At 44.5% G+C, this 115,343-nt stretch carries 101 protein-coding genes and 1 other annotated feature (1 of these 102 running past the window's edge); of the genes, 58 read left to right on the top strand and 43 right to left on the bottom strand.

Annotation, left to right across the window (positions count from 1 at the left end; all coding sequences use genetic code 11):
* The 5 genes from ABUE20_RS14330 to ABUE20_RS14310 form a co-directional block, all read left to right on the top strand.
* On the top strand, positions 1-541 hold the 3' portion of the coding sequence (locus tag ABUE20_RS14330) for an NADPH-dependent F420 reductase (protein ID WP_408620625.1). Its footprint begins 194 nt before the window's first position; the window shows 541 of its 735 coding nt (coding positions 195-735); its start codon lies off the left edge, out of view; the stop codon is at positions 539-541.
* Between the two features lie 293 nt (positions 542-834).
* On the top strand, positions 835-2,022 hold the full coding sequence (locus tag ABUE20_RS14325) for an NAD(P)-dependent alcohol dehydrogenase (RefSeq protein WP_408620624.1): 1,188 nt from the start codon (positions 835-837) through the stop codon (positions 2,020-2,022).
* Between the two features lie 540 nt (positions 2,023-2,562).
* Positions 2,563-2,910, top strand: a complete 348-nt coding sequence (locus ABUE20_RS14320; protein WP_408620623.1) for a cyclophilin-like fold protein — start codon at positions 2,563-2,565, stop codon at positions 2,908-2,910.
* A 662-nt stretch (positions 2,911-3,572) separates the two neighbouring features.
* On the top strand, positions 3,573-5,420 hold the full coding sequence (locus tag ABUE20_RS14315) for a M3 family metallopeptidase (RefSeq protein WP_408620622.1): 1,848 nt from the start codon (positions 3,573-3,575) through the stop codon (positions 5,418-5,420).
* Between the two features lie 171 nt (positions 5,421-5,591).
* Complete coding sequence (locus ABUE20_RS14310; protein ID WP_408620621.1) at positions 5,592-5,990, top strand: phosphate-starvation-inducible protein PsiE; 399 nt, start codon at positions 5,592-5,594, stop codon at positions 5,988-5,990.
* 57 nt (positions 5,991-6,047) lie between these two features.
* Here the strand turns inward: ABUE20_RS14310 and ABUE20_RS14305 are convergent, their stop codons facing one another.
* The 6 genes from ABUE20_RS14305 to ABUE20_RS14280 all read right to left on the bottom strand — a co-directional run bounded on the left by ABUE20_RS14305 (position 6,048) and on the right by ABUE20_RS14280 (position 17,446).
* Positions 6,048-9,137 (bottom strand): DUF748 domain-containing protein, encoded by a 3,090-nt coding sequence (locus ABUE20_RS14305; protein WP_408620620.1) that lies wholly within the window; start codon positions 9,135-9,137, stop codon positions 6,048-6,050.
* 238 nt (positions 9,138-9,375) lie between these two features.
* Positions 9,376-11,070: a rhamnogalacturonan lyase B N-terminal domain-containing protein gene (locus ABUE20_RS14300; RefSeq protein ID WP_408620619.1), complete on the bottom strand. Its 1,695-nt coding sequence runs from the start codon at positions 11,068-11,070 to the stop codon at positions 9,376-9,378.
* Between the two features lie 217 nt (positions 11,071-11,287).
* On the bottom strand, positions 11,288-12,778 hold the full coding sequence (locus ABUE20_RS14295) for a UxaA family hydrolase (protein WP_408620618.1): 1,491 nt from the start codon (positions 12,776-12,778) through the stop codon (positions 11,288-11,290).
* A 6-nt stretch (positions 12,779-12,784) separates the two neighbouring features.
* Positions 12,785-14,254 carry a tagaturonate reductase gene (locus tag ABUE20_RS14290; RefSeq protein ID WP_408620617.1) on the bottom strand — a complete coding sequence of 490 codons (1,470 nt, stop codon included), beginning with the start codon at positions 14,252-14,254 and terminating at the stop codon, positions 12,785-12,787.
* Positions 14,255-14,310: 56 nt separating this feature from the next.
* On the bottom strand, positions 14,311-15,720 hold the full coding sequence (uxaC, locus tag ABUE20_RS14285; RefSeq protein WP_408620616.1) for a glucuronate isomerase: 1,410 nt from the start codon (positions 15,718-15,720) through the stop codon (positions 14,311-14,313).
* Positions 15,721-16,144: 424 nt separating this feature from the next.
* Positions 16,145-17,446 carry an MFS transporter gene (locus tag ABUE20_RS14280; protein WP_408620615.1) on the bottom strand — a complete coding sequence of 434 codons (1,302 nt, stop codon included), beginning with the start codon at positions 17,444-17,446 and terminating at the stop codon, positions 16,145-16,147.
* Between the two features lie 1,074 nt (positions 17,447-18,520).
* Between ABUE20_RS14280 and ABUE20_RS14275 the strand changes: the two genes are divergently transcribed.
* The 4 genes from ABUE20_RS14275 to exuR all read left to right on the top strand — a co-directional run bounded on the left by ABUE20_RS14275 (position 18,521) and on the right by exuR (position 22,251).
* Positions 18,521-19,489: a TRAP transporter substrate-binding protein gene (locus tag ABUE20_RS14275; protein WP_408620614.1), complete on the top strand. Its 969-nt coding sequence runs from the start codon at positions 18,521-18,523 to the stop codon at positions 19,487-19,489.
* Positions 19,490-19,536: 47 nt separating this feature from the next.
* Entirely contained in the window at positions 19,537-20,055 is a 519-nt protein-coding gene (locus tag ABUE20_RS14270; RefSeq protein WP_408620613.1) for a TRAP transporter small permease, read from the top strand.
* 5 nt (positions 20,056-20,060) lie between these two features.
* Complete coding sequence (locus ABUE20_RS14265) at positions 20,061-21,362, top strand: TRAP transporter large permease (protein WP_408620650.1); 1,302 nt, start codon at positions 20,061-20,063, stop codon at positions 21,360-21,362.
* 106 nt (positions 21,363-21,468) lie between these two features.
* Complete coding sequence (gene exuR / locus ABUE20_RS14260; RefSeq protein WP_408620649.1) at positions 21,469-22,251, top strand: transcriptional regulator ExuR; 783 nt, start codon at positions 21,469-21,471, stop codon at positions 22,249-22,251.
* 159 nt (positions 22,252-22,410) lie between these two features.
* Here exuR and ABUE20_RS14255 read toward each other — a convergent pair whose 3' ends face one another.
* Positions 22,411-22,914 (bottom strand): phenolic acid decarboxylase, encoded by a 504-nt coding sequence (locus ABUE20_RS14255; RefSeq protein WP_408620612.1) that lies wholly within the window; start codon positions 22,912-22,914, stop codon positions 22,411-22,413.
* 97 nt (positions 22,915-23,011) lie between these two features.
* Between ABUE20_RS14255 and ABUE20_RS14250 the strand changes: the two genes are divergently transcribed.
* The 11 genes from ABUE20_RS14250 (at position 23,012) to ABUE20_RS14200 (ending at position 33,964) form a co-directional block, all read left to right on the top strand.
* Complete coding sequence (locus tag ABUE20_RS14250) at positions 23,012-23,896, top strand: LysR family transcriptional regulator (protein WP_408620611.1); 885 nt, start codon at positions 23,012-23,014, stop codon at positions 23,894-23,896.
* A 102-nt stretch (positions 23,897-23,998) separates the two neighbouring features.
* Positions 23,999-24,454: an acyl-CoA thioesterase gene (locus tag ABUE20_RS14245; protein ID WP_408620610.1), complete on the top strand. Its 456-nt coding sequence runs from the start codon at positions 23,999-24,001 to the stop codon at positions 24,452-24,454.
* Positions 24,455-24,923: 469 nt separating this feature from the next.
* Positions 24,924-26,105, top strand: coding sequence for a methyl-accepting chemotaxis protein (locus ABUE20_RS14240; protein WP_408620648.1), 1,182 nt, complete (start codon positions 24,924-24,926; stop codon positions 26,103-26,105).
* Between the two features lie 12 nt (positions 26,106-26,117).
* On the top strand, positions 26,118-26,480 hold the full coding sequence (locus ABUE20_RS14235) for a response regulator (RefSeq protein WP_408620609.1): 363 nt from the start codon (positions 26,118-26,120) through the stop codon (positions 26,478-26,480).
* Between the two features lie 13 nt (positions 26,481-26,493).
* A complete protein-coding gene (locus tag ABUE20_RS14230) occupies positions 26,494-26,796 on the top strand; it encodes an STAS domain-containing protein (RefSeq protein WP_408620608.1) in 303 nt (100 codons plus the stop codon).
* Positions 26,789-28,864 (top strand): chemotaxis protein CheA, encoded by a 2,076-nt coding sequence (locus ABUE20_RS14225; RefSeq protein WP_408620607.1) that lies wholly within the window; start codon positions 26,789-26,791, stop codon positions 28,862-28,864. The genes ABUE20_RS14230 and ABUE20_RS14225 overlap by 8 nt, the downstream gene beginning before the upstream one ends.
* A 7-nt stretch (positions 28,865-28,871) precedes the next feature.
* Positions 28,872-30,932: a HAMP domain-containing methyl-accepting chemotaxis protein gene (locus ABUE20_RS14220; protein ID WP_408620606.1), complete on the top strand. Its 2,061-nt coding sequence runs from the start codon at positions 28,872-28,874 to the stop codon at positions 30,930-30,932.
* A 9-nt stretch (positions 30,933-30,941) separates the two neighbouring features.
* On the top strand, positions 30,942-31,484 hold the full coding sequence (locus ABUE20_RS14215) for a chemotaxis protein CheW (RefSeq protein ID WP_408620605.1): 543 nt from the start codon (positions 30,942-30,944) through the stop codon (positions 31,482-31,484).
* Positions 31,485-31,493: 9 nt separating this feature from the next.
* A complete protein-coding gene (locus tag ABUE20_RS14210; protein ID WP_408620604.1) occupies positions 31,494-32,342 on the top strand; it encodes a CheR family methyltransferase in 849 nt (282 codons plus the stop codon).
* A gap of 12 nt (positions 32,343-32,354) precedes the next feature.
* A complete protein-coding gene (locus ABUE20_RS14205) occupies positions 32,355-33,410 on the top strand; it encodes a protein-glutamate methylesterase/protein-glutamine glutaminase (RefSeq protein ID WP_408620603.1) in 1,056 nt (351 codons plus the stop codon).
* A gap of 8 nt (positions 33,411-33,418) precedes the next feature.
* Complete coding sequence (locus ABUE20_RS14200) at positions 33,419-33,964, top strand: chemotaxis protein CheD (RefSeq protein ID WP_408620602.1); 546 nt, start codon at positions 33,419-33,421, stop codon at positions 33,962-33,964.
* 185 nt (positions 33,965-34,149) lie between these two features.
* Here the strand turns inward: ABUE20_RS14200 and ABUE20_RS14195 are convergent, their stop codons facing one another.
* The 5 genes from ABUE20_RS14195 to hpf form a co-directional block, all read right to left on the bottom strand.
* Positions 34,150-35,829 (bottom strand): alpha-keto acid decarboxylase family protein, encoded by a 1,680-nt coding sequence (locus ABUE20_RS14195; RefSeq protein WP_408620601.1) that lies wholly within the window; start codon positions 35,827-35,829, stop codon positions 34,150-34,152.
* Positions 35,830-35,907: 78 nt separating this feature from the next.
* Positions 35,908-37,095, bottom strand: a complete 1,188-nt coding sequence (locus tag ABUE20_RS14190) for an amino acid aminotransferase (RefSeq protein WP_408620600.1) — start codon at positions 37,093-37,095, stop codon at positions 35,908-35,910.
* Between the two features lie 457 nt (positions 37,096-37,552).
* A complete protein-coding gene (locus ABUE20_RS14185; RefSeq protein WP_408620599.1) occupies positions 37,553-38,035 on the bottom strand; it encodes an Lrp/AsnC family transcriptional regulator in 483 nt (160 codons plus the stop codon).
* A 10-nt stretch (positions 38,036-38,045) separates the two neighbouring features.
* Positions 38,046-40,064, bottom strand: a complete 2,019-nt coding sequence (pheA, locus tag ABUE20_RS14180) for a prephenate dehydratase (RefSeq protein WP_408620598.1) — start codon at positions 40,062-40,064, stop codon at positions 38,046-38,048.
* A 29-nt stretch (positions 40,065-40,093) separates the two neighbouring features.
* Positions 40,094-40,214, bottom strand: a sequence feature (Phe leader region).
* An 83-nt stretch (positions 40,215-40,297) separates the two neighbouring features.
* Complete coding sequence (gene hpf / locus ABUE20_RS14175; RefSeq protein WP_408620597.1) at positions 40,298-40,633, bottom strand: ribosome hibernation-promoting factor, HPF/YfiA family; 336 nt, start codon at positions 40,631-40,633, stop codon at positions 40,298-40,300.
* Positions 40,634-40,900: 267 nt separating this feature from the next.
* Here hpf and ABUE20_RS14170 point away from each other — a divergent pair, with 267 nt between their 5' ends.
* Positions 40,901-43,108, top strand: coding sequence for an EAL domain-containing protein (locus ABUE20_RS14170; RefSeq protein WP_408620596.1), 2,208 nt, complete (start codon positions 40,901-40,903; stop codon positions 43,106-43,108).
* A gap of 82 nt (positions 43,109-43,190) precedes the next feature.
* Positions 43,191-45,128, top strand: coding sequence for a transglycosylase SLT domain-containing protein (locus ABUE20_RS14165; protein WP_408620595.1), 1,938 nt, complete (start codon positions 43,191-43,193; stop codon positions 45,126-45,128).
* Here ABUE20_RS14165 and pdxH read toward each other — a convergent pair.
* Positions 45,118-45,777, bottom strand: a complete 660-nt coding sequence (pdxH, locus tag ABUE20_RS14160) for a pyridoxamine 5'-phosphate oxidase (RefSeq protein ID WP_408620594.1) — start codon at positions 45,775-45,777, stop codon at positions 45,118-45,120. The genes ABUE20_RS14165 and pdxH overlap by 11 nt on opposite strands.
* A gap of 220 nt (positions 45,778-45,997) precedes the next feature.
* Here pdxH and ABUE20_RS14155 point away from each other — a divergent pair, with 220 nt between their 5' ends.
* From ABUE20_RS14155 to ABUE20_RS14140, 4 genes are all read left to right on the top strand, one after another.
* A complete protein-coding gene (locus ABUE20_RS14155; protein ID WP_408620593.1) occupies positions 45,998-46,822 on the top strand; it encodes an SDR family oxidoreductase in 825 nt (274 codons plus the stop codon).
* Between the two features lie 148 nt (positions 46,823-46,970).
* Positions 46,971-47,396, top strand: a complete 426-nt coding sequence (gene yciA / locus ABUE20_RS14150) for an acyl-CoA thioester hydrolase YciA (RefSeq protein WP_408620592.1) — start codon at positions 46,971-46,973, stop codon at positions 47,394-47,396.
* Positions 47,397-47,420: 24 nt separating this feature from the next.
* Complete coding sequence (locus tag ABUE20_RS14145; RefSeq protein ID WP_408620591.1) at positions 47,421-48,689, top strand: CinA family nicotinamide mononucleotide deamidase-related protein; 1,269 nt, start codon at positions 47,421-47,423, stop codon at positions 48,687-48,689.
* Positions 48,686-48,886 (top strand): hypothetical protein, encoded by a 201-nt coding sequence (locus tag ABUE20_RS14140; RefSeq protein ID WP_408620590.1) that lies wholly within the window; start codon positions 48,686-48,688, stop codon positions 48,884-48,886. Before ABUE20_RS14145 ends, ABUE20_RS14140 begins: the two co-directional genes overlap by 4 nt.
* A 108-nt stretch (positions 48,887-48,994) precedes the next feature.
* Here ABUE20_RS14140 and mltC read toward each other — a convergent pair whose 3' ends face one another.
* The 4 genes from mltC to ABUE20_RS14120 are packed head-to-tail and all read right to left on the bottom strand — an operon-like array spanning position 48,995 to position 52,069.
* Complete coding sequence (gene mltC / locus ABUE20_RS14135) at positions 48,995-50,170, bottom strand: membrane-bound lytic murein transglycosylase MltC (protein ID WP_408620589.1); 1,176 nt, start codon at positions 50,168-50,170, stop codon at positions 48,995-48,997.
* Between the two features lie 27 nt (positions 50,171-50,197).
* Complete coding sequence (locus ABUE20_RS14130) at positions 50,198-50,470, bottom strand: oxidative damage protection protein (protein WP_408620588.1); 273 nt, start codon at positions 50,468-50,470, stop codon at positions 50,198-50,200.
* A gap of 39 nt (positions 50,471-50,509) precedes the next feature.
* Positions 50,510-51,538 (bottom strand): A/G-specific adenine glycosylase, encoded by a 1,029-nt coding sequence (gene mutY, locus ABUE20_RS14125; protein ID WP_408620587.1) that lies wholly within the window; start codon positions 51,536-51,538, stop codon positions 50,510-50,512.
* A 60-nt stretch (positions 51,539-51,598) separates the two neighbouring features.
* Positions 51,599-52,069 (bottom strand): Lrp/AsnC family transcriptional regulator, encoded by a 471-nt coding sequence (locus ABUE20_RS14120; protein WP_408620586.1) that lies wholly within the window; start codon positions 52,067-52,069, stop codon positions 51,599-51,601.
* 147 nt (positions 52,070-52,216) lie between these two features.
* Here ABUE20_RS14120 and ABUE20_RS14115 point away from each other — a divergent pair, with 147 nt between their 5' ends.
* Positions 52,217-53,530, top strand: a complete 1,314-nt coding sequence (locus tag ABUE20_RS14115) for an L-cysteine desulfidase family protein (RefSeq protein WP_408620585.1) — start codon at positions 52,217-52,219, stop codon at positions 53,528-53,530.
* A gap of 76 nt (positions 53,531-53,606) precedes the next feature.
* Positions 53,607-54,323, top strand: coding sequence for a tRNA (guanosine(46)-N7)-methyltransferase TrmB (trmB, locus tag ABUE20_RS14110; protein ID WP_408620584.1), 717 nt, complete (start codon positions 53,607-53,609; stop codon positions 54,321-54,323).
* Here trmB and hemW read toward each other — a convergent pair.
* The 6 genes from hemW to ABUE20_RS14080 form a co-directional block, all read right to left on the bottom strand.
* Entirely contained in the window at positions 54,320-55,468 is a 1,149-nt protein-coding gene (hemW, locus tag ABUE20_RS14105) for a radical SAM family heme chaperone HemW (protein WP_408620583.1), read from the bottom strand. The genes trmB and hemW overlap by 4 nt on opposite strands.
* Positions 55,468-56,064, bottom strand: coding sequence for an RdgB/HAM1 family non-canonical purine NTP pyrophosphatase (gene rdgB, locus ABUE20_RS14100; RefSeq protein WP_408620582.1), 597 nt, complete (start codon positions 56,062-56,064; stop codon positions 55,468-55,470). Before rdgB ends, hemW begins: the two co-directional genes overlap by 1 nt.
* Before the next feature lie 123 nt (positions 56,065-56,187).
* A complete protein-coding gene (locus ABUE20_RS14095; RefSeq protein ID WP_408620581.1) occupies positions 56,188-57,879 on the bottom strand; it encodes an NAD-dependent malic enzyme in 1,692 nt (563 codons plus the stop codon).
* A gap of 222 nt (positions 57,880-58,101) precedes the next feature.
* Positions 58,102-58,650, bottom strand: coding sequence for a YggT family protein (locus tag ABUE20_RS14090; protein ID WP_408620580.1), 549 nt, complete (start codon positions 58,648-58,650; stop codon positions 58,102-58,104).
* A gap of 15 nt (positions 58,651-58,665) precedes the next feature.
* Positions 58,666-59,484: a pyrroline-5-carboxylate reductase gene (gene proC / locus ABUE20_RS14085; RefSeq protein ID WP_408620579.1), complete on the bottom strand. Its 819-nt coding sequence runs from the start codon at positions 59,482-59,484 to the stop codon at positions 58,666-58,668.
* Positions 59,485-59,502: 18 nt separating this feature from the next.
* Positions 59,503-60,204 (bottom strand): YggS family pyridoxal phosphate-dependent enzyme, encoded by a 702-nt coding sequence (locus ABUE20_RS14080; protein ID WP_408620578.1) that lies wholly within the window; start codon positions 60,202-60,204, stop codon positions 59,503-59,505.
* A 378-nt stretch (positions 60,205-60,582) separates the two neighbouring features.
* On the opposite strand from ABUE20_RS14080, the gene yaaA reads away from it, so the two are divergent.
* Positions 60,583-61,359 carry a peroxide stress protein YaaA gene (gene yaaA, locus ABUE20_RS14075; RefSeq protein ID WP_408620577.1) on the top strand — a complete coding sequence of 259 codons (777 nt, stop codon included), beginning with the start codon at positions 60,583-60,585 and terminating at the stop codon, positions 61,357-61,359.
* Between the two features lie 152 nt (positions 61,360-61,511).
* On the opposite strand, the gene ABUE20_RS14070 is transcribed toward yaaA, so the two are convergent.
* Positions 61,512-62,711 (bottom strand): class I SAM-dependent methyltransferase, encoded by a 1,200-nt coding sequence (locus ABUE20_RS14070; RefSeq protein ID WP_408620576.1) that lies wholly within the window; start codon positions 62,709-62,711, stop codon positions 61,512-61,514.
* 983 nt (positions 62,712-63,694) lie between these two features.
* On the opposite strand from ABUE20_RS14070, the gene ABUE20_RS14065 reads away from it, so the two are divergent.
* From ABUE20_RS14065 to rlmM, 6 genes are all read left to right on the top strand, one after another.
* On the top strand, positions 63,695-64,948 hold the full coding sequence (locus ABUE20_RS14065) for an O-antigen ligase family protein (RefSeq protein ID WP_408620575.1): 1,254 nt from the start codon (positions 63,695-63,697) through the stop codon (positions 64,946-64,948).
* 14 nt (positions 64,949-64,962) lie between these two features.
* Entirely contained in the window at positions 64,963-65,442 is a 480-nt protein-coding gene (locus tag ABUE20_RS14060) for a NanQ anomerase/TabA/YiaL family protein (protein WP_408620574.1), read from the top strand.
* A 675-nt stretch (positions 65,443-66,117) separates the two neighbouring features.
* The gene (locus ABUE20_RS14055; RefSeq protein WP_408620573.1) at positions 66,118-67,035 is read left to right on the top strand and encodes a transcriptional regulator GcvA; all 918 of its coding nucleotides are present in this window, start codon (positions 66,118-66,120) and stop codon (positions 67,033-67,035) included.
* The gene (locus ABUE20_RS14050; protein ID WP_408620572.1) at positions 67,019-67,660 is read left to right on the top strand and encodes an alpha/beta family hydrolase; all 642 of its coding nucleotides are present in this window, start codon (positions 67,019-67,021) and stop codon (positions 67,658-67,660) included. The genes ABUE20_RS14055 and ABUE20_RS14050 overlap by 17 nt, the downstream gene beginning before the upstream one ends.
* Positions 67,630-68,010 carry a DUF423 domain-containing protein gene (locus tag ABUE20_RS14045; RefSeq protein WP_408620571.1) on the top strand — a complete coding sequence of 127 codons (381 nt, stop codon included), beginning with the start codon at positions 67,630-67,632 and terminating at the stop codon, positions 68,008-68,010. Before ABUE20_RS14050 ends, ABUE20_RS14045 begins: the two co-directional genes overlap by 31 nt.
* Positions 68,003-69,058, top strand: a complete 1,056-nt coding sequence (rlmM, locus tag ABUE20_RS14040) for a 23S rRNA (cytidine(2498)-2'-O)-methyltransferase RlmM (protein WP_408620570.1) — start codon at positions 68,003-68,005, stop codon at positions 69,056-69,058. The genes ABUE20_RS14045 and rlmM overlap by 8 nt, the downstream gene beginning before the upstream one ends.
* Before the next feature lie 69 nt (positions 69,059-69,127).
* On the opposite strand, the gene ABUE20_RS14035 is transcribed toward rlmM, so the two are convergent.
* The 6 genes from ABUE20_RS14035 to queF form a co-directional block, all read right to left on the bottom strand.
* The gene (locus tag ABUE20_RS14035) at positions 69,128-70,135 is read right to left on the bottom strand and encodes an isocitrate dehydrogenase (RefSeq protein WP_408620569.1); all 1,008 of its coding nucleotides are present in this window, start codon (positions 70,133-70,135) and stop codon (positions 69,128-69,130) included.
* A 519-nt stretch (positions 70,136-70,654) separates the two neighbouring features.
* On the bottom strand, positions 70,655-71,443 hold the full coding sequence (gene xni, locus ABUE20_RS14030; protein ID WP_408620568.1) for a flap endonuclease Xni: 789 nt from the start codon (positions 71,441-71,443) through the stop codon (positions 70,655-70,657).
* Positions 71,440-72,804, bottom strand: a complete 1,365-nt coding sequence (gene ppnN / locus ABUE20_RS14025; protein ID WP_408620567.1) for a nucleotide 5'-monophosphate nucleosidase PpnN — start codon at positions 72,802-72,804, stop codon at positions 71,440-71,442. The genes xni and ppnN overlap by 4 nt, the downstream gene beginning before the upstream one ends.
* Before the next feature lie 64 nt (positions 72,805-72,868).
* The gene (locus ABUE20_RS14020; RefSeq protein WP_408620566.1) at positions 72,869-74,440 is read right to left on the bottom strand and encodes a diguanylate cyclase; all 1,572 of its coding nucleotides are present in this window, start codon (positions 74,438-74,440) and stop codon (positions 72,869-72,871) included.
* Positions 74,441-74,554: 114 nt separating this feature from the next.
* Positions 74,555-76,783 (bottom strand): tetratricopeptide repeat protein, encoded by a 2,229-nt coding sequence (locus ABUE20_RS14015; RefSeq protein ID WP_408620565.1) that lies wholly within the window; start codon positions 76,781-76,783, stop codon positions 74,555-74,557.
* A gap of 2 nt (positions 76,784-76,785) precedes the next feature.
* Positions 76,786-77,640 carry an NADPH-dependent 7-cyano-7-deazaguanine reductase QueF gene (gene queF, locus ABUE20_RS14010; RefSeq protein ID WP_408620564.1) on the bottom strand — a complete coding sequence of 285 codons (855 nt, stop codon included), beginning with the start codon at positions 77,638-77,640 and terminating at the stop codon, positions 76,786-76,788.
* 76 nt (positions 77,641-77,716) lie between these two features.
* Between queF and syd the strand changes: the two genes are divergently transcribed.
* Positions 77,717-78,262, top strand: a complete 546-nt coding sequence (gene syd, locus ABUE20_RS14005; protein ID WP_408620563.1) for a SecY-interacting protein — start codon at positions 77,717-77,719, stop codon at positions 78,260-78,262.
* Here syd and ABUE20_RS14000 read toward each other — a convergent pair.
* From ABUE20_RS14000 to ABUE20_RS13985, 4 genes are all read right to left on the bottom strand, one after another.
* A complete protein-coding gene (locus ABUE20_RS14000) occupies positions 78,259-79,035 on the bottom strand; it encodes a Zn-ribbon-containing protein (protein ID WP_408620562.1) in 777 nt (258 codons plus the stop codon). The genes syd and ABUE20_RS14000 overlap by 4 nt on opposite strands.
* Positions 79,036-79,131: 96 nt before the next feature.
* A complete protein-coding gene (locus ABUE20_RS13995) occupies positions 79,132-79,452 on the bottom strand; it encodes a hypothetical protein (RefSeq protein ID WP_408620561.1) in 321 nt (106 codons plus the stop codon).
* A gap of 2 nt (positions 79,453-79,454) precedes the next feature.
* The gene (locus tag ABUE20_RS13990; RefSeq protein ID WP_408620560.1) at positions 79,455-79,808 is read right to left on the bottom strand and encodes a DUF3301 domain-containing protein; all 354 of its coding nucleotides are present in this window, start codon (positions 79,806-79,808) and stop codon (positions 79,455-79,457) included.
* Positions 79,801-80,835, bottom strand: coding sequence for a DUF3549 family protein (locus ABUE20_RS13985; RefSeq protein WP_408620559.1), 1,035 nt, complete (start codon positions 80,833-80,835; stop codon positions 79,801-79,803). The genes ABUE20_RS13990 and ABUE20_RS13985 overlap by 8 nt, the downstream gene beginning before the upstream one ends.
* A 119-nt stretch (positions 80,836-80,954) precedes the next feature.
* On the opposite strand from ABUE20_RS13985, the gene ABUE20_RS13980 reads away from it, so the two are divergent.
* From ABUE20_RS13980 to ptsG, 3 genes are all read left to right on the top strand, one after another.
* On the top strand, positions 80,955-81,281 hold the full coding sequence (locus ABUE20_RS13980) for a YqcC family protein (protein WP_408620558.1): 327 nt from the start codon (positions 80,955-80,957) through the stop codon (positions 81,279-81,281).
* Positions 81,256-82,047 carry a pseudouridine synthase gene (locus ABUE20_RS13975; RefSeq protein ID WP_408620557.1) on the top strand — a complete coding sequence of 264 codons (792 nt, stop codon included), beginning with the start codon at positions 81,256-81,258 and terminating at the stop codon, positions 82,045-82,047. Before ABUE20_RS13980 ends, ABUE20_RS13975 begins: the two co-directional genes overlap by 26 nt.
* A 301-nt stretch (positions 82,048-82,348) precedes the next feature.
* Positions 82,349-83,788 (top strand): PTS glucose transporter subunit IIBC, encoded by a 1,440-nt coding sequence (ptsG, locus tag ABUE20_RS13970; protein ID WP_408620556.1) that lies wholly within the window; start codon positions 82,349-82,351, stop codon positions 83,786-83,788.
* Between the two features lie 113 nt (positions 83,789-83,901).
* Here ptsG and ABUE20_RS13965 read toward each other — a convergent pair whose 3' ends face one another.
* The 4 genes from ABUE20_RS13965 to map all read right to left on the bottom strand — a co-directional run bounded on the left by ABUE20_RS13965 (position 83,902) and on the right by map (position 88,969).
* On the bottom strand, positions 83,902-84,279 hold the full coding sequence (locus ABUE20_RS13965) for a DUF3461 family protein (RefSeq protein WP_408620555.1): 378 nt from the start codon (positions 84,277-84,279) through the stop codon (positions 83,902-83,904).
* Between the two features lie 178 nt (positions 84,280-84,457).
* Positions 84,458-85,495, bottom strand: coding sequence for a 2,3,4,5-tetrahydropyridine-2,6-dicarboxylate N-succinyltransferase (dapD, locus tag ABUE20_RS13960; protein WP_408620554.1), 1,038 nt, complete (start codon positions 85,493-85,495; stop codon positions 84,458-84,460).
* 21 nt (positions 85,496-85,516) lie between these two features.
* Positions 85,517-88,150: a [protein-PII] uridylyltransferase gene (gene glnD, locus ABUE20_RS13955; RefSeq protein WP_408620553.1), complete on the bottom strand. Its 2,634-nt coding sequence runs from the start codon at positions 88,148-88,150 to the stop codon at positions 85,517-85,519.
* 27 nt (positions 88,151-88,177) lie between these two features.
* The gene (map, locus tag ABUE20_RS13950) at positions 88,178-88,969 is read right to left on the bottom strand and encodes a type I methionyl aminopeptidase (RefSeq protein WP_408620552.1); all 792 of its coding nucleotides are present in this window, start codon (positions 88,967-88,969) and stop codon (positions 88,178-88,180) included.
* A 348-nt stretch (positions 88,970-89,317) separates the two neighbouring features.
* On the opposite strand from map, the gene rpsB reads away from it, so the two are divergent.
* The 18 genes from rpsB to tilS all read left to right on the top strand — a co-directional run bounded on the left by rpsB (position 89,318) and on the right by tilS (position 109,761).
* Complete coding sequence (rpsB, locus tag ABUE20_RS13945) at positions 89,318-90,052, top strand: 30S ribosomal protein S2 (protein WP_408620551.1); 735 nt, start codon at positions 89,318-89,320, stop codon at positions 90,050-90,052.
* Positions 90,053-90,152: 100 nt separating this feature from the next.
* Positions 90,153-91,028: a translation elongation factor Ts gene (gene tsf / locus ABUE20_RS13940; RefSeq protein ID WP_408620550.1), complete on the top strand. Its 876-nt coding sequence runs from the start codon at positions 90,153-90,155 to the stop codon at positions 91,026-91,028.
* Positions 91,029-91,103: 75 nt separating this feature from the next.
* The gene (gene pyrH, locus ABUE20_RS13935; RefSeq protein WP_408620549.1) at positions 91,104-91,856 is read left to right on the top strand and encodes a UMP kinase; all 753 of its coding nucleotides are present in this window, start codon (positions 91,104-91,106) and stop codon (positions 91,854-91,856) included.
* Positions 91,857-91,893: 37 nt separating this feature from the next.
* On the top strand, positions 91,894-92,415 hold the full coding sequence (gene frr, locus ABUE20_RS13930; RefSeq protein WP_408620647.1) for a ribosome recycling factor: 522 nt from the start codon (positions 91,894-91,896) through the stop codon (positions 92,413-92,415).
* 61 nt (positions 92,416-92,476) lie between these two features.
* Positions 92,477-93,241, top strand: coding sequence for a polyprenyl diphosphate synthase (gene uppS / locus ABUE20_RS13925; protein WP_408620548.1), 765 nt, complete (start codon positions 92,477-92,479; stop codon positions 93,239-93,241).
* Positions 93,242-93,269: 28 nt separating this feature from the next.
* Complete coding sequence (locus ABUE20_RS13920) at positions 93,270-94,118, top strand: phosphatidate cytidylyltransferase (RefSeq protein ID WP_408620547.1); 849 nt, start codon at positions 93,270-93,272, stop codon at positions 94,116-94,118.
* Positions 94,115-95,308 (top strand): 1-deoxy-D-xylulose-5-phosphate reductoisomerase, encoded by a 1,194-nt coding sequence (gene ispC, locus ABUE20_RS13915; protein ID WP_408620546.1) that lies wholly within the window; start codon positions 94,115-94,117, stop codon positions 95,306-95,308. Before ABUE20_RS13920 ends, ispC begins: the two co-directional genes overlap by 4 nt.
* Positions 95,308-96,663 (top strand): sigma E protease regulator RseP, encoded by a 1,356-nt coding sequence (gene rseP, locus ABUE20_RS13910; RefSeq protein WP_408620545.1) that lies wholly within the window; start codon positions 95,308-95,310, stop codon positions 96,661-96,663. Before ispC ends, rseP begins: the two co-directional genes overlap by 1 nt.
* A gap of 23 nt (positions 96,664-96,686) precedes the next feature.
* Positions 96,687-99,113, top strand: coding sequence for an outer membrane protein assembly factor BamA (gene bamA / locus ABUE20_RS13905; protein ID WP_408620544.1), 2,427 nt, complete (start codon positions 96,687-96,689; stop codon positions 99,111-99,113).
* A 20-nt stretch (positions 99,114-99,133) separates the two neighbouring features.
* On the top strand, positions 99,134-99,643 hold the full coding sequence (locus ABUE20_RS13900; protein ID WP_408620543.1) for an OmpH/Skp family outer membrane protein: 510 nt from the start codon (positions 99,134-99,136) through the stop codon (positions 99,641-99,643).
* Positions 99,644-99,653: 10 nt separating this feature from the next.
* Positions 99,654-100,694, top strand: a complete 1,041-nt coding sequence (lpxD, locus tag ABUE20_RS13895; RefSeq protein WP_408620646.1) for a UDP-3-O-(3-hydroxymyristoyl)glucosamine N-acyltransferase — start codon at positions 99,654-99,656, stop codon at positions 100,692-100,694.
* A 19-nt stretch (positions 100,695-100,713) separates the two neighbouring features.
* A complete protein-coding gene (fabZ, locus tag ABUE20_RS13890; protein WP_408620542.1) occupies positions 100,714-101,169 on the top strand; it encodes a 3-hydroxyacyl-ACP dehydratase FabZ in 456 nt (151 codons plus the stop codon).
* Entirely contained in the window at positions 101,166-101,954 is a 789-nt protein-coding gene (lpxA, locus tag ABUE20_RS13885; RefSeq protein ID WP_408620541.1) for an acyl-ACP--UDP-N-acetylglucosamine O-acyltransferase, read from the top strand. The genes fabZ and lpxA overlap by 4 nt, the downstream gene beginning before the upstream one ends.
* Entirely contained in the window at positions 101,951-103,105 is a 1,155-nt protein-coding gene (gene lpxB, locus ABUE20_RS13880) for a lipid-A-disaccharide synthase (protein WP_408620540.1), read from the top strand. Before lpxA ends, lpxB begins: the two co-directional genes overlap by 4 nt.
* Positions 103,102-103,713 carry a ribonuclease HII gene (rnhB, locus tag ABUE20_RS13875; protein ID WP_408620539.1) on the top strand — a complete coding sequence of 204 codons (612 nt, stop codon included), beginning with the start codon at positions 103,102-103,104 and terminating at the stop codon, positions 103,711-103,713. Before lpxB ends, rnhB begins: the two co-directional genes overlap by 4 nt.
* The gene (dnaE, locus tag ABUE20_RS13870) at positions 103,703-107,185 is read left to right on the top strand and encodes a DNA polymerase III subunit alpha (protein WP_408620538.1); all 3,483 of its coding nucleotides are present in this window, start codon (positions 103,703-103,705) and stop codon (positions 107,183-107,185) included. The genes rnhB and dnaE overlap by 11 nt, the downstream gene beginning before the upstream one ends.
* Positions 107,186-107,197: 12 nt before the next feature.
* The gene (accA, locus tag ABUE20_RS13865; protein WP_408620537.1) at positions 107,198-108,154 is read left to right on the top strand and encodes an acetyl-CoA carboxylase carboxyl transferase subunit alpha; all 957 of its coding nucleotides are present in this window, start codon (positions 107,198-107,200) and stop codon (positions 108,152-108,154) included.
* A gap of 296 nt (positions 108,155-108,450) precedes the next feature.
* The gene (tilS, locus tag ABUE20_RS13860) at positions 108,451-109,761 is read left to right on the top strand and encodes a tRNA lysidine(34) synthetase TilS (RefSeq protein ID WP_408620536.1); all 1,311 of its coding nucleotides are present in this window, start codon (positions 108,451-108,453) and stop codon (positions 109,759-109,761) included.
* A gap of 68 nt (positions 109,762-109,829) precedes the next feature.
* Here tilS and ABUE20_RS13855 read toward each other — a convergent pair whose 3' ends face one another.
* The 5 genes from ABUE20_RS13855 to ABUE20_RS13835 form a co-directional block, all read right to left on the bottom strand.
* Positions 109,830-111,539, bottom strand: coding sequence for a proline--tRNA ligase (locus tag ABUE20_RS13855; protein WP_408620535.1), 1,710 nt, complete (start codon positions 111,537-111,539; stop codon positions 109,830-109,832).
* 67 nt (positions 111,540-111,606) lie between these two features.
* On the bottom strand, positions 111,607-112,242 hold the full coding sequence (locus tag ABUE20_RS13850; RefSeq protein WP_408620534.1) for an acyltransferase: 636 nt from the start codon (positions 112,240-112,242) through the stop codon (positions 111,607-111,609).
* Positions 112,212-112,916 (bottom strand): tRNA (N6-threonylcarbamoyladenosine(37)-N6)-methyltransferase TrmO, encoded by a 705-nt coding sequence (gene tsaA, locus ABUE20_RS13845; RefSeq protein WP_408620533.1) that lies wholly within the window; start codon positions 112,914-112,916, stop codon positions 112,212-112,214. Before tsaA ends, ABUE20_RS13850 begins: the two co-directional genes overlap by 31 nt.
* Positions 112,917-112,922: 6 nt before the next feature.
* Entirely contained in the window at positions 112,923-113,318 is a 396-nt protein-coding gene (gene rcsF / locus ABUE20_RS13840) for an Rcs stress response system protein RcsF (protein WP_408620532.1), read from the bottom strand.
* Between the two features lie 59 nt (positions 113,319-113,377).
* The gene (locus ABUE20_RS13835; protein WP_408620531.1) at positions 113,378-114,412 is read right to left on the bottom strand and encodes an NADP(H)-dependent aldo-keto reductase; all 1,035 of its coding nucleotides are present in this window, start codon (positions 114,410-114,412) and stop codon (positions 113,378-113,380) included.
* 184 nt (positions 114,413-114,596) lie between these two features.
* On the opposite strand from ABUE20_RS13835, the gene gmhB reads away from it, so the two are divergent.
* Entirely contained in the window at positions 114,597-115,157 is a 561-nt protein-coding gene (gene gmhB / locus ABUE20_RS13830) for a D-glycero-beta-D-manno-heptose 1,7-bisphosphate 7-phosphatase (RefSeq protein ID WP_408620530.1), read from the top strand.
* Positions 115,158-115,343 lie beyond the last annotated feature (186 nt).

Raw genomic sequence — 115,343 nt, 5'->3', positions numbered from 1 at the left:
CACGCGTCATCCTCAGGAACTGGAGTCGATGGTGAAACCATTAGGCAAGTTAGCCAGTATCGGAACCCCCCGAGAAGCAGCTGCCTATGGGGATGTGATTTTTCTGGCGACACCTTATGGGGCTATTCCTCAAATCAGCCATGACTATGCAAAAGAGTTAAGCGGTAAGGTGATTCTGGATGCGACCAATGCATCAGGAGGCCACGGGTCGATATTTGATGAAGCCGAGAAAGATGGTGATGCGGTCACCAATGCCCGCTATTTCCATTATGCTAAATTAGTCAGAGCTTTTAGTTCGGTTTGGGCGAATGCTATCGAAGCATCATCGGTGAGAGCGAATGATAAATTGGCTGTTCCTATAGCCAGCAATGATCCTGCGGCATTGCCAGTTGCAGAAACACTGGTGAAAGCGGCGGGTTGTGTTCCTGTCTCTATTGGTGATCTATCCAAGGCATATTTATTTGAATTAGGTGGACCAGCCGTAAGTATCAATACAACCGAAGCTCATATGCGAACTTTGCTGGGGTTAGCGCCTCAGTAGTCTCATAACATAGATGGTCGTTTGATCAAGCCTGCACGTTTTTGTGTGGGCTTTTTTCTATGTCTCTTTTAGCTTTTTTAGTTTGAGGTTGAGGTCGAGGCGAGTTGTATGAGTGATTATTATTAATGAATGTATCCAGCATACATGATCCCATTATTTTAATAATAGGATACATAATTGCACGAATGTGCAAAAAACAGACAGAAATAGGCAGTTGGATTAGAGCATGCTCCGAATAAGATAGTAATGATTGACTGTGTTAAGTCTTTGGAACGAGTTTGAGGAGTTTGCTAATGAGTGATAATGATTCGTTGAATGATCGTCGTGATTTTCTCAAAAAGGCCGCTTATGCAACGGCTGGTGTTGCCACCTTGCCCGGTCAGTTTACGCTGCTTGCGAAAAGTGCGAATGCGGGAGAGTTGGCGCCAACGATTAAAAGTCGGGGATTAGCCGCATTTGATACCTCCGGGGATCTTCAAAAATGGGAATTTGAACGACGCCCTATTGGTGATAATGATATTCTGATTGATATCAAATTTAGTGGGATTTGCCACTCAGATATCCATCAGGAATTAGGCCACTGGAGAAAACAACAATACCCTCAAGTGCCAGGCCATGAAATTGCCGGGATTGTGGCGGCTGTAGGTAAAAATGTCACTAAATTCAAAGTCGGTGATAAAGCGGGCGTAGGGTGCATGGTCGATAGTTGTATGGAATGCCACAACTGTACCCATGATGAAGAACATCTTTGTGAGCGTAACCAGACCGTATGGACTTATGGTAATCCTGATAGCACCTCGCCTTCGGGGATCACTCAGGGAGGATATAGCAATAATTTGGTTGTTCGTGATCATTTCGCAATTAAAATTCCAGAGAGTATTGACTTGCAGCATGCAGCCCCCCTCTTGTGTGCTGGTATTACCACCTATTCCCCTTTAATGCGTGCCAATTTCAAACCCGGAGATAAAGTCGCAGTTGCCGGAATCGGAGGGCTTGGACATTTAGCGGTTAAATTAGCTGTCTCCAAAGGTGCTGAAGTTTATGCCTTTACTACGACAGCAGATAAGATAAAGGACATTCAGTCATTTGGTGCCAAAGAAGTGGTTGTCGTTAATAGTCTTGATAATCTTGCGCCATATGCAGGGATGATGGATTATGTTATCAGCACTATCCCATATGATTTTAATATTGCCGCTTATGCCAGTTTGGCGAAACCCTATCATTCTCTTACGCAAGTGGGAATGCCGGTTCACGGCCAGCTCTCTGTGAATAACTTTATGATGATCCGGAATCGGGTCAATCTAAATGGATCCTTAATTGGCGGAATTGCTGAAACGCAGGAAGTGATGGATTATTGTGCACAACATCATATCTATCCACAGATTCAGGTGATTCATGCCTCTCAAGTGAGTCATGCATGGACGCAAGTTGTCAATAAAGAAGCGCGTTATCGTTATGTTATTGATTCATCAACCATTTAATGAATATTTTGTATTTCCGACTTCTCTGTTATTTTTGAAGAATTAGGCAATATTTGCATAGATATGGGCTAACGATTTGGCGAGTGATCAATTATGATTTAGCGAGTAAAAATAAGAAATAGTACAAATAAAGATATAACAAGCAATCCTCCAGAGTGGGGGATGAGTGTTGATTGAATAAGCAGAATGTTAAGTCCGACGCATGGTGTTCTAAATCCAATTTACGTTGGTGAATCGGGATTCAGATGTAAGTTAAGTTGTCGGTTATGCTTGTTTAAAAATACTCTGGCACCCACTCTGGTTATTCTCTGATAAAATATGTCCACGTAGCTGGTGGAATGTTGAAAAATTTCACAAAAAATCATGAAAGCATTAACTATGCAAAGGATATCATTAATTTATTTCAGGGAGATAAATTTGTCGTTTAAAAGGTTTGTTTCTTATATAAAGTTGCTTCATCTCCCTATACTTTTTTTTCTCTATATTTCTAATAGTGGATATGCAGCGACCAATTCTCAAGATGCAGAAAAGGTGAATTTAATGAAAATACGAATAACGGCTGGATCAACTGTACTAACTGCAACGATGAATGATAGTGCCACTAGCCGGGATTTTATATCGTTATTACCCCAGACACTAAAAATTACGGATTACTCATCCACTGAAAAAATTAGTGATTTACCGAAAAAATTATCAACACAAGGAGCCCCAGGCGGATGTAAAGCTGCCAAAGGAGATATTACGCTATATGCTCCGTGGGGAAATTTAGCGATTTTTTATCGAGATTTTGGTTATGCCAGTGGCTTGGTTTGTATGGGCAAGGTCGATGGTCAGCTGGATGATATTAAAAAACTTTCCGGCAATGTTTTGTTTGAACGAATTGATTAATATCAAATAATGTTCTTGGCCTCATTTTATCCATGATTAATTTATAGTATTCGCAGACTGCTAAGTTAAGTGATAAAGAGTTTCTCTGAAATTGTTTATTCAGTGGATAAAATAGGGCCTAAACGCATCTTGAATATCGTGACCTTGTGATGCCGTCTGTGGTTCTTATAAGGCGTATGGATTGAAGATGCGTGAATTAAGTCTAGGTAAGTACTTCTTGCTGTTCTGTTATTTGTAAAATCCACCATCATCGATCCCGATGAAAATCTATTGTCATTTTGTCCACTTCCCCTAAATTGATACAAATTTAAATTTAAGAGTTAACTCGTTTTCTATCAATAAAATATACCTCCAAACCGGTCAATTGATACAAAATACAATGGGGAGCAATCACGTTCCCTAATTGTATTTGTAAAATTGTTGCCAGCGGCTTATCGAAAACAATTGGAAAACGCTATCGTAGAACAGTCTTATTAATGGGAAAGTAGGCCGTTTCTAGAAAGCTCTGACGCTGTGTTCCTGCGGGCGGTGCTCATCGATAGAAGAGGGCATTTTTTTAGAATGAATGCCTCGGGTGCAAATTATAGCGGTGAACATCCTCGGTTGAATAATGGCTGTGGTATGCTGTCTGTTATTAAATTAATCAATGATGAAGGATACTCATGAGTGCAACAGATTTTCTGAATGACTTAAATCATCAATATCTTGCGATTCATCGGCGTAAAGAAGATTTATTCTGGGAAACTTATATGGGAACCAGTGATGACCATGAAGGTTCCGCCGCAGCCCAGACCCAGTGGACTCATTTTTTGAGTGATGCATCGCATATCGCTGAGGTAAAAGCTCAGATTGAAATGGCGCAGCATATTGCGGATCAAAAAGAGCAACAGGCCACTGTTCAGGGGTTGCAAGGTTGGTTGGCTATGTTTCAGGCCCATGCCATTGAGTCTCCTGAGGCCAAAGCGTTAAAAAACGATTTAATTCAGTTTGAAGCTGATTTTTTTGAAAGAAAACAGCATTTAGCGATGTATTACACTGATGAGCAAGGCCAGCGTCAGGAGGCTTCGTTACCTTCATTACGCGCGGCTATCCATACTAATAATCATGAGTCAGTTCGACGTAGTGCCCATCAGGCCCTCCTTGATGTTGAACAGTGGTTGTTGGGAAATGGATTTTTAGAGCTGGTGAAATTGCGCAATCGCTTTGCACGTTCATTAGGATATGCCAACTTTTTTGATTACTCCGTTGAGAAAACTGAGCATATGACTTGTGAACAATTGTTTGCGATTTTGGATGATTTTGAGCAGCGTACTCGAGAACATCATTTGCATAGTCTGGCGGTATTAAAAGAACAAAAAGGTGATCAGGCTTTGAGCGGGCATAATCTGGTGTATTCTTTTTCCGGAGATGTGATGCGAGAACTGGATCCTTATGTTCCTTTTTCGCAGTCTTTGCGACGCTGGGTCGAATCATTTAGTCGGTTAGGAATCGATTATTCCGGTGCTGAATTGACGCTCGATCTATTGGATCGCAAAGGTAAATATCAAAATGGATTTTGTCATGGACCCATTCCATCATTTTATGATGGAGGGAAATGGGTTGCCGCTAAAGTTAATTTCACCTCCAATGCGAAACCCGATCAAGTGGGCAGTGGCTATTCCGGGATCAATACGTTGTTTCATGAAGGCGGACATGCCGCTCACTTTGCGAATGTCAAAATGAATGCTCCTTGTTTTGCCCAAGAGTTTGCCCCAACGTCAATGGCTTATGCTGAAACTCAGTCCATGTTCTGTGATAGCTTGCTTGGGGATGCGGATTGGCTTAAACAGTATGCAAAAGATAGTCACGGTCATGTGGTTCCGGATCGCGTGATTCAAGCCATGATCCAATCTCGGCAACCGTTTAAGGCCTATGAAGAACGGAGCATTTTGTTGGTTCCCTATTTTGAACGGGCTTTGTATCAATTAAGCGATGATCAACTGAGTGCCGAACGGGTGTTGCAACTTGCTCGTGATACCGAACGCTCAATTTTGGGGATCGCGTGTAGTCCTCGGCCTTTATTGGCGATTCCGCATTTACTGTCGGATGAATCGGCGTGTTCGTATCAAGGTTATTTGTTAGCGCATATGGCGGTCTATCAGACCCGTGCTTATTTTACTGAACAATTTGGTTATTTGACGAATAATCCTCATATCGGCCCCATGCTGGCTGCGTCATACTGGAATGCTGGCAATAGCGTCTCGCTGAATGAATGTCTGAAAAAACTGACGGGTCAGCCCTTTAGTGCTAAATATTTAGCCGATGAATGTAATCTATCGATTGATCAGGCTTGGCAGGCTGAGCAGCAGAAAATGCAGGCCTTACAATCTAGAAAACTGATGCCGGTACAGTCTTTGAACGCCTCTATCCGAGTCGTGGATGGTAAGCAGGTGTTGGCCTCGAATCAGCAATCGGATGAACAGTTGTGCGAACAGTTTGAAGCCTATATTACAAGGAATTACGGGCGTTGAGGTGCGATTGTGAAGAATGAGGGTGTGTCACATGACTTGAATGGATCTTTGGATGAGCTCATTTCTCTTTCTTTGTAGTTGATAAAGTAGTTGGTGAAATGGTGGGTATCGAGTAGCCTTTACTCTTTAATTACAATGCTAACAAATATTTAATATTGAGGTTGTTTGAGCATGGAAAGGCTAAAAAAGGTTTGGCTACCGGTTTTAACGCTGGTTGAGGATATTGGGTTACTGCTCATTGCACTGATGGCTATCGTTGCGATGGGGCAGGAAGTCTGGTCAATCATGTTAAATCACCAGGTAACGCTGGCTGATCTATTGTTACTTTTCATTTATTTAGAAGTACTGGCCATGGTGGGGCTCTATTTACGTTCTGGGCGGTTACCGGTACGAATGCCTTTATATATTGTGATTGTTGCTCTGGCTCGTTACATGGCATTAGATATGAAAAATCTGGATACCTGGCGAATGTTGGGGTTGGCGGGAGCTATTTTAGTCATCGCCATTGCGATTTTGGTGATTCGTTTTGGCCATAAAAAATATCCTTATGGAGATACCGATCACCTGTAATTATGCGATTTAGGCCACTGTAATGACAGTGGCCTGTTTTATATGAGCCACCTTCCCTTAGTTAGCACTGAGCGTCATCTGTACTTCACTATTTTGGGTTAGCATTTGATTTCGGCTGTTTAGCAAAAAGACTCGTTCCGGAGTGATTTTCGCCTGATTCACCAGATAATTTTTCACCATTTTTGCTCGATCCTGAGCTAATTGGAGAAGTTGTATTGGTTTAACAGATTGTGCATTAAGTAAGCGATTATACATGGCGATGTGCAGTCGTGTGATTAACTGATCATCAGGCAGGGCTTTATTCGGATTCTGTGTATTCCATTGGGTTTGGATCTGTTTTTTCTCCGCACTGATATCGCCCTCAATCTGAGTTATAAACAAGTGTTGCAAGGCATCTGCTAATGGGCCGGATGCAGGGAAACGACTAGCAGATAGATCCACTGGTAACTGTTTTAGACCACTTTGTTGGAGCAACAGTTGATGCAATTGTTGTTCTTTGAGTGCAATTCGATCTGAAACCTGATTAATTCCACCTTTGAGAGATAATTTTAACTGAGGACGGTCGTCTAGAGCCTGTGCTAATTTATCCAGCCGCTGTTGCTGATCCCGTTCAATGACCAGACTGCCCGCCGGGAAACTGACCTGATTTAATTGATCATCACTGCCGACCAGTTTTGCGAGTAGTGAAAATGGTGACATGACCGCTTTCGTCAGAATGTTTTTGAGAGCACCCCAGACGATACTGGCATAACTGAAATCAGGATTATTCAGATCTCCCGAAACTTGCAGTCCTAAATCAATCACGCCATGACGATCCTGCAACAAAGCGATGGCTAGTTTTAGTGGCAGGTTAAGCGCTTCTTTTGAGTCGCTGGCTTTCCCCAGTTGCAGCTGGTTGATCACAATATGATTTTTCCCCATCAATTGATTGTGATCTAATTGATAATTCAGCGCTAATGAGAGTTGACCTTTATCGATGAAATAACCCGCATAGGTACCTGAGTAAGGATTTACGGAAACTAGTTCGACATTTTTAAAGTTTAAATCCAAATCCAGATAAGGGGGATCCAGCAATGGATTGATCTTCCCTTTGAGGGTGACCGGCGCATATTGATCAATAGAACCTTTCAGATCAACTTTCGCGGTACTGCCCGGTTGCGAAGATAATCTGCTAATTTGCCCGTTAAGAGACTCGATACCGGAGGCAAAATTAGGGGTAATCGATTGATCGGCAAAATAGGCAGAACCATCATGAATACGGATCTGTTTGATATTCACCTTCAAGGCTGTCGCGCTAGAGGCTGGTTGAGCCTTAGCGTGAGAAGCCGTTGTAGTTGGATGCGATAGAGTCTTGTCATTCGATGCAGGTTTGGACGGCGGAGTGGCCGCTGTTTTGACGAGATCACTGATATTACTGCTGCGGTCCGCATGGATGGTTACTTTGGCATAGGGTTTTTTCAAATCAATGTCGTTAATCTGCAACAGTTGTTTTTTCTGATCATAGGCAAGATCGTGGATCTGCATTTGCTGCCATCGCAGCAGCGGTTGTTTCTGATGATCACCAATTAACAGATCCGCCAGTGTTGCATCACCGTGAAAACGGACCTCCCCGTAACTATCCGCATCGAGTTGACCTTGACCTGAGAGCTGCCCCTGAGTGAGGTATAAATTTAAGTAAGGAGCTAAATAAGGTTGAAATTGTGCAAGTTGTAATTGATCCAACTGGAGCTTCCCACTGAGCCGTTGCTGATTGACGTCAATTTGTCCCTGACTGCTAAAACTTCCCGCAGAATTTTTGGCAAATTGGCCCGTCTGGGCCGCCATTGAAAGGGCTAATTGATAGTCGATAGGGGCAGTAAAGTGGGTATCGATAGGCCCCGTTGAGAGTGATACAGGTGTGATGTTCCAGTACACCTGATGCCCTATCTGATCATCAATGACGTTGGCCTCGGCCTGAGTCAACGAAAATTTTCCGAGAGCAACATGCCATTGTGGGGATGGTTTTGTGGCTGATGATGACTCCGATGCTGTTTGTGATGAGGATGCTGCCGGTATGTTGGGCGTAAAAAGTTGTACCAGATCGACACCTTGTTGATCCAGATGTGCATTAGCCCAGAGATGCTTAAGATACATATGATCGATAGTGACTTGTGAGATAGCTGAATCGACCGCAATATCGGCTATTTGCAGCTGATCAAGCCCAGCCTTAGGCTGTTGATCTGATGCAAATTGGAGTTGGCTGAGCGAAAACTGTCCCTGTCGGGTTTTGAATTGGAAATGTTGATTGGCATTTTCAAGTTGAAAGTGGCTGCTTAAATTGACTATCCCCTGAGTTAATTGAATGGCAAATTTGTCGGCAATTAGTGGCCAGAATGGGGCAAGTTGCAATTGAGCCAGTTGAATATCCCCCTGGACTTGTAGAGGGGCTAGTTGAAATTGTCCAGCTAATTTGAATGCACCCAGATTAGAGCCATTAAAGGTCAGTTGATAATGGTTGGTTTGTGCGATTTTTTGAGGTTGCTGGGGCGTTAAGCTGAGTGCCTGAGTATTGAATTGACTGACACCTAAATGAATCGTCTGGTAGCTGACATGAGCACCTGTGACTTGATCGGCGAGTTGAAGATGCCCGTTTTGAATCGTAATTTGGTTAATTTGTAGTGCTGGAATAGGGGCATCAGTGGCCGGGGTTGATGATGAAGGCGCAGGTGTTACCGCATTAATTCTTTCAATAATATCCGAGAAGTTAAAGGTTTGTGGACTGGTTCGCGCGATTTGGATTTTAGGATCGATAAGCGTGATGTGATCCAGATAAGGAGTCCAGGTGAACAAGCTGTGCCAGAAATTAAACTCCAGTTCGAGCTGTTTAAAGGCAATGAAATTTGCATTTTGTTGTGGATTTTCAAGTGCTGCTGCATTGATACGGACACGGAGTAAAAAAGGATTGATCCGAATATGATCTATTTTGAGATGTCGGCCCGTATATTGTAATACCCGGGATGGTGCCATTGACTCGGCAATAACCGGCACTAAACCACCTAATATAAGCGCATAGACGCCATAGGCAATAATTAGATAACTAAGCCAGCGCTGGTAACGAGGGCATTGTTTGAACCGGTGAAATGCTTTAGCAAATGTTGCACGAATCATTGAGATAATTCCCCGTGAATGATGAAGGGCTGTGATCATAAGATATAATAATAGCGTAGGCCTTTAGGAGCTATGTATCTTTTATGATTAGACGTGGTTTTCATTTATTTAAGCGTTATAGACAAAGCGCTTGAATGATATTGCAACTTTGGTTTATCACTCTCGTCTTCGGGGCGAGTACTATCGGCATGAATGAAACGCGTGTTATGCGCGTTTCATTTGAGCGACTGGCGATGATTTAATTGAGCAAATCGATACAATCAACGCTGATTCCGGGGGAAAGGTAGCCATTGCCCCCACTACCGCTGGCGATATTGATCGTGAGCGTATTCCAGCTGGAATTGCTATTCCAGGCACTGGCGGGAATTTCATAAATAAAAGTATGATTGTTGCCGCGATAGGTCCCGACTGTCAGCGTCCGGGTCGAAGGTTGTGTCGAGCTTGCCGGTACTGCTGAGCTCCATTGATTCACTTGGATTTGAGGTCTTGCGTTGGCATAAGCATCGGTAATTCCTATCCGCAATGTGTGCGCTTTTTGGCGCTGAGCGTTACTGAGTTGAAACTGGATCTGTTGGCCGTTATTTACATCTTTCCAGATATAGGCTGGAAAATCTCGGGATTGATTCGACCCAACCTGAAAGATTGGGGTTTGCCAGTTTGCCATTCGCACATCTGAAGGATGCATGGTGGTGACTTTATCCCCATTGAGAAATTCCTGCGGTGTCCCATCCCAATGACCAATGCGCCAGATAATACTCGCATTGTGGGGATCATCGCTAATGGTAAGAGTATGCAGCTGAGTAATCGCTGAAGCTGTGATGGAAACAGACTGCTGATACACAGCGAGCTCATTTTTATAAATCGTCAGAGTATAAGTTCCGGGCCGTATATCAGAGATGGAAAAAGAGCCATTGCTATCATCGGCATAGGTCCAATATTGTGTCTGCTCATTGGCTAAACCGACGACATAATGATAATCACTGACACGTCCCTCTATCCCAACTCCGGTGAGGCGTCCTCGCTGAGATGAAGATTGATAGCCCCGTAGTGACATGGAGGCAAACCAGCTGGTATCAATATCAGTCGATGGGGTATTGCCATCGGTGACGACTAACGTGTAGTGATTGAGAACTCCGGTCCGAAAAGCTTCGGTTTGGGCTTCGTTGTAATTCATCATGTAGGTGATTTCATTCACGTCATTGGTATTTTTGTTCAGCAGACTCCGGTAAAACGGGCCATTACTACCGCCTTCGAAATTGTCCCGAACGATCCAAATCCCAACATCTTGACTATATCCACCAATGTAATGCCAGTCGATAGCTCGGTGGTTGGAATAGTGTTTGGAACGGGTTTGACCGTTACTTAGAGAATAAATATCCGCGGATTCTATTGTGCCAGTTGTCTGGGTCAGGTCGGATTCCGTAGGGCCCAAAGGCAGGCGATTGTGACGCATTCGCAAGATGTAGCGAACATAAGGCGCGACGGTTGGTTCCTGACTAAAGTAAGTCGCCATATAAATGCGAGGTTCACCCCGACGGGCCATATAGTAGTGGGTCAGATTTCCGGCGGTAACTGTAATTTTTATGGTTTGCTCATTCACTTGTTGGGCCGTGACGGATGCGGTCGTGACATTAGTATATAGCCAGTCGAATCCGGAATTAATCTGAGAACCTTTATCGGCATACTGATATTCGACCCCATCGATCTTGAGCGATTCGATATCACCGGGGGAGTGGCGACTGGTTCCTGTGCTGACCCTGCGGACGGAAAATACTAATCCGGCATCGGTATCGACGGTATAGAAATCATGACTACTGGTTAAACTGAAGGCGGCCCAGCTGATATTGCTCCATAAAAGATAGAAGAGTCCGAGGCTCCACCATCCTAAGATACGGTACAACCGTTGGATATGAATATGAGTTAATGGCTCCATTTTAGTCTCTCTTTGTGATTCTGCCTGGCATCATGCCGACAGGTAAGATCATCTATCATGGAGCAATTAAAGAGATTAAAAATTAATCAAGTTCAAATAATATGTTTTTTATCAATAATGATGTGAGATGCTCAAATGGATGGACAATGGTGAGAATAGGGCTAACGGCCCTGCAGCCGTTAGCCCTGCGTGCGAGAAGGGCTATTGATCACTCATGCTATAGCGTGACGCCACTTTTGAAGATGGCAAGTTCTCGGAAATCATTGCGTTCGTTGCAGGCAAGCTCATCACCGTTGGCAATTTTAACCACTTTATCGATGAACTGTTCCAACAACTGTTCCATGCTGACGCCTTCCAGCAGTGCTCCGGCATTAAAATCAATCCAATGTGGTTTGTTTTTAGCTAATTCACTATTGGTTGCGATCTTCATGGTTGGAACCGGGCCGCCATAAGGTGTCCCACGGCCGGTACTAAACAGCACCATGTGACAACCGGCTCCGGCCAGCGCACTGGTTGCAACCGCATCGTTACCGGGAGCGCTTAGCAAGTTAAAGCCTGGGGTTTTCAGCCGTCCACCGTAAGGCAGAACATCGGAAACCACACTCTGGCCTGCTTTTTGAGTACAACCTAAAGATTTTTCTTCCAATGTTGAGATCCCACCGGCTTTATTCCCCGGAGATGGATTCTCATAGATAGGCTGATTATGGTCGATAAAGTATTGTTTGAAGTTATTGACCATATCCACGGTTTTGTCGAAAGTGGTTTCATCTTTACAACGACTCATGAGGATCTGTTCGGCACCGAACATTTCAGGAACTTCGGTGAGTACACTGGTTCCGCCGTTTTCGATGACGTAATCTGAGAAACAGCCCAACATTGGATTAGCGGTGATCCCGGAGAATCCATCGCTCCCCCCACATTCAAGACCAAATTTCAGTTCACTGAGTTTGCCAGGAACGCGTTGATCTTGTTTCATGACGTCTAATAATTCTTTGAGCTGTTGAACCCCATAAGTGACTTCATCCTGCTGTTTCTGGCAAGTCATGAAGTGTACACGGGTCGGATCGACCGCACCAAGAGTGTCTTCAAATGGACCAATTTGGTTGTTTTCACAACCAAGGCCAACTACCAAAACCGCTCCGGCATTAGGGTGATGAACCATGTTTTGCAGTACGGTACGTGTCGTGAGATGATCATCACCTAACTGTGAACAGCCGTATTGGTGACTGAACAGATGAACCCCATCGATCCCCGATAGATCCGCTTCTTTTTCTAAGCGAGCGATCATCTGTTTCGCGATGGCATTGACACACCCTACGGTTGGTATCACCCACAACTCGTTACGAATCGCTACATCGCCATTTTTACGCCGATATAATTTGATATCTCGATCAGCAGGTTGTTGCGGCAGTTTCACAAAATCAGGACGATACTGATATTCGTTCAGATCGCTTAAGTTGGTTTTGATGTTATGCGCATGAATATGCTGACCGACTTTCACCGGTGATTTGGTATGGCCAATCGGTAGGCCATATTTGATCACTTGAGCTGATTCTGGCAGATCAACAAGCGCAATTTTGTGACCACGGGGAATATCCCCGTGAACCGTAATCTTTTGCTGTTCAACCTTGATAATTTCACCGTCCGCGATCTCCCGCAGTGCGACCACTACGTTGTCGGTTGGGTGAATTTTGATAACATCTTGCATAGTCATCTATCCCTGTACGCTATTTTTTAAAGCGTCACGCATACCTTGTTGTAAGATTTGGCTTAAGTTTTGGCTGACTTGCTGAGCAAGTCCATCCACTTGAGTCAGGTCCTGTTCCCAATGCGCGTCGTTACTTAAAACTTTATGGACTAAATCCGCAACAGTAATTTGTTCATGCTCCAGCTGTTGCCAGAGTTGTTTGTAGGTTTCCAGCCACTCGGGTTCATCCTGCAGAGGATAACTTTCACCGGCGCGTTCGCCTTTATAAAAAGCGATCAAGGCCGCTAGAGCGAAGGTTAATCGAGCCGGAAGTTTGCCGGTCTGTTTCTGGTAGTTTAATAGTTGCGGCAGAATTCGAGTCCGGAATTTGGTCATACCATTGAGAGCAATCGATAGTAACTGATGTTTAATGAACGGGTTTTTAAAACGTTTCAAAACATCATGCGCAAATGATTCGAGCTCATCTTTGGGAAGATCCAAGGTCGGAACGATTTCAGTAAAGATGGTTTTTTCTACAAATTCCAGAATTTGCGCATCGTTCATGGCTTCGCCAACGGTGTTTAGGCCAGACAGGAATGCGACTGGAACCAGTGATGTATGAGCACCGTTTAAGATCGCTACTTTGCGTTCTTTATAAGGTTTGATGTCATCCACAATGCGGATGTTCATCTGCTGATCGCTTGGCAGCTGGTCAAGACAAAGTTCTTTTGCCAGAGACTGAGGCCCTTGGATTACAAATAGATAGAAGTATTCGGCGGTATCAACGAACTGGTCGTGATAACCAAATTCTGTTTCAAGCGCTGCGTGTTCATCGCGAGGGAAACCCGTTACGATCCGGTCAACCAATGTTGAACAGAAGGTGTTAGCGGTTTCGATCCACTGGATGAAGCTATCACTTAACTGCCATTCTTTGGCATAACGCAGAACCAGAGCTTTCAGAGCGTCGCCGTTGTAGTCGATCAATTCGCAAGGAATGAGGATCAGACCTTTATCGGCTGCGCCATTAAAGTGATCAAACCGTTCGAACAAGAAGCGAGTGACTTTAGCAGGATAGCTTACAGCTGGAGTATCGGTAAATTTATCGCCTTCATGATAAGCGATCCCTGCTTCGGTGGTGTTCGAGAATAAAAATTTAAGTTCAGGATTACGAGCAACCGCTAAAACATCGTCAAATTGCTGATAACAATTAAGTTCGCGATTCACTGAACGGATTAAACGAGGCTGGCGAACGGCTTCACCTTGTTCATTTAGTCCTCGGATCAATGTAGTGTAAAGACCATCCTGAGTCGACAGACTCGGTGGAAAATCAGTATCTAGGGGGCGAACAATGACGACCCCGGCATTGAGCGAAGTAAGCTCGTTCAGTTTATCTAATTGCCAATCAACGAAGGCCCGCAAAAAATTTCCTTCACCGAACTGAATGACTTTGTCAGGATATTGAGGCCCTTTAAAGTCTTGACGATTTAACTGTTTCATAGATGCTCCATGAGAGCGGCCAGGGGCTGCTGGCCGCAGATAAAATGCTGATTGAATTAAGCTAATTCAATTCCAAAGTAGTTTTTCGCGTTGTTAAAGCAGATATCTGAAACCATTGAGCCTAGCAGCTTGATATCCGCAGGGGCTTCACCATCTCTGACCCAATGACCGATCATCTGGCAGAGGATCCGGCGGAAGTATTCGTGACGAGTGTAGGACAGGAAGCTACGGCTATCCGTCAACATACCCACAAAGCGGCTGAGCAGACCCAGCTGAGCCAACTGAGTCATCTGGCGTTGCATCCCATCTTTTTGGTCATTGAACCACCAGCCAGAACCGAACTGCATTTTCCCAGGGATACCACTGCCTTGGAAGTTACCAATCATAGTGCCCAGAACTTCGTTATCACGAGGGTTTAAGCAGTACAGGATCGTTTTAGGTAGTTCATCAGTAGTTGCCTGAGCATCCAGAAGACGAGACAGGTTGGCCGCGATTGGTTCATCGTGAATAGAGTCAAAACCAGTATCTGGACCTAATTGCTGCAGACGCAGGGTATTGTTGTTACGCAGTGCGCCAATATGATACTGCTGTACCCAGCCACGACGATTGTATTCACGGCCTAGGAACAATAGAACTTCAGTCTGGAAAGCCTGGCTCTGAGCGTGGGTCAGTGTTTTACCTTGACGACGAGCAACGATCATCTGATCCAGTTCTGCTTCGCTAGCGCGACCGAATGGGACAGTGTCCAGCGCGTGGTCAGAAACTTTACAACCGTGAGCATCGAAGTGGTCCAGACGTTTGTTCAGTGCGTCCAACAGGCTTGCAAAACTAGTGATTTCAACATCAGCTGCTACCGCCAGTTTATCTAAGTATTCAACAAAGATGTCCGCATCAATTTTGAATGCTTTATCAGGACGCCAACTTGGCAGTACTTTGACAGGGAAACCATCTTTAGCGATTGCAGCATGATTTTCCAAAGAGTCGATGGGATCATCCGTTGTCCCGACCATTTTAACGTTCATTTGCTGCATAATGCCGCGAGCACTGAATTCTTTCTGAGCTAATTTTTCATTGCATTCGTCCCAAATCCCTTTTGCTGTTTCTGGGGTGAGTAGACGATCACTAATACCGAATGGGCGACGCAGTTCCAGATGAGTCCAGTGATAGATTGGGTTCCCAATGGTAAAAGGTACGGTCTGAGCGAACGCCATGTATTTATCGAAGTCGCTGGCACTGCCGGTACACAATGATTCATCTACACCATTCGTACGCATGGCTCGCCATTTATAATGGTCACCTTTTAACCAGATGTCATATAAGTTTTTGAATTGGTAGTCTTCTGCAATCTGTTCTGGTGGAAGATGGCAATGGAAATCAAAGATAGGTTGATCTTTGGCGTAGTCATGATACAGACGTCGTGCAAAATCAGTATCAAGCAAAAAATCTTCAGTTAGAAAAGAACTCATGTTCCGCTCCATAAATAGATGATTTTAAACCAAAATTATTGGTGTAATGATATTTTTAAAGTTGTTATACCAATTATTCTACTTATCTACACCCCTGTCTATGGGAAAAATCAAGTTTGTAATACTTATCACATAAAATCCCTTATTTACGAGCAAGATCACATTATTTAGAGGCGAATAGCCAAAGAGCAAAGGGGTATAAGTGTGTAACATATTATGTAATTCTATTATACCAATATAAGATCTGGCTCACATTCTATGGCTTCTGGTGATTATTTATTCAATAAGCATCAAACCTGCTTATGGTGATTTAATGACGGGTTTTTGATATTTGGAATTAAATAGAGGTCTTACAGAAAAGGATAACCACTTATACGCAGAGGAGAATAAGCGGCGCTCAGAGGCACCGCTGGTTGATGATTGGCTATTGATTCTCTGTTGCAAGTTTAGCGGTAACGACATTATTTTCGGTATTTTCGGTAACGGCATCACTACTTTTGAGTAGACTAAACAGAATGATTGCACCGATGATATCGAAGATAGAAAGTAGCGCAAATAATGGGCTAAAACCGATCACTTCACATAAAGCTCCCACAACTAAGGCAAAGAGAGTGCTGGCCGTCCAAGCTGCCATTCCGGTAAAACCATTCGCGGTTGCGACTTCACTGGGGTCGAATACATCAGATGACAATGTGATCAGTGCGCCAGAGAGAGATTGATGAGCAAAGCCTCCGATACAGAGAAGGGCAATGGCTACATAAGGATTACCAAATACACCAATCAATCCAGGGCCAATCATTAGTAGAGCACCTAAACCAACGACCATTTTGCGGGAAACGATCAGATTTACTTTAAAGACTTTCTGGAAAAAAACGGGCATGTATCCACCGAGGATACAACCAAAGTCAGCGAAAACCATCGGCATCCAGGCAAAAATAGCGATCTGTTTCAGATTAAATCCATAAGTAATCGACATAAATAGTGGGATCCACGCATTGAAGGTTCCCCAAGCCGGTTCAGCGAGAAAACGCGGAAGGGCAATACCCCAGAATTTTTTCTGACTAATGAGTTCGAGAATATGAACTTTTTCATGTTTCACTGATTTGGGTTGGCCTGAAAAAATGTATTCCTTTTCTTCATCCGACAAATGTTTTTGTTTAGTTGGATGAAAATAAGCAAATATCCACAGGATGACCCACGCCACTGAAAGTAAACCGACAATTACAAATGCCAGGCGCCAGCTTTTATACATGATCGCCCAAACCACGATAGGCGGTGCAAACACGGCACCGATTGAAGAGCCGACGTTAAAGTAACCGACAGCGATGGAACGTTCTTTCGCTGGGAACCATTCTGTAGAAGCCTTTAGTCCGGATGGGATCATCGCACTTTCACAGAATCCCCCAAGACCACGAGCTACGGCCAGTCCCCCCCAGCCTCCGGTAAACGATGCGCAGATTGCAAAGATCCCCCAAAGTGCAGCAAAAATACCGTATCCGATTTTAGTCCCCAGCGTATCCACGATAAAGCCAGTGATCGGTTGGGCCACGGTATAACAGGCTGAAAAGGCGGCAATAATATAGGAATATTGCTGAGTTGATATATGTAGCTCAGTCTCCAAAGTTGGGGCTGCGGCTGCAATGGTATTGCGGGTGAGGTAACAAAGAATAGTTCCTAATGTAACCAGACCGATCATGTACCAACGCATACCTCTAACTTTACGCATGATGACTCCTGTTATTTATCTTTAATGTTAAATTTGGTGTTAAATTTGGCAAGAAAATGAAGATGGATAGATGCTATGGAGTAAACCTGGAAGACCTCTCTACATCCATACCAATCCTGAAAACATGTAATACCAATTCAAACTATTGGTATGAATTGTTGATCTTATTGGTATGCTATAAATATGATCAAAATCAAACTGTTTAAGATAATTGAACCTGATTGAATTGAATATGTGATCTGTATCTCGTATTTATGGTTAAACCATCCCATAAATGTGATTACGATTCATATATGGTTAAATTTTATATTTTTTTGTTCGTGTACGAAATATTTAGGATGATTTAAAATATTAAAAATAATTGGTATGCCAAGTAAATTGGTTAAAGTGATAATAATGATAAAAAATAGTAACAAACAATCATTAAATTCCAGGTATTTTGTGAATCAAATTTAAATTAAAATAATTCAGTATGGATGTGATTTTATATATAAAATTATTGGGATGGTTTATAGCTATTAAATAATGTGTAGATAACTGAACTAATTGAAGAGAATGGATTATTTAGTTGGATAGCCAATTCTTAAATTCATTGTACCAATCCTATGCATAAGCCTTGTCATGGCTTGGTCGTGTATTGTTTGTATAGGCGATAATTCAGATTGAGTTATTTTTTATTTTATCTATCAATAGTTAATATTTAGTTATATATCAATATATTGGATATAAAACATTCTGCTGGGAAAGCGGGATGAAGACTTACTGATTCAATGAATTCATAAGATTTAAAGTAAAGCTTATTTATATAAAAGGTGTACTTAAGTCCACCACTTAAAGTTTTTTAAGATACTCAAACTAGTTCTAATGTGATCTAGCTCTCTATTTTGTATAAAAAAGAAAGGATTCACAAAGATCACTCTTTTTTTGTGATGGTTCTCAACTTCAATATATATCATACCAATTATAGTTGCCCCCGTTAATTTGTTAGACAGGACGTTCCCATCGGGGATCTAGTCTTTGACTCTATCTCTATCACTCTACAACTCATGGGGTATTAGTTTTATGAAATGGAAAATGAAAACACTGTCTCTTAGTGTGTTAATGGCTGCACCACTGGTTTTATCCAGTTTATCTGCTCAGGCTGTCACACTAAAACTTGCACATAACTTACAAAGTAACCATGTGGTAGCGGTGACTCTTAAACACATGGCTGAACAGGTCCAAAAAGAAACGGACGGTAAAGTCAAAATTCGCATCTATGGCGATAGCCAGATGGGCGGCCCTCGGCAGACTCTGGAAATGATGCAGCAGGGCGCTCTGTCTATGACCAAAATCAGTGGTAGTGAGCTAGAACCATTTGAACCTGTGTTCTCTATTTTCAGTCTGCCTTATCTGTTCCGCGATCAGGATCACTTCAATAAAGTAGTTTATGGTCCAATCGGTCATGAACTGGAACAGCTGACTAAATCTAAAGGTTTTGTGCTGATTGCGGCATATGAAGCAGGAACTCGTAGTTTCTATGCGAAAAAACCAATCCGTACCCCAGACGATTTGAAAGGTATGAAAGTACGAGTGATTTCAACACCAACAACTAACAAAATGATTGAGTTGATGGGGGGATCTCCAGCACCTATTCAGTTCGGTGAAGTTTATACCGCTCTGCAGCAAGGTGTGGTTGATGCCGCAGAAAACAACATTCCGTCATATGTTCAGACTCGTCACGTAGAAATTGCTAAATATTATTCTCAGGATAGCCACACAGCGGTACCTGACTATCTGGCCATTTCAAATATGGCTTGGGATAAGTTAACTGAAAAACAGCAGCAAATTTTGATGAAAGCCGCTCGTGATTCAGAAAAATATGAACAACAACTGTGGGAAGCGCAGGTTAAAAAATCTCGTGCTGAAGCAGAAAAAATGGGCGCTACTTTTGTAACCGTCGATAAAGCTTCTTTCCGAAAAGCCGTTCAGCCTTTATGGGATCAATTCCGTAAAGATCCAGCTAAAGATGCTTGGTTGGAAAAAATCGAAAACGTTAAATAAAACACCTTGGCCGGAGTGTGAACTCCGGCTGTCAGGAGACTTTTCCTATGCGTCTGGACACGTTTAAAAAACCGGTTGATAGCGTTGTCGCTGCGATCTGTATTGTTGTTATGGCCTCTTTGGTTATTTGTGTGGTGTGGCAGGTTTTTAGCCGCTGGGTTTTGAATGCGCCTAGTACTTTTACCGATGAAATTGCCCGCTTTAGCATGATTTGGGTGGGGTTATTAGGCGCCGCTTATACCGTGGGAGCACAGCGGCACTTGGCTATCGACCTCTTTATTGCTCATCTGACAGGGACAAAAGCTCGGGTGGCAACGATTTATACCAACCTCTGTATTTTAGCATTCTCAGCGAGTGCCATGATTTGGGGGGGGATCCACTTGGCAACGCGTGTTTATCAAAGTGGTCAGGTATCACCTGCAATGCAGGTCCCAATGGCTTATGTATATGTAGTTTTACCACTGAGCGGCATCATTATGGCGTTTTACAGTGTGTTGTTTATCGGTGATGCAATTGTTCATTTCCATGATGAACCTGAACAGAAGTTACCAGAGGAGAATAACTAATGGATATGGAATGGTTGACCGCTCTGGTCATGTTCGGGAGCTTCTTTATCCTGGTATTTAGTGGCGTTCCAATTTCGTTCTCAATCGGGATTGCTTCGTTATTATCGGGTTTTACCTTATTACCACCATCAGTTGCACTGGCTATTTTAGGTCAGAAAATTGCGACTGGGTTGGATAGCTTCTCACTGCTGGCTATCCCGTTCTTCATCCTTGCCGGGATTTTGATGAACAGTGGGGGGATTGCCCAAAGGTTGATTAACTTCTCGCAGATCTTGGTTGGACGGATGCCGGGTTCTCTGGGGCACGTCAATGTGATGGCCAACATGATGTTTGGTTCTATCTCGGGTTCTGCGGTTGCCGCTTGTGCTGCTGTGGGTGGAACCATGGCTCCAATGCAGAAAAAAGCTGGTTTCCCTGCACCTTATTCGGCAGCGATTAACGTAACGTCATGTATTACTGGGTTATTGATCCCGCCATCCAACGTACTGATTGTATATGCATTGACTGCGGGGGGCTTGTCTGTTGCCGCCTTGTTTATGGCTGGTTATCTGCCTGGGATTTTGATGGGGCTGGCCGTTATGGTGGTTGGTGCGGTAATTGCGAAAAAACGTAACTACCCATTAGCGCCACGTCCAACTTTCAAAATGGCGATCAAAGCGTTTTTTGATGCGTTACCAAGTATGCTGCTGGTTGTCGTCGTTATGGGCGGTATCTTAGGTGGTGTGTTCACTGCAACTGAAGCATCTGCGATTGCTGTAGTGTATACCTTTGTTTTGTCGGTATTTATCTACCGCGAGATTAAATTGCCACAGTTACCAAAAATTCTGCTTGAATCTGTGGTTATGACGTCTATCGTGCTGTTGTTGATTGGTGTTTCTGTCGGTATGTCATGGGTTATGACGGATGCGGAGATCCCTGATACAATTGCTGAAGCTTTGTTATCTGTCTCAAATAATCCATTTGTCATCCTGTTGATGATCAATATTATTCTGTTGATTGTCGGTGTGTTCATGGATATGACCCCTGCTGTATTGATCTTTACCCCAATTTTCTTGCCTATCGCAACTAAAATTGGTATGGATCCAGTGCATTTCGGGATCATGATGGTTGTGAACTTATGTATCGGGTTGTGTACACCTCCAGTTGGAAGTGCGTTGTTTGTCGGTTGTTCTGTTGCTAATTTGAAAATTCAGCAATTGATTAAGCCTATGCTTCCGTTCTTCGTTTCGCTGTTGGTGGCATTAATGCTAATTACATATATCCCTCAGATTAGCTTGTTCCTACCACGGTTATTTGGTCTTTATTAAGCAAAAATGGGATGGCACAATTGCCATCCCAATATGAGCGTGTCGATTGTCAGTTGATCTGATGCCGTAAGATGTTTTTTAGCAGGACGATATCATTGTGAATAATATGACTGTGGAGTCTTTTGAACCCAAACGATTGTATCAGCGTATAGCCGCTGAATTGAAGGCTCAGATTCATCGAGGGCAATATCGTGTAGGAGATCGGTTACCGGCTGAACGTCTTATTGCAGAAGAGATGGATGTGAGTCGCACGGTTGTGCGCGAAGCGATCATTATGCTTGAAGTCGAAGGATTTGTGGAGGTCCGTAAAGGTTCGGGGATCCATATTATTTCAGCCGTAGCGACCAATGAATCGCAGCTTCAGGATAGTGATGCTCAGCATGAAGTTATTACGGCAGGTCCGTTTGAATTGCTTCAGGCTCGTCAGCTGCTAGAAAGTAATATTGCTGAGTTTGCGGCAACGCAGGTGACCAAACAGGATATTATGGAGTTGTCTCAGTTACTTGAGCAAGGGCGCCATGAAGACCGTGCACGAGATTCAGAATGGGATAAAAAATTCCATATTCAAGTGGCCCGAGCGACTCAGAACTCGGTGTTAGTTATGGTCCTTGAAAATCTCTGGGTGCATCGGGAACAGAATCCGTATTGGCAGAAATTGCATTCACATATTGATGACGAAGCGTTAAATAGCTGGAGTAGTGATCATGAACAGATCCTGCGGGCGTTAACTCGAAAAGATCCTCAAAGCGCGAAACTGGCAATGTGGCAGCACTTAGAAAACACCAAACGTATGTTATTTGAAGCGACTAACTTCGATGACAATATGAACGATGATCGCTACCTTTTTGCTGAAAATCCAGTCATTCATCTAGATCGTGCCGATTCTTAAGTTAAGGTTATTATAGGATTCTTTGTCGTCAGTTTTGCCATCGAATTTCTATTAAATGCCTCTCGGGAGAGTCTGAGGGAGATAAACGATTTATTGGCTAGGGGCTATTTTTATCACTTCATCGTATAGACTCATTAAAAGTGACGTAGCCCCTAAAACTTAAGCTTTAAGATTGTCCGGATAGTTGGCGGGAAGTTCACTCGGAGGGCAATTGATCACATCCTCATTATTTTCACCGCAATCCCGAATCAGGGTAATCGTTGCAAATTCATCAATCACTTCTGTGGGATAAGCGGGACCTTCGGCGCGATACGCTTCCATTTGCGGAATGTGTTCGTTCTGGAAGCAGACGGTTTTGCCTGGATTGTTCATGATCCAGCGAGGGAAGAAAATCGTCCCATGGAATACTTTATCTGCTAAGTTCGCTATAAGACTGACATCAGTGCCGGTGGGTTCTGTCCAAGACATTTTATAGACATCGCTGGCCACTCGAACCAGCGCAATTTTTTGGTCTTTAACCCAACGTCCACCCACGAGACCACTATGGATTCGATAGTCTGCAGTGTGATCGTTTTTGACATAAAATTCATAAATCCAACCATTATCATAGGTATAAACTAGATGTTTACCAACGATGCCGCTTAAATCTTCTTTACTAAACATGAGTGACTCCTGCTTTTGTGAATGTGCATAGAGTATATATCTTCCATTTTTTTATAAAAAACGTTAAATTTAAATAAAATCAATAAAAAATATTTATATGTTTAAAAGCTCATTGGAACAGTGGGTCTTGCTGAAAAGTGTCGTTGAGCTTGGCAGCATGGCGAAAGCAGCCCAGTTACATCATCGTAGTCAGCCTGCGATCAGTTATCAGATTAACCAATTACAGGAACGATTGGGGGTTACGCTGGTGGTTTTACAAGGACGGCGACTAGTGCTGACGGATATTGGAAAAGAATTACTGGAACAAGCGAATTTATTACTGAGTAGTTGGCAGGATTTGGAGTTAAAAGCTTCGGCTCGAGCAGCAGGAGAGCGTTCTGTCGTGAGTCTGGTGGTGGATAGTATTTTCCCTAGATCCTTGTTGTTCGAGGGGTTACGGCGATTTAATCAGCTTTTCCCGCAGACGCAAGTTCATATTAAAGAGATTGTTCGAGATGAAGGACTGCAACAAATTGAACGGCAGATGGGGGATCTGTATCTTGTCAGTGTTCCCGAAAGTTATCCGATTGAAAAACGCTGGATTATGGATATTCGATTTGTGTTGGTGGCGAAAAGCGATCACCCTATATTCAAATTGCCGCCATCGCTTCGTTCCCGGCAGTTGGTCCGTTATCCGCTTATTCAGGTCGTTGATAAGGATAATCAACTGCTGAATAAATATAAAAAAGAATATTTGGAATCATGGTATTTCACTTCGGTTGAATCGGCCATTGATGCCGTTGAACATCAGTTGGGCTATGGCTGGTTGCCCCAACGGAATATTGAACCGCTGCTGCAATCAGGGCAGTTACAGACCATTGACGATGGGTATCACCCGGAGCGGGTCACCTCGTTGTTTTTAGTCTCCAGTGATGCGGCTCGTCATGATTCAACCGTCGAAGCACTACGCACGGAGCTGTTTAATATGGCTCGTCAATCTTAATTAAACGATTCAGGAATCGGACGTGGGTTGATATAAGATTTGAGAATGCCCCAGAATAGGCGCAAAATGTTGCGAACATGATATTAAAACGTTATAAATTATATGAGTAGTGTCTTTGTTGAGAAATATAAACCTGTCATTGAACAACGAATTGAACAATCCGTATCGATGACGACGAAAGTCGTTTTTCCCAATAATATTAATCATCATTTGACCCTATTTGGCGGTGTGGCCATGGCATGGATGGATGAAATTTCATTTATCACAGCCACTCGCTTTTGTCGGAAAACTCTGGTGACGGTGTCCACCGAGCGTATTAATTTTAAAAAACCGATCCCTTCTGGCACGATTGTTCAGTTAACCGGTAAAGTCAGTCGGGTTGGGAATACCAGCTTGACCGTTGACATTACTATTGATGTTGAACAAATGCATGAGGACCAACGCCATCAGGTCATCGCCGGTCAGTTTAATTTTGTGGCCGTTGATGATGACGGTCATCCGGTACCGCTCTTTGACGAAGCTTTTCTCATCGAGGCCATGAAACATTTACCAGCATAATTTGTGAAGGTGTCACAGGACCACCTCTTGAAGAGGTGGTCGAGGCTAATACATCTTTAACTCATCGTTTCGGGTCGCTATTTGTGGCAGAAGATGCGGCCCTCCGAATGAGCACCTACTTCAAGGGACAACTGGTCCGCAGACTGGAAGGCTTTGAGCAATGATGAATCCGTTTAGTCCCACATCAATGACGTTAAGAACCGAGCCGTTTGGCCAGTTGATAGTGACGTCTTATAAGTCATCGTTTTAGTCATGAACACACTCTAAGGCTTGGTCTGGTTCATAGAAAATAGTAATCCGATAGTCTGACCTAAAACCGAATATTTTTATCCGCTGTGGTTCTGGGGCATTGATAGATAACTCATATTTCTTTTCTTTTTCGAAAGCAAATCTTTTGGTTACTGCTACGCTTAATTTTGATTGATTTGTTTTTTAGGGGAGAGAACTCCGAGTGAGCAACGATGCCGCAATGCCTACTTTACCCGCTAATCGTTTCGCAATCATGATTATCGCCTGTACCGTCATTGGCGTTGCAGGGCTGATTTGTCTGAGTATTGCTGATTTCAGTTGGGGATTTTTGATGATTTGGGGCTTGGTTATCGTGCTATTAGTCGCATGGTGTGTCAGCCGCTTTATTACGAGTTATCGACAACATTGGGAATCATTGCAGCAGCCCACACAAGAGTTGATCGATGATCAGCCATTGCTGAATGAATTAGTCAAATTACTGCCCATGTTAAAAGAAATTTTGACATCCAGCCGCAATGATATGGAATCATCCGTCACCAATGTGACCCATCGGTTTGAAGAAATTGTTCGCGAACTTGAAGAGGTGACCGCAGGGCACAATGAAAACGAACTCGACCAGCGCGCTATTTTAGCTCAGAAAGTCAGTGATATGGCGCGAACTTCTTTTGCCGATCAAAAACGGGCTCTTGAAGATTCTGATGATCACGATCAGCAGACCGTCACTGCTATTGAAAAGCTGAATCAACAGATGCACACCATTGAACAGACTTCTATGGATGTTCAAAAGATTGCTGAGCAGATTAATTTACTCGCCTTGAATGCGGCGATTGAAGCGGCTCGGGCTGGGGAACAAGGGCGAGGATTTGCCGTAGTGGCCGATGAAGTTCGCACGCTTGCATCTCGTTCGGCACAGACCGGCGATAAAATTAGCCAATCAATTGAACAGTTTAGTGCTGAGTTGGATGCTGTCGTAGGATCCGTTCAGTCTTCTTTTAAATTTACCCATGAACAGCGGCTTCGGCATGAGGAAACCATTCAAAATACGCTCAATCAATTGGATGAGCAGATGGGGCTTATGACCGAAGAAACCCGATTGTTAATTCACCAGCGACAGGAGGTCAGTCAACGTATTTCATCGGTGATCGTCAGTTTGCAATTTCAGGATCGACTATGCCAGATCATGGATCACGTTGGGCAACATTTGGATGAGATCGTCAGTGTGATCGATTGCCGTCAGGCCGATCCTCGAGATTATTCGAATCGAGCCGGACAGTTAGTTGAGCATATGCAACATCGTTCAACAACGGATATAGAACGACATATATACAGTGGTGGGACAGGACCATTGCCATCAGATCTAGCACGTTCGGCTGTGGCCAGCGATGATCTGGAATTTTTTTAAGAAGGAGGGATGATGTCAAAGAGCATACTCGTAATTGATGATTCAGCATCTGTCCGTCAGGTCGTCGGCATGGCTCTGCGAGGAGCCGGACATGAAGTCTGTGAGGCTGTGGATGGCCAAGATGCCCTTAAAAAATTAGATGGTCGTAAATTTCATCTGATTGTTTGTGATGTCAATATGCCGAATATGGATGGAATTAGCTTTTTAAAAGCAATTAAGCAAAAACCAACCTATAAATTCACCCCTATTTTAATGTTAACGACTGAGTCGGGAGCCGATAAAAAAGCTGAGGGGAAAGCCGCCGGGGCGAAAGCTTGGCTAGTTAAACCGTTTAAGCCAGATGTATTGCTTAATGCAGTGACTAAACTGACTTAATGGGGTTTTGCTCATGAGTGATTTAAATTCAGTCAAACAGTGGCGGGCCCCGGATGCGCTGACGATCTATGAAGTTCAGGAGATCGGCGCTCATTGGATCGATGAAAGCCAGTGGTTATGTAGTTGGCAGTTTGATCTGGCAGCAACGGCTGAAATTGATAGTTGTGGTGTTCAGCTACTGCTCTATTTACAGCGTTGTTTAAAAGAACATGATCAGCAATTGTGGCTATATAACGTACAAGATGATGTATTAGCTGCATTAAAACTGATGGGACTCGAAAAAGTATTGCGTTTTGAGGGGGCGGGACATGAATGACGCCGTCGATATTTTCCGTCAGGAAGCTGCCGAGCATTTAGATACGCTGGAAGAAGCATTGCTGGAGCTGGAGGAACATCCCGAAGATCCAGAGCAGATCAATTTGGCATTTCGAGCGATGCACACGATCAAAGGTGCCGCCGGAATGGTGGGATTTGATCATCTTTCCAGTTTTACTCACCACCTTGAGTCTTTTTTTGATCGCGCCCGAAATGGTGACTTCACGTTAAAACCCGCGATGATTTCACTGATTTTGGAGTGTCGCGATCATATTCAACAACTGTTGGATGATCCTAGTCCGGATGAAGTTTTGCAGCAGATGAGTCAGGAACTGGAAAAACGGCTACAGCAATTCTCTCCGTCATCCACCCCGACGAAGAAAACCGCTTCAGTACAACCTGAAAAGGATCTCCAATCGGATTCATCAAGATGTTGGCGGATCCAAATGATACCGAATGCATTAGCTTTTCAGGATGGTATGGATTGTCTCCCTCTGTTGCGGGAGCTGGATGGCTTAGGTGAAATGGATGTCTTTACCCGAGTTAGGGAAGTGTCCCCGGAGCAGTTTGATCCGTTGTCGAGTTATCTGGAGATTCTGGTCTTGATCCGTACCAGTGTTCCTCAGGAAACACTGGAAGATGTCTTTATTTTTGTGAGTGATGACTGGGATGTCACCATTGATGAACTGCATGTGACCGAAGAGGCCCGTTTCGGAGACATTGTGGTCGAAAAAGGCTGGATTACGGCCAGTGAGATTGAACGATTATTGCAAAATCGACCTCGTGTTGGTGAAGTGTTGCAATCAGCCGGCATCTTAAAACCGAATCAGGTCGAATCGGTTTTGGCTGAGCAGCAGTTTATGCATAAGCAGGCTAAGAAAAAAGCACCTGAAGAACAGATTGTGAAAGTGCCATCCGGGAAGCTGGATATGCTGATGAACCTGATCGGGGAGTTAGTGATCGTGCAAGCTCGCTTAAACGAGTTGGCTCGGGTAGAACACTGTGAACAGTTGAATACGCTAGCCGAAGAGTTGTCGCTTCTCGGGTCTGAACTGCGGGATACGGCTTTTGACATTCGAATGTTGCCCATCGGTTCAACTTTTGCCCGTTTTCGGCGGTTGGTTCGTGATTTAGGCAAAGAGTTGGATAAAGAAGTTCAACTGGAAACAGAAGGCGCTGAAACTGAACTCGACAAGATGGTGTTGGATAAGCTGGGTGATCCATTGGTGCATCTGTTACGAAACAGTATGGATCACGGGATTGAACATCCGGCCGAGCGAATGGCCGCGGGTAAACCGGTTAAAGGGACAATCTTGCTGAGTGCTGCACATCACGATGGACAGATCCTGATCACGATTAAAGATGATGGTGCGGGATTAAATGCTGACAAAATTCAGAAGAAAGCTCGCCAAAAAGGGCTGATTAGTGCTTCTCAGGAACTGGAACCCGCCCAGATCTACCAACTTATATTTGAACCAGGCTTTTCAACGGCGGAAAAAGTTTCAGACGTATCAGGCCGTGGTGTCGGGATGGATGTGGTTCGAACATCGATTGAAATGTTACAGGGACGTGTTGATATCGATAGCCAGCCGGGGCAGGGCACCACGATTACGATTTATTTACCAATGACCTTAGCCATCATTGAAGGCTTGATGGTTAGAGTCTCTAGGGAACATTACATTATTCCGCTTTCAGTTGTTGAAGAGTGTATTGAAACGTCTTCCAAAGAGCAGACGACTTCAGATGGGGCTCGTCTGGTTGAAAATCGGGGACAGTTAACCCCCTGTGTTCGGTTACGGGAGTTGTTTGATGTGGATGGGCATCAGCCTGATATTGAACAAACAGTAATTACCCATGCGGGAAAAGAGCGATTAGGGATTACGGTCGATGAGGTTGTTGGGCAGTATCAAACCGTGATTAAAAGCCTGAGCCGTCTGTATCAGCACATACCAGGGCTGATGGGGGCGACCATTTTAGGAAATGGCGATGTGGCGATGATTTTGGACATTAATAAATTAGTGGCCGAAGCCAAGCCGTTAAGAGAATCGATGCCAATCATGAGTAGGTAGGTCTAACATGTTAAAACGAATTACCTTAAAAATGCTGGTCATCAGTGGATATATCATTCTGATTTTGCTGTTGGCCGCTACCAGTTTACAAGGCATACGTAAGTTGCATTCCGCAAACCAGGATATGAACATCATTGTTGAAGGGCCTGCTGAAGTGATTCGGCTCACAGCACGGATGCGTCAGGATTTGCTGGAGCTTGGAATGGAAGCTGCGGATTATATATTGGCTTCTTCTCAGGATGCTCGGAGTCGTTTGGAATCATCGATGGTCAAAGCTCGAGATCGCTTAGACGATCGTCAGGCTCAATTAGCGAAAATTTTGCCCAAAGATGATTTACCGCTATTGGAAAATTTTTCGACAAATCTAAAAAACTATAACAGCATTTTGGATCAGGTTATTGTTTTATCCAAGCAAGAAACTAACAAAAAAGCAGCAGCATTAAGTGAAGGTGATGCCTTAGCTGCGTTTAATCAGTTGATTGCACAAATTCGGGCATTAGCGACTCATATCTCTGCCAGTATGACTGAAACCAATGATCCGGAATCATTACGAGCATTAGCTAATGAGAATCAACAACTGGCATTGCTCAGCCTTGAATTAGGGTCGATTCAGCGTTTAGAAAAGGTTTATCTGTTGAGTCGAAATAATCAGGAAATGACCGCCATTTCTCAGCGGCTGGAGCTGCATATTAAACAGTTCCAACAGATAGCAGAATCGCTGACCGATCATGTTCTACCGGAACAAAAACATGAAATCGATTCGATTGGGGCTAGTTTTTCACATTACATGAATATCCAGAAACAGGTCGTTGCTCTGGCGACACAAAATAGCGATGGTCATGCTTTTGAATTACTGGAAGGTCAAGGTACTGAGGCGATGAACACCACCAGTTCTTATCTGACCAAATTGCTGGGGCTGAGTGATACCAGTATGAATAATATCGTGGATACCACGAATGCGATTTATGCTACGACATCGAAAGTGTTGATGATTCTGCTGATTATCTCGGTCCTCATTGCCTTATTGGTGGCGATAATCGTCGTTTCTCGGATTAACGAAGTCAGTCGGATTGCCACCCGAATTGGGGATGGTGACTTGAACCAGAAATTTAGCACTAAAGTGAGTAGTCGGGATATTTATGGGGTTCTCCGGCTCATGAATGAACGGTTGCGCTCGATTGTTGGTGAAATTAAAGAAGCCTCCAGCAATGTGGCTTCGGGAAGTGTGCAACTTTCCGGAACTGGCCAACAGATTGCCCAAGGTGCGACAGAGCAGGCATCATCTTTGGAAGAGGTTTCCTCTGCGGTCGAACAGATGTCAGCGAATATTTCGCATAGTGCCGATAATGCTAAACAGACCGAACAAATTGCCAGCCAGGCGGCTAGCGATGCCGATGCTTCGGGTAAGGCGGTTCGGGAATCGGTGCTGGCGATGAAAGATATTACAGAACGTATCAACATCATTGAAGAGATAGCCCGGCAGACGAATTTACTGGCTTTAAATGCAGCGATAGAAGCGGCGCGGGCCGGTGAGCATGGTAAAGGGTTTACCGTGGTTGCGGCTGAGGTTCGGAAATTGGCCGAACGTAGTCAGCGTGCTGCTGGAGAAATTGTTGAATTGTCGCGCAATAGTTTAAATATTTCTGAACAGGCCGGAGCTATGTTGGAAAAATTGGTTCCTAATATTCAACAAACGGCTGATTTAGTACAGGAGATTAGTGCATCGGCTATTGAACAGAATAAAGGAGCTGCTGAAATTAATACCGCCATTCAGCAACTGGATCAAGTTGTTCAGCAGTCAGCGGCCGCCGCAGAAGAGATGGCTTCGACCTCAGAAGAGTTATCGGCTCAGGCTGAGCAGATGAACAGTACGATGGAATTTTTTAAAGTGGATATGCAGCTCCATCATCGTTCGACCTCCTCGGCATCCCGTCCTGCGACGAATAAATCATATCCATCGGTATCATCGATGGCGAAACCACAGTCGGGACAGGTTAAAAAAACATCAGGGAATGGGATCGATCTCGATTTAGATACCAATAGTGATGATGACTTTGTTCGTTATTGAGGAATGGGGATGGCTAATTCAAATCAAGCTGCTGATCAGCCTCATGAAAAGTTACAAATTCTGTCGTTTGTGCTCGATGGTGATAGCTTTGGTACCGAGATCAGCTGCATTCAGGAAGTGCTGGAATATCATAAAGTGACGGCGGTCCCCCGGACACCGGATTACATGTTAGGGGTGATTAATTTAAGAGGGCAGGTGGTGCCGGTAGTTGACTTGCGCCATATATTTCACATGGAGGTGACCGAACCGACGATCGATAGTTGCATCATCATCGTAAAAATTATAATTGAAGGCGAGGAAACGGCGCTAGGGGTGTTGGCCGATCGCGTGAAAGAGGTCGTGGAGTTTAACCTCGATGAGGTCAATCCGCCTCCGCGAATTGGAAATCGAGTCAATAGTTATTTTATTCAGGGGATGGTTCAGCATGATGACGAGTTTATTATTTTGTTACAACTGGAGCGGGTTTTTTCGTCAGAACAACTTCAGGATGTGCTAGAGCCTGTGGAGCAGATAACAGTGGATGAAATTAGTGCGTCTGAGAAGACGCAGTAAGGAGTTACTGTGGTATCCATTAGCGATAGTGAGCACTTAGCTCAAGCGGATCACCTCCGACTTGCTGAATTTATTGAACAAGTCGTTGGGATCCAGTTACCAGCCCATAAACGTTCGTTAATCGAGACCCGGTTACGAAAACGGTTGCGAGCGACCCAAATCAATCATTTTCATGAATATCTAGATTATGTTCTAAATGGTGATACTCAGGAACAAGTCATGTTAATTGATGCGCTGACGACCAATAAAACCGACTTTTTCCGTGAAGCCAATCATTTTGAATATCTTTATGAGTATCTTGATCGGCTTTTAAATCAGAGTAATCAGAACCGACTACATCCGTATCGGTTTTGGAGTGCGGGCTGCTCGACTGGAGAAGAGCCTTATACCTTGGCTATGTTTTTAGAAACGTTGAAAATAAATCATCCGGCTTTCGATTATCAAATAGAAGCGACGGATATTTCGGTTTCAGTATTGCAAACAGCACAGCAGGCGATCTATCCACATCATTTGGCCGAACCCATCCCGATGGCTTATCGAAAGCGTTTTTTATTGCGTAAAAAAACGGCCAGCTTGGATTTAGTGAAAGTCGCTCCCGAATTAAGACAACATATTCATTTTAGTGAATTTAATCTGGTCACCGGAAATTTTGATGCAATGGGTGGATTTGATGGAATTTTCTGCCGCAATGTCATGATTTATTTTAGTCAGGCTCAGCGTCAGCTGATTATTGAAAATTTTACGCGCTTGCTAACACAAAACGGATTTTTTTTCGTGGGTCATTCGGAGGGCGTATCGGCCCGGCAGTTCGGTCTTGAGCAAAAGATCCCGACGGTGTATCAAAAAATTTCGACGTAGGAGTATTCATCTATGATTAAGGTCATGATCGTTGATGATTCAGCGGTTGTTCGTCAGACTCTATCAGAAATCATTAATGAACAAGCGGATATGCAGGTGATGGCAACTGCCGCCGATCCTTATATCGCCGCCGATAAATTGCGATCACAGCTTCCGGATGTGATGATCTTGGATGTTGAGATGCCTCGAATGGATGGTTTGACTTTTTTACGAAAATTGATGGCTCAGCATCCGCTTCCCGTCGTCATTTGTTCTTCACTCGTGGGAGAGCAGAGTAATACGCATATGGCCGCTCTGGAAGCCGGGGCGGTGGACATCATTGCCAAACCATCATTAGGAACCAAGCAATTTATCCGGGAAGCCTCGGTGATGATTACCGACGCGTTGCGTGGTGCGGCTAAAGCTAAAGTATCCAAAATATTGCCTAGGAGGATGGCGAGCGAAAAACTATCGGCTGATGTCATGTTACCCAATATATCGACCTCAGCAATGCGCGAGACAACCGATAAAATTATTGTGATTGGCGCCTCTACGGGGGGAACAGAAGCCATTCGGCGGGTTTTAGAAATGATGCCGGGAAACTGTCCTCCGATCGCAGTTGTGCAACATATGCCGGAAGGATTTACCCATTCATTTGCGAATAGGTTGGATGGGTTATGCCGAATTCATGTGAAAGAGGCCACTAATGGGGATACTTTATTACGGGGACATGCACTGATTGCACCGGGAAATCGCCATTTATTGGTGAAACGAAGTGGTGCTCGTTACTATGTTGAAGTCAAGGATGGTCCCTTAGTTTCTCGACATCGCCCTTCGGTGGACGTTTTGTTTCGTAGTGTAGCGCGTTATGTTGGACCGAATGCGGTTGGCATTATTCTCACGGGAATGGGTGACGACGGGGCGAGTGGAATGAAAGAGATGCGGGATGCCGGAGCTTGGACCTGCGGTCAAGATGAAGCCACCAGTGTTGTTTATGGAATGCCGAAGGAAGCTTTTTTGAAAGGCGGTGTTTGTCAGCAAATTCCACTGCAGCATATCGCTGCCACTGTTCTTAAGTCGGCACAATGATTATTTATATGGATCGAGCGAAGGCCTTTGAGTCTCGCTCATCGAAAGAAAATCCACCGGTGCATCTGAATGCCGGAGAGATCATTTTTGGCCGGGGCCAACGAGAGATTCGAACATTATTGGGCTCTTGTATTTCAATTGTGCTTTGGCATCCTTCACAACACTATTGCGGCGTGTGTCATTTTGCAATGCCTGAGCATCCCCGGGGAATATCCGATAATAAATTAGATGCTCGTTATGCCGATCATTGTATGGAATTATTTCGTCGATTTGCCGAAGGTAAACAGACTCAATTAAGTCAATATCAGGCAAAAATTTTCGGGGGTGGCAATATGTTACGGCATTTTAATCCGCCTTTTAAAATGTCTCCGGAAGATTCTTACTTGGAGCGGGTCTCTATTGGTGAAAAAAATGCGGCGGCTGCATTTTCACTGTTAATGATTCATCAGGTTAAAATTTTAGTCGCCGATGTCGGTGAACAATGCTATCGCAAATTATACATTGATACTCAAACGGCTGAAGTCGCAGTATTACATCGCTCGGTCGGGAAATAATCGAAAAAGGGATAGGCTTGAAAGGGCTCGGCATTTTTACCAACAGCCCTTAATGACCATTCTTGATGGAAGTTGACGCTGAATGTTACCGCGCCCCGATGACTTAAACGCTTATGTCTTCAGGACGCATTGGGTTCAAAGGCGTTTTACTTGAACCTGATCCAATCTGCAATACTTAACCGATCCTAGTGTTGACGGCGTTGTGGCCCGCGAGGACCATAGTCAAAATCTGCTGTCTTTGGCCCAAAAGTATGGAGCAGTTGGGGTGCATCCATTGGGTCTAAAGTTAACTCGATAATACAAGCTTGATCATCTGGACGTTGTGTCAGGGCCTGATCTAATGCGCCATGGGTTGCGACTCGGCGGTAGAAAATTGAAGCCTTTGGAGCAAAGGCCTGAATCAGTGACTGATGATCCCAACTAGCAATGTCGTTATATGCGGCATTTTCTCCCAGAATAAAACGTTCAATGGTATAGCCTTGATTATTCAGCAAAATGATAGTTGGTTTTAAGCCTCGGTTTAAAATGGTCGAGAGTTCTTGCACGGTCATTTGCAGTGAGCCGTCCCCGATAAATAACCAATGTCGTCGTTCTGGCGCGGCCATCATGGTTCCCAATAGGGCCGGCAGAGAAAAGCCAATAGCACCCCAAATGGATTGGGCAATGTAATGACAGCCATGTGGGAGGGGCTGATCTAACAAACCGATATGAGAGCAGCCCATTTCGCCAATAATGACGTCTTTAGCCTGAAAATAGCTGGTAATATGAGGCCATAGTTTGGCATGAGTCAGCGCTTCATTGACTTGATGCGTTAAAGGCAGGGGGGCGGCTTTGCGCGGTAATGGAGGGCGCTTGTTATGTGCGGTGGGGAGCTCACGGATCAGTTCAGCCATGAGTTGCTGAGCGCTCACCCCTTCATAAGTCTCACCCGCAATGGTGACATCTTCACCCCGTAAATAGATGGTTTTTTCAATTGGAAATTCATCGGTTGCTACCATGCTACTCCCTTCACTGTAACAAGGCGCGGTGGCGATGATGCAATCGGCATTGGCAAGCCATTGGCTGACAGCACTCTCTGGCGCATTCGGGTAATGACCCAACCAAAGGGGCGAGCTTTCATCTAAGATCGCTTTTCCGGAGCGAAATGATGCGTATGGGATTTGGCAGTGATCCGCTAAGGTTTGTAATTCAGTGTGGATTTGACTGCGATCGGCATCCATATCGACGAGGATTAAGGGCTGTTTAGCCTGATGCAGTTGTTCTTGGATGAGCTTTCGAGCTTCGCTTAACTGCAAAGAATCGCTAGGCGCAAAGGTTCGCGTGAGTGGCAAAGTCGGCGCGTTAATATTCAGGTAACTGATATTGGATGGAATTTGTAAATAAACCGGGCAGCGTTCTTGCCAACATGTAGTCAGGGCACGATCAATTTCGATAGCCGCATTCGACGGCGTGATCCGGGCCCCAGATGAGGTAAATTCCCGGGCACAGTTCATGATATTATCGAAATTTCCCTCGGCCATTGAATGATGGACTCGGAGTCGATTGCGCATCACATAGAGTGGTGGTACCCCGGTAATCATTACGACGGGCAGATGTTCAGCACAGCTACCGGCGATCCCACAAAGAGCACTTAAATCACCCACCCCGTATGTCGTAATAATAGCGGCGATTCCATTGAGTCGGGCATAACCATCGGCAGCATAGGAGGCATTGAGTTCATTGCAGTTACCGACAAATTCAATACCATCGATATCATGGAGTTGCTCCAGTAACTGGAGATTAAAATCACCGGGAACCCCGAACACATAGCGGACTCCTAGTTGTTTTAAGCGTTCCCATAGATAATTCCCAATGGTTGTTTGCATGGTTTATTTCCTTTCGAAAAAGACGGACAAATAAAAGGCCACCTCAATGGAGGTGGCCTTTGATGAAATAAGATTCATTTACTGAACAGCAGCAAAAGCGCGAGCAACCTGCTGGACATTATTGTGATTTAAACCTGCGATACAGACTCGGCCACTATTAACCAAATAAACGGCATGTTTTTCCCGTAATTCATCCACCTGTTCACGACTGAATCCGGTATAGCTAAACATCCCGTTCTGGCGGATAAAGTGCTCACAGTTCACTCCGGGGAGGACATCGTTCATTGTTGCAACGAGTGTGTGCCGCATCTGTCGGATCCGCTGGTTCATGGTCTGAACTTCTTGGTGCCAGATCGTTTTTAGTTCCTGACTATTCAGAACTTCGCTGACAATTTGGGCCCCAAATAATGGCGGTGTTGAATAGTTACGTCGAACGGCGGCTTTGAGCTGACCTAATACGCGGGCTTGGTTTTCCTGATTTTCACACACGACGGATAATCCACCGACCCGTTGTCCATATAGTGAGAAAATTTTAGAAAAAGAGTTGGAGACAAAGCATGGAATTTCAGCTTTGGCCATTTCTCGGATCACAAACGCATCATCATCTAGCGTATTAGCAAATCCTTGATAGGCAATATCCATAAATGGGATCAATTCCCGGGCTTTGGCCACTTCAACCACTTGCAGCCATTGTTGCTGGGTTAAATCCGCCCCAGTTGGGTTATGGCAACATGGATGCAGTAATACAATACTGCGTGCGGGGAGTTGATTTAGGCATTCCAGCATCGCCGGGAAATTAACCCCTTTGGTTTGCGGATCAAAGTAAGGGTAGCGATTGACTTTAATTCCCGCACCGGAGAAGATCGCCGCATGATTATCCCAGGTTGGATCGCTGATCCAAACTTGTGAATCCGGGAAATAGCATTTCAGAAAATCGGCCCCTACTTTCAGAGCGCCTGAGCCCCCCAACGTTTGAATCGTTGCTATATGGCCTGATACGAGAGCAGGATGTTCAGGACCGAAGAGCAGTTCTTGAATCGCCTGACGATAACTGGCCATGCCTTCCATAGGCAGATAAACCGCAGCTTGTTCCTGACTGATATGAGAAATAGCTTGAGCAACTGAATTGAGTTGAGGAACAATGCCGGCTTCGTCGTAATACAGACCGATACTCAAATTAACTTTGTTAGGACGGGTATCCTGTTTGAAATCTTCAACAAGCGACAATATAGGGTCACCAGCATAAAGGGCGACGTGTGAAAACATGAGTATCTCCTTGTAAGCCAGCCGTTAGGCAATGTAGCGGTTTGGCCGATGATTTATGGCAATGGTTAGGGTCTATGACCTTTGATTTAAAACAATAGCGCCCAGACTTAATGCAAGCAATATTGGGCTATTCATAATGTACAACGATACCGTGACATAAGTATCCACCAACATCTACAGTTCCCGGCCTAAAAACGCGCCTTGTCTATCAGATGTGAGTACAAGGGCATCGTTTAAATAGATTTATGCTGACACAGCACAATTTAATCTCTGGGCCTCAGATCCCTTCAATGAGTTGTAGACACGGATATCATAATGATGTGGTGCTATTTCCCATACAAAGGTGTCTTACAAGAGAAATTAGCACCAACATACATCAAAATGATATTTGTGTGCAATATTTTTAATATTCTGCATGTATTGAATTGTTAAATGGCAATGCATGCACAAAAATTACTTAGTTTGTGTTCTCATCCGAAAAATCTCGGACAATACGATTTTCTTTAATATTTTCCAGAATGACGGAAGTTTTGATCTGACTGACGCCCCGGTAACTGGAGAGTTCATTAATCAGCTCATTCATTTGGGCTAAGTTAGCCGCCGCGATTTTCAACTGATAATCATACTCACCAGTGATTTTATAAGCATCTAAAATCATTGGGTTTTTTGCAACCTGATGGTGAAAATCAGTCACGATATCAATGTGATGATTGTTGAGCGTGATCTCTACCAGCCCCTGAATTTGCAACAGCTGAGCTTTGGGGGCTAATCGGGCCTGATAGCCTTCGATATAGCCTTGTTGTTCGAGTGCGATTCGCCGCCGGGAACACTGTGAGGTCGATAATCCGATGAGTTTCCCTAACTCTTGATTCGTGAGTCGTCCATTATTCTGTAATAGACTCAGGATCTGGCGATCATAATCATCAATTGCATTCTGCAAAATGATACTCCTAATGATTTTGATAAAGCTGAACCATCAGCTGCTCAAATTGGTGAAAATCGAGCGACTGGTTTGGAGCCACTTTCGCTTGGGTTGGATGTGGATGAATATTGAGCATGACCCCATCGGCCCCCAACTGTCGGGCCGCAATGGCCAAAGGTGCAATATCACAAGCCTGTGTCACGCCATCACAAGGGTTCAGCATGATCGGTAAATGTGTTTTTCCTCGGAGTAACGCAATGGCACTTAAATCGATGATCGAACGTGTTTGATGATCGGCAGTACGAATGCCTCGTTCACAGAGAATGACCTGCTGATTGCCTTGCGCCAGAATGTAATCTGCCGCTTCTAACCACTCATCCAAAGACGCAACACTACCCCGTTCTAAAACGATAGGGCGAGTGGTATTGCCAGCCGCTTTAAGGAGCGGGTAGTTTTGCATATTCGCAGCTCCAATTTGCAGAACGTCGACATGGGCTGCAATTTCCCGCAAGTGATCAATATGAGTGACTTCTGTCATCACGGGAATTTGCCATTGTCTGGCGGTTTCTTCTAATAAAGGAAGACCTGCCATGCCCAGTCCCCGGTAATCATATGGATTGCTGGATGACTTAAAGCAGGCTCCGTGGAGCAGATGGGCTCCGCGATTGGTAAGCTGTTCGGCACATTGATTGAGTTGATCTTGATCTTCAATGGTATCTGGGCCCGCCATCACCATGAAATGGCCTTCACCTAGGGTCCGATTGCCGATAGTGACTGTGGTTAAGGTCGGTTTATGTTCCCGACTGGAGAGTGGCGCATTGAGGTGACGGCTAATCACGGTTGGACGATCTTGTATCGCCTGAACCGGCTGGGTAGCTAGGACCTGCGATGGAACCTGACATTGTTTGATATCCGCTCGAGGATAACATCCGAGTACTTTAATAAAGCGTGTGGAACGGGTGAGATCCGCTAAAGCCTGTTGCATTTCCAGAGAATCGACATGGGTTGAAACATCGACATAAAAAAGTTCTTGCCAGGGATTCCCCTGAACCGGCCGTGATTCCAGACGCGTCATGTTGATCCCTCGGTCGGCTAGTGTTTGCAGCGCGCCCGCCAGTGCTCCCGGATGTTGTCCGGTTGCCATAATAAAGGTTGTTTTCGCGGGGATCTGAGTTGAAACATCAATGGGGGAGCGGGCCACGACAATAAAACGAGTATAATTTTCTTGTTGATTAGCAATATGGCCATGAATACTGGTGAGGCCATACATTTTCCCACCCGTTTCGCTACCGATCGCGGCAATGGTCGCATCTGTACTTTCACTTACAATTTGCATCGCTTTGGATGAACTATCGACAAATTCAAATTTGAGATGCGGGTATTTTTCAAGAAAATGGCTGCATTGCGCTAATGGTTGAGGATGGCCATAGAGCGTTGTGATCTCAGTGAGCTCGCAATGCTTTTTGACTAATATGCCGTGGTCTACTTCAATAGCCAGTTCGCCGATGATCGATAAACTGGTTTGTTGCAGCACATCATAAACCTCATTAATACTGCCGGAGCTGGTATTTTCGATGGGGAGTAATGCGTAATCAGCTTGGCGTTGTTCAACCGTATCCACAATCTGGCGAAAACTGGGACAACCGATTTCAGTGACCGGTTGGGAGCTTGCTTCAAAATAACGAGAAACCGCAATATTGCTATAAGAGCCTTTATTGCCTAAAAATGCGACCCGAATGGGGGCTGATGAGGCTTCGTTATGGGAAGCATGATGTTGTTGTAACCAGTGGCGTTGAGCGCGGACGGAGTCTTCAATAATGAGACGAAAGAGCTGAGTGACAAATTGCGAGCTGAGTTGCAGTTGGTTGGCTTGTTCGATGAGGTTTGTAAACAGATGTTCTTCACGAGGGAGATCTCGGACCGGAAGCTGATGTTGCATTTTATAGTGAGCGACTTGCTCTGTAAGTTGTTTTCGTTTGGCGATTTGCTTCAGGATATCTCGATCCACGGCGCTAATTGCCTGACGAAGATGATTTAAATCTGTCATGATATGCGGCTCATTTTCCAACTGTATATAATAAAAAAGCCTCCCGGAGGGAGGCTTTAAGGATGCTTTAATTTCTCTTATGACACAAGCATTCCGCCTCCCGTAGAGGGGGGAATAAAGAAAAAGTCAAAAAAGAAATTACGATTTATCATTTGCATGTTACCAGACTAAAAATCTATTCAATAAAAGTCAAGTGCCGGTACTTTTCTATGAAGCACCGGCGATAAAGTCAATTAGGCAACAGGTGGTGGAGTTTGTTGAATATCTAAACTTTTATCCACCCGGCCTGCAATGGGTTTGTTATGGTAACGACGTAACTGGCGTTCCAGTTTTTGTCCTAAATTGTTGAGTGCCACATAAAGATCATTATTTTCATCCGAAGCAAATAGTTGACCACTGGGGATTCCTATTTTCGCTTCTACTTTAAACAATAATTTTTCTTTGGTAATAATGACCTGGGGTTTAATGAGCGGGACCTGTGTTTTTTCGAGTTTTGCCATTCGAGCTTCAATTTTTTCTCTCATGGTTGGAGTGATATCGATGGATTTGCTGGTGATATCTATTAACATATAAGCCCCCTTAGTGGGTGTTGATCGTGAACTTAACTACTTATTCATAACTTAATTATCATCTAGTCTAGATATCGTGATAGCCTCACGCCTTAATCTCAGTTAAGCAATTTTTGCGTAGAAGTTCCATAGGCAATGTCAAAAAAAATTAATTTTTTTAGAAATACTTGTTATTGATTTGAAAATCAGGCAACGTGTAGAGAAATAGTGCAAGAAAATTCAGCTATAAAAATGGATTTTCTTATAAATCAGCATGTTATATAAAGCATGATTATTAATACCCAACCACTTTTATCGCTGTCACAAATTCATTCTCAACGAATTGAATATGCGCAAGCTCAATTAGCACTTAGTTTGGCTCAGCAAATTAAGGATGATTTTTTTTCTCAGTTATGCCATCAATTAGTTAAACTATTTAGTGCTCAGAGTGCATTTGTTTTACTGGTTGATTCCCGACCCGGTGATAATTTTAGAATCGTTGGAAGTTTTGAAGATCTTCAGTCCGGCCAAAATGGAAATTCATTCTCTAGTTTTCGCCGGGATGAATTACCTTTTCAGATATCATCTCACCCGGCTCCGTTTTCTATTATTCGGGATGTCGATAAATTATATCCCAATTATATCAAGCGATTTAAAACGATCCCCCAAACCGTAGCCGTCTCAACTTTCTTTGATGATGAATATCAGGCTATCGGTTTTTTATTGTGTCATTTCCCGGCAAATCCCCCGACGTTATCGGAGTTATCTCCGGTTTTACAGCCCTTTGTCGGGCGTATATCGGCCGAGTTAAAGCGTTATTATGATGAATTAGTCCTGAGATTGGCTGCGGTAGCTTTTGAAACCAATGATTGTCTGGTGGTGACGGATGCTAAGCGGCGGGTTCAACGAGTGAACCAGGCTTTTTGTCAAATGATCGGCTACCGCTCGGACGAATTAATTGATAAACCGATTGAACAGTTGTTTCCCGGAATTGAAGATGAACTTTTTAGTCAATTGAATGATAAAGAGTTTGCTCAAGGGGAGTATTTGCGCCGGCATAAAGATGGGCTGCTGTATCCTCACTGGGAAACACTGAAACCTGTGATCGATGAGCAAGGGGTTATCACCTATTACTTGATCCGATGTACTGATTTAAGCAGTCAACGCCGAACGGAGCAAAAAATCTATAATCTGGCCTATCATGATGAACTGACAGGATTGGCTAATAGACGTAAGTTGTTGATTGAACTAAAAAAATCGCATCAAAATGCCGCGTTATTAGGGCAGCTCGGCGCACTCATGTTTATCGATCTGGATCGATTTAAAAACATTAATGATTCACTGGGGCATGAGGCGGGTGACTGGATTTTACAGCAAGTCGCTGGTCGATTGAAAGATATCGTTCGTCAGGGCGACTTGTTGGCCCGGTTGGGGGGCGATGAATTTGTATTATTATTTCCTTATCTGGGAGATAGCATTGAACAAGTTCAGAGTCAGGCTAAATTTATTGGGCAACGGTTGATAGCGGATATCTCGAGGCCTTATCTGCGGGGAACTCAAAAACTGCATTTGGGAGCTAGTGTTGGCGTCAGTGTTTTTCCTTTGGTGTCTCAAACGCCGGAAGATTTGCTGCGTCAGGCTGATACTGCGATGTACCGTGCTAAAAGTGAAGCGCGCCAGTCGATTATCTTTTATGAACAGAGTATGCAGCAACAGGCGGATCGTCGCTTACGTATTCATAATGCGATTAAAGATGGACTCACTCGGCAGGAATTTGAACTTTATTATCAGCCTCAGCATATGCTTGAAACCAATGAGTTAATGGGGGCTGAAGCGCTATTACGTTGGACTCCTCAGGGACAACGGATGATGATGCCGGATGAATTTATTCCGATTGCAGAAGAAAGTGAGCTGATTGTGGAGCTTGGACGTTGGGTTTTACAAGAGTCATGCCGCACTTTGGTTCAGTGGTTGGATCAGGGTTTACGATTGCCGGAGCTCTCTCTTAATGTGAGTGCCAAGCAGTTTCATGATCCGGAATTCATCTCGTTTATGCTACAAACGCTACAGGAAACTGGCTTAGATCCGGCCTATCTTAATTTTGAGATCACCGAGTCGGTGGTTTTAAATGATTTTGAAGATACGATTCGAATCATGACTGAGCTGAAATCACTGGGCATTAGCTTTTCAATCGACGACTTTGGCGCGGGGTATTCGTCGCTGAGTTATTTAAAACGACTGCCTATTGATGAGTTAAAAATTGATCGCTCTTTTGTCAGTGATATCCCTCGGGATCGCAGCGATATGGCTATTATTGAAGCGGTGTTGGATTTAGCGCAACATCTTGGTTTTACCGTAACGGCCGAGGGGGTCGAAACCCCGCAGCAGAAAGAGTTCCTCCGGCGGCGAGGCTGTCAGTTTTATCAGGGTTTTTTAGTGAGTAAACCGTTGCCGAAAGATGTGATGACGCGTTATATCCAGAAACAAGTTGGTTAAAAAATAACCTATCCGGGCTTGATTGTCCGTCAAGAGTAGGTGAGACTGAGAGCAGTATAGCTCGGAATGTTAGGAGATCGGTTTGGTTTTATGGTGGCGTCTGATTTTACTGTTTGGTCTGTTTGCTCTCAGTCAGAATAGTTTTAGCCAGCCGCTATCACTGACTCAGCAGCGAGATTTATATCATCAAGCACGACAGGCGCAGCAACAACAGCAATGGACGATAGCCAGAGACTTCACTCGGCAATTACAGTCTTATCCGCTTTATTCTTATTTGCAGTATTTCGATTTAGAAAATCATTTCGATTCGGTTTCGTATACAGATATTGTGACATTTCGTCATCAACATCAGGGAACACCTTTAGCCAACCAGCTGGAACGTCGGTATCTGTTTTGGTTGGCTGAGCAGCAGAAATGGGCTGCTTTAATTCGGTTTTATCCCAGAGAGCCATCCAGCCCATCCTTACAATGTTCATATTATTATGCCCATTATCAAACTGGGAAAACGAAGATCGCCTGGCAAGGGGCTAAAAAATTATGGCTGGTGGGGAAGTCTCAGCCTCATAGTTGTGATCTCTTGTTTAAAGCTTGGAAACAACATCACCATTTGACTCAGGAGTTGATTTGGCAGCGACTGCTCTTAGCATATGCCAATTATCAGGGCGGGTTGCAGAATTATCTGCAAAAGCAGTTGCATAGCCAGTATCTGGCAGCGGCTAACCAGCTAAAATTGGATGATGCAACGCCTGAAAAATTAATGCAGCATCGTTATCAATTGTCGCCACTTCGGCGTCAAACATTGCGCTTAGTACTGATGCGACTCACTTGGCAGCAACCTAAATTAGCGATTGCTATTTATCAGCGTTATCAACATCAGCTGACGCGACATGGTCAAGTCGATAAGCCATTGCTCACTCAGTTGATCCGTTCTGCGATTCGCTATCCATCGGCTTTAATTTTAAGTTGGGCTGATCAGCAGTTGAAATCATACCCTGAACCGGAAACGGTCGAACGGCGGCTGCGGCTGGCATTATCCAATCAAGACTGGGGAGATGTCGGAGTGTTTTTAGCGCTGTTAACGTCAGAGCAGGCACAAGATGAGCGCTGGCAATATTGGCAGGCGAGGTTAGCACAACAGCAGGGACAAGATGATGCGGCTCGTAAAATATGGCAGCAGTTGGCTAAGCGTCGTAGCTATTATGGATTTTTGTCGGCTCAGCAGTTAGGGCAGGAGTATCAATTTAATTCGGAATCGATGCCGGAAACCGTACCAGATAAGGCTGAGCAGTCCTTGGGATGGCAACAGGTCCGGGAACTGATGTATCAACAAGATTATCAGGCGGCCTATCAACGTTGGCAATTTTTGCTGAATGCTCAGCCTGTAGCTGAACGGACGCAATGGGGTATGTTGGCGATGCGTTATAATTGGCCCGCTTTGGCTGTCACCAGCACCATCAAAGCCCGGGCGTGGGATATGTTACCGCTGCGTTTCCCTTTCGCTTATTCTCAGGAATTTACTTCGATTGCCCGACGTAAAGGGCTGGATCCATTGTTGCTGGTGGCTCTGGCGCGACAAGAAAGTGGATTTTATCGCTATGCGCATAGCCATGCCGGAGCCCGGGGATTGATGCAAATTACTTCTGCAACCGCGCGCCATCTAATGTCCTTGCGGGGTAAACGATTGCAGGATGTGACCCAATTGTATTCCCCTCAAATGAATATTGATCTAGGAAGTCAATATTTAGCGCAGTTATTGCAGCAGTATCAGGGGAATCGTTTTGTTGCGATTGCAGCATATAATGCAGGACCGACTCGAATCAACGATTGGTTTGATCGTTTCGGTGCATTGCCGGGTGATATCTGGATTGAGGCGATTCCGTTTAATGAGACTCGTCATTATGTGCAAAATATCCTGTCGTTTGAGCTGATCTATGCGTATCGCCTTGGCGCTGAGCGGGAACTCCTCCGCCCCGAAGAACGGATGGTGAGTCCCGCCTTAATGATGGCAGCTAAGGACTAATCCGGTCAATCTGCCATGAACTATCGGATTCATTGCGATGGTAAACATAGCGGTCATGTAAGCGATCGGCTTTGCCCTGCCAAAATTCGATAGTGTGGGGGATCACTCTGTAGCCTCCCCAGAATTCAGGGCATGGAATTTCCTGGCCTTCAAATTTTTGGGTAAATTCCTTCACTTGTGCTTCCAGTTTGCTGCGATTGGCGATTGGATGGCTCTGATGACTGGCCCAGGCTCCGATTCGACTGCCGCGTCCGCGACTTTGAAAATAGGCATTGGACTGTTCGTAACTGACTCGTTCAACGCGCCCTTCAATGCGGACTTGCCGCTGCAGAATGTTCCAGTGGAAGGTCAGGCTGGCCCAAGGATTGGCATCTAATTCGGCGGCTTTGCGGCTGCCGTAGTTGGTATAAAAAACAAATCCGGATTCATCAAATTCTTTCAGCAGTACCACGCGGGCTGAAGGACGACCTTCTGGCGTACAGCTTGCAACCAACATCGATTCCGGTAAGACAATGCCACATTGTTTGGCGGCTTCGAACCATTGTGCAAAAAGCTGAAATGGCGGTTCATCACCCTTAGGTTCAGGAAGATTGACTAATACGCCCTGACCGAGGGTCAATGCGCAACGTAACTTACTAAATAGAGACATAACACCTTCTTTTAATCGCTGTCCTTTGCATATATTTAAGTTCAGTTGTTGTTTGTGGGGTGGATTTTATTCACTTTAAATACGGCCGGGTTTGTGAAATTTAATCACGAAAGGTTAACAGTTATATAGAATTTCACAGCGATTGTCGATATCGACGCCATTGCAGCCGCTCTGGAGATAGGGTTAAATGGTCCTAAATAGGATTGAGATGGAATGCTATATGGGCACGATTCAGCGAATTGCCGTTGTGGGGTGTGGATGGTTGGGAACCCCTCTGGCTATTCGGTTAACGCAGCAGGGATATGATGTTCGGGGATCCCGGCAACATCCATCAGAATTACCCGAACTGGAACAGGCTGGGATTAGTGCCGCGGCACTCCAACTTAATCCGCATTGTCAGTGTGAGCGACCCGATGTGATTTTTGCGGGTGCGCAATTACTGATTATTAATATTCCTCCCCGTCGCAAGCAGCATGATGGCGATTATCATGTAGCACAAATCCGAGCCTTGCTGAAGCAAGTTCAGCAATTTCAGATTGGCAAGGTTTTGTTGATTAGCTCGACTTCGGTGTATGGCAGCTTGCAAGGTGAAGTGGATGAATCCGTACCGTGTGAGCCTTCAACTGCATCCGGTACAACGTTGCTGGAGGTCGAACAGATGCTCATGTCTCAAACCGGAATTCAGGCATCGGTCTTACGTTTTTCAGGACTGATTGGTCCGAAGCGGCACCCGGGACGATTTTTGATGGGAAAAACGGTTGATGGCGCTGATGCTCCGGTCAACCTGATCCATCAAACGGATTGTATCGGCCTGATTGAAGCGTTGATCCAGCGAGATGTCTGGGGCGAAATTTTCAATGCCAGTTGTGATGAGCATCCATCCAAGCGATTGTTTTATCAAGCGGCCTCTCGCGCATTGGGACAGGCTGAACCGATGTTTAGTCACCAAGCGGGAAGTACGAAAATCATTCGGAATGATTTGATTAAAAAGACTTTATCTTATTCTTTCCAATATCCGGATCCAATTGCATGGATCCAGCGGTAAGAATCGTTATGATGAGAAATGGCAGCGATTCTAGTTGGCAATCATGTAAAAAGGTTTCGAGTCACATGAGAAATCGCACGATATACTGATCGTTGTAACTTTATGTAATTTGATGATAGTACCTATCAAAATATGACAGGGGGTGACCGTGTCCGATGATGAACGAGCGCCGGAAGGCCAGATGTTATTAAGAACCCTGGCTATGCCTGCCGATACCAATGCTAATGGGGATATCTTTGGGGGATGGATTATGTCCCAGATGGATATCGCTGGGGGCATTCTGGCTAAAGAAGTTGCACTGGGAAGAACCTGTACCGTAGCGGTGAATGGGATGTCATTTCTGGCTCCGGTTCAGGTGGGAGACGTGGTGTGTTGTTATGGACATTGTCTGAAAATTGGACGGACCTCGATGACGATTAAATTGGAAGTGTGGGTGAAACCGGTTTTACGGCAAAATAGCATGGATCCACGCTATTGCGTCACCGAAGCCACATTTACTTATGTCGCGATTGATGACGATGGGCATCCCCGTTGTATTCCTGAACATACTCGTGAGATTTATAATCCACAATAGGTGGGTTGTTGATAAGGAGTTATTTTGATAATTGAGATGTTAAGTACCGGGGATGAGGTTCTTCAGGGCGATATCGTTGATACCAATGCCTCTTGGGTGGGTCAGCAACTGAGTGAACTAGGGCTTAAATTTAGTCGCAGACAAACGGTCGCCGATGATCTTCCGACCTTGATTGAAGTGATGGATGAAGCTTGTCGACGAGCGGATTGGTTATTAGTCAATGGAGGACTGGGGCCGACCAGTGATGATTTGAGTAATGAGGCGGCAGCGAAGTTACTCGGCGTTCCTCTGGAACTGAATAACCGCTGGTTAGAGTCTATTGAGCAGTGGTATCAGAAGCTAGATCGGGTGATGCCAAAAAGCAATATCAAGCAAGCGATGTTAGCTCAGGGCGCCGAGATGATCCCGAATCCAATTGGAACGGCATGTGGCTCCATTATTCGCCATCACCAGTGTCAGGTGTTATTTACTCCCGGAGTGCCAAGCGAATTTAAACGCATGGTAACGGATCATTGGTTGCCGCGATTAGGAAGTAAAAATGATCAGGTGACGATTAAACGTTTCTTTACGTTTGGTTTGTCAGAGTCGGGCGTGAATGATCGTTTCGCTGCGCTTCAGCTACCGGAACATGTCCGGTTAGGATACCGCGCTGCTCGTCCACATATTGAAATTAAAGTATTTTCAGAGCAATGCCGACATCAGGAAACTGAACGGGTTTATCAGGATATTCGTCATCTGCTGGGCGCTCAGTTATTCAGTGAAGATAGCGGTGATTGGTGCGCTTTATTACAGCAGCAGATGATTGCAAAACATTTGAAACTTACGGTTGCGGAGTCTTGTACCGGCGGGATGTTAGCCAGTCAGATAGTAGGCCAGGCCGGAAGTTCTGAATATTTTGAGCGGGGCTTTGTGACGTACACCAATCTGGCTAAAGAGCAGATGTTGGGCGTCAGTCATGCGTTGCTAGAGCAATATGGTGCCGTATCTACGCAGGTCGCTGCAGCCATGGCAACTGGAGCTTTAGCTCATAGTCAGGCGGATATCGCGCTAAGTATTACCGGTATTGCCGGTCCCGGAGGAGGCAGTGAAAGCAAGCCGGTCGGGACGGTTTGTTTTGCGTTGGCCAGTGCCGGGCAATGTTGGGTTCAGCATTTACAATTGCCGGGACGCAGTCGTATTGCGATTCGTGAAACAGCGGCTGCGACCGCGCTGGATATGTTGCGGCGTTATCTGAATCAACTGCCGATAGCGGGTGAGTATGATTTAATCAAACGCATTGAAGAGGCATCATGATCGATTTTTCCGACTTAGAGAAGCGCCAGAAAAATTCGTTTGGGCAGCAAAAACAGCTGATCAAACAGGTGATGGCTGGGCGAAAGGTACTCTGTGCTCACTGCCAACAACCGTTAACCCTTCAGACTCAGCCTGAGTTTGTCGTGATTTGTTGTCCCGACAAATGTACCGAACTGATGCTAACCGCTGAAAAATAATCGGTAGATGATGTCTGTTAGCGCAAGCCATTTATCGAGTGAAGATATAAAAGGTTAGGGGCTGCCGGTCGGGTTCGTTTAAATTCAACCACGAAAGATCAACAGCCCTTAGCTTTTCCCCTGAGCTAAAAATTCTTTTTCGGCTTGATTGACTTTATAGAGATAACGACGGGATTCGCTGCGTGGATGATGAGTGGTCAGTTGCTGATATACCTGCGTTGATGACAGGTTATTGATGCGCTGAATAGCCCAGTTGCGTTGTCTGCTGAAGGTTTTAAAAACATTCCCGGTCCCACCGTTATAGGCTGAAATAACGCTATAACGAAGGGATAGCGAGTTATGAATATCGGATAAATAAACACTTTTTAAAATGTGTAAATAAGCGGTTCCAATATCCAAATTAAAAGCCGGGTTTAGCAGTTGTTTTTGGGTGGGTTGTCCACTGCGTTTTTTGATGCGACGGTAGACGTCGGCTCCCGCTGTACTAGGAACAATTTGCATCAGGCCATAGGCATTGGCCCAACTCACCGCGTAGGGGTTGAAGCTGCTTTCCGTTTTGACGATGGCATAAACCAAACTTTCTTCGACCTGATAGCGTTTAGCATATTTTCGGATCAGGCTGGCATATCGATATTCTCGAATGTGCATGCTGTTTTGTTCCAGCGGAAACTCAACATACCAAATTTTTTTATAGCTAAGCTGCCGGGTATGCAGTTGATGTTTGATGAGGTAATCGGCATAACGATTTGCCCGCCATCCCCACTGAATGGGTTGTTGATCCTGATCGAGCACTTGATTGTAGAGAAAAGGTTTACCATTGCCGAGGATAAAAGCGCGATCAGAAAACAGATCGACTTGGGTCGGATCATCCGGTGTCAGCAATGTGGCTACGATGGCTTCCTGAAGTTGTCGTTTTGGTTTAACCGTAGCGAGTGTTTCAACTCGGACCACCCCCCGCTTAAAGTCGATACTGGCTCGGGTTAAGTAGTTATCCGTATATTTGACGTAGCGTTTACGGCTGGCGATCAGATTATCATCGTCGCCCCAGACCCGATGAACTCGCTCGGTCAGGCTGCGGATCAGGCGCTCAAAGCCTTCAACATCTTTAGTCACCGCCTGTGGATGTTTGGCGTAATATTTTCCCTGATCGGTGACTAAGCGAGCCGCTGCCGTACGGGGATCCCCTGCGGTGGCGACTCGGATCAAACGATCGGGAGCAATGCCACTGCAACTGATCAGCCATGGAACGATGGATATGACCATCAGTAGACGATAAAACTTCATTCCGTGAAGCGCTTAAGTAACGATGACTTAGGCTTTGGGCGGTGTATATCCATCGATGGCTACGTCTCCCTGATTAAATAAAAAGTCGATCATGGCCTGTTCGAGAACTTTGCGATCATCAACATTCATCAGATTGAGTTTTTTTTCATTGATCAGCATGGTTTGTTTCATTTGCCATTGGCCCCATGCTTCTTTGCAGATGTTGTCATAAATGCGTTTGCCCAGATCGCCTGGGATCAGCTGAAAATCTAATCCTTCGGCTTCTTTGTGTAATCGCTGGCAATAAACCATTCGAGTCATAACATCTCCGTAGTGTGTGGTATGGGTTATAAATAAAGATTATTGATTGTATAGCATACCCGTGTCGTCAGGCCAATGTTGCTCTATAAATTGTCGGATTGGGGTGGGTAAACCTAACTGCGTGAGTTCTTGACGTGAAAAATACTGACCATCGGTTTGTAAAGAACGTTCCAGTATCACGGTTGCATCCAGTTTGTAATGGCTGAAAGTATGCTTAAAGGTTCCTAGCACTGGTGGATCGGTTTCGCGTATTTGATTCGAGGTCTCTTGAGGAAGACACCATAAGCTAGCCCAGATCCCCGGTGAGGGGCGCTTGACCAGATAGAGGCGATCCTGTTGCATGTGCCAGTGAAACAGTCCGCTTCGAATCGGTTGTTTTTTGCTGGGTTTGGGCGTTGGCAACTCGGCGACGCGATCAGTTTGTCGGGCCTGACAGCTCTCGTGCAATGGACAGCCAGGGCAATCCGGATTTTTAGCGGTACATACGGTCGCCCCCATATCCAACAGGGATTGGGCATATGGGCGACAATCATTTTCGAGCGTGTATTGCTCTGCGAGTTCCCATAATTTCCGATTCACAGCCGTGCTGGCCGGGATACCCTCTATCGCAAAGTAACGGCAAAATAAACGGCGGACATTACCATCGACAATCGGGCCGGGTTCATTGTAAGCAAAAGAGACAATGGCACCAGCGGTGTAGCGACCCACTCCGGGGATCTGTTCGATCTGCTTTAAGGTTCGGGGATAGTGTCCGGAAAACTCTTGTAGCAAATATTGTGCAGCTTTACGCAGGTTCCGGGCTCGGGAGTAGTATCCCAACCCTTGCCAGTGGCTCATGACTTCATCTTCAGCGGCGCTGGCTAAGGCCTGAATGGTCGGAAAACTCGCCATCCAACGCTGATAATAAGGAATGACGGTCGCAACCTGAGTTTGCTGAAGCATAATTTCTGAAACATGTACCGAATAAGGACTCGGGCTAAGTTGCCAGGGAAGATCATGTCGGCCATGATGGCGGGCCCATTGCACTAGGGTTTGATGAAAATCGCAAGGTGATAATACAGAATTCATGATGCTCTCAGGTTACGGAACGTCGGCACTATATCATGCTCGATAGGGAACAAAAACCACTTAACTTTTCTGGTAATGCGTGGGTAACTCAGTGGTTGTTTTTAGGGTTTCCATCGCAAAAGCTGAACTGATATCAGCAAATTCTAAGTGTTCGATCAGCTTTTTATAGATGATGTCATAGGTTGCAATGTCCGGGGTGACGATTTGGAGCAGATAGTCAACATCCCCGCTCATCCGGTGTGCTTCGACGATTTCTGGGATCTCGGCAATGAGCTGTCTGAATCGGTTGAGCCAGTCCTGACTGTGGGATGAGGTTTTAACCGAAACAAAAACGTTAACTCCCAGATTGAGTAAGGTGCGATCTAGCAATGCGACCTTCTGTTTAATCACGCCACTTTGTTCCAGTTTCTGGATCCGTCGCCAACAGGGGGTGGTCGATAACCCGACCCGTTCGGCAATCGTCTGGACGGGCAGGGTGACGTCCCGTTGTAGCAACTGTAGGATGAGCCGGTCTTTTGAATCTAAAGTCATTTTTTATGATAGTGAAATAATGGTAATAATTTATCGTATATTACGATAAATGGAGAAAAATTTTCTAAAAAAATAGATTTATTTGAATTAATACGCAAATTATTTCAGGTTGCCATCGGTTATTCTGATCCTCGTCAACAGATGAAAATGGATGATCCGATTGTGAACAATGCAGAAATTCAAGCGATTTATTTAGCGGCGCTGCAAACATCATTACGCCCGGCCCTCGGTTGCACGGAACCATTGACGGTGGCGCTGGCCAGTGCTCATGCTCGCTGCTGGGGAGAACGGTTAGCGCTTGGGGCGATGCAGCGTTTAGATGTGATGGTCAGTGCTAATCTATTTAAGAATGCGGCGGGGGTCTTCGTCCCGGGAACCGGGATGACCGGTTTGCCGATTGCGGCCGCCATGGGATGGTATGCCGGTCGGGCTGAGGCTGGATTGGAAGTTTTGGCGGATAGCTCGCCAGAAGCTTTAATTCAAGCCAAGAATTTATTGAAAGCACAGCGCGTTAGAATCGATTATCAGGAACATGCGGATGTGTTTTATACCCATTTGACGGCTGTCTTTGATAAAGGTTGTTGTGAAGTATTTATGGGGCATCATCACGATGAGTTACTGGCTGTTGATTGTAATCAGCAGCGGGTTTTTCAAGGTTCCACTCAGGAAACAACAGCCGAACCGCTTTTGGAAAGCTGTTGGAGCATTGAGGCCATTGTTGAATTTTGTCAGCACTGCGCATTGGAACCTTTTGCGTTTGTGATGGACAGTGCCACATTAAATTCAGCATTAAGCCAGCAAGGACTAACTCAAACTTACGGTCTGGCGATTGGGGCACAACTGCGCCAGCAACAACAAAAGGGTTGGTTAAGTGATGATCTGGCATCGAAGGCGATGATTATGAGCGCATCGGCCAGTGATGCCCGGATGGCGGGAGCGCCGCTGGCCGCTATGAGTAATTCCGGGAGTGGTAATCAGGGTATTGCGGCGACGATGCCGGTGGTGGCCGTGGCCGAATCACTGCAATGTGAGTCATCGCAGCTCTTACGTGCGTTGTTGATGAGCCATTTGATCGCTATTTATATTAAACGCTTACAGAGTCCGTTGTCGGCATTGTGTGCGGCGACAACGGCGGCGATGGGATCGGCTGCGGCGATCAATTGGCTGTTGGGGGGCGATGTCAGGCAGGTGCAAGAGACGATCCGCTATATGATTGGTGACATTAGCGGTATTTACTGTGATGGGGCGAAGCCGGGATGTGCTTTGAAAGTTTCGACCGCTGCGGCAGGTGCTGTCAAAGCGGCGTTGTTGGGACTATCGGGACAGGCTCCGCGCAATGATGGGGTATTGGAAAATTCCGTGGATGCCTCTTTGGCTCATTTAGGTCAGCTCACGCACCAGACTCTACAAGCTACGGATCAACAAATTGTTCGCTGGATTGCAGCAAGAGCACAGTTTTAAGCAGGTTGGGCTTGCTATCACGGCTACTTTTTGCATAATGCGCCCTTATCGTTTAGGCAGAATGAAGAGAGTGCAAATGAGTGCAACCGATGGTCCCCAATTGACTGAAGATGGCAAAGTGATGCGGACTGTACGTAGTTTTGTGAAGCGCGAGGGACGGTTGAGTAATCGTCAGGCTCATGCATTGGATGCGTTACTTCCTGAGTATGGATTAACCCATCAGTCTCAGCCTTATGATTTTGAAACTATTTTTGGTCGATCTGCTCCAGTGGTTTTGGAAATCGGATTTGGGATGGGCAAGTCGCTGGTGGAGATGGCCCAAAGCCACCCCGATTGGAATTTTGTCGGGATTGAAGTGCATCGTCCGGGTGTAGGTGCTTGTCTGGCTGATATGGCGGATTGTCAGTTGCAAAATTTGCGCGTGATTGAGCATGATGCCGTCGAGATCCTCAAAGATTCCATCCCGCCAGCGAGCTTAAGTAAAGTCCAGCTGTTTTTCCCAGATCCGTGGCACAAAAAACGCCATCACAAACGACGGATTGTCCAGCCGGAGTTTGCTCAGTTACTCCGTAGCAAATTGTCTGTGGGCGGTGTGTTTCATATGGCAACCGACTGGCAGAATTATGCCGAGCATATGCTAGAAGTGATGAATGCGGCTACCGGCTATCGAAATCTGTCGCAACGTGGCGATTATGTCGAGCGGCCACAATGGCGTCCTTTGACTAAATTTGAAAACCGCGGCCAAAAACTAGGCCACGGTGTATGGGATTTGATGTTTGAACGCGTTGATTAATCGGTATCAACGATAAACAGATCGAGCAGATCATTGAGAAATAGATGTCCTCGTTGAGTGACCTGCCAGTAGCCCGAATGATCATCAACCAAGCCCAATTCAATACCGCGTTGCATTGGGCCACAAAGTTGCGGCGTCTCCAGTACTTGTCCGGTGAAATCGATAAATTCCTGTTTCGGTACTGGTTCATAGAGACGGAATCGATTCAGAAAATATTCAAAAGGCCGTTCTACAGCCGCTATCGACCATTGTTGATCTAAAAACTCCCGCTTGGGATCTAAATAGCCTTTCGGGTGGCGCAGTTTTACCCGGCGAATGATCTGTTCCGGTTGGGTGAGTTTGCCATGCGCGCCGCAACCAATCCCGATGTAATCCCCAAAACGCCAGTAATTGAGATTGTGCCGGGCTTGATCGCCATTGCAGCCATAGGCGGATATTTCATATTGTTGGAATCCAGCGTCGGCCAGCTGTGCTTTCCCATGGGTTTCAATATCCCAAAGGGATTCATCATCCGGGAGCTTCGGCGGGCGGCTGGCAAAGGCAGTGTTAGGCTCAATCGTTAGCTGATACCAACTTAAATGGGTTGGGGCTAGTTCCAGAGCTTGTTGGATATCCGCGAGTGCCTGAGCTGTGGTTTGATTGGGTAAACCATGCATTAGATCCAAATTGATCCGGGTGAAACCGGCCGTTTTAGCCATCATGACCGCTTGTTTGGCTTGGGCGGCATCATGGATCCGTCCCAGACGCTTAAGATGAGCGTCATCAAAGCTCTGGATACCGAGCGACAATCGATTGACGCCACTTTGAAAATAATCCCGAAATCGAGCGGCTTCTGCCGTTCCTGGATTGGCTTCCATCGTAATTTCTATATTGTCTTCAAAGGGAATACGTTTTTGAATGCCTTCTAAAAGCCGATGGATCGCCGCGCCGGATAACAAGCTGGGGGTTCCTCCACCGATAAAAATGCTGTGGAGCGGGCGTTGCTGGACCCATTGCAGCTCGCTATCCAAATCGGCGAGTAGTGCAGCAATGTAGGCTGATTCGGGAAGTTCTCCTTTTTGCCCATGAGAATTAAAATCACAGTAAGGACATTTTTGCACACACCACGGAATGTGAACATACAATGATAGCTTAGGCAATTGCATTAGTGATGGCCTGCCAGTTTCTCAACTAATAATTTTAACGCCTGGGCTCGATGGCTGATTTGGTTTTTTTGTTCGGGCGAGAGCTGGGCGGATGTCACGCTGTATCCGTTCGGATAAAAAAGTGGATCATAACCAAAGCCATGGTCACCGATGATCTGGTGAGCAATCCGCCCTGACCATTGACCATGACAGATCAACGGCGTGGGATCATCAGCATGGCGCATATATACTAAAACGCAGTGAAAGCTGGCTTGGCGTTGACTGTCATCCGCGCTGGATAGTGCCGCGAGTAATTTTTCATTGTTTTTCTGATCATGACCATGCTCGCCACTATAGCGGGCTGAATAGATCCCGGGAGCGCCCCCTAAGAAATCAACCGCGAGTCCGGAGTCATCCGCGATGGCGGGGAGTCCTGTGGCCTGAGATGCATGGCGAGCCTTGATAATGGCATTCTCAACGAAGGTGGTGCCGGTTTCTTCGGCATCGGTAACGTGATAATGCGACTGGGGTACGATATCCAGTTGGTAATCGCTCAGTAGCGCCTGTAGTTCGGCCACTTTCCCGGCATTAGATGAGGCCAACACAATTTTAGACATGAATACTCCGCTCGTTAAAACTTATGGGCGCATCTTAAACGAGCCTGACGTTTATGCCTAGGGGCATAAACGGATCTTAAAGGCTTTTAGATCGATTAAGCTAAATAGTTTTCAACAATGACTTTAGAATGACGTCCGTCTGTAACTCCGGTATTCGGGGATCCAGAAATTTTTTTCAATGGATGCCTCTAAATATTCATCACTGACCTCTGGAGCCAACGATTCGGCAATCGCTTGCTTGGCGACAGCAAAAGCAATGGCTTTACTCAAGGACTGAATTTCATCCAGAGGGGGTAATAATTCGCCGGAACCCTGACGGATCATCGGTGAATGCTCAGCCAGAGTGTGACTAGCTTTCATTAGCATTTCATCACTAATCCGGGTGATTTTAGCGGCAATTACCGCCAGTCCTATACCGGGGAAGATATAACTGTTATTGCATTGAGCAATCGGATAACTTTGTTCACCTAAATAAACCGGAGGGAAAGGGCTTCCGGTGGCAATCAGTGCTTTGCCATTGGTCCAGCGTAGGATATCTTCAGGTCGAGCTTCAACCCGACTGGTCGGATTGGATAATGGAAAGATAATCGGATGGCGGCAATATTGATGCATGGATTGGATAATCGTTTCGGTGAAAATCCCCTGAGCTCCTGAAACGCCAATTAAGATGGTGGGTCGGGCATGTTTGATCACATCTTCCAGTGCAATGCCTTCACCTTCGCTTAGCGACCATTGCTGTTGGAGCTGTGCGGATTGAGCTAGTGATGTTTGAAAGGGCTGCAGATTGGGCATATTACTTTGGATTAATCCCCAACGATCCACCATATAAATTTGCTGGCGGGCATCCGCTTCTTCTTTTCCTTCACCGATCATGGCCCGGATGATGGCTTCGGCAATACCACAGCCTGCCGATCCGGCACCTACAAAACAGATGCGTTGCTCGCTCAGTTGTTCCTGTTTGGCCTGACAGGCAGCCAGTAGCGAGCCAACGGCCACGGAAGCCGTTCCTTGAATATCATCATTAAAACAGCAGAGTTGGTCTTGGTAGCGATTTAAAATAGGGTTGGCGTTAGCTTGAGCGAAGTCTTCAAACTGCATCAGTACATTCGGCCAGCGAATTTGAACCGCTTCAATGAATTGCTCAATAAAGCCATCATACTCATCACCGCTGATGCGTGGATGACGCCACCCCATATACATCGGATCGTCCAGCAGAGTCTGATTGTTGGTACCGACATCTAATACGATGGGCAAGGTATACGCGGGACTGATGCCGCCACAGGCCGTATAAAGGGATAGTTTTCCGATGGGGATCCCCATGCCACCGATGCCCTGATCGCCTAAGCCTAGGATCCGCTCGCCATCGGTTACGACAATGATTTTAACGTGATGGCGGGTTGCATTATTCAGCACTTCATCGATTCGGTCGCGATCCGGATAAGCGATAAATAATCCTCGCGAACGGCGATAGATATTTGAGAATTGTTCACAAGCCATGCCCACAACCGGGGTGTAAATAATAGGCATCATCTCGACGATATTTTCGGTGACGAGCTTATAGAAGAGGGTTTCATTGGTATCCTGAATGTTACGTAAAAAGATGTGCTTGTTCATGTCATTGCGGAAACTTCGGTATTGCTCATAAGCCCGCTGAGCTTGCTCCTCAATGGTTTCGATAGCATGTGGGAGCAGTCCTTCCAGATTAAATGCGGTACGCTCTTCCGGGGTAAATGCATTCCCTTTGTTAAGCAATGGTGTTTCTAAAAGAGCTGGTCCCGCATAAGGCAGATATAACGGGCGTTTTAAATTTTCCATAGAGACAACCTTTGTGAATATTCTGAGGATACCAAAGGTGGTACGGGTCATGACATCAGAGCATGTGATCCTCTGGTGATCGCTAATGATGTTACCAATCCGTTATTAGCCTTGTTAAGTGATTTATTCACTTAATATAGATAAGATCACACGGAATATGCAATTTACGCCATGTTTCGTTTGCAGTAGATATAAAAAAGGCGCATGAGATGCGCCTGTGAATTACATGACTCGCCAGTATGGAATGTAGCTTGAGAGTAAAATGTTTAAGAAGTTCAAGATGATGAATAGCGCGAGTACTGACAGATCAAGCCCTCCCATCACCGGAATGATCCGTCGGATGGGGGCTAAAAATGGTTCGGTGAGTTGCATGAACACATATTCGATGGGACTGCGTCCCTGACTAACCCAACTGAGAATGGCTCGGATAATCAAGATCCAAAATAGCAAGCTTCCCGCTTGTTTGACGACGGTCAGTAATGCAAAGAGTGGTAGTACATTCCAGAAGATGAAGCCTCGACTTAATTGCATAATTAACAGCCATTTTACAGCAGCAATAATCAATGCCAGGATTACCCCGGCCCAGTCGATGCCACCAAAACCGGGGATAATACGACGCAACGGTTTTAAAAGCGGGTTGGTGGCTCGGACAATAAATTGACTGAAAGGGTTATAAAAATCGGCTCGGGCGATTTGTAGCCAGACCCGCAAAATGACCACCATCAGATATAAATCAAATAGGGTCGTAATTAAATAAGTAAATGCCGTCATAGAATTAAGGTTCTCTTAGAGTTGACGTTCTAGCTGTTGACCACGCTCGATAGCGGCTTGCATGGCTTGTTTTACGGTCTCTCTGAGCCCGGCCTGTTCAAAAACTTGCACGGCTTCAGCTGTGGTTCCCCCTTTGACGGCCACATTCTGACACATGGTTGCCAATGTGGTTTGAGCATCATTTAAAGCCAGTTTCACGCTGCCTAATGCCGTATGCGTGACCATTTCCCGGGCTTGCTCTTCACTAAACCCAAGTTCCTGAGCATATTGTTGCATCGCATCCATAAACAGAAAAAAGTAAGCTGGGGCACTACCGGCAATCGCAATAATATGATTGATCGCCGCTTCATTGTCGAGCCAGACTACTTGCCCGACCGACGATAACGCTCGTTCTGCGCTTTGTTTTTGTGACGCGGTAATATCCTCTGGCGCGTAGACGCCGGTGACCCCTTCGCCGACTTTGGCGGGGAGGTTGGGCATACAACGGATAATGGGCACATGCCCTAACCAATTCTGCAGCTGTTCACAACGAATACCCGCCGCAATAGATATAAACAGTTTGCCTTCTACGTTGCCTTGTTTTTTGAGCGTTTGACAGAGATCCTGCATCACCTGAGGTTTAACCGCCAGAATAACAACTTCGGCAGCGTCCATAGCACTGATGCTGTCAGCATAAGTGGCAATCTGGTATTGGTTTTGTAATGACTCAAGCTTGCCTGGATTGTGATCACAGGCACCGATGGTTGAGGCGGAGATACCTTGCCGAACCATGCCACCAATGAGACTGGACGCCATGTGGCCAGCGCCAATAAATACAAATTGTTGTGTTGTCATGATGCTCCTGAGTATAAATCATACATGCGTTTTAGAATAATCACGTTGTCCAAAGATTGCGGTCCCAATCCGAACCATCGTACTCCCATAGTCAATGGCGAGTTGCATGTCATGCGTCATGCCCATTGATAATGTATCAATCTGAGGGTAGTGTCGTTTGAGCTTATCAAAAGCGTTTTTCATTTGCTGAAATTCTAGCTCCGGATGTTTCTGTCCTCCGATAGCCATCAATCCTCGTAGTGTTAATCGGGGAAGTTGGCTAATCGCAGCGGCCATTTCATCCAAATCGTCTAGGGATATTCCTGACTTAGTCGACTCTCCGCTGATATTGATCTGAATGCAGACATTGAGCGGTTGGCAATGTTCCGGACGTTGAGCACTGAGTCGTTGGGCTATTTTAAGCCGGTCAATGGTTTGCACCCAGTCAAAATGCTCAGCAACCAGTCGACTCTTGTTAGACTGTAATGGTCCAATAAAGTGCCAGGTAATGGGATCCGTGATCCAGTCGGCATCTAGGGTCGCCTGAATTTTATCAACGCCTTCTTGGACATAGTTTTCACCGAATTGGCGCTGCCCACATTGGTAAGCTTCTTGAACGGCGCTAAGCGGTTTGGTTTTGCTAACGGCCAGTAACGTAATGGGATCCAGGCGGTTCGCCTGTCGTTGCGCGTCATTGATCTGACGCTGAATGGTTTTGATATTCTGTTCAATAGTCATCATGATCACAGTGAAAAGTTAAAATAAAAAAGCGACGATTTAGTTCTTATCTATAATCCATTGATTTTTATATTAAAAATATATTCGAAAGTGTTCTTTTACCTCCGATATAGGTTACCCTTATGATGAGATCTGATTTCATGGAGCATGTTTCATAAACCTTTGGAACATATTGTTCTTTGAAATACCGGAATCAGAAATAATAACCAATCAAGATAAATAAGCTTTAGTGTAAAACATTCCGTTTGTCAGTGACACCCTTTCCCGGGGTACACGGGATTGATTTAAGTTACCGATGAATATGGCGGTGATCATTGATTAGACTTTTGATTTAAAGCAACGCTACACTGCAAAGGTTATCGATAAGTAAAAGGTTTTATTATGCTAGCTGTCATATCGCCCGCCAAAACATTAGATTTTAATCCTGCTGTCGTTGCAGGGAATTATACGCAGCCGGAGCTTCTTGAGGAGAGTCAACGGTTGATTGATGAGGCGTCTTTGCTGACTCCCGCTCAGATTGGTTCACTGATGAAAATTAGTGACAAGTTGGCGGGATTAAATGCCGCTCGATTTAGTCAATGGCAGACGCCCTTTGAGTTGGGTAGCGCTAAGCCTGCAATTCTCGCTTTTAAAGGCGATGTGTATACCGGATTGGACGCCGATTCATTATCTGAATCGGATTTAGAGTATGCATCCAATCATTTACGGATTCTATCGGGACTCTATGGCGTGCTGCGGCCCTTAGATTTAATGATGGCTTATCGGCTAGAGATGGGAATTAAACTGAAGAACCCTCGAGGGAACGATCTGTATCAATTTTGGGGGACTTTAATTACTGATAAACTTAATGAAGTTTTAGCACAGCAGCAGGATGAGTGGCTCATTAATTTAGCATCGAATGAATATTTTAAATCAGTAAAACCAAAAGAACTTCAAGCAAAGATTATTACGCCGGTATTTAAAGATTTTAAAAATGGACAATATAAAGTCATTAGTTTTTATGCTAAAAAAGCTCGAGGATTAATGGTCCGTTATATGCTTCAACATCGTATTGATGATCCCCTGCAATTACAAGCATTTGATTGGGAAGGCTATCAATATAGTGAAGATGAATCGACGTCAGATACATTTGTCTTTAAACGGCATCATGAGGCCTAATATATAAATGATCTGATATTTGAACAATTAGATCCAAGAGCAGATGAAAAGGCGGTTGCTTGCATTCGCTGAGCTGATTCGTTTTTAGACTCGATTATGAAAGGCACCCTAATGGGTGCCTTATAAAAAGCATGATACAAGTGTGCTGTATCTTATTTTTTATCCTGATACATATATTCGCGTGTTAGCGGTAAGCTATAGCGCCCGGCTTTAGTGGCAACCACTTGGTAAATAGCTACCCAGTTTTGATGGAAGGCATGAGCACAACCCGCTAAATAGACCCGCCAAATACGGAAGTGTTTTTCATCAACCATTTGTTGTAGTTTTTCACTCTGGGCTTCAAAGCGTGCCGCCCAGTGCTCTAAAGTAATGGCATAGTGGCGACGCAAGTTTTCAGCATCGGTGGGTTCCAAGCCTGCTTTGGCCATTTCATGTAAAACCATACTAATATGAGGTAATTCCCCATTTGGAAATACGTATTTATCAATGAAATCACCCCCACCAGCAGGTGCGCCGCCTGAATCTGGATCACTGGAAGTGATGCCGTGATTCATGATAATGCCATCGTCTTCAAGGAGATCATTCAGTTTCCGGAAGTATGATTCCAGATTGGCTAACCCTACATGTTCAAACATACCAACACTGGTAATTCGATCATATTTTCCTGTTACATCCCGGTAATCAAGCAGTTTGACCTCACAACAATCTTCTAAACCCGCTGCTTTGATACGACGTTGAGCCTCGTCAAACTGTTGTTGTGAAATCGTGACACCGGTCGCTTTGGCGCCGTATTTTTGGGCCGCGCGAATAATGAGAGCCCCCCAGCCACATCCGACGTCCAATAATTTCTGGCCGGGCTGAAGACGGATTTTAGTTAAAATATGGTCGATTTTCTGTTCTTGCGCTTGATCCAATGAGTCATCTAGCGAATTAAAATAGCCACAAGAATAAACCATGTTTTTATCAAGCCAGGCTTTATAAAAATCGTTGGAGACATCGTAGTGATAGGAAATGGATTCCGCATCGACTTTTCGAGAATGGCGAAAATGTCGGGGTTTACTATGTTGCATGGTTGTGTCAGGAGCCGCTTCGACTAAACGGCTTGCGATATCAATAATATCGGTGACACTGCCCTGAACTTTTAATTTACCCTCTACATAGGCTTCTCCGAGACTATCCAGAGAAGGATGAATTAAATGGCGTAGTGAAGCCAGAGAAGGAACATCAACAATGACTTTTGGGTCATTGGATAAATCAATTTGTTGACCATTCCAAAGGTGGATTCCCATAGGCAATTCTTGATTTGCGGCAACTTGCTCCACAAATTTTTCTAATTTTTTTTGCCAAAACATGACAAAGCCTCCTTACTTTAGTCCTGAAGTAAAGTGAAAAACTACATAAAATTCACGATAATAGACGAAAGTTGTTATCGGTTTGATTTTTAGTCCAAGGGTTCGTTTCCTACAACAAAGCTACTTCATATTACTCTGACATCTGTGATCAGTCGATGACCTATTATTGTCATTTTTATGATGCATTAAGAAAAATAATGGATATATGATCCCACCTGCTCGTTATCGGATTTTGAACTATTTAGGGTTATAACTTGGAGCTGTTATTTTACGAATTTCGTAAGACTCTGGCAATGGATTTATATAGCCGAATACAGGTTAAACATTATATATATTATGAAATAGGCATGCATAACTAAATACAATAAAATTTATTTATCAAAGACAACTAAATTTTAGATGGATTTATGAGATAAACAAAAACAAGATAGGAATGAGAATGATTCTAAACTTATGTATTGTGTCGGAAAAGAATAAATATAGATGTTTTATTTTTATAAATATTCACACCCTGAAGAGTGACAGTTATTTTAAAGTGTACCGAAGGTTTACTTATGATTTATTAAATAATGATAGAAATTTTCATGAGGTATACTTCGATTTATGTTTTTAATTATTCAATTAAACTAGTATTGAACTAATTAGAATGGTGAAAGTATATATCAATAAAATAATAACTATTTATGATCAAAATAATCCATATTTTGATCAGTGATAGTTTTAAGTTACAAAAAGAGCGATGAAGCATGCCGCATTGGAGGTGTATCTCGAACTCAGGAAAAATTCTATAGAGATATAGCATGCTCTTTGAAGCTTAGAAAATAGTGGATACTAATGGAAATCTGTCACTAATTCTGTAAGATAGCGTAAATTTTTAACGATATCCGTTTGTCTATAGTAAATGAGGATTGTGATCTCTTCGCAATCGCCATCTACACTCAATAAAGATAAGCTACATACTGAACAATAATACGATGAGTTATATGGAACGTCCTGAGTGGATGAACAAATTAAAGCAGGGATGGCAATTAGTAACGTCTGTTACCATTTTTTTAACTTTTGCTTTAACGCTGTCTGTAAGCAGTGGATATAGCTATGGTTCAACGTTGTTGGTGGCGGGAGCTTTAGCAGCATTTTGTATTAAACCTAAGCGATTTATGATGCCCTGGAGTAGAGAGGATAAATGGCTCTTATGGACATTTATTATCTATGGTCTGAGCTTCCTATTTTTCCGCTGTATTCATGTGTTTGAACTCACTGGCTTGGATAAACCCTCTCGTTTTATCATTGCTTTTTTTCCCTATTTGTTTTTGCGTCGATATCCGGTGTCGATTCGTGCCTTTTGGTATGGAATCGCGGTGGGTGCATTATCTGGATGTGCCGTCGGTTTGTACCAGAAAATCATTTTAGATGCTGACCGATCCAATGGGTTTCAACATCCGATTATGTTTGGCGATCTTGGGGTATTGTTCGGCTTATTAAGTTTTGCCGGAGTGATCTATTTTGTGGCGATGCATGATCGTAAATCGATTCTTTTTATGGGGCTTGCGGGCGTAGCTGGACTTTTTACCTCGGCGTTATCGGGGAGTCGGGGCGGTTGGATCGCTATTCCTATGGCTTTGCTGTATATCTTCTGGCAGTCTCGGGAGCTGATCGGACGAACTCGGGCAATGCTAATATTGATAAGCTTTGTGGTTTTAGCTGGAATTGTTATTGCCATTCCTCAGACCAATGTCTATCAACGGATAGATGACACGATTACGAACGTACAGGCTTATATCTCAGGGGAGAATGCCGTTACCTCGTCTGGAGAACGGTTTGAAATGTGGAAAGCTGCCTTTTATCTTTTCAAAAAAGCCCCGATATTAGGCGTTGGAAAATATGATCTGCAGGTTGAAAAACAGATCCTTGCCAACCAAGGGCTGATCAATTCTTCCGTGGTTCAGTATGGTCATGCGCATAATGAGTATCTGACGAATTTGAGTGAATATGGCATCATTGGATTGATTCTCTTATTGTTTGTCTATGGCGTTCCACTTCGTCTATTTGTGAAACAAGTCCGGTATTATGCTTCTCATTGGCAGTATAAAAGTGTTGCCATGGCTGGGGTACTTGTTCCTGTCTGCTTTATGGATTTTGCATTAACTCAGTCGATGTTTTCACATAATAGTGGCGTGATGATTTATATTCTAAGTATTATTACGATTTGGTCGATATTGCGTAATTTATCCGATTAATACAAAGAGGGTGTATGTTTATAGGTTCGCTGGATCATTTGGAATCCGTTCGGGTCATCAATCCGTTGATTGCTTCCATCTTAGCATCATTAAAAGAAACACTCATGACGATGCCGAAAGCAGGACGTTATCCGCTAGATGGGGATAAACTATTTTACAATGTGGATGAGACGACTACCCAGGTTTTAGCTGCTCGGCGTAGCGAAGTTCATCAGAATTATTTGGATATTCAAATTGTGTTGAAAGGGCGTGAACGTTACGGTTGTGCATTGCAGCCTTTTGTTCAGGTCGATGATGATCGCCTTGCGACATCGGATATTGCTTTTGGACAGGTCGAAAAAGAAAAATTTATAGAGTTATCGGCTGGAGAATTTGTAGTGTTCCCTCCCGGTTGCCCACATCGGCCTTTAATTGCAGTGGATGATGTGCCAGAAGCGATCACCAAAGTAGTGATTAAAGTTCATCAGAGCTTGTTATCTACTGAAAACTGTTGATTGTTCCATTTTAGTGATATGTATTTTAAATGTAGTTTATTTTGAAACGTGTCATCACTATTATCGAAGGTAAGTAGCATTCAGCGGTCTTATTGGACGGGCCATTGAGTGCTGTTTATTGTAAGTCAGATGTTGAGCACTCGATAAGACAACGTCTGCTTATTTTAAGCGTCTGGTATAAACACAAACCGGTGCCGATATTCTCCCCCAAGTGATCTGTAGTCATAACGATTATCTCAGATGTTGTTACAAGTAAATGTAGGTATGGGCTTGTGCCTTGGTGATGTGGAAATGATGCTGAGAGTCTTAGCGAGATCTGTTAAAAAATTCCATGATTATTGATCTTTGGTCAGCTGTGGAATATTTTTTGCCTCGTTGATATTTTTATTTCAGGATAAAAAAAGGCTAAACCAAAAGGTTTAGCCGAAATAAATTTGACAGACAAGTCAAATGTACAGGAGGTAAGTCGGAAACGACCGACTCTAATGCAAACACAACATCGCAACCAAATGGTCATTCATGAAATGACAGGTCAAGAATAAAGCTGAGATAATCCGCTTTATCATTAAGCCCTTGTTTGGTGCAGATGCACTATAAGAGTTCGCTGGATTGATAGCAATAGATAAATTATAATCATGAACGATTAGAAAATTTTATCCGTTAACAGGTTGTTACATGGCACGTCGTTTACCACCGTTGAACGCACTGAAAGCATTTGAAGCAGCTGCGAGGCATCTGAGCTTTACGCGGGCGGCTGAAGAGCTTTTTGTGACTCAGGCTGCGGTGAGTCATCAGATCAAAGGTCTTGAAGAGTATCTCGGATTAAAACTATTTCGCCGCAAAAACCGCTCATTGTTGTTGACTGAAGAAGGTCAGAGTTATTTTCTTGATATTAAAGATATTTTTTCATCATTAAGTGAAGCTACTGATCGGCTGCTGGCTCGGGGTGAAAAAGGTGCTATTTCCATCAGTTTACAACCTAGTTTTGCGATACAGTGGTTGGTTCCCCGTCTTTCTAAGTTTAGTCAACTTCATCCTGATATTGATGTGCGTATTAAAGCCCTTGATCGGGATGAAGGTTCATTGACCGATGATGTGGACGTGGCCGTTTATTATGGGCGAGGTAATTGGGCGGGATTAAGAGCTGATAAGCTGCATACTGAATATTTGATTCCAGTGTGCTCACCTTTATTACTTAATGGTGATAAGCCGTTGAATAAACCTGAGGATCTACGCTATCACACTCTGCTGCATGATACCTCTCGACATGACTGGAAAGCTTGGTTTAAACAGGTTGGGGTTAAAATGGATGTCAATCAGGGGCCTATTTTTTCTCATTCTACAATGGTGTTACAGGCTGCTATCTATGGGCAGGGGGTCGCGTTGGGGCACTCGGTACTGGCAAAACCTGAGATCCAAGCAGGACGCTTAGTTTGCCCGTTCGAGCAAGTTCTGGTGAGTCAAAATGCCTATTATTTAGTCTGCCATCCCTCTCAGGCCGAGCAAGGTAAGATTGTTGCATTTAGAGAATGGATGATTAATCTGGTCAAAGAAGAGCAGCGAGAATTTGGAGCAGATGTTGTTGAATCCTGATGAGGTATTGCTTCAAGGCCCAGAGCATGCGCCATTGCTTATTCTTGCGCATGGGGCTGGTGCGGGATATCAACATGAATTTTTTGAGCAGTTGGTTCCCTTATTAATCGATGAAATTGCCATATTGCGTTTTCATTTCCCTTATATGCAATTAAGTCTTGAAACAGGGAAACGACGTCCTCCAGATCGATTACCCAAATTAATCCAATCTTATAAAAATATTATTCCTAAGTGGGATGGGCCTGTTTTTATTGGTGGCAAATCATTGGGTGGACGTGTAGCGACTCACGTCGCGCTGGAGTTAAATACGTTGCAAGGCGTTATTGTTCTGGGGTTTCCATTTCATCCTATTGGCAAACCGGACTCATTCCGAGGCGAGCATTTAGCTGAGCTGTCAGTTCCTACTCTTATTTGTCAGGGAGAGCGGGATAATTTTGGTTCTTTTGATGAATATCGGCATTTATCATTGCCATCACAGGTTTCCATTCACTGGATTCGCGATGGTGATCATGGATTCAAGCCTCGTAAAAGCAGTGGTTTGAGCTGGATAGATAATCTTCAGTATGTTGCAGATGAAATAAAAAGGTTTATTCGATGTCATATTCCCCGTTCTGGCGAGTATTAATTGCACTAGGAGGCATGCTCTCCGTTGGTATGGGCGCCGGTGCTGCTCATGGTTTATCCCATATTCTACCTGAACAGGCTTTAAGCTGGATCCATACGGGTGTGATGTATCAGTTGATTCACTTAGCGGCTGCATTAGCCGTATCTCATATTGCGAGTCGCAGTGGAAAGTGTTGGATTATCGGTAGCTGGTTGTTTTCCGGTAGTCTCTATTTAATGGCCTGTTTACCTGCAGCATGGCTGGAAGCCTGGCGTTCGGTTTTAGGTCCAATTACCCCTATAGGTGGTGTCATTCTGATTGTTGGGTGGGGGTTATTATATTTTACTGGAATGAGAGCAAAAAGTGAGTGAGTCATTATTGCTCAGTTGTCGCAGTGGTTTTGAAAATGATTGTGCAGCTGAGATCCAGTTCCATGCGAATCAGCTGGGAATTAGCGGTTTTGCCCGAACTAAAAATGAGCAAGGGTTTGTTGAATTTGAATGTTTTACCGCAGGCGATGCGTTAGCCATTCACCGAAAGTTGGATTTTAGAGAACTGGTCTTTACCCGTCAGTGGCAAGTCGTATATCAAAAATTGCATTTAAATCCCGATGACCGAATCAGTGAGATTTTATCTTTGAGTCAGTCATGGGGGAAATGCTCTCAATTCGCGCAAGATTATCCAGATACAAATTCAGGAAAACAACTATCAGGGTTTTGTCGTAAGTTTCACAAACCTCTGCAAAAGGCTTTGGTGCCCTTCTTGGAATCGTCGAGTGATTATATCTTGCAGTTATTTTGGCTGGATAGTCAGATGCTCTATCTGGGGGTTCGCTTAGCGTCTAATAGTAGCCCTTATCCGATGGGAATTTTAAGGCTGAAACAACCTTCAGTGGCACCTAGTCGTTCAACATTGAAATTGGATGAGGCCTTTGCGGTGTTATTAAATGAAGATGAGCGAGCACGCTATATCCAGCCAGGACAGCATGCCGTTGATTTAGGCGCATGTCCAGGAGGATGGAGTTATCAACTGATCCGTCGCAGTATGTATGTCGATGCTATTGATAATGGGCCAATGGCTGAGCATTTGATGGAATCAGGACAACTCACTCATTATCGTGAAGATGGCTTTAAATTTGTGCCGAGCCGAAAAAATGTGAGTTGGCTAGTTTGTGATATGGTTGAAAAACCATCGCGAGTGACGCGGCTCATGTTAAAGTGGCTGCTATCTGGTTGGTGTAAATACGCAATTTTTAATTTGAAATTACCAATGAAGAAACGTTTTGCGGAAGTGCAACAAGATTTGAGTTTACTTCGTGAAGAGTTATCTCAAACGGGGTATCGGTTTGAGGTGAGGGCCAAACAACTCTATCATGATCGAGAAGAGATCACTGTTTTTGCTTGCTTACATCGAGATTAATCTGCAGTGTGCTATGAAAATAAAGGGGCGTAAAAGCCCCTTATTGAGTTCAGATGAGATGGCGAGCGATTACAAGTGAGCAATCACGGCCTGAGTGAATTCATCGGTACTGCTGTTGCCACCTAAATCACGGGTTGTATACTGACCTTCAGCAATAGTCGCTTTTAATGCATGTAAGATCTGGTCTGCTTTGTCATTCATATGCAGATATTGCAGCATCTGTATGCTAGCTAAAATGACGGATGTTGGGTTAGCAATGTTTTTCCCGGCGATATCAGGGGCACTACCGTGTACAGCCTCAAAGATAGCCGCATCTTTACCGATGTTTGCCCCCGGAGCCATGCCTAATCCACCGACTAAACCGGCACAGAGATCTGAAATAATATCACCGAATAAATTAGTAGTAACAATGACATCAAACCGTTCTGGGTACATAACCAAATTCATACAGGCGGCATCGACGATCATCTCTTCACTTTCGATATCGCTATATTCTTTGGCAAGTTCCCGGGAGACCTCTAAAAATAATCCTGAAGTTGTTTTTAGAATATTTGCTTTGTGAAGTGTGGTAACTTTTTTACGTCCTTCACGGCGAGCTAATTCATAGGCAAAACGAATGACTCGTTCTGCTCCTTGGCGAGTGATGACGCTTTTAGCTTCAGCATGAGTCCGTGCATCATCGATAATCTGGCCTTCACCAGAATACATACCTTCGGTATTTTCACGTACTGTAATAATATCAATATCACTATAGCGTGCCTTAGTCCCTACAAATGTTCGAACGGGGCGAACATTGGCGTAAAGGCTAAAGTGTTTACGTAATGTGACATTAATGGATGTGAAACCTTTTCCAACCGGAGTGGTTAAAGGGCCCTTTAAAGCGATTCCATTTGATTTGATTAAATCGAGTGTAGCCTGGGGAAGCAGTTCGCCAGATGTTTCCAACGCGGTAAGGCCCGCTTGAGCATAGTCATATTCAAAGTCACATCCAACGTGATCAAGAATCGCTAATGCGCTTTTAACAATATCGGGGCCGATGCCATCGCCTGGGATGACGGTAATTCTGGTTTTTGACATAGTTACATCCTGCACAAACAAATCCTCGACAAATTGTATTAAAACAGTCTGTCTCTCTCTTTTTACTTATACGAAGCAACACTGAATAAGTCAGGGTCACTTTGCTCATAATGAAGCTTAGTCAGAGGGGCATTTAGCCCTCTCATTTGGGATATTGCAATAAAAATCCTCAACATCCTCATTGAAACTGTCGAGTCTGATTTATTGAGTCTTATTAATAATTATGGTTTATAAACAAACGGGTCAGATAATGATCTTGGTCGCGCTATAGCGTATGACCCATACTGGGGACGATGCATACATATGGCCCGTCAGTGTTTTATGTGAAAATAAGTATTAAAAAAACATCAATAAAAAACAACAGCTCCTAAGTATGCGTTAAAAATGTGGATTGGGCTAGGGTTTGTTGAAATTTAATGATTAATTTTTGTTCATTTTGAAAGAGGAGAAAGCGCATGCTTTCTCACATAGGTTGGTTGAATAATGATAGGTTCATGGAACAGTCCAATCATATCCTTTTTAGCTGGATTCTATGGCGTGATAGCGGATTTGATTCAATTTAAATCCTAATGAGAGCTGTGTTTGTAACTGCATCAGTTGGGCTGTTTGTTTCGCTTCCTGGTGATACTGTTGAACTTTTAGAACCAATCTGTCTTGACTCTTGAGTTGTAAAATATTGTGCAGTGTCTGATATTGATGGAGTAACTTTAAGGCCGATTTAGGGCCAATTCCGGGAACACCTTTGAGATTGACACTACTGCTTCCAATCATAGCCCAGTAATCGATCAGTTGTTGGGTTTGGAGTTGAAATTTTTCATACACGGTATGGGCGTCAATAAACTGACGTTTAAAGTAATCATAAATTTGGATGAAGGGATGGTCAAGTAACTGCCAGTAGCCTTGATCCGTTGATACAATTACGCTAGCCAGTTGGTGCGAATCGGCTTTACAGGCAAGTGTTGCGATTAAATCATCAGCCTGAATGCCCGGATTTGAGAGAGAGTCAATACCAACGTCCAGAAGTTGATCCTGAAACGAAGTCAAAGCATCTTTCAAAGGTTGTGGCATCGGCTCCCGATTGGCTTTGTATTGAGGATCTATCTGTTGTCGCCAATCCGGTTGGCCACTGTCAAAGACGGTGACCACATGAGAGGGGTTAAATTGTTGTAATAACCGGATAATGCCCTGATGAGTTTGATTAAATGTTGCGGCCAATAGTGCTTTAGGATCCTGGAATTGCTTTTCGGATACCGCATAAAAACGACGGATTAAGTTTAAGGCATCAATAATCAGTAACTGCTGGATCATAGGTCTTTGGTTATTATTTGATAGCATGGTTCATAATGATGCCCGGGTAGTTTCATTCGATGCTGCTGAATAAAGTCTTGGAGGAGTTGATCGAGTTTTTTTCCTAGTTCGGGGTTCCCGTGGATTTGGAATGGACCATGTTCTTCAACAGCTTGGATCCCTTCATTTTTTACATTCCCTGCAACAATTGCTGAAAAGGCTCGTCGCAAATTAGCTGCGAGTTTTTGGGAAGGCTGCGTTAAGCTGAGATCTAATTGGGCCACATTCGAGTGAGTCGGGATAAAGGGTTGTTGAAATAGTGGGTCAATATCCAGACTCCAGTTAAACGAATAAGCATCGCCCATCGCACGGCGAAAATCTTTGACCTTATTCATGGCTTGTTTGATTCGTCTTGCTACGGTAGGCGCATCATCAATAATAATCTGGTAATGTCGTCGAGCTTCATCGCCGAGTGTGGCGCCGATGAACTGATCGATAGACTGAAAGTAAGCTTCACTACTTTTGGGGCCAGTTAAAATAATGGGGAGGGGTTGGCGCGTATTGGATGGCGTAATCATGACCCCCAATAGATACAGTAGTTCTTCTGCTGTTCCTGCTCCACCCGGAAAAATGATAATAGCATGCCCGAGACGGACAAACGCTTCTAGCCTTTTTTCGATATCAGGTAAGATCACGAGCTCATTAACAATGGAATTTGGCGGTTCGGCCGCAATAATGCTCGGTTCGGTTAAGCCAATATAACGGCGGTTGGTATAACGCTGTTTGGCATGTCCAATCGTAGCTCCTTTCATCGGACCTTCCATTGCGCCGGGGCCGCATCCGGTACATATATTGAGTTCTCTGAGTCCTAATTCTGAACCGACATCACGGGTATATTGATATTCATCCTCGTTAATGGAATGCCCCCCCCAGCAGACGACCAAATTGGGCTCGTGATTTGGTTTAATCGTTCTGGCATTACGTAATATAGAAAAAATCAGGTTTGTGATATGAGCGGGGCGTGTGGGATCAAAATTACATTCTTTTTCAAGTTGGCTGGACACATACAGAATATCCCGAAGCACACTAAATAGATGTTCCTGGAGTCCCCGAATAATTTCTCCATCGACAAAGGCATCTTCTGGAGGATTCGTTAGTTCAAGTTTTACGCCACGTTCTCGGCTGAGTAAATTGATGTCAAAGTGATTATAACGCTGCAGTATTTCGCGGCTTGAATCCGTCTTCACGCCGGAGTTTAAAACGGCCAGGCTACAATTACGATAAAGTTGATACAATTCACTGGAAGCCGTTTGGGTTAATTGGCTGACTTCTAACTGTGACAAAAGATCCATACTTCCGACAGGATTAACATAGGTAATCATATGGTCTCCGAAATTAACGAAAAAAAGGGAGTGTCTCGACGATGATTAATTATAGTTGTCTGATTTAATTTATAATATTAATGCTATCGATAGCACGGCTTTTAGCTTCATATAAAGCTTGATCTGCTCGCTCAAAAGCATCTAATAATTTGTCATTGTCCCGGAATAACGTCGCGCCAATTGATACGGTAATTGTCACCTGCTGTTGTTTAAAGCGAAACGGAAGACTCCGGATGTGTTCACACACATGTTCCAGTGGGATCATTAAATCATCCGCGTTGATTTTGGGCATTAATATGACAAATTCCTCCCCGCCAAAACGGGCCAGAAAATCGGTATCCCGCAGTGAGCTCTGCAGGGCTCGAGCAACTACTTTTAATGCTTTGTCACCAGCAAGATGGCCAAATTGTTGGTTAATTACTTTAAAATGATCGATATCAATAATTGCAATGGCTAATTGGTAGCCATAACGACGCCATCGTTTATATTCTAGCTCCATGCGTTCATCGAGTGCATTTCGATTATAAACTTGTGTGAGGCTGTCAATAAATAGCTGGTTTCTTTTGGTATCCAGACGTTTTTGTTGTTGTTCAGACTGTTTTCTAAGCCGCTCCAATTGCGTGTCCATTAATGCTAATCGTTGCGCCAGCTCTTGAACCTGCTGATCCAAACGATCATTTTCCTTGAGCACATTTCCTATTTGGATGATCCGTTGTTGTACTAATTGTTTCGTATAATTGAGGTCGTCACTGGCTTTGACTTCTAGCCCAAGATTGACGATTTGCTTGGTTAGGCTTTTATGTTGAACACGGCTATTTTGATGAATATTTTGAGATAAAGCGACATGCTCTGAAAAATCCTGATTCATCCGCTGCAAGTTCTGATTGAGCGAAAAGACGTATTCCTGTGATTCTTTGCGTTCTTCTCGCATGCCTTCGATCATAAGTTGTATCACTTGTTGACATAAATTAGGCAGTACGTCTGGCGAAACGCCTGTCAGCAGCTGATCTCTTATTTTTTGCAGTTGTTGGGTTGCTTTGCCATGAAAATCTAATTCACTGATTAAGCGCTGCAGTTCATCACAAATACGCTGATGGTGGTGTTGATCGAGTAAACTGTGTTTAACCGGGGCTGATGATTCCAGCTCCGGAGTGAAACTAATGGGTTTATTGGTTAAGGCCAGATGATAGAACTCAAAGACCTGAGCGAGCCGTTGTTGATTTTCACTGAAAGTTTCAGGAGTTGTTTGTTCGCTAAACTCTTTGAGTTGTTGTCTTAATTTTGGGGGAAGCCCATTCACTTGCTTGAGTTTATTGGTACTAGAATGGATCAATGCCTGCAGATACAGATAATTACTACTTACCTGAGGAACATAGAGCTTTAGCATCTGATCGAGGTTGATCAGAAATGGTAGCATCTGGGAGATATTTTTACCTGTTTCCAGCTGTTGGCTGAGTTCTGCTAATCGGTTATCCAGAGATTTATGAATGCCTTTGCATGCCACACAGAGGTGGCTCACCAGATTGTAGAGGATTGTTAACGCCTGTTCATCTACAACAGATGCAACTTCATTGCTCTGATCGGTTAGCTGTGTCGTCGTTGTCAACTGATCCAGAACTAAATTGACGTTATCCATCCTTACTAAGATCCTTTTCCATCATACAGATTAGAGAGCCTGAGCTTATCACGATCATTTTTATCGTAAAATAGTATTAGTTACAGGTTTTCATTTTGCCATACTACACGCACTTTACCATTCAATCAGGTTTTTGTCTGATGAGCTGATGACTTTCACCAATCCTTGGTGAATGGCATGACGGATATTGTTCATGAGTTTATCTGAGTCACCAAAAAATGCGGCTGGAGAACAGGCCAGCGCTTGTAATATAACCCATTGAGGAGTTTGAGTTTGTTTAGCTAGATCAACCGCTGCATCCATTGCCAGATAACTAATTTCCAATAGACCTTGTTCACCAATAGCATCTTCCGCTTTGGGGAGAAAAGGGGTTTGGCAGCATCCTAAAGCGACTGTAACCGCTAATTTACGCGTTTGAATAAATTGTTCCAAAATGGGCATGAGTTTTTGGCAAATTTGCTGCGGCAATTGATCTCTGGTTGGGGTAATGAAGAGATAATCTAGTTCCCCAAGATGCCCGGTCACAAATTCGTCTTCTAAATGATGGTACAGATGATGGGCAAATGAGGTTTCCAGTTGTTTTCTTTGTTCAAAACCAAAACGTTTATGGGATAACGGGAGTTCATTAAAGTGAGCCACAATAATGGTGTGTTCTTTCACAGGGTGAAGATCCACGGTCATCGGATAACGTTTTAGCTGATGCAGTCGTTCTAAAGGCGATTCAACCAGTTCTAATGCGGGCCAGCCAGTTCGAGGATGATAATACAAACGGTCTTTGAGTTCTTCTTTATCCCGTATTGTTTTTTTCAGTTGAAATTTAACAAGAATAAAAAGTAAACAGAACACAACACTGAAGATGAGCAACAGCAACATTAATAACCGACGATTATGATTTTGTAATTGGAGCTGTTGGTTTTTTTGGGTCAGTTTGGCCAATTGCTGTTGCTGTTCAATAAACTGATAATTTTGTGAGAATTGATGTTGGGTTTGTTCAATCTGATGTTGAAGTTGCAATCTATTGAGCTGTTCAAATCTTTTATAATGGAGCAGGGCTTGCGCTAATGCGCCAGTATTTTCATAAGCATGGGCCAATGTGAGCTGAATGAGGGCGATATCGACCTCCTGAGGTGCTGATTGAGCGAGCAGCTCAGCTTTGGATAGTTGGATAATGGCCATGGCCGGCTCACCTTCCTGAATATAAATTTCGGCAAGTTTTATTAACGTCGCCGACAGCCATTCAGGATTAGGATGGCGCTGAAAATATCGTAAGGCCTGATTTAAATGCAATAAAGCCTGTGCATTATCATTCCCTAAAAAATAAGTTTGCCCGATCCAAAAATCGGTTTGGGCGACTAGTAACAGATTTTGATGTGAATGGGCTAATTCTTGAGCATTAAGATATTGAACCAGTGCCAGCCCATATTGCTGCATATTTCTGTAGATTGTCGCAATGGCAGCGATATATTGTGCTGTCAACTCTGCATTATTGAGCTGTTGGGCTGACTCTATAGCCATTCGTTGATATTCGATGGCTTTTTCCCATTGTTGTTGCTGTTGGTAAACTTCACTTAAATAATAATTTAGATGGCTTCTTAAATAATTGATCGCCGGCCCTGAAGTTGAGGCATAGCGAATTGCTTCCGTATAATGTGACAGAGCTTGCAGTGGTTGATTGATCTGTTGATGATAACGGCCCAAGTAAAGTTGGCTCCATCCAATCATGAGTGCATTATGCGTGGCATGGGCAATTTGATCGGCTCTTTCCAAAAAAGGCTTGGCTAAATCGGGCTGACCTTTACAAAATTGCAGATGAGCTTGAATTTGCTGCCATTGGTACTGAAGTGATAACGGTAGCGGGTTTTCGATTTGCTGAATGAGTTGTCCTGCTGTTGCCAGAGCTGTTTCTGCCTGTGCCAAATGTCCCTTGGTCTCAAGATTTATCTGCGCCTTAATTAAATAGGAGCGAATCGTGAGCAGTGGAATACTATTTTGCCGTGACAGACTAATAGCCTGATCAATATGAGCTAATGCCAGTTCATCATAATGATTATGGTTGGCGCAGAGTGCCGCTATTTGATGGAGTAAAATACGTTCGCCTGCATCACTGGAAATGAGTTGATCATTAGCACGAGGGGCCAGGACCCTGGCTAGCGCCTCACTACAGGATTGAGGATCTTGTAACATCATTTTACGGTAGCTTTGCAGATGTGCGGGAACCGGTAATAATCCATTGCCATAGGCTAGGCAACGTTCAATTAACACTGTTGATAAGAGAACGATGGCCAGCAGGTTTCCGATAAGTTTGGCAATCCCTGTCGAATGACGATAAGCAGCTAGATACATAATTATTGACGGATCAAGCGTTGACTTGCCGTTTGGGTTTCGAAGTTGCTGCGAAATGGATTGATATCTAATCCTCCCCGCCGGGTATAACGAGCGGATACAGTTAGATATTCAGGCTGACAATAGTGAAGAATATCAGTGAAGATCCTCTCGACACATTGCTCATGGAATTCATTATGGCGGCGGAATGAGATTATATAGCGTAACAAGGCTTCCCGATCAATAGCATATCCTCGGTAACGGATGGTCAGGCTTCCCCAATCCGGTTGACTGGTGACTAGACAATTGGATTTTAATAAGTTACTGGATAAGGTTTCTTCAATCACTGGGGTATTTAGATCCACAGCATGCTCCAGCAGGGAAGGCATGAATTGATAATTGGTTACTTCAATATCCAAATCATCAATGAGCTTACCTTCGGGCAGTGCAAAAACGGCGGAATGTTCCAATGAATACAGTTCGACACGGACATCGCCCTGAGCGCACTGACTTAAATCTCGGATCATCGTTGTCTGAACTTCCTGCCAGTTTTTAAAGATAGTTTGGTTAAAACTATTCAGATACAGTTTGAACGATTTAGACTCAATCAGATGGGTTGATGCTGCATTGACCCAGACACTGCCCCATGCCACGACGGGCTTTCCCTTGGGATTTAGCCAAGAGAGTTCATACAAAGTCCAGCGATCGTAACCGTGAAATGGTAGTGATTCGGCACTTAAATGCAGCTGATCACGGTTTAGACTCCGAGGGACTGGTTGCAGTAGCTCAGCCGTATAGGTTTCAATATAATGACTATGCTTTCCTAACTCGAGCTGGGCAAGTTCTGGGGAATTCTGGTAATTCGAAGATTCACTCATGGTATTTCAGTCAAGCCTAAGTTAGGCTTTAGTGTAACTGAATCAATAATGAAACTCACCTATGATGGAGTATTGAGTGACAATTTCAGCAGTCGAACAAGCTTTTGATCAATTTATTGAGCGCTGCCAACTGTTTTGGCAGCAACATCATTATCCACAGGTAGAGCATGACGAGTTATGGCCTTCTCCTTGTGAAACGAAGTTAGCGGGTGCAGGTTATGTGTTTTGGCAGCCCGTGTTACGTGAACAGTCATTGGATTTTTCAACGACTGAGGATGCGTTGGATATGACCTTTAATGAAGGTGTGAAAGCTTTTTTAGGGCGTTATTATAGTGATTCCCTCTCGGCATCTTTTCAGGGGCTAGATATTGAATTGGTACAGGCTTGGAATGAATCTGATAGCCGCCGATTGCAGGAAAATTTAATTGCACATATCCTGATGCAACGTCGATTGCGCCAGCCTGAGACACTCTTTATTGCATCCTGTGAAGATGATTTACAAGTCGTGAGTGTGCTGAATACAACCGGAGAAGTTGTGCTGGAAACGTTAGGGCGTAATATTCGACAGCCTCTAGCCCCTGATTTAGTGGCCTTTTTAGGTCAACTTGAGCCTACTGATTAATTTTTATAGTCCCAAGATAAATTGGAGATCAGCAGACAACGATCACAACGGAATTCGAAAAGATCATGTAAAGGCGCTTCTAAACGCCAGGAATGACCACAGACGGGGCAACTACGATTTTTTTCTTCTTCCAGAGAATGCCCCCCAACTCGATATAGATATAAATAAGTGGGTTTCCCTGTGAGATAGCCAATCCGTCTGACTAAATCCCAGCCTCGCTGAAAGAGCCTTGTGCCTGTCGTACTGAGCTGCTCGACAGCTTCATTTTCTAAAATAAAGCCGTTCATTTGTAGTTGATCACAGGCACTCCAATCTTCCTGCCATTTGATGATTTGGCGTTGATCGCCATTGGCAACCGCTGGAATACGATATAAAGGAACCGGTAAAAACCGCTCCAAAGAGCGTAAAGGCGAGCAGCTATGGATAAAACTGGTATAGAGAATATAGGCAGAAACTTGTGCCAGATTATTTTCGGTGCTATCCGAAAATAGTTCTTCTCCTAAATATTTGATATCTGGACGCAATAAGCAGGCATCTGAGAGTTGTTTGAGGGCTGCTTTGACTTGGGGGGACGCATATTGCGCGTTGAGTGAGTCTTGCTCGGGGCAGACTACCTGACAAATAAACGAACCATTGTGAAAATAACAGGGAAACTCCCGCCCTAAAATTTGACCGTTATAGCGCAGGCTATCTAATACCCGCATAATGGCCTGCTGCGCTACTGTAATGGTGGTGTTATCGAAGCATTCAAATGTTAAACGATGTTGAAACATATGCGGAATATAACCTATCTAATTTTGAACAGCAGCATATTCACATGGATACTCGGTGTCTATATGAATATAGCGAGGTAAACGGATATAGTTCCTTTAACCCGGTTTATGAGTCGATTGTTGCAGGGTTTGTAATTGTTGTTCCAACTGTTCTATTCGCAGCAGAAGCTGCTGCTGATTTTTTTCAAGCTGTTCAAGTCGTTGCTCGGTAGTATCGAGAGCCGGTAATTCAGGTTCTTCTTCTGCTTCAATAACAGATTCAATCCACTGCGGATCGTGTTGATATTGTTTGAGAACATTGATCAGAACCGGAAGGGGATACGGATATGGTAATTTATTTTTAAGTGTGGCTAACTGGGGGCGTATTCCCTGTTGTTTAAATAACTTAAGTGCTTGGTAAATAGGTTGCATGTCCATAATTAATAGTCGTCCAGATGATGTTTCGTGGATGAGGTAACCGGTCTTTCCTGCAATGCTAATTCCGGTTCCGGATAAGCTGAAAGTTGAAATTCATGCCCGTCTTGAGATATCCACAGGGTACCTGAAAATTGCCGGTCGGGAACACTGGTAAATTCAAATTCATAGCACCAAACCAGTCGCAGCTGTTTCAATTGCTGCTTATCCAATCCAGCATAATGTACACTCAGAAGTTGCAGTTGCAGGTTCCTACAATGTTTTAAAATTAAGAATTTGGCCCATTCAGCCTGCTGTCGATGTTTCCAGAATATTCCAGCGAACAGCAGCAGGGCTAGTAAACTTAAAATACTAACCATTAGCTGAATGGATCAAATGCCCAATAGCCTGAGCGAGTTGTGGACTACGTTCAGGGTCTCTGAGTCTTGCAAGCACCTGTTCCCTCAGGGCTGGAATCGCGACTAAATCGGCAAATAATTCACAAAATAAATCGCTATCATTTAATGAAGCTAATTTTTCAAAAAACAGCCGGTTTAGTCCGGTTTCTGACAAGTCTTTCCACAATCTACCGGCGATAGCAATAAAAAATTGAGGATCGTCGGACTGTTGCAACTGCTCGGTAAGCAGGGTCTGACGGAGCGATTTAAATGGGCTGGATGCCATTGCACGCAGCATCAGTGATGCCAGTAAAGGGCGCTCGGATTGACAATGATGGAGCAGCGAGACTAGCTGGTGCATCAGCTGCTGATCGAGAGGCGCGTGCTCTAATAGCTGTGACAGTGCAATTAATGTAGTCTCATTCAGATGAGGGAGCGCTCTGGCGAGACGTTGGCTATTTGATTCTCGATCCAGGCGCGCCACAACATCGGCCAGTCCTTGGAGAGCAACGGCTTGCCAGCTATCCCAGCCTAAATCACCATTGAGATAAGCTTGGGCATGTTCATAGTATTTTGAAGCTGGAAGATCCAAATCCGCTTTTAAGCGGGCATTGAAATAGGCTTGTTTTTCTGCACTTGGATGATAAATGGCTGGATTCTGCGCCAATGCCTGGGCTTGTGCTTCGTTAGGCGTTCTTGACAAATCCTGTCCTAGAGCTTCAATCACTTGATGTAAAAATTGATCTCGGGCCGCCAGACTCAGAAATCCTTGTTCATCCACCGGAAATTGTAAAAACCAGATATAAGGTATTTCAGGGGATTGGATGGACCAAAAACAAAGTGCGAGTCGAGCATGATTGGCAATCGGAACCGGATAAGGTTCTGTTGCTGATTCAATCGCATAAAACTGTTGGGGGGCCATAGGTGTGATGGTCCGGCCCATTTCGTAAACCTTGAATTGGCTGCCGGCTAATGTCAGTATTTCACTAAGAGTGGCTAATGCTTTCATAATGATTTATTGGGTTCAATAATGCGGCTATTATATGTAATCGCAGCACTGATGAGTAGTCGCTGTCTATTTCTGGCTCAAAATATCATATAGTACGCTTCTGTCATATGGGAGATAACATGGCTGACTATGTCCAGCTTCAGCAACAGCTTCATGCTTTGGTCATCGTATTGCAGCAGGCTGAACTATGGCAATCTGGGCCCATATCGCCATCGGCACTCTCAAGTCAGCTACCATTTGGGGTGGATTGCTTGCGTTTTGAACAATGGTTACAATTCGTTTTTATTCCCCGAATGAATGCGTTGATTGATGCTCGGGCAGATTTGCCTAAAAATGTTGCTTTGACGCCTTATGCGGAAGAGGTGTTTCGAAATTATGAGCAACCCACATCAGATATTATTCAGCAACTAAAGGCCATTGATGACATTTTCATCCCTCAGCCATAACCCATTCCAACTTCCTGAAGAAATTCCGATGCAGTTACCTGTGTTATATCAGGATGACTATCTCATCGCTGTTTATAAGCCTGCTGGATTACTCGTCCATCGTAGCTGGCTAGATACACAAGCGACCCAGTTTGCTTTGCAAATAGTTCGTGACCAAGTCGGGCGTTATGTCTATCCGTTGCATCGTTTGGATCGTCCGACCGCCGGGATTTTACTGATGGCTTTTTCCAAGGACATCGCGGCGAAATTTATGCCTATGTTCGCAAGTGGTGAAGTACATAAAGATTATGAGGCCATTGTTCGGGGAATCGTTGGCGAACGCTCTCTATTAGATTATCCATTGGCTGAAGAATTGGATAAAATCGCGGATAAAAACGCATCACAACTCCCACAAGCTAAGCCCGCACAGACGGAATACTGGCCTCTTGGTCATGCAGAATTACCTGTCGCAACTGGACGTTACGCGACTAGCCGTTATAGTTGGTTGGGAATTTCCCCTAAGACCGGGAGAAAACATCAGATCCGTAGACACATGCATCATTTGAGTCACCCCATTCTTGGTGATACCACACATGGCGATGGTCGTCACAATCGGCTTTTTAGAGAGCGGCAATGGTTTGGGCTTTGGTTATTGGCAAGAAGAGTGCAATTTGTACATCCATTTACCCATAAGATGTTACACATTGAATGTGCTTATCCCCCCCATTGGTTGCAATTAAAAACCGATCTATTTCACAAATATCCGTTCTATTTTAATGAGGGATAAAGGATCTATTATTGATCAGCTTGCAAGGAAAAGATTTGCCCTGTATCGCAAAGTTAACTTTTAAGAGGTATAGAGATTTAAAGAAATCTAACGTTACTTTAAGTTACATTAGGCCTTGAATAATTTGATGTCCCTCGCATTTTTATAAATAACTGCCCCATAAAATCCATTCCTCAATAATAAAAGTTATTTTTTATTTACTTTTTGAACAAAAAGTTTTTATGAAGCGAGGTTTTTAGATATATCTCTGATGAGATATATCCATTAACTGAAGGAATCGTTGCCCTTAGGAGCACTGAATATGTCAAATAGTACAGTCTTTGCGAACCTGCAAAAGGTAGGTAAATCGCTGATGTTGCCCGTATCGGTTCTTCCGATCGCGGGTATTTTACTTGGGGTTGGGTCTGCCAATTTTGCTTGGTTACCATCAGTTGTTTCCCATGTTATGGCCGAAGCTGGTGGCTCAGTCTTTGGTAATATGGCGTTGATTTTCGCTATTGGTGTTGCTTTAGGTTTTACCAATAATGATGGTGTATCTGCATTAGCCGCTGTGGTTGCTTATGGCATCATGGTGAAAACGATGGCCGTTGTGGCTCCAATGGTTCTGCATTTGCCTGCAGATCAGGTTGCCAGTCAGCATTTAGCGGATACCGGGGTCCTTGGTGGGATTATATCCGGTGGTGTCGCCGCCTTTATGTTTAACCGTTTTTATCGGATTAAATTACCTGATTACTTTGGTTTCTTTGCCGGAAAACGATTCGTTCCTATTATCTCAGGTCTGGCTGCGATTTTGATCGGGGTTGTTTTGTCGTTCGTATGGCCTCCAGTGGGTAAAGCGATCCAAACGTTCTCTCAATGGGCTGCTTATCAGAACCCTGCGTTCGCATTCTTCATCTATGGTGTCGTAGAACGTTCATTGGTTCCATTCGGTCTGCACCATATCTGGAACGTTCCATTCCAGATGCAAGTGGGTGAATTCGTGAATGCGGCTGGTCAAGTTTTCCACGGTGATATTCCTCGTTATATGGCGGGCGACCCAACTGCGGGTAAATTGTCTGGTGGCTTCCTGTTCAAAATGTATGGTCTGCCTGCAGCTGCTATTGCTATTTGGCATTCAGCCAAACCAGAAAACCGCGCTAAAATCGGTGGTATCATGGTTTCCGCTGCGTTGACTTCGTTCTTGACTGGGATTACAGAACCTATCGAATTCTCATTCATGTTCGTTGCTCCGATTTTGTATGTGATTCATGCGATTCTGGCTGGTTTAGCCTTCCCAATTTGTATTTTACTGGGGATGCGTGACGGAACTAGTTTCTCTCATGGTTTGATTGACTTCATCGTATTGAGTGGTAATGGTAGCCGGTTGTGGTTGTTCCCTCTCATTGGGATTTGCTACGCAGCCATTTACTACACCATCTTCCGCCTTGCGATTAAATTCCTCGATCTGAAAACACCGGGTCGTGAAGATAACTCAGGTGAAACTGTTGTGGCTGCAAGTGATGATGAAATGGCGGGTAACCTGGTTGCTGCATTCGGTGGTAAAGAAAACATTGTGAGCCTTGATGCTTGTATTACTCGTCTGCGTATTCAGGTGAGTGATACTCAAAAAGTGGATCAGGGTCGACTGAAAGAGTTAGGTGCTGCTGGGGTTGTTGTGGCAGGCCAAGGGATCCAGGCTATTTTCGGGACTCGTTCTGATAACCTGAAAACTGATATGGATGCTTATCTGCGCGGTATGTAATATTGTAGATAGTAATAAGCACATACTAAAGGGGGCGTAGCCCCCTTTAGTTTTTCAGTTTGTTACAACTTTAGGTGTCTATTTGAAATATTGATCGGGGTCCATGAGTGGATTTATAGTTTTTCGAGATCCCGTTCAATATCGGCAATTTTGTTTGCAACCACTTTTTCCAGATGCCGCAATTCGGTTAAGATTTTTTCTTTAACATCGACTTCTGATTGTCCGTGTAATGTGAGTTGATCAAGTTCTTCAACGATATAGCGTAATTCCGGGCTAATTTCAGAGACATCCCGATATTCGCCGGTGCCTCCGTTGACCCGTACCGTTTTTTGCTGCCGTGGATACTTAAATTTCACACTCTTAGCAAAGAAATCGCCTTTTTCCTTACGAAAATAGATTTTTAAAATATCAGCCATTGCTTCTTGGCGAAGTACATATCTTTCAATACTTTCGGGTTTGACAATTCCGATACTTTTCAGGTTGTCGTACATATAGATATCCTTACGTGATTGCCAATAAGAGAATTAAGTGTCACAGTCTTCGGCCGAGGCTTATTCAAAATGGAGTTAATTTGAATAAAAGTTAACCATGAACGATGAAAAGCCCTTAGCATGTATAAAGAGTATGACAGGAAAAGGGAAGTAGCGCCCGGATCCGGGCGCTAAAAGATTAATTATGAGCGTGCAGTTCACTATTAAGCTGAATGGCTGATTTATTGGTAAGACATTCAATGGTGCCCGTTTGGCTATTGCGGCGGAACAACAGATCAGAACGACCTGCCAGTTCTCGAGCTTTAGCGGTCCCTGCGGCTTGTTTTTGGTCATCAATCAGGGTGACTTTAGTTCCGGCTGTGATGTATAAACCGGATTCAATGGTACAGCGATCACCCAGTGGAATCCCTGTTCCAGCATTGGCTCCAACCAGACAGTTTTCCCCAATGGTGATCACTTGTTTACCGCCACCACTTAAAGTTCCCATGGTTGAGCAACCCCCACCTAGGTCGGAATTATTCCCGACGGTAACCCCGGCAGAAATACGTCCTTCAACCATACTCACACCGAGTGTTCCTGCGTTGAAATTACAAAAGCCTTCATGCATGACGGTGGTGCCTTCACCCAAATGTGCACCTAAACGAACCCGTGAGGTCGCGGCGATACGAACCCCGCTAGGGATCACGTAATCGGTCATTTTAGGGAATTTATCAATGGAAGTTACATTGAGATGTTTACCTTCAAGACGAGCCTGAAATTGACGTTGAGGAAGTTCTGCCGGGTCAATAGCCCCTTCATTTGTCCATGCCACATTGGGTAATACCGCGAAAATACCGGTTAAGTCGGTGCCATGTGGTTTCACTAACCGATGTGATAATAGATGCAGTTTTAAATAGGCTTCAGGAGTTGATTGGGGCGCGCTATCTGTTGCCAGAACGGTTAATACAGCTACTTTATTTTGAGCAGGACGTTGTTGTAACTGGGTCAGAATTGTGGTCAGTTCGGTCTGTTCAGAAGCCGCAATCATTGCATCCAGAGTCTTATCAGATAGTTCAATAACTTGGTTGTCACCAGTATACCCTGCTGCATCTAACATTGGTTGCAATGCATCTGCAACCACATTGAGTTGTGGGGCAGGGTAAAAAACTTCCAGCCATTGTTGGTGTTGATTTTTGGTGCCAAGTCCAAGGCCAAGGCTAAAAAGAGTGGTGCTCATCAAAGTCTCCGTTGTGTTTTTTTAATGAATTTGAGCGTGAACTTCTTGATCAAGTCGTTGCTCCAGCAGCGTTTTGAGTTGCTGCTGTTCGGACTCGCTGAGGCGAGTTCGATCTTCTTTGGAAATAATAAAGAAATCTTCGGCTTTCTCGCCGATAGTCGTAATTTTGGAGCCTTGAATGATGTAATTCAAGCTTTGTAACACTGCTCCGACCGATGCTAACAGTCCGGGTCTGTCCAGTGTTACTAACTCCATGAGAGTGCGATTGCCTCGAGTGGGTAAAAATTCGACATGGGTGCGTACTGAAAACTGCTTAGCCTGACGAGATAACCAGCGATTTTCCAACACGGCAGGACGAGCAAAATGGAGCATCGTCATCAAACTTTCTTTGATGCGGTGCTGACGTTCTGGTGTGATCGGTTGGCCATCGGGGTCCAGAACGATGAATGTATCCAGCGCGTAGCCATCTCGGCTGGACATGATCTGTGCATCGTGAATATTTAAGTTTTTCTGTTCCATTTCGTTGGCGACCGAAGCAAACAGATGCGGAATATCTTTACTGTGAATGAAAATTTCGGTGCCTCCCCGGCTGGGGCGACGACTAATGAGAACTAGTGGCTGGTTATTGCTGTGACCCCACAGGTATTCACTGTGCCAAGCGATCTGCTCTGGTGTGTGACGCAGGAAGTAATCGACCCGGAACCGCTTCCAAATCGTTTGAATTTGGGTGTCAGAGAATCCTCTTTCTAAGAGTAACTCCATGGCATTATGTTGTTTTTCGCGCACTAAGCCGCGCAGATCAACTGGGTTTTCCAAGCCGCGACGTAGTGCTTTTAAGGTCGCTTGATACAGTTCGCGCATCAGCGTTCCTTTCCAGCTATTCCAAACGTCATCATTGGTGGCACACATATCAGCCACAGTCAGGCAAAACAGCATATCGAGATGGCGTTCATCCCGAACGATTTTAGCAAATTTACCTATTTCATCCGGATCATAAATATCCCGGCGTTGGGCGGTAATTGACATTAATAGATGATTTTCAACCAACCAGGCTACAGTTCTGGCGGATGGACGGCTAAATCCATGTTTAAGACAAAATTTTTCAGCGTCGATGGCACCTAATTTAGAGTGGTCTCCTCGTCGGCCTTTGGCTATATCGTGAAAAAGTGCGGCGATAAGTAGCAAGTCCGGGCGCTCCAGTCGACCATAAATCTCGGAGCAAAGTGGATAAACTCGTTTATATTCCGGAGATGGATATTGATGGATGTGTTTGATGAGTCGATGCGTGTGTTCGTCTACGGTATAAGCATGGAAGAGATCAAACTGCATCTGTCCGACGATCTGATTCCAGGCTTTAAGATAAGTCGCCAATATCCCATAGCGATGCATGAGGGTAATGGCTTGACCACTGATATTAGGATGCTTCATCAGTTGCCGAAATTTTTTCCGGCAGATTTCATTATCTTCTAACCAACCTTGTTGCTGCCGGCAAGCTTCCCGTAGCTGGCGAAGGGTCGATGAATAAATCCCGGTGATAGCATCGTTGCTGGCAATGACCAGAAACATCTCCAGAAGTTGTTCAGGATGATCGATAAATAGATTGGGATGCGTTGTTTCAATCAATGAACCCCGCAAAATGAAGTTTTCGTTGAGCTGCCTGACATCCATTGCCGTATTGCCGAGAATCGCTTCATTAAAAAGCTGTAATAGCATTTCATTGAGTTCACTGACACGGCGAATGATTTTGAAAAAATCCTTCATTAGTTTTTCGACGGGCTCGTTATATTCACCTTCATAGCCCAAAGTGGTGGCAACGGTCAGCTGGCGGTCAAACAACAGTCGATTATCAGCTTTGGAAAGTTGCAAATGCAGGGCAAAACGTACCCGCCAGAGAAATTCCCGGCAATCAATGAGTTCTTGATATTCCGATTCTGTCAAAAATTGATGTTCGGCTAAAGCTTTTAGATCGCTAGAGCCAAAATGCTTTCCGGCAACCCAGGCGATGGTTTGGATATCCCGTAAGCCTCCTGGATTCGCCTTGATATCGGGTTCTAGCGAATAGGCGGAATTTTTATAATGAATATGACGTTGTTGCTGTTCAGCTTGCTTAGCCCGAAAAAAATCGGCAATAGGCCAAAATTGTTCATCATTTACAGCGGTTGTGAGTTGTTGATAGCGTGTTGGGTTCCCGATGAGAAAACGCGATTCAATCAGGTTTGTTGCAATAGTAATATCTTGCTTACCGAGGTCGATACACTCACTGACGGTCCGCACACTTTGGCCAACGTCCAGTTTTATATCCCATAACCAGGTAATAAAAGCGGAAATGGCCTGTTGTGCCGATTCGCTCAGTTCGGACTCGAATAAGACTAAAATATCGATGTCCGACTTAGGATGCAGTTCACCACGACCATAACCGCCTACCGCTATCAATGCCAGTTCCGGATAATCTCCTAGTCCACAGTGACCCCATATCTGCTGGATTAACGTATCAATTTGACGGGCTCGTAACCGGACTAGTTCCGTCACAGCTACATGTTGGTGAAATTGTTGTTCAAGCCATTGCTGCTGGGCTTTTAAAAAGTTTTTACAGCTAGCGACAGATAAAGGTTGAGTTGGCAATTCAGGTGCTACCAGGAGCTCATTCGGAACCATGAATACGTCTCACAAAATTAACAATGATTAACTATGACTGATTTTACGTGGAAAGTCTTCATCACTCCGTAGTGTCAAAACTTCTACACCATCTTCAGTGACGAGCAATGTATGTTCCCATTGTGCTGAAGGCTGACCGTCTTTAGTTGTGGCCGTCCATCCGTCTTTTTTACTGACTTTGCACTTATAAGTTCCGGCATTGACCATCGGTTCGATGGTGAAGGTCATTCCCGCTTGTAAAGTCATTCCAGTTCCGGGTTGTCCATAATGGAGTACCTGAGGTTCCTCATGAAATACTTCGCCAATGCCGTGACCACAAAAATCACGAACGACTGAAAAGCCTTGGGGTTCGACTACTTTTTGGCAAGCTGACCCGATGTCACCTAGTTGGGCACCAGGACGAACTAATTTAATCGCTTCATAAAGTGCATCCTGAGCAGCTTTACATAAATTACGTTTCAGCGGTGTGGTGTTCCCAACAATGAACATTGCGGAGCTATCACCATGAAAACCATCTTTAATAACGGTGACGTCAATATTGAGAATATCGCCTTCATGCAGTTTTTTATGGGCAGGAATGCCATGACAAACCACTTCGTTGAGCGAGATGCAAACTGATTTAGGGTAGCCATGATAGTTCAGTGGGGCAGGAATTGCTTGTTGTTCATCAACTATGTAATTATGGCATAGTTCGTTTAATTCTTCCGTTGTTACTCCTTTTTGTACATGCGGCGCGATCATTTCAAGTACATCTGCAGCGAGTTTGCCAGCGATACGCATTTTTTCTATTTGTTCTGGTGTTTTAATTAAATTAGTCATACTACCACTCGATTGATATGTTCCGACTTAAGCGGATTATTGGCTCAATTTTTAACAAAAAACTAACTTGAGCGTTGATTACAGCAGTTTACCCGATGCACTCACTAAGTTGTAGGGGCTGTTGGCATGGTTTTATTGTTTTTGCGCTTTATCAAGAAAGATGTTTATGGTATAAAACGCGCCGGGAAGCATAGCCTAGAATAATAGGTATTCAGGTTACCCAAGAACCATATGTGTTTTTAATAACAACACACACGTATCGGTACCTGTGCCGGGGTGCCCTCACCATTTAAGGTGATGGTCGGTTAGCAGGGATACGTGGAGGCCTAACCCCATAGAGGAAAAATCATGGCAAAAGTATCAATGCGCGATATGTTGCAAGCTGGTGTGCATTTCGGTCACCAGACTCGCTACTGGAACCCAAAAATGAAACCGTTCATCTTTGGTGCCCGGAATAAAGTTCATATCATCAACTTAGAAAAAACGTTACCACTGTTTAACGAAGCAATGGACGTTATCAGCAACCTGGCTTCTAAAAAAGGTAAAATCCTGTTTGTCGGAACTAAACGTGCAGCAAGTGAAGCCGTTAAAGAAGCAGCAACTCGTTGCGATCAATTCTATGTTAACCATCGTTGGTTAGGTGGGATGCTGACTAACTGGAAAACAGTTCGTCAATCCATCAAACGTCTGAAAGAATTAGAAGTTCAGAGTCAGGACGGTACTTTCGACAAGCTCACTAAAAAAGAAGCGTTGATGCGTACTCGTGAGATGGAAAAACTGGAAAAAAGTTTAGGTGGTATCAAAGATATGGGCGGTCTGCCTGACGCTTTGTTCGTAATCGATGCAGAACACGAAAGCATTGCAATTCGTGAAGCAAATAACTTGGGTATTCCAGTTATTTCTGTAGTTGATACTAACTCTGATCCAGATGGTATCTCACATATCATTCCTGGTAATGATGATGCGATTCGCGCTGTGAAATTGTACTTGGAAGCTGCTGCTGATTCAGTTTTGGCGGGTCGCCAGGCTGATTTAGTCGTTCAGGCTGAAGAAGACGGTTTCGTTGAAGAAGCTGTGGAATAATAAGGATTAATTAATCCCTTATTAACCAAACCCAACTTGTTGGTTAACAGGGGCCTGATAGGCCCCTGTGTTTTATCCGAAACGACAGAGGATTTAGCAAATGGCAATTACTGCTGCTTTGGTAAAAGAACTGCGCGAACGTACTGGCGCAGGTATGATGGATTGTAAAAAAGCCCTGGTTGAAACGGATGGTGATATCGAATTAGCGATTGAAAACATGCGTAAATCAGGTCAGGCAAAAGCGGCTAAAAAAGCAGGCCGTGTTGCTGCCGAAGGTGCAATTTTCGCAAAAGTAGAAAATGGAGTTGGTACACTGGTTGAATTCAACTGTGAAACAGACTTCGTTGCTCGCGATAAAAGTTTCCTGGCTCTGGGTGAAGAAATTGTGGCTGCCGCTCATGCAGCTAAATTGAATGATGTTGAAGCACTTAAAGAAACGACATTGGCCAGTGGCGAAACTATTGAAACCACTCGTGCTAACTTAGTGGCTAAAATTGGCGAAAACATGAGTGTTCGTCGTGTGGTCACCGTTGAAGGTGGAAACCTGGGTTATTATATCCACGGTGGCCGTATCGGTGTTATTGTTTCTTTAACTGGTGGTGATGACGAACTGGCTAAAGATTTAGCAATGCATGTGGCAGCTGCTAATCCTCAGTTTGTTAAACCTGAAGATGTGCCAGCTGAGGTTGTTGAAAAAGAAAAAGCAATTCAGGTTGAAATTGCTATCAACAGCGGTAAACCAGCTGAAATCGCAGAAAAAATGGTTGTAGGCCGGATGAAAAAATTCACTGGCGAAATCAGCTTGACTGGTCAACCTTTCGTAAAAGATCCTTCTCAGAATGTGAGCGCGTTGCTGAAAGCTCAAGGCGCTGATGTTGTTACTTTTGTTCGCTTAGAAGTGGGTGAAGGTATTGAGAAAAAAGAAGAAGACTTCGCTTCTGAAGTTGCTGCACAAGTAGCGGCTGCTAAGCAATAAGTGGTCTTTATTAACGGTTGTGGCTATGGCCACAACCGAATCTATTTCCCCCATGATTAAAGAGATACAACAGCCATGAGTATCAATCCCAAACCCGCATATCGTCGTATTCTATTAAAATTATCTGGTGAAGCTTTAATGGGTCATGAAGGTTTCGGCATCGATCCTTCTATTTTGAGCCGGATGGCTCTTGAAATTAAAGAATTAGTTGAGCTTGGAATCCAGGTCGGTCTTGTTATCGGTGGTGGTAACTTATTCCGTGGAGCAGGTCTGGCTAAAGCCGGAATGAATCGGGTGGTCGGTGATCACATGGGGATGTTGGCAACAGTGATGAATGGTTTGGCCATGCGGGATGCCTTGCATCGTTCTTATGTTAATGCCAAGCTCATGTCTGCAATCGAGTTAACCGGTGTATGTGATTCATATAACTGGTCTGATGCCATTAGCAATTTGAAAAGTGGTCGAGTTGTTATTTTTGCGGCTGGAACTGGGAATCCTTTTTTCACGACCGACTCTGCCGCATGTTTGCGGGGAATCGAAATAGAAGCCGATGCTGTGCTTAAAGGGACCAAAGTCGACGGAGTTTATGATGCTGATCCTGTTAATAATCCGGATGCAACGCTATATTCTGAATTAGATTATAGTGAGGTTTTGGAAAAAGAACTGAAAGTGATGGATTTAGCTGCATTTACATTGGCTCGTGACCATCGGTTACCAATACGGGTATTCAATATGAATAAGCCGGGTGCACTAAAACGAGTTGTCATGGGGGAACCCGAAGGTACCACAATTCATAATATGAATAATCCGCTTGGTGAGGAAAAATAACGTGATTGAAGATATTAAAAAAGATGCGCGTGAGCGTATGGAGAAAAGTATTGAAGCTTTGCGCGGACAATTGTCGAAAATCCGTACAGGCAGAGCTCATCCTGGTTTATTAGACGGCATTATGGTGCCTTATTATGGCGTGGATACCCCTCTGAATCAGGTTGCGAATGTCGGAACTGAAGATGCCCGGACTTTATTGGTTACGGTTTATGATCGTTCAGCGATTCAGGCTGTTGAGAAAGCGATTCTAACTTCTGATTTAGGACTTAATCCCGCATCTGCAGGAACCACAATTCGGATCCCATTACCTCCATTGACAGAGGAGCGTCGCAAAGATTTAATTAAATTAGTGCGAGCTGAAGCTGAGCAGGGTAAAGTAGCGGTTCGTAATATTCGCCGTGATGCAAATAGCGATGTAAAAGGTTTGCTCAAAGCTAAAGAAATTAGTGAAGATGCGGATCGACAGACACAGGATGAAATTCAGAAGATTACCGATGAATTTGTGAAACGTGTCGATGAAATTTTAAGCAATAAAGAAAAAGAACTCATGGAAATTTAAGTCTTTTTCTTTATTATGCCGCGCCGAAGCGCGCGGCTTTTTTGTTTATGGGGTATTTTCTATGATCGCAGGCGATCCTGCCGTTATTGAACCTGGAGCGCTGCCACGTCATGTGGCGATCATCATGGATGGAAACGGCCGCTGGGCAAAGCAGCGGGGGCGACTGCGAATGGTGGGTCATTACGCAGGGGCTAAGACAGTTCGTAAGATTGTTAGATATGCGGCTCAGTTGGGAATTGAAAAGCTAACATTGTTTGCTTTCAGCAGTGAAAACTGGCGGCGCCCGCCTGAAGAAGTATCCAATTTAATGAAACTGTTCATGAGTGTTCTTCAAAGAGAAGTAAAGCTTCTGAACAAGCATAATGTCCGGTTACGGATTGTTGGCGCTCGGGATGGATTTTCCGAATCGTTGCAACAGCGGATTGAGTTCGCTGAACGGTTAACCGAGCACAATGATGGACTGCAATTGAATGTTGCTGCGAATTATGGTGGCCGCTGGGATATACTGCAGCAGGTTCGTTTTTTTTCAGAACAAATTAGCCAAGGCGTGCTTCGCTCTGAACAGCTGACAGAAGCGTTGCTGAATGAATCATTTGCTCGCTCTTCAGTTTCTGATGTGGATTTAATGATTCGTACCGGTGGCGAACATCGGATTAGTAATTTTCTGATCTGGCAGTTAGCATATGCGGAACTTTACTTTACAGAACGGCTGTGGCCGGACTTTGATGAGCAAGAATTTAGAGAAGCTCTGGCATCGTATGTTTGCCGGGAACGTCGGTTCGGCTGTACGACGGATCAGATTCGACAGATGATCCAGACTGGATGAAATCCATTATTATATAACGAGGATTAGTTTGCTCAAGCAACGGATTATTACTGCACTGTTATTAGCTCCTATTGCTATTTTGGGTATTTTTTTCTTACCGATAACCGGATTAGCGATAGTTTTAACAGTCATTTTGTGTATTGCAGCCCATGAATGGGCTAATTTTATCTCTCCTGATTTCTCACGACGACTTCCGCTAACAATTGCTATCATTGCTGTTTGGATAGTGGGTTTTGCGGTGTTTCCTCTTTCGGCATTGTCTGTTTCCCGTTCGGCTTTACTTTTATTTAAGGTCGCTGGAATTTTCTGGATTTTGGCATTTATTTTAGTGCTTAGTTATCCTCGAACGGTGGCTGTTTGGGGGAAAAATAGCGTTATAAAGTTCATCGCTGGCTTGCTGGTTTTACTCCCGTTTGGATGGTCAATGCTCTCTTTACGAGGTATTGATCCTACTCAGTCATGGCGCGGCGCGGGCTGGGTGCTCTACGTCTTTCTTCTGGTGTGGGCTGCCGATACGGGAGCTTATTTCACGGGACGAAAATTCGGACGGATTAAAATGGCCGCTCAGGTGAGCCCTAAAAAAACCATTGAGGGGTTAATCGGTGGATTAGTGCTTTCGATGTTGGTGTGTGCCGTGAGTATTTTTCTGTTTAAACCTCGGATATCTTCGGTTGCCGTTTTTGCGGCTTGCTCATTATTAACCACTGTAGCCTCGGTGCTCGGTGATCTTCTGGAAAGTATGTTTAAGCGTGAAGCAGGCATTAAAGATAGCGGTTCTATTTTGCCGGGACACGGTGGAATTTTAGATCGTATTGATAGTTTAACCGCTGCTGTTCCCGTATTTACGCTTTGTTATTTAATGTGGATACATCCATGATCCCTCGTCGATTAGTCATATTGGGCGCGACCGGTTCCATTGGCCGTAGTACTTTAAAAGTTGTTGATGCGAATCCTGAAGCGTTTCAGGTTTATGCTTTAACTGGTCATCGTAATGTGGCTCGAATGGTGGCGTTGATCCATCAATATTCGCCTCGCTATGTGGTCATGTCCGATGTGCAGGCGGCGGTTGAGCTTCGAACACAGATCTCCGCTCAGATCCCGGTGATGGATGGTGAACAAGCTTTGATCGAGGTGGCATCAGATCCCTTGGCCGATCTAGTGATGGCCGCTATTGTGGGGGGAGCTGGACTCAAACCGACATTGGCGGCAGTGCAGCATGGTAAGACCGTATTGTTGGCCAATAAAGAAGCCTTGGTCATGACCGGGTTGTTACTGATGGATTTAGCCAGACAGCACGGGGCGACGATTTTACCTGTTGATAGTGAACATAATGCGATGTTCCAGTGCTTGCCGGAACAAATTCAGCAGCAATTAGGCTTTTGCGATCTTGAATCGGCTGGGGTCAAACGGTTGTTACTTACCGGCTCGGGCGGACCTTTTCGTGAATTGCCTCTGGAACAACTGGCTGATGTGACAGTGGCGCAGGCGATTGCCCATCCCAATTGGTCGATGGGGCGGAAGATATCGGTCGATTCTGCCACTATGATGAATAAGGGCTTGGAATATATCGAAGCTAAACGTTTATATAATGCCCGTGAAGAACAAATCCAAGTAATTTTACATCCACAATCTGTGATTCACTCGATGGTTCAGTATTGTGATGGTTCGGTATTGGCGCAGTTAGGTGTCCCGGATATGGCGACCCCGATTGCGCATGTGATGGGCTATCCACAAAGAATTTCCTCCAGCGTGGAACCTCTGGACTTTTTTACACTCAAAGAATTAACTTTCTCGGCTCCAGACATGCAGCGTTATCCGTGTTTGAAGCTGGCTATCGATGCATGTTACCGGAGCCAGTTTGCAACAACGGCGCTAAATGCGGCGAATGAAGTGGCGGTTCAGGCCTTTTTACAGGAACAGATCCGGTTTACTGATATTGCTCAGGTTGTGGCATATCAGCTGGAACATTTAAATGAGCAACATCGCTCGCTTGACTTGGAAGAGTTGCTGGCTTTAGATGATGAGGTTCGTCATCGGACAGCTCAGTATATACAGGATAGGTGTTGATGCAGAGTTTTATCTGGAATGTGTTCTTTTTTATTGTCGCCTTAGGCGTATTGGTCGCTATTCATGAGTTTGGTCACTTTTGGGTGGCCCGACGTTGTGGGGTGAAAGTAGAACGCTTCTCGATAGGATTCGGTCGTCGGATTTGGCATCACGTTGGGCGGGATGGCACTGAATATGTCTTAGCTATGATCCCCCTCGGTGGGTATGTCAAAATGTTGGATGAGCGTGTCGAAGCGGTTCCTTTGGAAATGCAAAAATACGCATTTAACCGGCAGTCGGTTGCTAAGCGGGCGGCCATTGTAGCCGCAGGCCCTGTTGCCAACTTTATATTGGCGATCATCGCTTTTTGGCTGATGATGATGATCGGGATTACCAGTGTCCGACCTGTTTTGGGAACAATTGATCCGCAAAGTGTTGCGGGCCGGGCCGGATTACATGCTGAGCAACAAGTGACTGAAGTCGGGGGAAATTCGGTTCAAGACTGGAATGACTTTGTCATGGCAATGATTGCTCATGTGGGGGAAAAAGATGTCCCGGTTGTGGTGAAAAATTTGGATCAAACTCAATCGGACTATCGATTAGATCTGAGTTCATGGAATATTGATGCCGATAATTCCAACCAGCCTCCTTTACAGGATTTAGGTATCACACTTTACCAACCCACCGTATTATTAGAAGTCGCTCATATTATTAAGGAAAGTCCAGCCGCACAGCAAGGGCTTCAAGTGGGTGATAAATTAGTTGCCATTAACCATCAAACATTGTCATCGTGGTCTAATTTTACAGAGATTGTGCGACATCATGCCGGTTCCCAGATTGAGTTATCGATTGAACGAGATGGGCAGTTGCAAGTTTTACCTATCACGCCGGAGCGAAAACTCTATCGAGGCGAAACCATTGGCTTTTTGGGTATTTCTCCAAAGGCCCAGCCTTATCCTGAGTCGTATCTGGTCACTCTGCGTTATGATCCTTTAAGTGCACTTTATCAAGGGGTGGTTCGAACTGGGAAAGTGACTCGTTTAACATTGGATATGTTGGGTAAATTAGTAACCGGCAAGGTTTCTGTCGATAATTTAAGTGGGCCTATTTCGATAGCCAAAGGGGCCGGACAATCAGCCCATAATGGTTTAGTTTATTTTTTAAGTTTTTTAGCTTTAGTCAGTGTTAATTTAGGGATTTTAAATTTATTACCGCTCCCGGTATTGGATGGGGGTCATTTGCTTTTTTTCGTGGTGGAAGCAGCAACAGGAAAGCCAGTATCTGAGCGGGTTCTTGAAATTGGGACGCGCATTGGCATGTCTGTACTCATTGTTGTGATGATGTTTGCTCTATTTAATGATTTAATGCGCTTATAAAAATTAGGACATTTTTCTTCTCTATGTTTAAAAAGAAGTTTCTCGCAGCAGCATTGGCCGCTTGTTGGTCAGGGATGAGTTTAGCTGCCCAATCAAACGAATTTAAAGTCACTGATATTCATGTCGATGGGTTGCAGAGGGTTTCTTTGGGAGCCGCCCTCTTGCAGATCCCGATTCGGGTCGGCGATGATGTGGATCAAGGCGAAATTAGTCAGAGTCTTAAACAACTCTATCGTAGCGGCGATTTTCAGGATGTTTCGGTCTATCGAGATGGGAGCACTTTGATCTATCGGGTCAAAGAGCGGCCAGTTATTGCGAAGATAGATCTTTCCGGTAATAAAGATATTAAAGATGATAAATTAAAAGAGAGTTTATCATCCCAAGGGATCCGTGTCGGGGAACCGTTGGATCGAACAAACCTGAGTAATATTGAAAAAGGCCTTGAGGATTTTTATTACTCGGTCGGGAAATACAATGCGCAGGTGAAAACGATTGTTACACCGCTTCCTCGAAATCGTGTCGATGTGAAATTTACTTTTCAGGAAGGGCTCTCCGCTAAAATCCAGCAAATTAATATCGTCGGTAATCACAAATTTTCAGATGACAAACTGTTAGAACAACTGCAACTGACGGACCATGTTCCCTGGTGGAATTTTATGGGGGACCAGAAATACCAGAAGCAGAAACTTTCAGGTGATTTGGAAACCATTCGTAGCTATTATTTTGACCGCGGTTATGCCCGTTTTCAGATTGAATCAACTCAGGTTGAGTTGACCCCGGAAAAACATCAGGTTTATATCACTGTGAATGTGCATGAAGGGGATATCTACAAAATTAAAGGGATTACTCTAAATGGTAATCTGATTGGCCGTAAAGCCGAGATGGAAAAGCTCGTATCAATTCGTCCCGGCGATACTTACAGTGGCTCTGATATCTCTGAAATGCAGGATATCCTGGAGAAGTTTTTAGGCCGTCAGGGATATGCTTATCCTAAAATTCAGGTATTTCCACAAATCGATGATAAAGATAAAACAGTAATGCTCAATGTGAATGTGGATCCAGGAAAACGGATTTATGTTCGCAATATCCATGTGCTTGGCAATACAGTGACAAAAGACGAAGTATTGCGCCGAGAAATGCGTCAGATGGAGGGTACCTGGCTGTCCAGTGAGAAATTGGAGCAGTCAAAACGGCGTCTGAATCGGTTAGGATTCTTTAGCTCCGTTGAAACTCAAACCAATCGAGTTCCCGGGAGTGATGATCAGGTTGATGTGGATGTTACCGTCAAAGAACAACCCACCGGCTCTCTAACGGCCGGTATTGGTTACGGGACTACATCTAAAATCAGCTTGAATGCCGGGATTACTCAGAAAAACTTTATGGGTACCGGGGATTCGGTCGGGATTACTTTAAGTCGTAACGCTTATTCAAAAACAGTGAATTTGTCTCATACCAACCCTTATTTTACCAAGGATGGCGTGAGTCTCGGTGAAAATATTTATTATCGAGATTTTGATGCTTCGAATGCGAACTTGGTTAGCTATACCAATAAAACCATCGGGATTAAGGGAACTTTAGGTTTTCCAATCGATGAAAATAACCGATTATCATTAGGGTTAGGGGGTGAAATTAACAAAATTTCGCAGAATGACCCGTATGAGCAGATCCGTCAGTTCTGGGATATTTATAGTGGTTATAGCGATGCGCATGATAATTCATTGTCATTTAAAAATATCACGGTAACCGCTGGGTGGTCTCGCAATACGCTGGACTTTGGTCAGTTCCCTACTGCGGGGAGTACTCAAAACCTAGACTTTGAGGTTGCGGTACCGGGATCGGATACGCAATATTACAAGTTGAGTTTTGAAACACGTCATTTTCTGCCATTAACCAAAGAGCATGATTGGGTGTTTTCTGCTCATGGCCGAGTTGGATATGGGAATGGTTATGGCCAGGTTGATGGTAATGATCAGATTTTACCATTCTTTAAAAACTTCTACGCCGGGGGATGGGGATCAATTCGTGGTTTTGCGTCGAATACCGTAGGACCTCGAGCGATTTATCGGGATTATTATGATGGTGAAAATGGTTATGTTCCGGGTCGAGCTATCGGTGGAAACGGGGTTGCCGTCGGCAGTTTTGAACTGATTTTCCCGACGCCACTTGTCAGTCAAAGTTACGTGCATTCATTAAGAACCACTGCATTTTTTGATTTTGGTACCGCGTGGGACACTGAATATGATACGGCACTGGCAATGCGGCAGTGTGTGCGTGATTGTGACGAAATCGGCGATTATAGTAAGCCAAATCGAATTCGGGCCTCAGTCGGGGTCTCATTACAGTGGCGATCACCGATTGGACCAGTGGTCTTTGCATTATCGAAACCGGTTAAAAAATACCAAGGTGATGAAACCGAGTTTTTCTCATTTAATTTAGGTCAGACATTTTAGATAAACCAGAGGAGTCTTCTGTGAAAAAATTGATTCAAACTGCATTTCTTTCGGCGGCCTTGATGGCTCCTACAGCTGCAGTGATGGCAGATACAAGTATCGCCACCATTGATATGCGGGTTATTTTCCAGCAGTTGCCACAACGTGAAGCGGCTATGAAAAAACTGCAAGATGAGTTTGCTGGACGGATAAAAGAGCTGAAAGCACTGGAAAGTAAGATTAATGATCTCTATCAGAAACGTGAAAAAGATCAAGCTTTGATGAGTGATGATGATAAAACGAAACTGAATCGGCAAATTGAAGCGATGCAAACTGAATTTCAGTTAAAACGTAAAAATTTCCAAGATGATCATCGTCAGGAAACTGAAAAAGAACAGCAGAAGTTGTTAGCGAAAATTCAAAGCGCTGTGAGTACGATTGCAAAACAAAAACACTATGATTTAGTGTTACCTATTGATGCTACTGCTTATGCGAAACCAAGCTTGGATATTTCGAAAGAAGTGATTAACGAAATTAGTAAACAGAAATAATAGAGTGTAAATCATGACCGTAACGTTACAGCAAATCGCTGAATGGGTCGAAGGTGAGTTGAGAGGTCCTGTAGATGCACAGATTGATAAAATTGCATCTTTGCCTAAAGCCGGACCTTCTGATGCCACATTTTTAACCAGCAGCCAGTATCGCCATCAGCTGCCTGATTGTCAGGCTGGAGTGGTTTTGCTCAGAGAAGCTGATGCTGAGTTTGCGAAAGGGGCGGTGATTGTCGTTAAAGATCCCTATCTCGCGTATGCCTATTTGGCTCAGCATTTAGATACGACACCACAGAGTGCCCAGGGTATTCATGCGAGTGCGGTGATTGCTGATGATGTTGTTCTTGGATCCGATGTGCATATTGGGGCTCATGCTGTGATTGAGTCCGGTGCTCAAATTGGCGATGGATGTCAGATTGGAGCCGGGTGTTTTATCGGAGCTCAAACTCAGATCGGTGCTCGGACAAAATTATGGGCCAATGTTTCTATTTATCATGATGTCTTGATTGGCTCTGATTGCCTGATTCAGTCAGGTACTGTAATTGGTGCCGATGGTTTTGGATATGCCAATGATCGCGGTCAGTGGGTTAAAATTCCTCAGACGGGGCGAGTCATTATTGGTGATCGAGTAGAGATTGGCGCTGCGACTTGTATTGATCGCGGTGCATTAGACGATACGGTAATTCATGATGGCGTGATTATTGATAATTTGTGTCAGATTGCTCATAACGTCGAAATCGGCGACAATACCGCAGTTGCGGGTTGTACCACAATGGCAGGAAGTCTTAAGGTCGGCAAATATTGTATTATTGGTGGTGCCAGCGTCTTTAATGGACATATGGAAATATGTGATCAAGTTCATATTTCGGGTATGTCTATGGTGATGCGACCGATCGATAAACCCGGAGTTTATTCTTCAGGTATCCCTGCGCAAAGTAATAAAGAGTGGCGTAAAACAGCAGCTCGAGTCATGAAAATAGATGAAATGCATAAAAAGTTGCGAGCTTTAGAGCACCAACTGGAGCAGTTGAGCGCCAATAATAAAAATTAAGTTTCACAGGAATAAAATTTTGAGTCAGGAATTAAATAGTCTTGATATACAAGACATTCTGGAGTTATTACCGCATCGTTATCCTTTTCTATTAGTCGATCGGGTACTCGATTATGAAGTAGGTAAGTCGATTCATGCCATTAAAAATGTATCGATTAATGAGCCTTTTTTCACTGGACATTTTCCTGAACATCCAGTGTTCCCAGGGGTTTTAATTCTGGAAGCAATGGCTCAGGTAACCGGAATTTTGGCATTTAAATCAGCTGGAAAACCACGTGAAAATGAGCTTTATTATTTTGCAGGGATTGATAAAGCGCGCTTTAAGCGTCCGGTAGGTCCTGGTGATGTCGTTCACTTTGAGGTCGATTATCTACGTGATATGCGTGGGGTTGGCAAATTCAAAGGGGTCGCTAAAGTTGATGGTGAAGTCGTGTGTGAAGCGACGGTAATGTGCGCTCGAAGAGAGTATCGATGATTGATTCAACTGCAATAATTCATCCTACAGCGATTATTGGCTCTGATGTATGCTTAGGCGCCGGAGTTCAGGTGGGTGCTTATAGTGTGCTGGAAGGGAATGTAGAAATTGGAGATGGAACCTGGATTGGTTCCCATGTCGCTATCAAGGGAGATACCTCGATCGGTCAGAATAATCGGATCTATCAGTTTGCTTCTGTAGGTGAAGATTGTCAGGATTTGAAATATCGAGGCGAACAAACGTCTTTAGTTATCGGTGACGATAACAGTATCCGGGAAGGTGTGACCATTCACCGGGGGACAGTACAAGATAAAGGCGTTACTCGGATTGGTAGCCATAATTTATTTATGGTTAATTCGCATGTGGCCCATGACTGTGTGATTGGTGATTATTGTATTTTTGCTAATTGTGCTACTTTAGCCGGTCATGTGACCATTGGGGATTATGTTATTTTTGGTGGGTTGTCTGCGATTCATCAATTTGGCAAAGTGGGAGCTCACGCCTTTATTGGGGGGTGTGCGGCGCTGAATAAAGATGTACCACCTTATGTGATGGCTGTCGGAAATTATGCGCATCCGGTTACAATTAATAGTGAAGGGCTCAGTCGCCGGGGCTTTAGTAAAGAAGCGATTCGAGCACTCCGTCAGGCCTACAAAATTCTTTATCGGGGTAACAATACCGTTGAAGAAGCCATTGAAAAGATGAAAGCTTTAGGTGAGCAATTTAGCGAAGTGCAGTTGTTTATCGACTTTTTATCCGAACATGGCCGGGGCATTATTCGGTGACACAGTCTGCTACTCACCCACCTTTACATATTGCCCTTGTCGCCGGAGAAGTCTCCGGCGATATTTTAGGTGCGGGACTCATTAAACAGCTCCGTCAACTGTATCCTCATGCTCAGTTTTCAGGTATTGCCGGCCCTTTGATGCAAGCTCAGGGTTGCGAAGCTATTTTTGATATGGATGAGCTGTCGGTAATGGGAATTGTTGAAGTCCTTGAAAAACTTCCCCGGATTTTGAAAGTGCGTCGACAACTTCTGCAACAATTATCTGCACGGCCCCCTGATGTTTTTATTGGAATTGATGCGCCTGATTTTAATTTAGGTGTTGAAGATAAATTGCATCGGCAAGGGATCAAAACAGTTCATTATGTGAGCCCTTCGGTTTGGGCCTGGAAGCAGAAGCGAGTGTTTAAGATTAAACGGGCTTGTAACCTGCTGCTGGCATTTTTGCCTTTTGAAAAAGCCTTCTATGATAAGTTCGATGTGCCTTGTGAGTTTGTTGGGCATACGATGGCCGATGCGATTGACTTAGATGTGGCTAAAACGCCTGCTCGTCAGCAATTAGCGATTGAACCGAAAGGGCCGCTGTTGGCCATGTTGCCAGGGAGTCGTAAAGCTGAAGTGGAACTTCTCAGTGAACCGTTTATTGGGGCTGTTAATTTGCTTTCGAAATCGATTCCTGATCTCGAAGTGATTGTGCCGTTGGTGAATGCTAAACGACGGGCTCAATTTGAAGCGTTGCTCAGTCAGTATCACTGTCAGGTCCCGGTTCATTTGGTGGATGGTCAGGCTAGAGCCGTCATGGCGGCTAGTGATGCGATATTATTGGCTTCGGGTACAGCTGCTTTAGAGGCCATGTTAGTCAATCGTCCTATGGTGGTTGGATATCGGTTAAAACCATTGACATACTGGTTGGCAAAACGACTGGTGAAAACACCGTATGTCTCATTGCCTAATTTACTTGCTGGCGAGCCATTAGTGCGTGAGTGTATTCAGGACGAGTGTACTCCAGAGGTATTGGCTAAAGCATTGAAGCCGTTATTGACGGATGAGCAAAGTGTGCTATTGACCCGCTTTAAAGCATTGCATCAACAGATCCGTTGCGGTGCGGACAAACGCGCTGCGGCTGCTATTCAAAAAGTGATTGAATCATGAGTTTTATTTATCCAAGTGACTTTCAATATTTTGCAGGGGTTGATGAAGTGGGTCGAGGGCCGTTAGTCGGTAATGTGGTCACGGCTGCGGTGATTTTAGATCCTGTACACCCGATAGTAGGTCTGGCGGATTCCAAGAAATTATCAGAAAAAAAGCGTGAAATATTAGCTGAAGAGATTAAACAGAAATCCTTGGCGTGGTCGATTGGTGAAGCAACCCCTCTGGAAATCGATCGACTAAATATTCTTCAGGCGACCATGCTGGCGATGCAGCGTGCGGTAGCTGCACTGCCGATCAGGCCGGATTATGTGTTGGTCGATGGAAATCGCACGCCTGAATTTGCGTGTCCGAGTGAAGCGATTGTTAAAGGGGATGGATTAGTGGCCGAGATCAGTGCTGCTTCGATTATTGCCAAAGTAACGCGCGATCATCAGATGCTGGAACTGGATGCTCAGTATCCTCAATATCAGTTTGCCAAGCATAAAGGCTATCCGACTAAATTGCATTTAGAGTTGTTGGCTCAATTTGGGCCATTAGAAAATTATCGGAAAAGTTTTAAACCGGTTCAGCGTGTGATTGCGACAAGAGAGATTCATCATGAGTCATGATCCCCGATTTGTGCATTTAAGAATTCACAGTGACTATTCGATGGTTGATGGGCTCAAAAAAGTCAAACCGATTGTCGAAGCGGTTGCGGCCCAGCAGATGCCAGCGATGGCTTTGACGGATCAGACCAACCTCTGTGGTGCGGTCAAGCTTTATGGGGCCGCGCATGCCAAAGGAATTAAGCCCATTATGGGGACTGATTTCTGGATGCATAGCGAAAGTCTCGGCGATGAGTTGACTCGCTTAGTGGTGTTAGCCAAGGATAATACTGGCTATCAGAATGTGACGCAGTTGATCTCCAAAGCCTATTTGCGAGGGCATGTTCAGGGGCAACCGGTCATTGAGCGGGATTGGCTGGTTGAGCACAAAGAAGGCATCATCATTTTATCCGGTGGTCGGGAAGGGGATATCGGTCGGGCGCTGCTGAAAGGAAATCGACCGATGCTGGATGAAATGGTTGCCTTTTATCAGCAGCATTTTCAAAATAACTTTTTCTTAGAGCTGATTCGGACTCATCGCCCTGATGAGGAAACTTATCTGCATATGGCCATTGAGTTGGCGCAGCAGGCGAGCCTACCGGTCGTGGCCACCAATGAAGTGGTCTTTTTAAAACAAGATGAGTTTGAAGCACACGAAATTCGGGTAGCGATTCATGATGGGTATACATTAGCGGATCGAAACCGACCCAAAAAATACAGTAGTGAACAGTATCTGCGTAGTGAACAGGAGATGTGTGAACTGTTTGCTGATATTCCTGAAGCGTTGGTGAACTCGGTTGAGATTGCGAAACGCTGTAATGTAACGATTCGCTTAGGGACTTATTTTTTACCGGAATTTCCAACCGGTGGGCAGGATATCGAAAGCTATTTCACCGATAAAGCCAAACATGGTTTAGAAGAGCGTTTGGCGTTTTTATTTCCTGATCCGGTGGTTCGGGCCGAGCAGCGCCCCCGTTATGATGCCCGTTTGCAGCGCGAGTTGGATGTTGTTTTGCAAATGGGATTCCCCGGTTACTTTTTAATCGTGATGGAATTCATCCAATGGAGTAAGGACCATCGGATCCCTGTAGGTCCTGGGCGAGGTTCAGGAGCGGGGTCGTTGGTGGCTTACTCGCTCAAAATTACCGATCTGGATCCATTGGCCTTTGATCTACTGTTTGAACGCTTCCTTAACCCAGAGCGGGTATCGATGCCTGATTTTGACGTCGATTTCTGCATGGATCGCCGTGATGAAGTGATTGAGCATGTGGCAGATTTATATGGCCATGATGCCGTTTCGCAGATTATCACCTTCGGTACCATGGCTGCTAAAGCGGTGGTGCGAGATGTGGGGCGGGTATTGGGGCATCCGTATGGGTTTGTCGATCGCATTTCAAAATTGATCCCTCCTGATCCAGGCATGACTTTGGCCAAAGCATTTGATGCTGAGCCAAGACTCCCGGAATTATATGATCAGGATGAAGAAGTTCGAGAACTCATCGATATGGCCCGTATTTTAGAGGGGGTCACCCGTAATGCTGGGAAACATGCTGGTGGGGTGGTGATCTCGCCGACTAAAATTACTGATTTTGCGCCGTTATATTGTGATGAGGAAGGCCATCATCCGGTCACTCAATTTGATAAAAGTGACGTGGAATATGCCGGGCTGGTGAAGTTTGACTTCTTGGGACTTAGAACCCTGACCATTATTCAGTGGGCTCTGGATATGGCCAATGAGAAATTGCTTAAGAGAGGTCAGCAACCGATTGATATTGCGGCGATTCCGTTAAATGATCAGAAATCTTTTGAGGTGTTGAAAGCGTATAAAACCACCGCCGTATTCCAGTTGGAATCACGAGGTATGAAAGACCTGATCAAACGTCTACAGCCTGACTGTTTTGAAGATATGATCGCTCTGGTTGCCCTATTCCGTCCTGGACCATTGCAATCTGGGATGGTGGATAACTTTATTGAACGTAAACATGGTCGTGAGGAAGTTTCTTATCCGGATGCAACCTGGCAACATGAAAGTTTAAAACCCATTCTAGAGCCAACCTATGGGATCATCTTGTATCAGGAACAAGTGATGCAGATTGCTCAGGTGTTGGCGGGGTATACCTTGGGGGGCGCAGACTTACTGCGCCGAGCCATGGGTAAGAAAAAACTGGAAGAGATGGCAAAACAGCGAGCCGTTTTTGAGAAAGGCGCTATTGATAATGGCGTGGACGGCGAGCTGGCGATGAAGATTTTCGACTTAGTGGAAAAATTTGCCGGTTATGGATTTAATAAATCTCACTCGGCTGCTTATGCGTTAGTGTCTTATCAAACACTGTGGATGAAAACGCATTATCCTGCATTTTTTATGGCTGCGGTGATGTCCGCTGACATGGATAATACTGATAAAATTGTCACTTTGGTCGATGAATGTCATAATCTGGGCCTAACAATCGTACCTCCAGATGTAAACAGCGGTGTTTATCGCTTTTCTGTAAACGATGAGAATGAAATTGTTTATGGTATTGGTGCGATTAAAGGTGTCGGTGAAAGCCCGATTGATGCCATTTTAGAAGCGCGTCAGGAAGGAGGACAATTTATTGATCTATTTGACTTTTGCTGTCGTGTAGACCTAAAACGGGTCAACCGGCGAGTGATGGAAAAATTGATTCTCTCGGGGGCTATGGATAAACTCGGGCCCCATCGGGCGACATTAATGGCCACATTGGAAGTGGCAATGAAAGCGGCGAGTCAACGAGCTCAGGCCAGAGCACATGGTCAAAATGATCTGTTCGGTGAATTAATGCTGGAAGCGGATGAGAGTCGCCCTCAGTTTGTTGAAGTGCCTCAATGGGGCGATAAAGTCTGGTTGGAAGGTGAGAAAGAGACGTTGGGTCTTTATTTAACCGGACATCCAATTAACCACTATTTACCTGAATTAAAGCAGTTTGTTTCGGGTCGGTTATCGGAGTTACGTCCAACGGATCGGGATACAACGACAACGGCTGCCGGATTAGTGCTCTCTGCGCGGGTGATGGTGACTAAACGGGGCTCGAAAATGGGGATCTTACAACTGGATGATCGCAGTGGACGGTTGGATGTGATGTTATTTTCTGAAGCATTTGAGAAATATCAGGAGCTTTTAGAGAAGGATCGTATCTTAGTTGTTCAGGGACAAGTAACCCACGATGATTTTTCAGGGGGGATCCGAATGACTGCGCGTGATGTGATGGATATGAGTCAGGCTCGGGAGCGTTGGGCGAGTGGTTTGCAGGTTGTTGTGCAAAAGCCACAGGCTGGCGAACAGTTTTGGCAGGAATTTATTACGGAAATGGAACCCTATCGTAACGGCACCTGTCCTGTTACCATTCGTTATATTGGAGAGCATGAGCAAGGTTGCTTGCGATTGGGTACCGATTGGCGAGTGATACCGGATGACAATTTGTTAGATGGGTTAGCGCGGCTTTTGGGGCAGCAACAGGTTTCACTGGAATATAACTGACAGTAAAAAATTATGAGTTTAAATTTTCTAGATTTTGAACAGCCAGTAGCAGAGCTACAGGCTCAGATTGAAGAACTCCGGCTGGTAAACAGCGAGTCAGGCATGAATGTTGACCTGGCAGAAGAGATTGCGCAGTTGGAGAAAAAACAACTGGATCTGACCCGCAAAATTTTTGGTGATTTGGAGGCGTGGCAGATCGCGCAGTTAGCTCGTCATCCTCAGCGACCTTATACCGCAGATTATATTGAACATATTTTTTCTGAGTATGATGAAATGTGTGGGGATCGGGCGTTTGCCGATGATAAAGCGATTATCGGTGGGATTGCGCGTTTAAATGACCAACCGGTGATGGTGATGGGTCATCAAAAAGGTCGGGAAACTAAAGAAAAAATCAAACGTAACTTTGGGATGCCACGGCCGGAAGGCTATCGTAAAGCGCTGCGATTAATGGAAACGGCAGAACGTTTTAAAATGCCGATTTTGACCTTTATCGATACTCCGGGGGCTTATCCTGGCGTGGGAGCGGAAGAGCGAGGTCAGAGTGAAGCGATTGCGCGTAACTTACTGGTGATGTCTCAATTAAAAGTTCCAACGATCTGCACGGTGATTGGTGAAGGTGGCTCAGGTGGCGCACTTGCTATCGGAGTGGGGGATCGCGTGAATATGCTGCAATATAGCACGTATTCGGTGATCTCACCTGAAGGTTGTGCTTCCATCCTTTGGAAGAGTGCTGAGAAAGCATCAGTAGCCGCTGAAGCGATGGGCATTACGGCTGCACGTTTAAAAGAGCTTAAGTTGATTGATGATGTCGTTGAAGAGCCATTGGGCGGAGCGCATCGTAATGTTGCGATGATGGCCGAACGTCTGAAAGCCAAATTAGTGAGTGACTTAAGCCAGTTGCAGCAGAAGTCGGTGGAGGTATTACTTGAAGAACGCTATCAACGACTGATGAGTTATGGCTATTGTTAATTGATCATTGATTCAGCCCGCCCAATAGGGCCTGTAATCTTTCATGGTTGAATTTTGTGCAAATCAAACCCAGTTTGAACGAGGTGCGCTCTGTAACGCTTAATAAGCTAAGCAAGTAGGGCGCAATGCCTGTTCAGAATGGGGGTAAATGTACTTGAGAGGCAATCTGAGCTTGATTGATTCAGTGTTAACGTCGTTGATGGAGAATCATTCTACGACACAGCATCAGCTTTGCCTCAATTAAACTCAAATGACTGTAAAACTAATCGGTCAATAGGCCCTAAGTGGGTTTATTTATGTTGGATTTTAATTTATTTTGCGAGCGTATAGAGGCTTTAAATGCTTCTCATGCTTCGATTCTGATTGCGCTAAGCGGTGGGATTGACTCCATTGTATTAGCGCATCTTTTATCCCGTTATCAGCACCGTTATCCTAGACAAAAGTTACAGGCGGTGCATGTCCATCATGGTCTGATGGCCCAAGCTGATGACTGGCAGCGATTCTGCCAGCAGTTTTGTCTTCAATTGCAGATCCCGTTTGTTGCTCATCAAGTCAAAGTTGAGCAAGGCCCTCGTTTAAGTTTAGAAGAACAAGCCCGAAAAGCGCGTTACGAAATTTTTAGCCACTATGCGAATCAAGGTTATGTGATCGCTTGCGCACATCATCTCGATGATCAGGCTGAAACCTTTCTGATTAATTTACAGCGGGGAAGTGGTGCTGCGGGTTTGGCGGCAATGCCTGTAAGTCGAGCTTTGGGGAAAAGTCATCTCATTCGGCCATTGCTTGATACCTCTCGTGTTGAAATAGAGCAATATGCTCTTTCACATCAGCTTGAGCATATTGAAGATCCAAGTAATCAGGATCTTCGAATTGAGCGTAATTTTATCCGGCATCAGTTGTTGCCGATTTTTAAAGCGCGTTGGCCGCATTGGCTTGCGCAAGTGGGACAAAGTTGCCAGTTATTAGGTCAGGCACAACAACTTCAAGATGAGTTGGCCCTGATCGATGCCGAACGTTTTATCACGTCGCAAGGAGCTCTCGCCAATGATTTATCGATACTTTCGGACGCTCGGCAAAATAACTTGATTCGATTTTGGTTACATCGTTTAAGCGGTAGCTATCCGTCGCAGCAACAGCTTAGCCAGATCCGCCAACAAATGGGGGCGCGAGAAGACCGTATTCCAATAATCTCTGTGGCTCATGGAATCGTGCGGCGCTATCGCTATCGTTGGTATTGGTCTGAAGCACAGGTTACAGCTTCTCACGGGCTGGTTTGGCCCGATCCACTGAGTCCCGTAAACATGGGAAAGCGACAGCTGGTGATGCTCACTGGCGGAACACTTCGGGCACCATCTTCCGATGACAAGATTTCGGTGCGTTTTCGCCATGAGGTTGATAATCCATCGATGCGGCCGCTAGGGCGTAACGGGAGTCGGAGCTTAAAAAAATTATTGCAGGAACTGGCTGTGCCACCGTGGCAACGCGATCATATTCCGCTCATTTTTTATGGGGAACAGTGGGTTGCACTTGCCGATCAATTGATTGATGAACGATGGGCGGTTGCTGATGGCAGCGGTCTACGTCTGGTCATTCGTTCGGATCTCTGAGGGCTCTATCCCGAATGAAAAAGGTCTCATTGAGACCTTTTTCTATCTAAGCGATAAGTGAAATCAACTTACAAAGATTGAACATATTGAATGACGTCATCGATGGCGACTTCAATTTTATCTCCACCTCGGCGTGATTTATATTCAACAACCCCTTTATCTAGGCTGCGCTCACCAATCACTAACATATGGGGAATACCAATAAGCTCCGCATCGGCAAACATAACCCCAGGACGTTCTTTACGATCATCGAACAATACTTCAATTCCTGCATCTTGTGCTTGCTGATACAGTTTTTCAGCGACTTCTTGAACGCGATGCGATTTATGCATGTTCATTGGAACTAATACTAATTGAAATGGGGCGAGCGCTTCAGGCCAGATGATCCCCGCATCGTCATGATTTTGTTCAATAGCTGCCGCGACGATACGTGAAATTCCTATCCCGTAACAGCCCATGCTCAGAATTTTATTTTTGCCTTGTTCATCCAGTACGGTTGCATTCATCGCTTTCGAATAACGATCACCTAACTGGAAGATATGACCCACTTCAATACCGCGTTTGATTTGCAATGTACCGTTGCCACAAGGGCTGGGATCACCGGCGACCACGTTCCGCAAGTCGGCTACTTCTGGCAGCGGAAGATCACGTTCCCAGTTGACACCAAAATAATGTTTGCCATCGATATTAGCCCCTGCACCAAAGTCAGCCATTTTGGCAACGCTTCGGTCAATCACAACCGGAATAGGTAAATTGACCGGCCCTAAAGAACCCGGGCTTGCACCAATGACGCGACGGATCTGTTCTTCACTGGCAAATTGCAGCGGTTCAGCCACGAGTGGATGATGTTCAGCTTTAATTTCATTGAGAGTGTGATCACCACGAACCATCAATGCGACCAGTTCACAATCGGCCTCTTCGGCGGCAACAACGACTAATGTTTTGACTGTTTGAGTAATCGTTAAACCAAATTGAGAGACAAGCTCATCAATTGTTTTGGCATCGGGGGTATCGACTAAAGTCATTTTCTGACTGGGGGCTGGACGTTCACCAATGGGAGCCAGTGCTTCTGCTTTTTCCATATTGGCGGCATAATCTCCGGCATCGGAAAAGACGATATCATCTTCACCGGATTGTGCGAGTACGTGGAATTCATGGGAGTTATTACCCCCAATGCTACCTGTATCAGCCAGCACTGGACGGTATTCCAAGCCTAAACGATCAAAAATACGGCAATAAGCATCGAACATTGTTTGGTAAGTTTCTTCCAGAGAACTTTGATCAATATGGAACGAATACGCATCTTTCATCACAAACTCGCGGGCTCGCATCACACCAAAACGAGGACGCACTTCATCACGGAATTTAGTCTGGATCTGATATAGGTTCAACGGGAGTTGTTTATAACTGCTGATCTCTTTGCGAACTAACTCCGTGACGACTTCTTCATGTGTTGGACCTAATACAAAGTCACGGTCATGGCGGTCTTTAATTCGCAGCAGTTCAGGGCCATATTTGGTCCAACGGCCTGATTCGAGCCAAAGGTCGGCTGGTTGAACAACCGGCATATTGATTTCAATAGCGCCTGCCCGATCCATCTCCTCGCGGACAATATTTTGAATTTTTTGCAGAACCCGAACACCGGTCGGGAGCCAAGTATATAGGCCTGAAGCGAGTTTCCGAATCATGCCAGAGCGCAGCATCAACTGATGGGAGATGACTTCTGCGTCACTAGGCGTTTCTTTAAGAGTAGAAAGAAGATATTTACTCGAACGCATGGTTGTCCTTTCATGTAGGTATCAATAATCTAAGATGGTCTGATTTTATCAGGCAGTCATGAGGCTGTCAGGATTTGTCGCGCCTATCTCCAATAATTTTTGCCGGGTTGCCTGCGACGATAGCCCACGCAGGAATATCGTTTGTCACCACGGCATTCATTCCGACGATGGCATGATCGCCGATTTTTACGCCGTCGACAATACCTGCACCGGCACCAATCCAGACATCGTTGCCAATAATGACCCCAAGCGAACGGGTATTTTGCTGATAAATGGGATGTTCTGGATGCATCCCATGATTGAATCCCCAGATCTGCACTGAGTTGGCGATGCGGGTTTGATCGCCAATAATAATGCCCTTAGTGCCACCATCGAAGCTACAGCGATGATTAATGGCGACTTCGCGCCCTATTTGGATAGGACCATGCAAGAAACTCTCTGCGGCAATAAAGCTGCCGTCACCCATGGTGATAGCGCGTCCGGGCTCTGCAAATAGTTGGGCTTCTGGAGCCAGAAAACAATTTTGACCAAATGAAACGGTTTCAAGTGCTGAGAGCTCTGTTTGTAATGATGTTTGCCAAGGGCGAGCCCAACTTAAATGTTTTTCTTTTAGTCGGTAGTACAACCAAGGCATCCAGCTTAGGCGTTTTTTATGTTGGTCTTGATAATGCGCTAGAGCGGACTGATCTCGATAATCTGGCATTGTTCACCTGTCACAATAAAGCGGATATTAAAGCGGATGAGTTGCACGCCATAATGGTGATGATCGGCTTTGCCCGGTTTATATCGATAGCTGGGGCGCGGATCTTGGCGTAGTACATCCTCAATCAATCGAATGTCATTGGATGTTAATCCAAGATTTTTTTGTTGGCGCAGTGCGATCTCACTCCATTGGAGGTCAAGTTTTGCCGTGGGGGCTTCAGCGGCATAGCCTGCTCGTGTATGTTCAATATGATCGGCGTAATCAAGGTAAGGCTTGATATCGAAAACAGGCGTGCCGTTGACCAGATCACCGCCATGAAAACTCAGGCAAGGGCCTTCACTGAGATAGTCGATATGACTTAGTTCCAACACTGATAATCCCATTCCATTCGGTCGGAAAGTGGAACGACTAGCAAAGACACCGATCTTTTGGTTACCTCCTAATCGAGGCGGACGCACTTTGTTTTTCCATCCTTGATTCTGATGAAAACCAAAGATGAGCCAGTAATGGCTGAACTGCTCGATCCCATCAATAATTTCCTGTGCATTATAAGGCTCGATGAGTTGTAACTGGGTCGTTGCAGTTGTCACTAGTCCTGGTTGACGAGGGACTGCAAATTTTTCTAAGTAAGGTGAACGAATATAGCCAATGGGCTCAATGGTGTATTTATCCATGACGATTTAGTCCAATACCTGAACAACCTTTCCATAGCAGCTGACGGAGCTGTAGCAAACGTTATCTGCGGGGTAACTGGCACAGGTTGAAAAAACAACCGCATTGGCTTGTGGCATATCAGCGGCTTGACGGATCAAATCCACTTGAGCTTGTTTTTTATCGGCGGGAGGCTGATTATCCTTTTCCTGACAAGCATGGCCTTCTAAGGTGCCTAATACTTGATAGTGGTGCTCGAGCAGTTGCTCTTTCGTGAGCACCTGAATTTTTGAGGTTTTAAAATATTCTTTAAAATTTTCTTTATCGACATTGCTGTGAAACGGATACAGACTACAGCCGCTGAGCAGTACACTCGCGCTCATAATAGTGATAGTCGTTAATCGGATTCGATTTTTTAATAACATAAGATGTGTGCTCAATTGATCAACGTCGCGAACGGTATGTATCATTCGCGACGTTTAGCTTAGGGGCAAGGATACGTGTATCGCTGATGTATTGATTCTATCTGACTGATGACTTCACCGGAAAGTTCCAGATCAATACTATCAATATTACTGATCAACTGTTCCATTGAGGTGGCACCAATAATACTGGAAGCTAGAAAAGGTCGGGAATTGACATAAGCCAGTGCCATTTGTGCCGGATCAAGATGGTGGGATTGCGCTAAATCGACATAGGCCTGGGTAGCCGCATACCCTTGTTCACTTAAATAGCGAGAAAAACGTTTAAATAGTGTTAATCGGCCATTCTTAGGCCATTGGTTATTCAGATATTTACCGCTTAACATTCCAAAAGCCAGTGGAGAATAAGCCAACAACTCAACTCCCTCTCGATAGGCAAATTCGGCCAAACCGGTTTCAAAACTGCGATTAAGCAGGTTATAGGGATTCTGAATGGTTACCATTCGTGGCAAGTCGTGTTTTTCTGCCAGTCGCAAATATTGACTCACTCCCCAAGCGGTTTCATTCGAAACACCGATATAGCGAATTTTCCCCTCTTTGACTAGCTCACTGAGCGCTTGCAAGGTTTCGACAATCGGGGTCCCGTACTCATTTGGATTTGCTTCAAACCCAAGTTGACCAAAAAAGTTGGCACTGCGATCCGGCCAATGTAACTGGTAAAGGTCTAGATAATCGGTTTGTAAACGCTCAAGCGATGCATGTACGGCTTCACGGATATTACGCCGATCAAGACGCATATTCTCTCGGATATAGTTGGTTCGAAAAGGCCCTGCGACTTTGGAGGCCAAAACGATTTTTTCACGTTGGTTGGTTTTCTTCAGCCAATTCCCAATATAAGTTTCAGTGAGCCCTTGGGTATCTGACTCTGGAGGAACCGGATACATTTCGGCAGTATCGATAAAATTAATACCGCGCGTAAGTGCATAATCGAGTTGCTGGTGGGCTTCGTGTTCGCTGTTTTGCTTACCCCAGGTCATGGTACCTAGACAAAGTGAGCTAATGGATAAGTCGGAATGAGGGATTTTGTGATAGCGCATATAAACTCCGAACTCGGTAAAAAATCAGAAGCAGTCAAGTGACAGAATGCGTGATCCTTAAGCATTACGCAATATGTCCAGTCGTTTGGTTTCTTATTTAAGCTGTATGATAGCTATATTAAAGTGGGGGTAAGATCAGTTACACTCCCAGCTAATTTTAATTTTTTTATATAGAGTTCAGAGTATGAATAAAACGCCGGCTATCTTCTTAGACCGCGATGGGGTGATTAATGAAGATGGTAATTATGTCGCAACCGCAGATGACTTCCATTTTATTAAAGGAAGCATTGAAGCGATGCAACAACTGAAAAAGTTAGGATGGCGATTAGTCGTGGTGACTAATCAATCTGGTATCGCCAGAGGATTGTACTCTGAAGATCAATTTCTTCATCTGACGGAATGGATGGATTGGTCGTTAGCGGATCGTGGGGTCGACTTAGAGGGAATTTACTACTGTCCTCATCATCCAGACTATGGGCAGGGCGAATATCATCAGGATTGCGATTGCCGAAAACCGAAGCCGGGCATGTTTTTGCAAGCCAGTGAAGAACTCAATATTGACTTGACGCAATCATGGATGATTGGCGATAAAGCCTCTGATCTGGAAGCTGCTAAAAATGCAGGCGTAGAGCAACGGATTTTAGTTCGCAGTGGCAAACCGCTCACCCAAGATGGTGAACAACTAGCGACTTATATTCTGGATGATTTGGCCGCCGCCGCGCAGCTCATCGCTAAACAAAGTTAAATATAAGAATGATGGCGGTGAATCGTTTATTTCATCGCCCCAAAAGAGAGAAATTGTGGAAAACATTGTGACTAATCTGTGGTAAAAGTGTGTGTAATAAAAATATATAATTTTCTTCAAAAAAGTTCTTGCGCTTGTCCGGCAAATCCCTATAATGCACCACCACTGACACGGCACACCAGCCAA

Origin of the sequence: Celerinatantimonas marina (assembly GCF_046054165.1) — a bacterium.
GTDB lineage: Bacteria > Pseudomonadota > Gammaproteobacteria > Enterobacterales > Celerinatantimonadaceae > Celerinatantimonas.
This window is presented reverse-complemented; position numbering and strand designations above follow the sequence as displayed.

Excerpts from the sequence above, each read along its gene's own strand:
- ABUE20_RS14315 (WP_408620622.1), top strand. The coding sequence starts at position 3,573 with ATGAGTGCAACAGATTTTCTGAATGACTTAAATCATCAATATCTTGCG.
- ABUE20_RS14215 (WP_408620605.1), top strand. The coding sequence starts at position 30,942 with ATGGCTAATTCAAATCAAGCTGCTGATCAGCCTCATGAAAAGTTACAA.
- ABUE20_RS13980 (WP_408620558.1), top strand. The coding sequence starts at position 80,955 with ATGGCTGACTATGTCCAGCTTCAGCAACAGCTTCATGCTTTGGTCATC.
- ABUE20_RS14195 (WP_408620601.1), bottom strand. The coding sequence starts at position 35,829 with ATGCAAACAACCATTGGGAATTATCTATGGGAACGCTTAAAACAACTA.
- ABUE20_RS14120 (WP_408620586.1), bottom strand. The coding sequence starts at position 52,069 with ATGACTTTAGATTCAAAAGACCGGCTCATCCTACAGTTGCTACAACGG.
- ABUE20_RS13975 (WP_408620557.1), top strand. The coding sequence starts at position 81,256 with ATGACATTTTCATCCCTCAGCCATAACCCATTCCAACTTCCTGAAGAA.
- ppnN (WP_408620567.1), bottom strand. The coding sequence starts at position 72,804 with ATGATTACCTATGTTAATCCTGTCGGAAGTATGGATCTTTTGTCACAG.
- rseP (WP_408620545.1), top strand. The coding sequence starts at position 95,308 with ATGCAGAGTTTTATCTGGAATGTGTTCTTTTTTATTGTCGCCTTAGGC.
- ABUE20_RS14055 (WP_408620573.1), top strand. The coding sequence starts at position 66,118 with ATGGCACGTCGTTTACCACCGTTGAACGCACTGAAAGCATTTGAAGCA.
- ABUE20_RS13965 (WP_408620555.1), bottom strand. The coding sequence starts at position 84,279 with ATGTACGACAACCTGAAAAGTATCGGAATTGTCAAACCCGAAAGTATT.
- ABUE20_RS14050 (WP_408620572.1), top strand. The coding sequence starts at position 67,019 with ATGTTGTTGAATCCTGATGAGGTATTGCTTCAAGGCCCAGAGCATGCG.
- mutY (WP_408620587.1), bottom strand. The coding sequence starts at position 51,538 with ATGAATTCTGTATTATCACCTTGCGATTTTCATCAAACCCTAGTGCAA.
- ABUE20_RS14045 (WP_408620571.1), top strand. The coding sequence starts at position 67,630 with ATGTCATATTCCCCGTTCTGGCGAGTATTAATTGCACTAGGAGGCATG.
- ABUE20_RS14190 (WP_408620600.1), bottom strand. The coding sequence starts at position 37,095 with ATGTTTTCACACGTCGCCCTTTATGCTGGTGACCCTATATTGTCGCTT.
- ABUE20_RS14255 (WP_408620612.1), bottom strand. The coding sequence starts at position 22,914 with ATGTTTAGTAAAGAAGATTTAAGCGGCATCGTTGGTAAACATCTAGTT.
- ABUE20_RS14240 (WP_408620648.1), top strand. The coding sequence starts at position 24,924 with ATGCCTACTTTACCCGCTAATCGTTTCGCAATCATGATTATCGCCTGT.
- dnaE (WP_408620538.1), top strand. The coding sequence starts at position 103,703 with ATGAGTCATGATCCCCGATTTGTGCATTTAAGAATTCACAGTGACTAT.
- ispC (WP_408620546.1), top strand. The coding sequence starts at position 94,115 with ATGATCCCTCGTCGATTAGTCATATTGGGCGCGACCGGTTCCATTGGC.
- tsf (WP_408620550.1), top strand. The coding sequence starts at position 90,153 with ATGGCAATTACTGCTGCTTTGGTAAAAGAACTGCGCGAACGTACTGGC.
- xni (WP_408620568.1), bottom strand. The coding sequence starts at position 71,443 with ATGATCCAGCAGTTACTGATTATTGATGCCTTAAACTTAATCCGTCGT.
- ABUE20_RS14015 (WP_408620565.1), bottom strand. The coding sequence starts at position 76,783 with ATGTATCTAGCTGCTTATCGTCATTCGACAGGGATTGCCAAACTTATC.
- ABUE20_RS13985 (WP_408620559.1), bottom strand. The coding sequence starts at position 80,835 with ATGAAAGCATTAGCCACTCTTAGTGAAATACTGACATTAGCCGGCAGC.
- ABUE20_RS14270 (WP_408620613.1), top strand. The coding sequence starts at position 19,537 with ATGCGTCTGGACACGTTTAAAAAACCGGTTGATAGCGTTGTCGCTGCG.
- rnhB (WP_408620539.1), top strand. The coding sequence starts at position 103,102 with ATGAGTTTTATTTATCCAAGTGACTTTCAATATTTTGCAGGGGTTGAT.
- dapD (WP_408620554.1), bottom strand. The coding sequence starts at position 85,495 with ATGAGCACCACTCTTTTTAGCCTTGGCCTTGGACTTGGCACCAAAAAT.
- pdxH (WP_408620594.1), bottom strand. The coding sequence starts at position 45,777 with ATGTCTCTATTTAGTAAGTTACGTTGCGCATTGACCCTCGGTCAGGGC.
- ABUE20_RS14205 (WP_408620603.1), top strand. The coding sequence starts at position 32,355 with ATGATTAAGGTCATGATCGTTGATGATTCAGCGGTTGTTCGTCAGACT.
- ABUE20_RS13835 (WP_408620531.1), bottom strand. The coding sequence starts at position 114,412 with ATGCGCTATCACAAAATCCCTCATTCCGACTTATCCATTAGCTCACTT.
- trmB (WP_408620584.1), top strand. The coding sequence starts at position 53,607 with ATGAGTGCAACCGATGGTCCCCAATTGACTGAAGATGGCAAAGTGATG.
- ABUE20_RS13855 (WP_408620535.1), bottom strand. The coding sequence starts at position 111,539 with ATGCGTTCGAGTAAATATCTTCTTTCTACTCTTAAAGAAACGCCTAGT.
- ABUE20_RS14070 (WP_408620576.1), bottom strand. The coding sequence starts at position 62,711 with ATGTTTTGGCAAAAAAAATTAGAAAAATTTGTGGAGCAAGTTGCCGCA.
- ABUE20_RS14310 (WP_408620621.1), top strand. The coding sequence starts at position 5,592 with ATGGAAAGGCTAAAAAAGGTTTGGCTACCGGTTTTAACGCTGGTTGAG.
- ABUE20_RS13990 (WP_408620560.1), bottom strand. The coding sequence starts at position 79,808 with ATGGTTAGTATTTTAAGTTTACTAGCCCTGCTGCTGTTCGCTGGAATA.
- ABUE20_RS14245 (WP_408620610.1), top strand. The coding sequence starts at position 23,999 with ATGAGTAGTGTCTTTGTTGAGAAATATAAACCTGTCATTGAACAACGA.
- ABUE20_RS14140 (WP_408620590.1), top strand. The coding sequence starts at position 48,686 with ATGATCGATTTTTCCGACTTAGAGAAGCGCCAGAAAAATTCGTTTGGG.
- hemW (WP_408620583.1), bottom strand. The coding sequence starts at position 55,468 with ATGCAATTGCCTAAGCTATCATTGTATGTTCACATTCCGTGGTGTGTG.
- lpxA (WP_408620541.1), top strand. The coding sequence starts at position 101,166 with ATGATTGATTCAACTGCAATAATTCATCCTACAGCGATTATTGGCTCT.
- ABUE20_RS14295 (WP_408620618.1), bottom strand. The coding sequence starts at position 12,778 with ATGCAAGATGTTATCAAAATTCACCCAACCGACAACGTAGTGGTCGCA.
- ABUE20_RS14305 (WP_408620620.1), bottom strand. The coding sequence starts at position 9,137 with ATGATTCGTGCAACATTTGCTAAAGCATTTCACCGGTTCAAACAATGC.
- ABUE20_RS14320 (WP_408620623.1), top strand. The coding sequence starts at position 2,563 with ATGAAAATACGAATAACGGCTGGATCAACTGTACTAACTGCAACGATG.
- ABUE20_RS14020 (WP_408620566.1), bottom strand. The coding sequence starts at position 74,440 with ATGGATAACGTCAATTTAGTTCTGGATCAGTTGACAACGACGACACAG.
- ABUE20_RS14060 (WP_408620574.1), top strand. The coding sequence starts at position 64,963 with ATGTTTATAGGTTCGCTGGATCATTTGGAATCCGTTCGGGTCATCAAT.
- ABUE20_RS14230 (WP_408620608.1), top strand. The coding sequence starts at position 26,494 with ATGAGTGATTTAAATTCAGTCAAACAGTGGCGGGCCCCGGATGCGCTG.
- glnD (WP_408620553.1), bottom strand. The coding sequence starts at position 88,150 with ATGGTTCCGAATGAGCTCCTGGTAGCACCTGAATTGCCAACTCAACCT.
- ABUE20_RS14095 (WP_408620581.1), bottom strand. The coding sequence starts at position 57,879 with ATGGAAAATTTAAAACGCCCGTTATATCTGCCTTATGCGGGACCAGCT.
- tilS (WP_408620536.1), top strand. The coding sequence starts at position 108,451 with ATGTTGGATTTTAATTTATTTTGCGAGCGTATAGAGGCTTTAAATGCT.
- proC (WP_408620579.1), bottom strand. The coding sequence starts at position 59,484 with ATGACAACACAACAATTTGTATTTATTGGCGCTGGCCACATGGCGTCC.
- rdgB (WP_408620582.1), bottom strand. The coding sequence starts at position 56,064 with ATGTCTAAAATTGTGTTGGCCTCATCTAATGCCGGGAAAGTGGCCGAA.
- ABUE20_RS14325 (WP_408620624.1), top strand. The coding sequence starts at position 835 with ATGAGTGATAATGATTCGTTGAATGATCGTCGTGATTTTCTCAAAAAG.
- accA (WP_408620537.1), top strand. The coding sequence starts at position 107,198 with ATGAGTTTAAATTTTCTAGATTTTGAACAGCCAGTAGCAGAGCTACAG.
- uxaC (WP_408620616.1), bottom strand. The coding sequence starts at position 15,720 with ATGAGTTCTTTTCTAACTGAAGATTTTTTGCTTGATACTGATTTTGCA.
- ABUE20_RS14220 (WP_408620606.1), top strand. The coding sequence starts at position 28,872 with ATGTTAAAACGAATTACCTTAAAAATGCTGGTCATCAGTGGATATATC.
- pyrH (WP_408620549.1), top strand. The coding sequence starts at position 91,104 with ATGAGTATCAATCCCAAACCCGCATATCGTCGTATTCTATTAAAATTA.
- ABUE20_RS14035 (WP_408620569.1), bottom strand. The coding sequence starts at position 70,135 with ATGTCAAAAACCAGAATTACCGTCATCCCAGGCGATGGCATCGGCCCC.
- ABUE20_RS14200 (WP_408620602.1), top strand. The coding sequence starts at position 33,419 with ATGGATCGAGCGAAGGCCTTTGAGTCTCGCTCATCGAAAGAAAATCCA.
- ABUE20_RS14130 (WP_408620588.1), bottom strand. The coding sequence starts at position 50,470 with ATGACTCGAATGGTTTATTGCCAGCGATTACACAAAGAAGCCGAAGGA.
- ABUE20_RS14115 (WP_408620585.1), top strand. The coding sequence starts at position 52,217 with ATGGATGATCCGATTGTGAACAATGCAGAAATTCAAGCGATTTATTTA.
- ABUE20_RS14170 (WP_408620596.1), top strand. The coding sequence starts at position 40,901 with ATGATTATTAATACCCAACCACTTTTATCGCTGTCACAAATTCATTCT.
- ABUE20_RS14065 (WP_408620575.1), top strand. The coding sequence starts at position 63,695 with ATGGAACGTCCTGAGTGGATGAACAAATTAAAGCAGGGATGGCAATTA.
- ABUE20_RS14235 (WP_408620609.1), top strand. The coding sequence starts at position 26,118 with ATGTCAAAGAGCATACTCGTAATTGATGATTCAGCATCTGTCCGTCAG.
- bamA (WP_408620544.1), top strand. The coding sequence starts at position 96,687 with ATGTTTAAAAAGAAGTTTCTCGCAGCAGCATTGGCCGCTTGTTGGTCA.
- ABUE20_RS14090 (WP_408620580.1), bottom strand. The coding sequence starts at position 58,650 with ATGACGGCATTTACTTATTTAATTACGACCCTATTTGATTTATATCTG.
- rpsB (WP_408620551.1), top strand. The coding sequence starts at position 89,318 with ATGGCAAAAGTATCAATGCGCGATATGTTGCAAGCTGGTGTGCATTTC.
- ABUE20_RS14225 (WP_408620607.1), top strand. The coding sequence starts at position 26,789 with ATGAATGACGCCGTCGATATTTTCCGTCAGGAAGCTGCCGAGCATTTA.
- queF (WP_408620564.1), bottom strand. The coding sequence starts at position 77,640 with ATGAGTGAATCTTCGAATTACCAGAATTCCCCAGAACTTGCCCAGCTC.
- ABUE20_RS13850 (WP_408620534.1), bottom strand. The coding sequence starts at position 112,242 with ATGCCAGATTATCGAGATCAGTCCGCTCTAGCGCATTATCAAGACCAA.
- gmhB (WP_408620530.1), top strand. The coding sequence starts at position 114,597 with ATGAATAAAACGCCGGCTATCTTCTTAGACCGCGATGGGGTGATTAAT.
- ABUE20_RS14300 (WP_408620619.1), bottom strand. The coding sequence starts at position 11,070 with ATGGAGCCATTAACTCATATTCATATCCAACGGTTGTACCGTATCTTA.
- ABUE20_RS14155 (WP_408620593.1), top strand. The coding sequence starts at position 45,998 with ATGGGCACGATTCAGCGAATTGCCGTTGTGGGGTGTGGATGGTTGGGA.
- ABUE20_RS14290 (WP_408620617.1), bottom strand. The coding sequence starts at position 14,254 with ATGAAACAGTTAAATCGTCAAGACTTTAAAGGGCCTCAATATCCTGAC.
- map (WP_408620552.1), bottom strand. The coding sequence starts at position 88,969 with ATGACTAATTTAATTAAAACACCAGAACAAATAGAAAAAATGCGTATC.
- yaaA (WP_408620577.1), top strand. The coding sequence starts at position 60,583 with ATGCTAGCTGTCATATCGCCCGCCAAAACATTAGATTTTAATCCTGCT.
- frr (WP_408620647.1), top strand. The coding sequence starts at position 91,894 with ATGGAGAAAAGTATTGAAGCTTTGCGCGGACAATTGTCGAAAATCCGT.
- rcsF (WP_408620532.1), bottom strand. The coding sequence starts at position 113,318 with ATGTTATTAAAAAATCGAATCCGATTAACGACTATCACTATTATGAGC.
- hpf (WP_408620597.1), bottom strand. The coding sequence starts at position 40,633 with ATGTTAATAGATATCACCAGCAAATCCATCGATATCACTCCAACCATG.
- ABUE20_RS14250 (WP_408620611.1), top strand. The coding sequence starts at position 23,012 with ATGTTTAAAAGCTCATTGGAACAGTGGGTCTTGCTGAAAAGTGTCGTT.
- mltC (WP_408620589.1), bottom strand. The coding sequence starts at position 50,170 with ATGAAGTTTTATCGTCTACTGATGGTCATATCCATCGTTCCATGGCTG.
- ABUE20_RS14280 (WP_408620615.1), bottom strand. The coding sequence starts at position 17,446 with ATGCGTAAAGTTAGAGGTATGCGTTGGTACATGATCGGTCTGGTTACA.
- exuR (WP_408620649.1), top strand. The coding sequence starts at position 21,469 with ATGACTGTGGAGTCTTTTGAACCCAAACGATTGTATCAGCGTATAGCC.
- ptsG (WP_408620556.1), top strand. The coding sequence starts at position 82,349 with ATGTCAAATAGTACAGTCTTTGCGAACCTGCAAAAGGTAGGTAAATCG.
- ABUE20_RS14000 (WP_408620562.1), bottom strand. The coding sequence starts at position 79,035 with ATGTTTCAACATCGTTTAACATTTGAATGCTTCGATAACACCACCATT.
- tsaA (WP_408620533.1), bottom strand. The coding sequence starts at position 112,916 with ATGGATAAATACACCATTGAGCCCATTGGCTATATTCGTTCACCTTAC.
- pheA (WP_408620598.1), bottom strand. The coding sequence starts at position 40,064 with ATGACAGATTTAAATCATCTTCGTCAGGCAATTAGCGCCGTGGATCGA.
- uppS (WP_408620548.1), top strand. The coding sequence starts at position 92,477 with ATGATCGCAGGCGATCCTGCCGTTATTGAACCTGGAGCGCTGCCACGT.
- ABUE20_RS14275 (WP_408620614.1), top strand. The coding sequence starts at position 18,521 with ATGAAAACACTGTCTCTTAGTGTGTTAATGGCTGCACCACTGGTTTTA.
- ABUE20_RS14265 (WP_408620650.1), top strand. The coding sequence starts at position 20,061 with ATGGAATGGTTGACCGCTCTGGTCATGTTCGGGAGCTTCTTTATCCTG.
- ABUE20_RS14080 (WP_408620578.1), bottom strand. The coding sequence starts at position 60,204 with ATGATGACTATTGAACAGAATATCAAAACCATTCAGCGTCAGATCAAT.
- ABUE20_RS13995 (WP_408620561.1), bottom strand. The coding sequence starts at position 79,452 with ATGGACATGCAACCTATTTACCAAGCACTTAAGTTATTTAAACAACAG.